We start from the raw sequence: 112,129 nt of genomic DNA on the forward strand, positions 1-112,129 counted from the left end.
CTGCCCTTCCGCACTGGCATGGATTTCGCCACCGTTGACATGCAGATTGGCATCCGCAATTTGCGTCACCTTCTCTACTTTTAACACAATGTAGACCTGATTGATCCGGTCGAAAAACTGCTCCAGTTTGCTGAACTTCGCGTTAACGAAGTCGCGCAGTGCAGGGGTGATCTCGACGTTGTGTCCTGTAATGTTGAGCTGCATAGTGTCTTCCTTATCGGTTGTGTCAGACCAGTTGTTTACGCTGGTTGGACGGCGGAATGGATAAAGACTCTCGGTACTTGGCAACGGTACGGCGCGCGACCATGATACCTTGTTCGGACAGTATGGTGGTGAGCTTACTGTCACTCAACGGCTTCGCGGGGTTCTCCGCGGCGATTAACTTCTTCACCAGCGCACGAATGGCGGTGGACGATGCCTCGCCGCCGCCTTCGGTGCTTACGTGGCTGGAGAAGAAATACTTGAGCTCAAAAATACCGCGCGGACTGTGCAGGTACTTTTGAGTGGTGACACGTGAAATAGTGGATTCATGCATCTCGACGGCTTGGGCGATATCCGCCAGCACCATCGGTTTCATATACTCTTCGCCCTGCTCGAAGAAGGCCTGCTGCTGCTCGACGATGCAACGGCTGACGCGCAGCAGCGTATCGTTGCGACTTTCCAGGCTCTTGATGAGCCAGCGGGCTTCCTGCAGGTTGCTGCGGATAAACTGGCTGTCGGCATCATTGCGCGAGCTGTTACCCATTGCGGCATAGTGCTGATTGATTTTCAGGCGCGGGATACTGTCGGAATTCAGCTCCACTACCCAGCGGTCGCTAACCTTGCGTACCAGAACGTCAGGAATGACATACTCTGGCTCACTGGTCTGGATCGACTGGCCTGGGCGCGGATCGAGCGACTGGATCAGGTTAACCGCTTCTTTCAGCACATCTTCTTTAAGACGCGTCACGCGCATCAGGGAACGGAAATCATGGTTGGCGAGCAGATCGAGATGATCGCTGATGATAAGCCTGGCCTCTTCCAGCCACGGCGTCTCTTTCGCATATTGTGAAAGCTGAACCAGCAGGCAGTCGCGCAGATCTTTCGCCGCCACGCCAACCGGGTCGAAACGTTGGATACGTTTTAGTACCGCTTCTACTTCTTCGAGGCCGATCTCTTCATCGTCGATGCTCTCGACAATGTCTTCGATCCGAAGGGTGAGATAGCCGGTGTCATCGACGGCATCGACGATAGAGGTGGCGATGGCGCGATCGGTATCGGTGAATGGCGTCAGCTCGACCTGCCACATCAGGTAATCCTGCAGGCTTTGGGTCGTTTCGCCCTGATAGACCGGCAGCTCGTCGTCCTGATAATCAACGCCGTTTCCTGACGGTGTACCGGCGGTGTAGATCTCATCCCAGCTGGCGTCGAGGGGCAACTCCTCCGGCATATCTTTTTGCTCAAGCGCATCGACCGTATCCAGGGATTCGCGGTCCTCGACCTCTTTGGTTTCTACCTCATCGTGAAGATCGGTTTGCTCAAGCAACGGATTACTCTCCAGCGCCTGCTGGAGTTCCTGCTGGAGTTCTAACGTGGACAGCTGCAGCAAACGGATGGCCTGCTGCAGTTGTGGCGTCATGGCAAGCTGTTGGCTTAGCCTTAATTGCAAACCTTGCTTCATATTCAGGGCAAATATCTCCGGCTAAAACGTCTGTAACCTCTACCCTATCAGAGTCTGAAGTCTTCCCCAAGATACACGCGCTTAACCTGCTCGTCTTCCAGGATTTCTTGCGGTGTACCGTGGGCAATCAGATGACCCTGGCTAACGATATAGGCGCGTTCACAAACGGCCAGCGTTTCCCTGACGTTATGGTCGGTGATCAGCACCCCAAGACCGCTGTCTCGCAGGTGTTCGATGATCCGTTTGATGTCGATAACGGAAATCGGGTCCACGCCGGCAAAGGGTTCATCCAGCAGGATAAATTTCGGGTTAGCGGCCAGCGCGCGGGCGATTTCGACACGACGGCGTTCACCACCGGAAAGCGCCTGACCGAGGCTGTCGCGCAAATGTTCGATATGAAACTCTTCCATCAGCTCTTTGGCGCGGTCTTCGCGCTGCTCGCTGCTGAGATCGTCCCGAATCTGCAACACCGCCATCAGGTTATCAAACACGCTCAGGCGGCGGAAAATAGAGGCTTCCTGCGGCAGATAGCCAATGCCCCGGCGCGCGCGGGCGTGCAGCGGCAGCAGGCTGATATCTTCATCGTCGATGATAATGTTGCCGGCGTCGCGCGGCACAATGCCCACCACCATGTAGAAGGTCGTGGTTTTACCGGCGCCGTTTGGGCCAAGCAGGCCGACAATCTCGCCGGAGTTCACGGTCAGACTGACATCTTCCACCACGCGGCGGCCTTTATAGGCTTTAGCAAGATTCTTTGCAGTTAATGTTGCCATAACGAATTACTTACCTTTCTTTGACTGATCGCCACTTTTGTCCTGCAGCTGCGAAGGAACCAGAACCGTGGTTACGCGTCCGCCTTTACTGCTGAAAGCCTGCATTTTCTGCTCTTTCACCAGGTAAGTGATTTTGTCACCCTGGATGTTGCTATCGACCTGCTCCAGATGCGCGTTGCCGGTCAGCACCACAAAATCGTTCTGCAATTCATAATGCATTTTATCGGCGCGGCCTTTCACCGGTTTGCCGTTGTCCTGCATCTGATAGAAGGTGGCCGGGTTACCATAACCGTCGATCACTTCTTTGCCTTTTTCACCGCCAGGACGGGTGACGACCACCTTATCCGCGTTGATTTTGATGGTGCCCTGGGTGACGACCACATTGCCGGTAAAGGTGACGATATTGCCCTGCATATCCAGCGATTGCTGATCGGATTCGATGTGAATCGGCTGATCGGTATCACCGGTTTTGGCCAGTGCCGGCAGGCTGGCGGCCAGAATGGCGCTGGCGAGCGCAATCTTAAGGCTGAGTTTGTTTGTTCTGAATTTCATAAGAGGTTCTAACCTTTTCAATCAGCTCGGCAGTTTTGCTGCGCAAGTTACCGCGCATTTTCAGGCCGCTAGAATTAAATGTTGTCCCGTACAACGTCACCATGTCATCGGAGGTAACATCTTGTGTTACCAGGTTTATCTGGGCGTTATCCGTCGTAATTTTGCGCAGTTGAGAGTCCGCGGTCAGTGCGTTTACCTCAACATGCCCGTAAAGATACAGCATGCGGTCGTTGGTCAGCTTTGCTCTGTCTGCTTTGATAGACCAGGTCGGGACCTTATTGGTGTCAAAGGTCGTCATGACCGGTTTGGTGAACCACGATAGCGCCTCGGCGGAAAAATACTCCACGTGCTCAGCGATCAAGCGATAGTTAAGCGCCCCCTCAGGGCTGTAGACCACGGTATCGGTATGCTCGCTGGTGTACGTTGGGTCAGCAGGATTGGCCTCTGGTGCCGGCGTGTCGTCCGTACCCGCCAGATTCAGGCCTATCAGGACCAGCGCGACCAGCGATAGTAAAATAATAACCCAACGTCTGGTTTTACTCATATTGATTGTCCTTTGGCCTCATCCAGCTTGCCCTGCGCCAGGAGTAACAAATCGCAGACTTCTCGTACCGCTCCACGCCCACCATTGATGCGGGTGATGTAGTTCGCTCGTGGCAGCAGCAGCGGATGGGCATCTGCCACCGCAACGCTCAGCCCGACTTCTGCCATCACCGGCCAGTCGATCAGGTCATCGCCAATGTAGGCCACTTCATCCGGATGGACCGCCAGCTTGCTTAATAAGTCACGGAATGCCAGCAGTTTATCAGACTGCCCTTGATACAGGTGCGTAATGCCCAGCGTCTGACAACGGTCTTCTACCAGTTTAGCTTTTCGCCCGGTAATAATCGCGACCTCAATACCGGAAGTCAGCGCGCAGCGGACTCCATAACCATCCCGTACGTTAAACGCCTTCAGCTCTTCGCCGTGGTTACCCATGTAGATAAGACCGTCGGACAGCACGCCGTCAACGTCGAGGATGAGCAAACGGATTTTCGCCGCCCGCTCGATAAACTCAGCGCTTACCGGTCCGTAACAGGTTGCCAGCAGAGCATCAGCATTATTCATTATTTTATCCTTACTTACACTACGCCTGCGCGCAGGAGATCGTGCATATGTACCACACCCAACAGATGGTCGCCATCGGCAACTAACACACAGGTGATATGACGGGACTGCATCAGGTTCAGCGCATCCACGGCCAGAATGCCGGGACGGATGCGGATCCCGCCCGGTGTCATCACCTCGGCGATGCTGGCGTTACGCATATCGACGCCGGTATCGAACACCCGGCGCAGGTCACCATCGGTGAAAATACCAATGATGTTCATGTCGTCGTCGCAGACTGCCGTCATGCCTAAATTTTTACGCGTGATTTCCAGCAGCGCATCGCGCAAGGTTGCCGTGACGTTGACGTGCGGGATTTCATCACCCGTATGCATAATATCATTGACGCGCAGCAGCAGCTTACGACCCAGTGCGCCGCCAGGATGCGACAGGGCAAAATCTTCAGCGGTAAAACCACGAGCTTCCAGCAGCGCGACCGCCAGCGCATCACCCATCACCAGCGCAGCGGTGGTGCTGGAGGTCGGGGCCAGCCCTAACGGACAGGCTTCCTTCAATACTTTCACGCAAAGGTGAATGTCTGCCGCGCGCGCCATGCTGCTTTCCGGGCGACTGGTCATGCAGATGAGCGGCACCTGCTGGCGTTTCAGGACCGGAATCAGCGCCAGGATCTCGTTTGACTCACCGGAATTGGAGAGCGCAATGATGACATCCTGCGGTGTCACCATGCCTAAATCGCCGTGGGCCGCTTCGCCGGGATGAACGAAAAACGAAGGCGTACCGGTGCTGGCGAAGGTGGCCGCCATTTTACGCCCGATATGGCCAGATTTGCCCATCCCCATCACCACCACTTTCCCGCTACAGCGGAAGATCTTTTCGCAGGCCTGCGTAAAATCGGCGTTAATGTACTGATCGAGTTGAGCCAGACCTTCACGTTCAATGTCCAGTACTTCACGTCCTGCCCGTTGAAAGTCAAAATCCGTTGGCAAATCTATTTGCGGCATAATGTTATCCCGAGTCATTCAACGAAGAGCGGTGCTGCCCAGTACAGCATCGCCAACCAAACTACAAAACCGCCGACCAGGAGCGCGCCGACAAGACGGCCGGGTGGCTGTTTGCGGCGCCAGCACAGCAGGGCGAAGATCACGCTGACGACCATCATAACCGCGTAGTCGCGGGTAAATGCCTCTGGTGCGAACGCGCCCGGCGCAATCAGTGCCGGTAAGCCAAGCACCAGCGCAATATTGAGAATATTAGCGCCAATAATATTGCCGATGGCGATGTCATCTTCCCCTTTTCGCGCCCCGGCGATCGCCGTTGCAAGCTCTGGCAGACTGGTCCCGATGGCGACCACCGTCAGGCCAACGGTCAGTTCGCTGATAGCAAAATAGTTAGCCAGCACGGTGGCGTTATCCACGACCATTCGGGTGGCCATCGGCATAATAATCATGGCCACGCCCAACCACAGCAGGGCGACCGGAAGCGAACCTTCCCGCGGGAGTTCGGCCATCTGCTCCCGGGTCAGACTATCGCTACCCTCGCGTTCAGCAATGCGGGCGATTTTAATCGTAAACAGCAACCACAGAATGGCCAGCGCGAATAAAAACAGGCCATCCATACGGGACAGTTGTCCATCGTACAGCACAAAGCTTGCCAGCAAACTGACCAGCAACATTAGCGGTAACTCGCGGCGCAGGATATCAGAATGCACGGTAAATGGATGGAGCAGGGCAGCGAGGCCAAGTATTAATAATATATTGGTAATATTGGAGCCGATTGCCGTACCGATGGCTAAATCGGTCTGCCCGTGCAGGGAGGCGGCGGCAGAAACGATGATCTCGGGCAGGCTGGTGCCTATACTGACCACCGTCATCCCGATAATCAGCGGCGGGATCCCCAGCATGCGACACAAAATTGAAGCGGCGTAGACCAGACGATCGGCGCTGTAGACTACCAGCAATAAACCAATGATTAACAGAGCCGTCGCTAAGAGCATCTAAAGTCCTTTCTTCAGGTATAATCGTCGCTTCGCTGTCCTGTTCCGTCTGCAGCGTAACGAATTCTTAATTTTGACTTTATGTTTGTCAAAAGTAAAACAAATGCCAGTTTTCGCTAACCCAGGCAGGTAAGATTCTGTAAAAATGTTGGGTTTGTGGTGAAGGTACGCGCCATGCTTAGCCCGAGGGATGTTTAGGAAGGATGATTTTATGAGCCAAACGTTGGCGAATTTGGTCGAAGTTCGCGGTATCCGCTTCTCTCGCGGCGATCGGGTGATCTTCGATGACATCTCGCTGTCAGTGCCGCGCGGTAAGATCACGGCGATCATGGGGCCATCAGGGATCGGTAAAACGACGCTGCTGCGCCTGATCGGTGGACAGATCCCGCCCGATAAAGGCGAGATCCTGTTTGATGGCGAAAACGTGCCAGGGATGTCACGCTCGCGCCTCTATACCGTGCGCAAGCGTATGAGCATGCTGTTCCAGTCCGGCGCACTGTTCACCGATATGAACGTGTTCAATAACGTCGCTTACCCGCTGCGCGAACATACGCGTCTGCCTGAAGCGCTGCTGCATACCACCGTCATGATGAAGCTTGAAGCCGTCGGTCTGCGCGGCGCGGCGAAGTTAATGCCTTCTGAGCTCTCTGGCGGGATGGCGCGGCGTGCCGCGTTGGCGCGGGCTATCGCGCTGGAGCCGGACCTGATCATGTTCGACGAACCGTTTGTCGGGCAGGATCCCATCACCATGGGCGTGCTGGTGAAGCTGATTTCAGAACTGAACAGCACGCTTGGCGTGACCTGTATTGTGGTGTCGCATGATGTGCCGGAAGTGCTCAGCATTGCGGACTATGCGTATATCGTGGCCGACAAAAAAATCGTGGCCCATGGCAGCGCAAAGTCGCTGCGGGAAAATGACGATCCGCGGGTTCGTCAGTTTATCGACGGTATTGCCGACGGTCCGGTGCCGTTCCGCTATCCGGCGGGCGACTATCACCATGATTTACTCGGCAAGGGAGTGAGTAACTGATGCTGCTAAATCTGCTGGCATCACTCGGGCATCGGGGGATTAAAACCACCGCGACGTTCGGGCGTGCCGGGTTAATGCTGTTCAATGCCGTCGTGGGCAAGCCGGAGTTTCGTAAGCATGCGCCGCTGCTGGTTCGCCAGCTCTATAACGTCGGCGTGCTGTCTATGTTGATCATCATCGTGTCGGGGCTGTTTATCGGCATGGTGCTGGGGCTGCAGGGCTATCTGGTGTTAACCACCTACAGCGCCGAGACCAGTTTAGGCATGCTGGTGTCGCTGTCGCTGCTGCGCGAGCTGGGACCGGTGGTTGCCGCGCTGCTGTTTGCCGGGCGCGCGGGCTCTGCACTGACGGCTGAAATTGGCCTGATGCGTGCGACCGAACAGCTCTCCAGTATGGAGATGATGGCGGTCGATCCGCTGCGCCGTGTGATTTCGCCTCGCTTCTGGGCCGGGGTGATTTCGTTGCCGCTGTTGACCATTATTTTTGTCGCCGTGGGGATCTGGGGCGGTTCGCTGGTGGGCGTCAGCTGGAAAGGTATCGACAGCGGCTTCTTCTGGAGCGCGATGCAAAATGCCGTCGACTGGCGGATGGATCTGGTTAACTGTCTGATTAAGAGCCTGGTATTCGCCGTTACGGTGACCTGGGTGGCGTTATTTAACGGTTATGACGCTATCCCCACCTCCGCCGGTATTAGCCGGGCAACGACGCGCACGGTAGTGCATTCGTCGCTGGCGGTTCTGGGGCTGGATTTTGTGCTGACTGCGCTGATGTTTGGGAATTGAGTTCATGCAAACGAAAAAAAGTGAAATCTGGGTAGGTGTGTTCTTACTGGTGGCATTACTGGCAGCGCTGTTTGTCTGCCTGAAGGCCGCTAACGTGACGTCTCTGCGTACTGAGCCGACGTATCGTATCTATGCCACCTTCGACAATATTGGTGGACTCAAAGCTCGCTCTCCGGTGCGTATCGGCGGCGTTGTGGTGGGTCGGGTCGCGGACATCACGCTGGATCCGAAAACCTATCTGCCGCGTGTGGCGCTCGATATCGATGAGAGCTACAACCATATCCCTGACACCAGTTCATTGGCGATTCGTACCTCTGGCCTGCTGGGGGAACAGTACCTGGCGCTGAATGTCGGTTTTGAAGACCCTGAACTGGGGACGTCTATTCTTAAAGATGGCGGCACAATTCAGGACACCAAATCAGCCATGGTACTGGAAGACCTGATTGGTCAGTTCCTTTACAACAGTAAAGGCAGTGACAATAAGAATTCTGGCGATGATTCGTCTGCGGAAGCGGCTCATACTGACGCAACGCAGCCGGCTGCCACGACGCATTAATTTCAGGAGAAAAACGATATGTTTAAACGCGTACTGATGATCGCCATGCTGGTGATTGCCCCATTGACCGCTGCGACGGCAGCGGATCAGACCAATCCGTATAAGCTGATGAACGAAGCGGCGCAGAAAACCTTCGATCGCCTGAAAAACGAACAGCCGAAGATTCAGGCTAACCCGAACTATCTGCGTGACATCGTCGATCAGGAACTGATGCCTTATGTCCAGGTGAAATACGCGGGTGCACTGGTGCTGGGCCGCTATTACAAAGATGCGACCCCGGCGCAGCGCGAAGCCTACTTTACGGCCTTCCGTGAATATCTGAAGCAGGCCTATGGCCAGGCGCTGGCGATGTACCACGGTCAGACGTATCAGATTGCACCGGAACAGCCGCTGGGCGATGCAACGATTATTCCGATTCGCGTAACGATTCTCGACCCTAACGGCCGTCCGCCGGTACGCCTGGACTTCCAGTGGCGTAAGAACACCCAGACCGGCAACTGGCAGGCTTACGACATGATTGCCGAAGGGGTGAGTATGATCACCACCAAACAGAACGAGTGGAGCGATCTGCTGCGTACCAAAGGTGTTGATGGCCTGACCGCGCAGTTGAAATCGATCTCCGCGCAGCCGATCACCCTGGAACAGAAAAAATAATGACCGGGCAGCTGAGCTGGACTCGCGATGGCGAGCGACTGGCGCTGCATGGGGAGCTGGACCAGGATCTGCTGGTCCCGCTCTGGGAAGCCCGTGCGCAGGCGACGGATGGCGTATCGGTCATCGATCTTAATGCAGTCACCCGGGTCGATACCGCCGGGCTGGCGCTGCTGATGCATTTCGTGGCGTTAATTCGCCATCAGGACAGGGAAGCGACACTGACGGGCAAAAGCGAAAATCTGCAAACGTTGGTCAGCCTCTACAATCTTCCTGCCGATATGATCCCATAGTTTTTCAGTGCGTTATTGCTAAGGTTATCCTGAAAGTCCCCTCTAAATTTTAGATGGGACTTTTTGCTTGTTTAAGACTGCGTCACTTTCCTCTAAGATGTTGGGCTATTTTCACCACCAGATAAAATGTGAACCCATGGAAAATCATGAAATTCAGACCGTGCTGATGAACGCACTCTCCCTTCAGGAAGTCCACGTCTCTGGCGATGGCAGCCACTTCCAGGTTACTGCTGTGGGTGAGATGTTTGACGGCATGAGCCGGGTAAAAAAGCAGCAGGCAATCTACGCCCCGCTGATGGAATATATTGCCGACAACCGCATTCATGCGCTGTCGATCAAAGCGTTTACCCCGCAAGAATGGGCACGAGACCGCAAACTAAACGGCTTTTAAGCTGCCGGGACGCTCCCTGCAGCATAGGTAAATTTTTAACAGAGAACAGAATCAATGGATAAATTCCGTGTTCAGGGGCCGACTCGCCTTCAGGGCGAGGTCACTATCTCCGGTGCGAAAAACGCAGCCCTGCCGATCCTTTTTGCGGCACTGTTGGCAGAAGAGCCGATTGAGATCCAGAATGTCCCCAAACTGAAAGACATCGATACCACGATGAAACTGCTGAGCCAGCTCGGCGCCGACGTGAAGCGCAATGGCTCGGTCTGGATCGATGCCGGTCCGGTTGACGTCTTCTGTGCACCGTACGATCTGGTTAAAACGATGCGTGCTTCCATTTGGGCGCTGGGGCCGCTGGTGGCTCGCTTTGGCCAGGGTCAGGTTTCACTGCCGGGTGGGTGTGCTATCGGTGCGCGTCCGGTCGACCTGCATATTGTCGGTCTGGAGCAACTGGGCGCTGAAATCAAGCTGGAAGAAGGCTATGTGAAAGCGTCGGTCAACGGGCGTCTTAAAGGCGCGCATATCGTGATGGACAAGGTCAGCGTAGGCGCAACCGTGACCATCATGAGCGCAGCGACCCTGGCAGAAGGCACCACCGTTATCGAAAACGCCGCCCGTGAGCCGGAAATCGTCGATACGGCGAACTTCCTCAACGCGCTGGGCGCGAAGATTACGGGTCAGGGGACTGACCGCATCACCATCGAAGGCGTCGCCCGTCTGGGTGGCGGTGTTTATCGCGTGCTGCCGGACCGTATCGAAACCGGTACTTTCCTGGTGGCTGCGGCGATCTCCGGCGGTAAAATTGTGTGCCGTAACGCTCAGCCGGATACGCTGGATGCCGTGTTGGCCAAGCTGCGTGACGCGGGTGCTGACATCGAAATCGGTGAAGACTGGATTAGCCTGGACATGCATGGCAAACGTCCGAAGGCCGTCAACGTGCGTACCGCTCCACACCCAGGGTTCCCGACCGACATGCAGGCGCAGTTCACGCTGCTGAACCTGGTTGCGGAAGGTACCGGTGTGATTACCGAGACTATTTTCGAAAACCGCTTCATGCATATCCCGGAACTCATCCGTATGGGCGCGCATGCTGAAATCGAAAGTAATACGGCGATCTGCCATGGTGTGGCACAGCTTTCAGGTGCACAGGTGATGGCGACCGATCTGCGTGCTTCTGCCAGCCTGGTTCTGGCGGGCTGTATCGCGGAAGGGACTACTATTGTCGATCGTATTTACCACATTGACCGTGGTTACGAGCGTATTGAAGACAAACTGCAGGCGCTGGGCGCAAATATCGAGCGCATCAAAGGAGAATAAACCTGCCATGACAGCAGCCCTCTGACGTCCGTCCGGGGGCTGTTTTTACACTCACTTCTCACTTCTCACTTCACTTGCTCTCTTTCTTCTGACGTATCATCTGCGTCCTGTCGATAAACTGATGGGTGACAGGGTCATGATAACGTGAGGGCCAGATAGCCCAGGGCGTGGTATCCAGCGCTGTCGCAATTATCAGCTCGCCTTTCGGCCATGGCCGGGTTAGCGCATTTGCTAGTGTTGAAGAACTTAAGCCGTTGCGCCGCGATTCTGCTGCGAGCGACGTCCCTTTTTTGCGTAATCCAGCAATAATATCTGCTTGGTGCCAATCGATGAACTTATCCATAAATTCTCCCGGTGGTAAGGATCCAGTGCGTCGCCAACAGGCGACGGAATGACTATACCCCAGGATTACGATAGTTCTAACAAGTTCTAGTAAAGTGTGTGGATATTCAGAATGTGCCAGGGTCTGGCAGATAATTGTGATGTTCTGGAGTTTATTGGAACTTCCCGCGCAAACGCGCGGGAATGAAGCAGAGGAGGGATTAGCTATCGCGTTGCACGGCAATATGCGCCAGGCCGATAAGCGCTTCACGCCATGGTGAATCCGGTAAAGCCTGCAGGACGGCAATGGCCTTATCCGCTTCTTCTTCCGCGCGCTGGCGGGTCCACTCTAGTGAACCGCAGGCCGCCATGGTTTCCAGTACGGCATCCAGCAGGTGGCGACCGTTACCTTGCTCAATCGCTCCACGTATCATCGCAGACTGCTCAGGCGTACCGTGACGCATGGCATGGAGCAACGGCAACGTGGGTTTGCCTTCATTCAGGTCATCGCCGACGTTTTTACCGAGACGCTCGCCATCGGCGCTGTAATCGAGTAAATCGTCGATCAGCTGGAATGCCGTGCCAAGATAGCGCCCGTAGTCCTGCAGCGCCTGTTCCTGCTCTGCGGTACAGCCTGCCAGAATGCCGGAACACTGGGCGGCAGCTTCAAACAGGCGGGCGGTTTTGCTGTAAATCACCCGCATGTAATTTTCTTCCGTGATATCCGGGTCGTTGACGTTCATCAGCTGCAGCACTTCGCCCTCAGCAATGACGTTAACGGCTTTCGACATGACTTCCAGCACCTTCAGCGAGCCGAGGCTGGTCATCATCTGGAAGGAACGCGTATAGATAAAATCGCCCACCAACACGCTGGCAGCGTTGCCAAAAGCGGCGTTTGCCGTCGCCTTGCCACGACGCATGTCTGACTCATCAACCACATCATCATGCAGCAGGGTCGCGGTATGGATAAATTCGATCAGCGCGGCGATGGTGACGTGCGCGTCGCCCTGGTAGCCGACGGCCCGGGCTGCAAGGACCGCGATCATCGGACGAATACGTTTTCCGCCTCCGCTAATGATGTAATAGCCTAACTGATTGATAAGCTTAACATCTGAGTCAAGTTGCTCAAGGATTGCCGCATTGACACCCGCCATATCTTGCGCGGTTAACTCATTGATTTTTTCTAAATTCATCGCAAAAGCCGGGCCACATGTCCTGTTACCGCGAATCCAGGTGGGTTCACAGAAGGATTAAGATAGAATTAAAAGAAGCTATGATTGTACTGAAAAATTGCCATAGATAAACGTTAGCGTGAAAGTTGTGTTTTTTTTCTGCGTTGATCGCTAATCGCTCTTGTCAAAGGCTCGCGTTTTGCGTAATATTCGCGCCCTATTGTGAATATTTATAGTGCACTCTGAATCACACGAAGAGGTGCACGGAAGCGGAGTTTTATATGTACGCGGTTTTCCAAAGTGGTGGTAAACAACACCGAGTAAGCGAAGGTCAGACCATTCGCCTGGAAAAGCTGGACATCGCAACTGGCGAAGCTGTTGAGTTCGCTGAAGTTCTGATGATCGCAAACGGTGAAGAAATCAAGATCGGCGTTCCTTTCGTTGAGGGCGGCGTAATCAAAGCTGAAGTTGTTGCTCACGGTCGTGGCGAGAAAGTTAAAATCGTTAAGTTTCGTCGTCGTAAACACTACCGTAAGCAGCAGGGCCATCGTCAGTGGTTCACTGATGTGAAAATTACTGGCATCAGCGCCTAAGACCTGAGGAGAGATTTAAATGGCACATAAAAAGGCTGGCGGCTCAACTCGTAACGGTCGCGATTCAGAAGCTAAACGCCTCGGCGTTAAGCGTTTCGGTGGCGAATCCGTTCTGGCGGGCAGCATCATCGTTCGTCAGCGTGGCACCAAGTTCCACGCAGGCACCAACGTAGGTTGCGGTCGTGACCACACTCTGTTTGCTAAAGCAGACGGTAAAGTGAAATTTGAAGTTAAAGGCCCGAACAACCGTAAATACATCAGCATCGTTGCTGAGTAAGTTTTTCGTGGTCCGGTAACGGATTAAAGCCCCGCAACGTGTTGCGGGGCTTTTTACATTAGAATCCCGGATATTTTTCTGCAGGGAAAACGGGTATGAATCAGCAGGCCGGCATTGGCATTCTTTTGGCGCTCACCACCGCAATGTGCTGGGGTGCATTGCCAATTGCAATGAAGCAGGTTCTTGAAGTGATGGAGCCACCAACCGTGGTGTTCTATCGCTTTTTGATGGCGAGTATCGGCCTTGGCACTATCCTGGCAATCAGGGGAAAACTGCCGCCGCTGCGCCTCTTTCGCAAACCGCGCTGGTTGGTTCTGTTGGCCATTGCGACGGGCGGCCTGTTCGGTAACTTCATCCTGTTTAGCTCTTCCCTGCAATATCTTAGCCCTACGGCTTCTCAGGTGATCGGCCAGCTGTCTCCGGTCGGCATGATGGTGGCCAGCGTATTTATCCTGAAGGAGAAAATGCGCGGTACCCAGGTCGTGGGGGCGCTAATGCTGATTTGCGGGCTGGTGATGTTTTTTAACACCAGCCTGATTGAAATTTTTACTCGCCTGACGGATTACACGTGGGGGGTAATTTTCGGCGTCGGAGCGGCCGCAGTCTGGGTCAGCTATGGCGTCGCACAAAAGGTGTTATTACGCCGCCTGGCGTCACAGCAGATCCTCTTTTTGCTGTACACTTTATGTACGATAGCACTGTTGCCCCTGGCAACGCTTTCGCAGGTTCTGGCGTTAAGCGACTGGCAGCTAGCGTGCCTGTTTTTCTGCGGGTTAAATACCCTGGTAGGCTACGGTGCGCTGGCGGAAGCCATGGCGCGCTGGCAGGCAGCGCAGGTGAGCGCGTTAATTACCTTAACGCCGTTGTTTACGCTGCTTTTTTCAGATTTATTATCAATGGCCTGGCCCGATGTTTTCGCCAGGCCGATGTTAAACCTGTTAGGTTATCTCGGTGCGTTTGTCGTGGTTGCGGGCGCGATGTACTCCGCCATAGGCCACCGTCTTTGGGGTGGCTTACGTAAGCGTGAAGCGGTTGTACCGCTGCCCCGCTCAGGCGAATGATTTTCGGAGAGTAAAATGAAGTTTGTTGATGAAGCAACGATCCTGGTCGTAGCAGGTGATGGCGGCAACGGTTGTGTTAGCTTCCGCCGTGAAAAATATATTCCGCGAGGCGGCCCGGATGGCGGCGACGGTGGTGATGGTGGTGATGTCTGGCTGGAAGCGGACGAAAACCTGAACACCCTGATCGACTATCGCTTTGAGAAGTCTTTCCGCGCCGAGCGTGGACAGAATGGTCAGAGCCGTGACTGTACCGGTAAGCGTGGTAAAGATGTCTCGGTGAAAGTGCCTGTAGGGACCCGTGTTATCGATCAGGGGACCGGCGAAGTCATGGGCGATATGACCAAACATGGTCAACGTCTGATGGTCGCTAAAGGCGGCTGGCACGGTCTGGGCAACACCCGTTTCAAATCGTCCGTTAACCGTACCCCGCGTCAAAAAACCATGGGTACGCCGGGCGACAAGCGCGATCTGCAGCTGGAGCTGATGCTGCTGGCAGACGTCGGGATGCTGGGCATGCCGAATGCCGGTAAATCTACGTTCATCCGTGCCGTTTCTGCCGCGAAGCCGAAAGTGGCTGACTATCCGTTTACCACGCTGGTACCGAGCCTTGGCGTTGTCCGTATGGATAACGAGAAGAGCTTCGTTGTTGCGGATATCCCGGGGCTTATCGAAGGAGCTGCGGAAGGCGCAGGTCTGGGGATTCGCTTCCTGAAGCACCTTGAGCGTTGTCGCGTACTGCTGCACCTCATCGATATCGAGCCTATCGACGGATCCGATCCGGTCGAGAACGCGCGCATTATCATCGGTGAGCTGGAGAAATACAGCGAGAAGCTGGCTGAAAAACCGCGCTGGTTAGTCTTCAACAAGATTGACCTGATGGATAAAGCCGAAGCTGAAGCTAAGGCAAAAGCGATTGCCGAAGCGCTGGGCTGGGAAGACAAGTTCTACCTGATCTCTGCGGCAAGCCAACAGGGCGTGAAAGACCTGTGCTGGGACGTGATGACCTTTATCATCGAAAACCCTATCGTGCATGCGCCGGAAGAGAAAGTCGCAGAAAAAGTCGAGTTCATGTGGGATGACTACCATCGTCAGCAGCTTGAAGAAGCCGAAGTTGAAGTCGAAGATGACGAAGACTGGGATGACGACTGGGACGAAGACGACGAAGAAGGCGTTGAGTTCATCTACAAGCGTTAATCTGCTGAACTGCACCCCGGTCATACTTGCGGTCGGGGTGAGCGCGATACGGCCCGTATAAGGCTTTTTGCCGCTATTCAGGATGTACAAAAAGGGCCGCATTCAATGCGGCCCTTTTGCTTTAGTTATTCTGGTACAAATCTTTGTATAACCGGCTTTCGAAGCGCACCAGCGGGATCCGTCGGTTACGCTGATCGGCCGGCGGTACGGCATACCCTGATAAATACTGCACAAAGGCAATTTTCTGCCCGCTGGCGGCGGTAATAAAGCCGGCGAGGTTATAGACCCCCTGCAGCGAACCGGTTTTCGCCGATACCTTGCCATCAACACCCGCCTGATTCAGCCCCGCACGATACTGGAGCGAACCATCGTGACCGGCCAGCGGCAGCATGGAGATAAAGTTAAGCTCATTATCGTGCTGGGCAATGTATTGCAGTACCTGCATCATGGTGGCTGGCGCAATCAGGTTATGGCGCGACAGGCCTGAGCCATCGGCAATAATGGTGTTGCCCAAATCGATACCGGCCTGCTGACGCAGGATTTGACGCACTGCATCAGATCCGGCACGCCAGGTTCCTGGTACACCAAGACGCGCATGACCGATGGTGCGAAAGACGGTATCGGCAATCATGTTGTCGGACTTTTTCAACATGATCCGCAGGAGATCGTGCAGCGGCGCGGATTGCGTGGTGGCCAGAACGGTGCCCGGCTCGTTAGCCAGCGTCTGGCGCAGCAGCGTTCCGCTGTAGGTGATCCCTGCCTGCGCCAGTTCAGACTTCAGAATCACGCCGGCATAGCTGGCGCCGTCCTGAATAGCGAACGCCAGTGGTAATGGTTCACTACGCTGCGGCAGGCAGCCGGTTAAGGTGTAGCGGTTGAGATCGCCAGGCACCACGTCAAGTTCACAATACTGGGCTTCGGACGAACCGCGGGCCAGGGTTCTCACCTGGCTGAACATGGTCACCGGGTAGTAAGAGGCGACGCGGATAAAGGCCAGGTCGCCAGGCTTCTGTGCGCTGTAAAGCGAGATAGAAAAACAGTTGCGGTCGACGATAGCGGCAGCCGGAGGCGCGCTGAAGCACTGGGTCATGTCGTTCCAGGGCCAGCCCGGTGCTTTGTCATGGCTGGCGAAGACCGAGGTGTCAATCAGGACGTTACCTTCGATCCGCTGGACGCCGGCTTTTTTCAGCGTCGCCACCATATTGCGAATATCCTGGCGTCTGAGGGTCGGGTCGCCGCCAAAACGGGCGATCAGATCGCCTTTCAGCACGCCGCTATCAAGGCTACCCTTGGTTTCCAGGGTGGTCGTGAAACGGAAATCCGGCCCAAGCTGGAGCAGGGCGGCCAGCGCGGTGATCACCTTCTGGGTGCTGGCAGGCAGTGCCATCTGCTGACTGTGAAAATCTATCTCCGGCGTAGAGGAGCCAACCTTTTGCGCCATGAAGGCGAGGTTCGCACCCGCGGGAAGCTGGGTGATGTAGTCGTCAATATTCGCCGCCTGAGCGCTAAACGCTATACCGGCAGTCAATCCGATGATAAATCTGGAAAATCGCATAATCTCGCGCTAACAACCTGAAACCGAGCCGTCATACTACGGTGCAATACCCTGTAAAGTAAACGATGACCCATAGTGAACTTCAGGGTAAAATACTTATCAAATTGAAAATTGCTGCTGACCTGGGGAATGTTTTCCGGGTTGGTTTTCTTTTTGCTCCTGTCCTGCCTATGGCCTGGCCGGTTGCGGAACGGAAGCATCCGTTCCATGAAGGAATGATAAAGAGGTATAACAAATGCAAGCTATTCCGATGACCTTACGTGGTGCCGAAAAACTGCGCGAAGAACTGGATTTTCTGAAATCCGTTCGTCGTCCAGAAATCATTGCTGCGATTGCCGATGCGCGTGAGCATGGCGATCTGAAAGAGAACGCTGAATATCATGCAGCCCGCGAACAGCAAGGTTTCTGCGAAGGTCGTATCAAGGATATTGAGGCCAAACTGTCTAATGCGCAGGTGATTGATATCACTAAAATGCCGAATAACGGGCGAGTGATTTTTGGCGCGACGGTCAATGTACTGAATCTCGATACTGATGAAGAGCAGACCTACCGCATCGTGGGTGATGATGAGGCTGATTTTAAGCAAAATCTGATCTCTGTGAATTCACCGATTGCGCGTGGTCTGATCGGTAAAGAGCAGGATGATGTGGTGACAATCCGCACGCCTGGTGGCGAAGTCGAATACGAAATTATTAAGGTCGAGTACCTTTAACCCGTATTTCCCGCTACCATGTTGATGGATTGTAAAGAAAGGAAAAAGGCCGCATAGCGGCCTTTTATCAACGTCCGGAGCATGGCATTTTGCTCGTCTACCCGTAGAAATCCCTCGTTTTACACAAAGTTGTGTAGAGTTTCAGGATATTCTTAGCGTGGCAGCGAGATTTTACGCTCTTTAGTTGGGCGATACAGGACCAGCGTTTTACCGATGACCTGTACGTTACAGGCGCCGGTTTCGCGCACGATAGCTTCCACGATCAAGGTTTTCGTTTCGCGGTCTTCCGATGCGATTTTCACCTTGATGAGCTCATGGTGCTCTAACGCTTGTTCGATCTCGGCCAGTACCCCTTCGGTCAAACCATTATTGCCAAGCATAACTACCGGCTTGAGCGGATGTGCCAGACCTTTCAGGTGCTGTTTTTGTTTAGTACTCAGATTCATCGTATTTTTTTGCTTACGTTGGGATTGAAAACGGTTCATTCTACCGCCATCTCCCATATATCGCCAAACTACCGTGTCGATTTTTACGTCGCAAAGTATGATGAACCCGAAATGGGAATGTTAAATGACAGGTAAAAAGCGTTCTGCCAGCTCAAGTCGCTGGCTTCAGGAACACTTTAGCGATAAATATGTTCTCCAGGCGCAGAAAAAGGGGTTACGTTCCCGCGCCTGGTTTAAACTTGATGAAATACAGCAAGGTGACAAAATTTTTAAACCGGGGATGACGATTGTTGACCTCGGCGCTGCACCCGGTGGCTGGTCGCAATATGCGGTTACCCAAATCGGAAACAGCGGCCGCATCATCGCTTGCGATCTTTTACCGATGGATCCAATCGTTGGTGTGGACTTCCTTCAGGGCGATTTTCGTGATGAATTAGTCCTGAAAGCGTTACTGGATCGTGTAGGTGACAGTAAAGTACAGGTTGTCATGTCCGATATGGCGCCAAATATGTGTGGAACACCGGCGGTGGATATTCCCCGGGCCATGTATTTGGTAGAGCTGGCGCTTGGAATGGCTCGTGATGTATTAGCGCCAGGTGGTAGTTTTGTAGTGAAGGTGTTCCAGGGCGAAGGCTTCGATGAGTATCTTAGAGAAATTCGCTCCCTGTTTACGAAGGTCAAAGTTCGTAAGCCGGACTCTTCTCGCGCCCGTTCGCGTGAAGTGTACATTGTAGCGACCGGGCGTAAACCATAACCGGTAGATTTCAAACGAAAGTTTGAAAGACGCTGGATATAGAGTATCCTGACGCTGTTTTTAACACAGTTGTAATAAGAGGTTAATCCCTTGAGTGACATGGCGAAAAACCTAATACTCTGGCTGGTCATTGCCGTTGTGCTGATGTCAGTATTCCAGAGCTTTGGGCCCAGCGAGTCTAATGGCCGTAAGGTGGATTATTCAACCTTCCTGCAGGAGGTCAACCAGGATCAGGTTCGCGAAGCGCGTATCAACGGACGTGAGATCAACGTTACCAAGAAAGATAGTAACCGTTACACGACTTACATTCCGGTTAACGATCCGAAGCTGCTCGATAACCTGTTGACGAAAAACGTCAAAGTGGTTGGCGAACCGCCGGAAGAGCCGAGCCTGCTGGCTTCCATCTTCATTTCCTGGTTCCCGATGCTGTTGCTGATCGGCGTCTGGATCTTCTTTATGCGGCAAATGCAGGGCGGCGGCGGAAAGGGCGCGATGTCCTTCGGCAAAAGCAAAGCCCGAATGCTGACGGAAGACCAGATCAAAACCACTTTTGCTGATGTCGCCGGTTGCGATGAAGCGAAAGAGGAAGTCGGTGAGCTGGTTGAATACCTGCGTGAACCGAGCCGTTTCCAGAAGCTGGGCGGTAAAATCCCGAAAGGCGTCCTGATGGTCGGCCCTCCGGGTACCGGTAAAACGCTGCTGGCGAAAGCTATCGCTGGTGAAGCAAAAGTACCGTTCTTCACAATTTCAGGTTCTGACTTCGTAGAAATGTTTGTTGGTGTGGGCGCATCCCGTGTGCGTGACATGTTCGAACAAGCTAAGAAAGCAGCACCGTGCATTATCTTCATCGATGAAATCGACGCCGTAGGCCGCCAGCGTGGCGCGGGTCTGGGCGGTGGTCACGATGAACGTGAACAGACACTTAACCAGATGCTGGTTGAGATGGATGGTTTTGAAGGCAACGAAGGCATCATTGTTATCGCTGCAACTAACCGTCCTGACGTTCTTGACCCTGCGCTGCTGCGTCCTGGTCGTTTCGACCGTCAGGTTGTGGTGGGGCTGCCGGATGTTCGCGGTCGTGAACAGATTCTAAAAGTTCACATGCGTCGCGTCCCGCTGTCGCCAGATATCGATGCGGCTATCATTGCGCGCGGTACTCCAGGCTTCTCCGGTGCTGACCTGGCAAACCTGGTCAACGAAGCGGCACTGTTTGCTGCCCGTGGCAACAAACGCGTCGTCTCGATGGTTGAGTTCGAAAAAGCGAAAGACAAAATCATGATGGGTGCGGAACGTCGCTCCATGGTGATGACGGAAGCGCAGAAAGAATCTACCGCTTACCACGAAGCGGGCCACGCGATTATCGGCCGTCTGGTACCAGAGCACGATCCGGTCCACAAGGTAACGATTATCCCACGCGGTCGCGCGTTGGGTGTGACCTTCTTCCTGCCGGAAGGCGATGCTATCAGCGCCAGCCGTCAGAAACTGGAAAGTCAGATTTCAACCCTGTACGGTGGCCGTCTGGCAGAAGAGATTATCTACGGCGTGGAACATGTTTCTACCGGTGCGTCTAACGACATTAAAGTCGCGACTAATCTGGCACGTAACATGGTGACGCAGTGGGGCTTCTCTGACAAACTCGGTCCGCTGCTGTATGCGGAAGAAGAAGGCGAAGTCTTCCTGGGCCGTAGCGTCGCGAAAGCGAAGCATATGTCCGATGAGACTGCACGTATCATCGACCAGGAAGTGAAATCACTGGTTGAACGTAACTACAATCGTGCTCGTCAGATTCTGAACGACAACATGGACATCCTGCATTCGATGAAAGATGCGCTCATGAAATATGAGACCATCGATGCACCGCAGATTGATGACCTGATGGCTCGTCGTGACGTTCGCCCGCCGGCTGGCTGGGAAGATCCGAACGGCAGCAATAATTCTGGCAGCAATGGTACGCCGAGTGCGCCGCGTCCGGTCGATGAACCGCGTACGCCGAACCCGGGCGGCACCATGTCAGAGCAGCTGGGCGACAAATAAGTTAGCCGCTGTTGATGTTGTTGTAGATATCGAAACCCCGGGGCGTCCGCCGCTCCGGGGTTTTTCTTTTTATTAACCTTTCCTGATTCAGGGATTTCGTGATGAAACTCGCAGCCCAGGGCTCAATCCTCGACCTCTCCCATCCACACGTGATGGGGATCCTTAACGTGACTCCCGACTCCTTCTCTGACGGCGGCACGCATAATTCGCTGGTAGAAGCGGTAAAACATGCCAACCTGATGATTAATGCGGGAGCGACTATCATTGATATCGGTGGTGAATCGACGCGCCCTGGTGCGGTAGATGTCAGCGTCGAGGAAGAGTTAGCGCGCGTTATCCCGGTAGTGGAAGCCATTGCCCAGCGTTTCGAAGTCTGGATTTCTGTGGATACCTCGAAACCTGAAGTGATCCGCGAGTCCGCGCGGGCAGGGGCGCATATTATTAACGATATCCGCTCGCTGACCGAACCAGGCGCCTTAGAAGCCGCCGCGCAAACCGGGCTGCCGGTATGCCTGATGCATATGCAGGGCCAGCCGAAAACCATGCAGGAAGCGCCGAAGTATGACGATGTCTTTGCCGATGTTGTCCACTTTTTCACCGAGCATATCGTGCGCTGCGAGCAGGCCGGCATCGCAAAAGAGAAATTGTTGCTCGACCCAGGATTCGGTTTCGGTAAAAATCTTTCCCATAATTATGAGCTGCTTGCTCGACTTGGTGAGTTCCATCATTTCGGTCTCCCCCTGTTGGTCGGTATGTCGCGTAAGTCGATGGTGGGTCAGTTGCTCAACGTCGGACCGACGGAACGCCTCAGCGGCAGTCTGGCTTGTGCAGTAATTGCAGCGATGCAGGGCGCGCAGATCATTCGCGTCCATGACGTCAAAGAAACGGTAGAAGCGCTACGCGTGGTGGAAGCCACTCTGAGCACAAAGGAAAATAAACGTTATGAGTAACCGCAAATATTTTGGCACCGATGGTATCCGTGGCCGCGTAGGCGATTCACCTATTACTCCGGAATTCGTACTCAAGCTGGGCTGGGCGGCGGGTAAGGTACTGGCGCGTCACGGTTCACGGAAAATCATCATCGGTAAAGATACCCGTATCTCCGGCTATATGCTGGAATCGGCGCTGGAAGCAGGACTGGCGGCCGCAGGGTTGTCGGCCTCTTTTACCGGCCCAATGCCAACGCCAGCGGTGGCTTACCTGACGCGTGCCTTCCGCGCGGAAGCCGGGATTGTGATTTCGGCTTCGCATAACCCGTTCTATGATAACGGCATCAAGTTCTTCTCCATTGAAGGTACCAAGCTGCCGGACAATGTCGAAGAAGCCATCGAAGCCGAAATGGAAAAAGAACTGACCTGCGTCGATTCTGCAGAGTTAGGTAAAGCCAGCCGTATTGTCGATGCGGCCGGCCGCTACATTGAGTTCTGCAAAGGCACCTTCCCGAACGAACTGAGCCTGAATGCCCTGAAAGTCGTGGTTGATTGCGCGCACGGTGCGACCTATCACATCGCACCGAATGTGTTCCGTGAGCTGGGTGCTCAGGTGATTGCAATGGGTTGCGAACCTAACGGTCTCAATATCAATGAAGAGGTCGGGGCGACCGATGTGCGCGCCCTGCAGGCGCGGGTATTGGCAGAAAAAGCCGATCTTGGGATTGCCTACGATGGTGATGGCGACCGCGTTATTATGGTCGACCATGAAGGTAACAAGGTCGACGGCGACCAGATTCTGTACATCATCGCCCGTGAAGGGCTGCGTCAGGGCCAGCTGCGCGGTGGCGCGGTGGGAACACTGATGAGCAACATGGGTCTGGAGCTGGCGCTCAAGCAGCTGGGGATCCCGTTTGTTCGGGCAAAAGTGGGCGACCGCTATGTCCTCGAGAAGCTGCAGGAAAAAGGCTGGCGTATTGGTGCCGAAAACTCAGGCCACGTTATCCTGCTGGACAAAACCACGACCGGTGACGGTATCGTTGCCAGCCTGCAGGTTGTTGCGGCGATGGTGCGTAACCACATGAGCCTGCATGACTTGTGCAGCGGCATGAAAATGTTCCCGCAAATTCTGGTTAACGTGCGCTTCACCGAAGGCAGCGGCAATCCGCTGGAGCATGAAAACGTCAAAGCGGTCATGGCGGAAGTGGAAGCGGCATTAGGTAACCGCGGTCGCGTGCTGCTGCGTAAATCGGGTACCGAGCCGTTAATTCGCGTGATGGTTGAAGGTGAGCACGAAGAGCAGGTGCATGAATTTGCGCACCGGATCGCAGATGCAGTGAAAAACGCCTGATTAAGCCAATGTGCTTCGCTGACCTGTTTAGCCGGGTGACCCGGAGCAGGGCGATAATCATGTAGGTTGATGTGGTTCTATGTGTTTAAAAAGGCGGCGTTTGCCGCCTTTTTCTTCGACCCAAAAGCGCTTTTTGCTGTTTTTTTCCGCAGTTGATACAATGCACCGAAATTGCCCTTGCGAAGGTCATTCGCTTTGGTTAGTATTCACACCCGCTTCAGTGGGAAACGTTAATACGTCCCGCTTTATTGGTTGAAGCAATTGGTATGCGGCGAATCCGCAAGGAACAGGTTGATTATGCAAGAAGCTCTTTTAGTTGTTTTCCTTATTGTGGCGATTGGTCTCGTTGGCCTGATCATGCTGCAGCAAGGTAAAGGCGCTGATATGGGAGCCTCCTTCGGAGCAGGCGCTTCCGGCACGTTGTTTGGATCCAGCGGTTCTGGTAACTTCATGACCCGCATGACAGGTATCCTGGCAGCGTTGTTCTTCATCATCAGTCTGGTGCTGGGTAATATCAATAGCAACAAGACCAATAAAGGAAGTGAGTGGGATAACCTGAGCGCGCCGAAAACTGAGCAGACTCAACCCGCAGCACCGGCACAGCCGAGCAGCGATATCCCGCACTAAGATTTCTGTACCGAGGTGGTGGAATTGGTAGACACGCTACCTTGAGGTGGTAGTGCCCTAACGGGCTTGTGGGTTCGAGTCCCATCCTCGGTACCAATATTCCGAAAGAAAGACGCTGAAAAGCGTCTTTTTTTCGTCTGTAGTTTGCGTTTGTTTATTTATAAATAACTCTTCACTGGTCTTGATCCCTGCGTAATCGCTAAAGTCGCGCCCATCTATTCAGAAGAGGTGAAGTGACGCAGATGAAGAAGTTCAGGTCGTTCATTATTGCAGGCGTCCTGTGTTTGTCCGGATGCAGTACCACGCCATCGGCGGATACGGTCGATACCATTAATACCTTAACGGTGCCGGTATTACATAGTGATACACAACCTTCAGGACAAAGTGGTCAGGCGGTCGTGAGCTGTTTTCAGGATAATACTGCGCTGATTAGTAGCCTGAGCCAGTCACTCAAAGATAACTACTTGCAGGATGTCTCGAAGAAAGACATCTTTGATAAAGACAGTGATGCGTTCCATGTCTATAGCGCACTGACGAAACTGGAACAGATGTCTGCGATGAATGAGGTTTATCGTAAAGAGAACAATATTGCAGGCCTGCAGGTGATTAACCGGCTACTGAAAACCGTACCCGCGGTTGCTTAAGTGAATAAGGGATTGCCAGCGGCAATCCCTTTTGCATGCTATCAGAAACGGAAGTTGAAGCCCGCATAAGCACCATCGGCGAGGGTGTTATCGCGATGGCTGTTTTTCCCCGCCATATCGATATAGCGATATCCTGCTTCAATACTCAGCGATTTAATAACGTTCACCCGCACCCCGGCGTTAGCTTCGACATAGTCGTCGACGCCGCTGGACATGGAATCCGGGGAATAATAGGTTTCACCAAACAGGGTAAAGAAATCCCCCAACGGCAGCTGTGCACCGCCACCCATCGCGACCGCATAGCCTTCATCGCCATCTTTCGGATTCAGGTACAGCGCTTTTCCTCCAAGGGTCAAAAGAAACGGACCGAGGTTGAAGTTATAACCCATGCCTAACCCGGCAACATCACCATCGTTATCGCTGTGTGCCCAGTTACCGTTGAACGTCATGCCCGGATCTTCCGCGCCGAAACTGGCGGAGAGGTTAGTGAACTCCTCTCCCGCCTCGCCGTGCAAATTGACGGATGCGCAGGCAGCACTGCTTGCGCTGAGCGCTGCAACTAACAGAACTGATTTCGGAGTGATCATGCTCATTGTTGAATTCCTTCAGGTAAAAAAATACCCGATACGAGCGTTCGGGCAAATGATTAACGGTTTTTTGGGTTTAATCGTTATTAGCTGAAGCGCTTTCCGTTATCACCAGCACGGCAGGGAGAACGATACTTATGCTTTGCTGATGACTGGAAGCGTGGCAGGCGTGCTCCGACAACGGAACATGTGATATCAAGAATCAGACCGGTTTAATCCGCTATGCGTCTTCAGGGATAGCTGAAAGCGCATGTCTTTCCGTCCACTTGTGTACCGAAGCACGTCTGGTGAGCGGAGCAGGGAATACCATCGCTATTTCTGAGCCTGTTTTTCAGCTTTCAGTACACTTTTCAGTGTGATAAATACAGGGGCTCAGAATAAAAGTATTTATCGCTTGTCGTTATCGTTTGTTTGTTTAAATTTAAATTCGCTTGCCGGTACCCGGCGCGACGACGATAGATAAGCGATAAATAGCGTGATGGCTAATCAGAATTTCTCAGGAAGTGAATTTACGTTTTGCAGATAACCGCCACGGGCGAACTCAATGTAGCCTCCCTTTTTTAACGCCGACAGGACATTGAGAATACTGCTGCGTGAAAGGTGGGTACGGTCCTGGATATATTCAAGAATGGAGACGCGTAAGCGTGTCTCTTCCGGTAACAGCAGCATCTCCATCAGATGATTGCGGATAACCGAATAGGTGCGTTGCTGTAATACCAGATCGTCGCGATACACCAGGTAAGAGGTGTGGTAGGCCAGCAGGCGAGTGACCTCTTCCCACAGATTATGTTCGCGGAACAGTTTGATGGCGTGCTCGCTGTCGATTCGCAACACATCGGAGGCGACTTCAGCGCGCAGGGCATGGCTATGGCTGGGTTGCAATATTTCCGCTACGCCAAACAGATGCGGTTCATAGACCGTCACAATCAATAATTTGTCGGAAGAACGAATGACCGATAGCTCACCTTTTTTTAAAAGATAGAGCTGCGTCTTGCCTTTATAGCTTGGGGTCAGCCTTTTTCTGGCGACGACATTCATTGGTGTCGCGTACGGTTCGAGCATTTCCAGAAGACGGTTGATTGCCTGGTTTGGCCTGACCGGGGGATTAATATTCATTGTGATCCTCACGGGGTCAAGGATAAATGTATTCGGCTGATTATAGACAACAATTATAAGAAATTGCGACAGGTAAAAATTTTCGGGCCGTCATTTGCACATCGATGGTAGCACATCACAGTAAAAAGCCGACGGATTAGCGTCGGCTTAGTGCACAGGGAAAAATAGCTTATTTGTCTCTGTTTTCCAGATTCTCAACCTGAGGAAGGCCGGTCGCCGAAGAGGCGGTCAGCAGACCCGATTGCGCGTAACCAAACAGTTTGTCACGGGTGTCGGTGATATCCAGATTACGCATTGTCAGCTGGCCAATACGGTCTTCCGCGGAGAACATCGAGTCACCTTTTTCCATCGTTAAACGCTCTGCCTTGTAGGTCAGGTTGTCGGAGACGGTGTTCAGGATGGAGTAGTCGTTACCGCGACGCAGTTCCAGCGTGACTTCGCCAGTGATGGCGCTCGCCACCCAACGTTGCAGCGCGTCACGCAGCATCAGCGCCTGCGAGTCAAACCAACGACCCTGATACAGCAGACGACCTAACTGACGACCGTGAGCATGATACTGCTCGATGGTATCTTCGTTGTGGATGCCGGTCAGCAGACGCTCGTAGGCGATATGCAGCAGCGCCATCCCCGGGGCTTCGTAGATGCCACGGCTTTTTGCTTCGATGATGCGGTTTTCAATCTGGTCGCTCATACCCAGACCATGACGGCCACCGATGCGGTTCGCTTCAAGCATCAGCTCAACATCATCGCTGAAGGTTTTACCGTTCAATGCCACAGGGTGACCCTGCTCAAAACGGATGGTGACTTCTTCAGCCGGAATTTTTACGCTCTCATCCCAGAATTTGACGCCCATAATCGGGTTAACGATTTTGACGCTGGAGTTCAGAAACTCCAGATCTTTCGCTTCATGGGTGGCGCCCAGCATGTTGGAGTCGGTTGAGTAGGCTTTTTCTACAGACATTTTGTAGTCAAAGCCGCAGGCGATCATAAACTCAGACATCTCCTGACGGCCGCCCAGCTCATCGATAAAGTCGCTATCCAGCCACGGTTTGTAGATTTTCAGTTCGGCGTTGGTGAGCAGGCCATAACGATAGAAGCGTTCGATATCGTTGCCTTTATAAGTACTGCCGTCACCCCAGATGTTCACGCCGTCTTCTTTCATTGCCGCAACCAGCATGGTACCTGTTACCGCACGACCCAGCGGGGTGGTGTTAAAGTAGGTCAGGCCACCGGTGGTATTGTGGAACGCGCCACACTGGATAGCGGCGATACCTTCTGCGACCAGCTGCTTACGGCAGTCGATCAGACGAGCGCCTTCGGCACCGTACTCTTTGGCGCGACGAGGAATCGCATCGTAGTCCTCTTCGTCCGGCTGACCCAGGTTCGCGGTATAGGCATAAGGCACTGCGCCTTTTTTGCGCATCCACAGCAGTGCGGCGCTGGTATCCAGTCCACCAGAGAAAGCGATACCAATGCGTTGACCAACCGGGAGATGCTTAAGAATCGTCGTCATAAAATAAAACCCTGCTAGATAGACTGTTGTGAGTTCGGTTTATCAAGTCGTAAAACCTGTCCCATTTGACTATTCTGCCTGCCGTTTTTTTTCCGGACATCGCACATAATCGTGACGAACATTGACGCTGCTCTGGTGACTGCGCGCTTTCCGTGCCCAAAGTGGCGGTAACAATAGCATCAAGTGGAACAACTTTTTATTGCATGTTTATGCATTAATTGTGAGTTTTCATTTAATCATCTTTTGCGGATGACAGGAAGTGATTCATTGCTTTTTTGCTAAAAAAGAGCGAAATGACAGCACAAATGGGAACAGGACATGACGAAATACATGTTGACAAAATATAGGGTTTATCAATAAACTTTACCACGATTTTATGTCCCGTCCTCGGTACCAAATCCCAGCAGTATTTGCGTCTTTTACTCATTAAGAGTAAAATATGCCACGTTTCAGGCGCGGGGTGGAGCAGCCTGGTAGCTCGTCGGGCTCATAACCCGAAGGTCGTCGGTTCAAATCCGGCCCCCGCAACCACTTTCCCATTGAGTACTTTTTCAAATATACTGTGAGGACCTGGTCCTTCGTAGCCGAATTTGAAAGAATTCTCCTGGAAGGTGTTCCAGATCGCAGTTGCGATCGCAGGGTTCAGTTATCTAAAACCCCGATTTATCGGGGTTTTTTGTTATCTGACTTCAGAATAACTGGGCGATACGCCCTTTTTTTATGTCTTGGGGGTGGGTTTGTCCACATTAGAGCAAAAATTAACAGAGATGCTCACTGCGCCGGTTGAAGCGCTTGGCTTTGAGCTGGTCGGCATCGAATTCGTTCGCGGTCGCACGTCCACACTGCGCATCTATATTGATAGTGATGATGGCATCAATGTTGATGATTGTGCTGATGTGAGCCACCAGGTCAGCGCTGTCATGGATGTCGAAGATCCAATCACCGTAGCTTACAACCTGGAAGTGTCTTCACCTGGTCTTGATCGCCCGATGTTTACCGCCGAACACTACGCGCGTTTTTCCGGTGAGGAAGTCTCGCTGGTACTGCGTATGGCGGTGCAGAACCGTCGCAAATGGCAGGGCATTATCAAAGCGGTAGACGGTGAAATGATCACGGTAACCGTTGAAGGCAAAGATGAAGTGTTCGCGCTGAGTAACATCCAGAAGGCGAACCTGGTTCCCCACTTTTAACAGTCTGGATTGAGGTGAAAGGCCCCGATGAACAAAGAAATTTTGGCTGTTGTTGAAGCCGTTTCCAACGAAAAAGCGCTGCCGCGCGAAAAGATTTTCGAAGCACTGGAAAGTGCACTGGCAACGGCAACCAAGAAAAAATACGAACAAGAGATCGATGTGCGTGTAAGCATCGATCGTCGTAGCGGTGATTTTGACACTTTCCGTCGCTGGTTGGTCGTTGAAGAAGTGACCCAGCCAACGCGCGAAATCACGCTGGAAGCGGCGCGCTACGAAGACGAAAGCATGAATCCTGGCGACTTCGTTGAAGACCAGATTGAATCCGTCACCTTCGACCGTATCACCACGCAGACCGCGAAACAGGTTATCGTGCAGAAAGTGCGTGAAGCTGAGCGCGCCATGGTGGTTGATCAGTTCCGTGAGCACGAAGGTGAAATCATCACCGGCGTGGTGAAGAAGGTAAACCGCGATAACATCACTCTGGATCTGGGCAGCAATGCTGAAGCCGTGATCCTGCGTGAAGATATGCTGCCGCGTGAAAACTTCCGTCCTGGCGACCGTATTCGCGGCGTTCTTTACGCTGTTCGTCCGGAAGCTCGTGGTGCTCAGCTGTTCGTCACTCGTTCCAAGCCGGAAATGCTGATCGAACTGTTCCGCATTGAAGTGCCAGAAATCGGCGAAGAAGTGCTCGAAATTAAAGCGGCTGCCCGCGATCCTGGCTCTCGTGCGAAGATTGCAGTAAAAACTAACGATAAGCGTATCGACCCGGTTGGCGCTTGCGTTGGTATGCGTGGCGCGCGCGTTCAGGCGGTTTCTACCGAACTGGGCGGCGAGCGTATCGATATCGTCCTGTGGGATGATAACCCGGCGCAGTTCGTGATTAACGCAATGGCTCCGGCTGATGTCGCGTCTATCGTGGTTGATGAAGATAAACACACCATGGATATCGCGGTTGAAGCGGGTAACCTGGCGCAGGCGATTGGCCGTAACGGTCAGAACGTCCGTCTGGCCTCGCAGCTGAGCGGCTGGGAACTCAACGTCATGACCGTTGATGATCTGCAGGCGAAACATCAGGCTGAAGCCCACGCGGCGATCGATACCTTCACTAAATATCTTGATATTGATGAAGATTTCGCCACGATGTTGGTTGAAGAAGGCTTCGCTACGCTGGAAGAACTGGCCTATGTGCCGGTAAAAGAACTGCTGGAAATCGACGGTCTCGATGAAGACACCGTTGAAGCACTTCGTGAGCGTGCGAAAAACGCGCTGACCACGTTGGCGCTGGCTCAGGAAGAAAGCCTGGGAGATACTAAACCTGCTGAAGATTTACTGAATCTGGAAGGTTTAGAACGTTTGATGGCTTTCAAACTGGCTGCCCGTGGCGTTTGTACGCTGGAAGATCTCGCCGAGCAGGGCATTGATGATCTGGCTGATATCGAAGGGTTGACCGACGAAAAAGCCGGAGAGCTCATCATGGCCGCCCGTAATATTTGTTGGTTCGGCGACGAAGCGTAATAAACTGTAGCAGGAAGGAACAGCATGACAGATGTGACCATTAAAGCGCTGGCCTCAGAGATTCAGACCTCTGTGGATCGCCTGATACAGCAGTTTGCTGATGCAGGGATTCGCAAATCGGCTGATGATTCTGTGACAGCGCAAGAGAAACAGACCTTGTTGTCGCACCTGAACCGTGAACACGGCTCGGCGCCCGACAAGTTAACGCTGCAGCGCAAAACGCGTAGCACGTTGAATATTCCAGGTACCGGTGGAAAGAGTAAATCGGTACAAATCGAAGTCCGCAAGAAACGCACCTTTGTGAAACGCGATCCGCAAGAGGCAGAACGCCTTGCCGCGGAAGAGCAGGCGCAGCGTGAAGCGGAAGAGCAAGCCCATCGTGAAGCAGAAGAAACTGCCAAGCGAGAGGCGCAATTAAAAGCTGAACGCGAGGCCGCAGAACAAGCTAAACGTGAAGTCGCTGAGAAAGCGAAACGTGAAGCCGCGGAAAAAGACAAAGTGAGCAATCAACAAACCGACGATATGACCAAAACCGCCCAGGCTGAAAAGATCCGCCGTGAAAACGAATCAGCAGAGCTGAAGCGCAAATCTGAAGAAGAAGCGCGTCGTAAGCTTGAAGAAGAAGCGCGTCGTGTTGCGGAAGATGCCCGCCGCATGGCCGAAGAAAATGAGAAAAATGGTGTGAATGCCGAGCCGACTGAAGACACCAGCGATTACCACGTGACCACCTCTCAGCATGCCCGTCAGGCTGAAGATGACAATGACCGCGAAGTTGAAGGTGGTCGTGGCCGTGGCCGTAACGCCAAAGCCGCACGTCCTCAGAAGAAAGGTAACAAGCACGCAGAATCCAAAGCCGACCGTGAAGAGGCTCGTGCAGCCGTTCGTGGCGGTAAAGGTGGTAAGCGTAAAGGTTCTTCTCTGCAACAGGGCTTCCAGAAGCCTGCGCAGGCTGTAAACCGTGACGTTATCATTGGCGAAACCATCACCGTGGGTGACCTGGCCAACAAAATGGCCGTCAAAGGTTCTCAGGTCATCAAAGCAATGATGAAGCTGGGCGCAATGGCGACCATCAACCAGGTCATCGACCAGGAAACCGCACAGCTGGTTGCCGAAGAGATGGGTCACAAAGTTATCCTGCGTCGTGAAAACGAGCTGGAAGAAGCGGTAATGAGCGACCGTGATACTGGCGCTGCGGCAGAAGCCCGTGCACCGGTTGTGACCATTATGGGTCACGTTGACCACGGTAAAACCTCGCTGCTGGACTACATTCGTTCAACGAAAGTGGCATCTGGCGAAGCGGGTGGCATTACCCAGCACATTGGTGCATATCACGTTGAAACTGAAAACGGGATGATCACCTTCCTGGATACCCCGGGTCACGCCGCGTTTACCTCCATGCGTGCTCGTGGTGCTCAGGCAACGGATATCGTTGTTCTGGTTGTTGCTGCCGATGATGGCGTGATGCCGCAAACTATCGAAGCTATCCAGCACGCGAAAGCAGCGCAGGTACCGGTAGTCGTTGCAGTGAACAAAATCGACAAACCAGAAGCTGACATGGATCGTGTTAAAAACGAACTGTCTCAGTACGGCGTTATGCCGGAAGAGTGGGGCGGCGAATCTCAGTTCATCCCAGTATCTGCGAAAGCCGGTACCGGTATCGACGATCTGCTGAACGCCATCCTGCTGCAGGCTGAAGTTCTGGAGCTGAAAGCCGTTCGTAAGGGTATGGCAAGCGGTGCGGTTATCGAATCCTTCCTGGATAAAGGTCGTGGTCCGGTTGCTACCGTTCTGGTACGTGAAGGTACTCTGAACAAAGGCGATATCGTTCTGTGTGGCTTCGAATATGGCCGCGTTCGTGCAATGCGTAACGAACTGGGTCAGGAAGTTCTGGAAGCAGGTCCGTCCATTCCGGTGGAAATCCTCGGTCTGTCCGGTGTTCCGGCTGCCGGTGACGAAGTGACCGTTGTTCGTGACGAGAAAAAAGCGCGTGAAGTTGCGCTGTATCGTCAGGGCAAATTCCGCGAAGTCAAACTGGCACGTCAGCAGAAGTCCAAGCTTGAGAACATGTTTGCTAACATGACTGAAGGCGAAGTTCACGAAGTGAACGTGGTACTGAAAGCAGACGTTCAGGGCTCTGTGGAAGCGATCTCTGATTCTTTACTGAAACTGTCCACCGACGAAGTAAAAGTGAAGATCATTGGTTCTGGTGTCGGTGGTATTACCGAAACCGACGCGACCCTGGCTGCGGCATCCAACGCTATCCTGGTGGGCTTCAACGTACGTGCTGATGCATCTGCACGTAAAGTTATCGAAGCGGAAAGCCTGGATCTGCGTTACTACTCCGTCATCTATAACCTGATCGACGAAGTGAAAGCAGCGATGAGCGGCATGCTGTCTCCGGAACTGAAACAGCAGATCATTGGTCTGGCTGAAGTGCGTGATGTGTTCAAATCGCCGAAATTCGGCGCCATCGCGGGCTGTATGGTTACCGAAGGTATCATCAAGCGTCATAACCCAATCCGCGTTCTGCGTGACAACGTGGTTATCTACGAAGGCGAGCTGGAATCCCTGCGCCGCTTCAAAGATGACGTTAACGAAGTCCGTAACGGCATGGAATGTGGTATCGGTGTTAAGAACTACAACGACGTTCGCGTTGGCGATATGATCGAAGTATTCGAAATCATTGAAATCCAACGTACTATCGCTTAATTGCTGATGGTAGGCCGGGTTAGCACAGCGCCACCCGGCACGCATTCTAAAAAGGGGCTAAGGCCCCTTTTTTGTCTTTATCTGGAGAATCTATTATGGCGAAAGAATTCGGTCGCCCGCAGCGTGTGGCTCAGGAGATGCAAAAAGAAATTGCTATCATCCTGCAGCGTGAAATTAAAGACCCGCGTCTGGGTATGATGACGACAGTCTCTGGCGTCGAAATGTCCCGCGATCTGGCTTATGCCAAAGTGTTTGTGACCTTTCTGAACGACAAAGACGAAGCCGCGGTTAAAGCGGGTATCAAAGCGTTACAGGAAGCATCCGGCTTCATCCGTTCTCTGCTGGGTAAAGCGATGCGCCTGCGTATCGTGCCGGAACTGACCTTCTTCTACGACAACTCACTGGTCGAAGGGATGCGCATGTCCAACCTGGTGACCAGCGTGGTGAAACATGACGATGAACGTCGTGTGAACCCGGACGACAGCAAGGAGGACTAATGAGTCGTCCTCGTCGTCGCGGTCGTGATGTGCACGGCGTACTGCTGCTGGATAAGCCTCAGGGCGCCTCCAGCAACGATGTACTGCAAAAAGTAAAACGTCTTTATAACGCGAACCGGGCAGGGCACACCGGTGCGCTGGATCCGCTGGCAACCGGCATGCTGCCGGTTTGCCTTGGCGAAGCCACCAAGTTCTCTCAGTACCTGCTGGATTCCGATAAGCGCTATCGCGTGATTGCCAAACTCGGGCAGCGCACCGATACCTCCGACGCCGATGGTCAGGTGGTTGAAGAGCGCCCGCTGACGTTTAGCGATGAACAGCTGGCGGCAGCGCTGGACAGTTTTCGTGGCGAAACCCAGCAGGTACCGTCGATGTACTCGGCGCTGAAGTACCAGGGGAAAAAGCTGTACGAATATGCCCGTCAGGGGATTGACGTGCCGCGTGAAGCCCGCCCGATTACCGTCTACGAACTGCTGTTTATCCGTCATGAAGGTGACGAGCTGGAGCTGGAAATTCACTGCTCAAAAGGCACCTATATTCGTACGATTATCGACGATTTAGGTGAGAAGCTGGGCTGCGGCGCGCATGTGATTTTCCTGCGTCGTCTGGCTGTCAGCAAATATCCGGTTGAGCGGATGGTGACGCTGGAACAGCTTCAGGCGCTGGTCGAACAGGCCGCCGCGCAGGATATTCCTGCCGCGGAGCTGCTTGACCCGCTGCTGATGCCGATGGACAGTCCGGCATCGGATTATCCGGTGGTTAATATTCCAGAAACATCGGCTGTTTACTTTAAGAACGGTAACCCGGTTCGCACATCAGGCGTGCCGTTCCAGGGGCTGGTTCGTGTCACCGAAGGTGAAGCCGGGACGTTTCTCGGGATGGGTGAGATTGACGATGAAGGCCGCGTGGCACCACGTCGCCTGGTTGTTGAATACCCAGCTTGAGGGCTGTTCTTGCGATAAAAGCCGGCTGCGAGTAGAATATCGCCGCTTAACGTCCGCAAAAGTGTTTTAACATTTTCGGGTGTTACATCGGGGGTCGCTGAATTAGAGATCGGCACCCTTTCTTTCTTTTCAATTTGGAGTTTTAAAATGTCTCTAAGCGTTGAAGCTAAAGCAAAAATCGTTTCTGAGTTTGGTCGTGGCGAAAACGACAGCGGTTCTACCGAAGTTCAGGTTGCACTGCTGACTGCACAGATTAACCATCTGCAGGGTCACTTCTCCGAGCATAAAAAAGATCACCACAGCCGTCGTGGTCTGCTGCGCATGGTTTCCCAGCGTCGTAAACTGCTCGACTACCTGAAACGTAAAGATGTTGCACGTTACTCTGCGCTGATCGAGCGTCTGGGTCTGCGTCGCTAATTCTGCGAGTTTCAGAAGAAGGGGCCTCAGGGCCCCTTTTTTCGACCGGGCGGCAGCAATTCACTAAAAACTCATGTATTGTTGCTATTAATGATCTTTGTGCAGAGGTTCGCGCGGCTAATGAGAGGCTTGACCTGTAGAAACGGGTAAAGGTTGTCATTAGTCGCGAGGATGCAAAAGATCGGGTCAACGATGCTATGTCGTGGATATAGCGTCACCAATTGATATAAAGGATAGAATCTTGCTAAATCCGATCGTTCGTAAATTCCAGTACGGCCAACATACCGTCACCCTGGAAACCGGCATGATGGCTCGTCAGGCCAGTGCCGCCGTCATGGTGAGCATGGATGACACTGCGGTATTCGTTACCGTTGTTGGTCAGAAAAAAGCTAAACCAGGTCAGGACTTCTTCCCGCTGACCGTTAACTACCAGGAGCGTACCTACGCTGCCGGTAAAATCCCGGGTGGTTTCTTCCGTCGTGAAGGCCGTCCAAGCGAAGGCGAAACCCTGATCGCGCGTCTGATTGACCGCCCGGTTCGTCCGCTGTTCCCGGAAGGCTTCGTTAACGAAGTTCAGGTTATCGCTACCGTTGTTTCCGTTAACCCGCAGGTTAACCCGGATATCGTCGCCATGATTGGTGCTTCCGCGGCTCTGTCCCTGTCTGGTATCCCATTCAACGGTCCTATCGGTTCCGCACGTGTTGGCTACATCAACGACCAGTACGTACTGAACCCGACTCAGGATGAGCTGAAAGAAAGTAAGCTGGACCTGGTTGTTGCCGGTACCGAAGCTGCTGTACTGATGGTTGAATCCGAAGCAGAACTGCTGAGCGAAGACCAGATGCTGGGCGCCGTGGTCTTTGGCCATGAGCAGCAGCAGATTGTTATTCAGACCATCAACGACCTCGTGAAAGAAGCGGGCAAACCGCGTTGGGACTGGCAGCCTGAAGCCGTCAACGAAGCGCTGAACGCGCGCGTTGCTGCACTGGCTGAAGCTCGTCTGAGCGACGCTTACCGTATCACCGACAAGCAAGAGCGTTACGCGCAGATTGACGCGATCAAAGCTGAAGTCATCGCTACGCTGGTTGCAGAAGACGAAACCCTGGACGCTAACGAACTGGGTGAAATCCTGCACGCTATCGAGAAAAATGCTGTTCGTAGCCGCGTACTGGCAGGCGAACCGCGTATCGATGGTCGTGAAAAAGATATGATCCGTGGCCTGGACGTTCGTACCGGCGTACTGCCGCGTACTCACGGTTCTGCACTGTTCACCCGTGGCGAAACGCAGGCGCTGGTTACCGCGACCCTGGGTACTGCACGTGATGCACAGAACATCGATGAACTGATGGGCGAGCGTACTGACTCCTTCCTGTTCCACTACAACTTCCCTCCGTACTCCGTTGGTGAGACCGGCATGGTAGGTTCACCGAAGCGTCGTGAAATCGGTCACGGTCGTCTGGCTAAGCGCGGCGTGCTGGCCGTTATGCCGACCACTGAAGAATTCCCGTACACCGTACGTGTGGTTTCTGAAATCACCGAATCTAACGGTTCTTCTTCTATGGCTTCCGTGTGTGGTGCTTCTCTGGCGCTGATGGATGCTGGCGTGCCGGTGAAAGCCGCCGTTGCTGGTATCGCAATGGGCCTGGTAAAAGAAGGCGACAACTACGTTGTTCTGTCTGACATTCTGGGTGATGAAGACCACCTGGGTGATATGGACTTCAAAGTAGCGGGCTCCCGCGACGGTATCTCTGCACTGCAGATGGATATCAAAATTGAAGGTATCACCAAAGAGATCATGCAGGTTGCCCTGAACCAGGCTAAAGGTGCACGTCTGCACATCCTGGGTGTTATGGAGCAGGCGATTAACGCGCCGCGCGGCGATATCTCTGAATTCGCACCGCGTATCCACACCATCAAGATCAGCCCGGACAAGATCAAAGACGTTATCGGTAAAGGCGGTTCTGTTATCCGTGCGCTGACCGAAGAGACCGGCACCACCATCGAAATCGAAGATGACGGTACCGTGAAAATCGCAGCAACTGATGGCGACAAAGCACAGCACGCTATCCGTCGTATCGAAGAGATCACTGCTGAGATCGAAGTGGGCCGCGTCTACAATGGTAAAGTGACCCGTATCGTTGACTTTGGCGCATTCGTTGCCATCGGCGGCGGTAAAGAAGGTCTGGTGCATATTTCTCAGATCGCTGATAAGCGTGTAGAGAAAGTGACTGACTACCTGCAGATGGGTCAGGAAGTACCGGTTAAGGTACTGGAAGTTGACCGTCAGGGCCGTGTTCGTCTGAGCATTAAAGAAGCAGCTGAACAAACTCAGCCTGCCGCTGCACCGGAAGCTCCGGCTGCTGAGCAAGGCGAGTAAGATTGCCGTTTGCCCTCCGCTCTGGCGGAGGGCTTATTACGGGCAGGACGCCTTGTTTGCAGTCGGGGAACTGGACGTTCATCCAATCGTTGTCTTCGGGAGTGGGAAATGAAGCCTTTTTTGCGCTGGTGTTTCGTGGCGACAGCTCTCACGCTGGCAGGATGCAGCAACTCTGCCTGGCGTAAGGACGCAGTCCTCGCGGTGCCATTGCAACCGACTTTGCAGCAAGAAGTGATTCTGGCGCGCATGGAACAAATTCTTGCCAGTCGGGCTTTAACCGATGACGAACGCGCACAGCTTTTATATGAGCGCGGAGTGTTGTATGATAGTCTCGGTCTGAGGGCATTAGCGCGAAATGATTTTTCACAAGCGCTGGCAATCCGACCAGATATGCCTGAAGTATTCAATTACTTAGGCATTTATTTAACGCAGGCAGGCAATTTTGATGCTGCCTATGAAGCGTTTGATTCTGTACTTGAGCTTGATCCAACTTACAACTACGCGCACTTAAATCGCGGCATCGCTCTGTATTACGGCGGTCGTGCTAAGTTAGCGCAAGATGATCTGCTGGCGTTTTATCAAGACGATCCCAATGATCCTTTCCGTAGTCTGTGGCTTTACCTCGCTGAGCGCAAACTCGACGAGAAGCAGGCACTTGAAGCACTGAAACAGCGCTTCGATAAATCGGATAAAGAACAATGGGGATGGAACATTGTCGAGTTCTACCTTAACGATATTAGCGAAAAAACGCTGATGGATCGTTTGAAGGCAGACGCAACGGATAACACCTCGCTCGCTGAGCATCTCAGTGAAACCAACTTCTATTTAGGTAAGTACTACCTAAGTCTGGGGGACAGGGACAGCGCTACGGCACTGTTCAAACTGGCGGTCGCAAACAACGTTCACAACTACGTTGAGCACCGATACGCATTGTTGGAATTATCGCTCTTGGGCCAGGAGCAAGATGACCTGGCAGAATCGGACCAGCAATAGCTGACGAACACACATCAGCCCATTTTTTGTTTGCCATCACCTTTACGGGTGAGGGCGTTGTTGTTCGTTAATACACCTACTTTGAGCCGGTTCACACTTTTCAATGAAAATTACTCTAAATTTTCACGTTGAGTTATGTAGACTGGCCGCCATTAATTTTGAGGCACACGTACTACATGGCTGAATTCGAAACCACTTTTGCAGATCTGGGCCTGAAGGCTCCTATCCTTGAAGCCCTTAACGATCTGGGTTACGAAAAACCATCTCCGATCCAGGCTGAGTGCATTCCGCACCTGCTGGGCGGCCGCGACGTTCTGGGTATGGCCCAGACTGGTAGCGGTAAAACTGCAGCGTTCTCTTTACCGCTGCTGAACAACCTTGATCCTGAGCTCAAAGCACCGCAAATTCTGGTGCTGGCGCCGACCCGCGAACTGGCGGTACAGGTTGCTGAAGCGATGACGGAATTCTCTAAACATATGCGCGGCGTAAACGTGGTAGCCCTTTACGGCGGCCAGCGTTATGACGTGCAGCTGCGTGCACTGCGCCAGGGACCACAGATCGTCGTCGGTACCCCGGGTCGTCTGCTGGACCACCTGAAGCGCGGTACGCTGGATCTCTCTAAACTGAGCGGTCTGGTGCTGGATGAAGCTGACGAAATGCTGCGCATGGGCTTCATCGAAGACGTAGAAACAATTATGGCTCAGATCCCAGAAGGTCATCAGACCGCTCTGTTCTCTGCCACTATGCCGGAAGCGATCCGTCGTATTACCCGCCGCTTTATGAAAGAGCCGCAGGAAGTGCGCATCCAGTCCAGCGTAACTACTCGCCCGGACATCAGCCAGAGCTACTGGACTGCTTACGGTATGCGTAAAAACGAAGCGCTGGTGCGTTTCCTGGAAGCGGAAGATTTTGATGCGGCGATTATCTTCGTTCGTACCAAAAACGCGACCCTGGAAGTGGCAGAAGCGCTGGAGCGTAGCGGCTATAACAGCGCCGCGCTGAACGGTGACATGAACCAGTCCCTGCGTGAGCAGACTCTGGAACGTCTGAAAGATGGTCGTCTGGACATCCTGATTGCGACCGACGTTGCGGCTCGTGGCCTCGACGTTGAACGTATCAGCCTGGTTGTTAACTACGACATCCCGATGGACTCAGAATCTTACGTTCACCGTATCGGCCGTACCGGTCGTGCGGGTCGTGCTGGCCGTGCGCTGCTGTTCGTTGAGAACCGCGAACGCCGCCTGCTGCGTAACATCGAACGCACCATGAAGCTGACGATTCCAGAAGTAGAACTGCCGAACGCAGAGCTGCTGGGCAAACGCCGTCTGGAAAAATTCGCCGCGAAAATTCAGCAGCAGCTGGAAAGCAGCGATCTGGATCAGTACCGTGCGCTGCTGGCGAACATCAAGCCGTCCGCCGAAGGTGAAGAACTGGATATCGAAACTCTGGCCGCAGCACTGCTGAAAATGGCTCAGGGCGAGCGTCCGCTGATTCTGCCGCCGGATGCTCCGATGCGTCCTAAGCGTGAATTCCGCGATCGCGACGATCGTTTCGAACGTCGTAACGATCGTAATGACCGTGGCCCGCGTGGCGACCGTCCGGAACGTGGTGGTGAAGATCGTCCGAAGCGCGAGCGTCGTGACGTAGGTGATATGGAACTGTATCGCATTGAAGTGGGCCGTGATGATGGTGTTGAAGTTCGTCACATCGTTGGCGCTATCGCTAACGAAGGCGACATCAGCAGCCGTTACATCGGTAACATCAAGCTGTTTGGTACCCACTCCACTATCGAACTGCCGAAAGGCATGCCGGGCGAAGTTCTGCAGCACTTTACTCGCACCCGCATCCTGAACAAGCCGATGAACATGCAGCTGCTGGGCGATGCTCAGCCGCGTCCGGACCGTGGCGGCGAGCGTCGTGGCGGTGGTGAACGTCGCGAAGGCGGTCGTGCATTCGGTGGCGAGCGTCGTGAAGGCGGCCGTAATTTCAGCGGTGAGCGTCGCGAAGGTGGCCGTGGTGATGGTCGTCGTTTCAGCGGCGAACGTCGTGAAGGTCGCGCACCGCGTCGTGATGATGCAGCTGCACCGCGCCGTGATGATTCCGCTGGTCGTCGTCGTTTCGGTGGCGATGCGTAATTAGCGCACTCCGCTAGCGTAAAGTAAATAATACAGCCCCGATCGTGATGATTGGGGCTTTTTTTATTCCTTTTGTACTCATGTACTGGTACAGTGCTTCGCGTTAATAACTAAAAGCATGATTGACTGGAGATTGCGTTAAATGGCGACACTTACCACTACGGAAACCCGACCGTCCCTGTTTGGCGGCGTGGTGATTATCGGCGGGACCATTATTGGCGCAGGAATGTTTTCGCTGCCGGTGGTTATGTCCGGTGCGTGGTTCTTCTGGTCGCTGGCCGCTCTGGTCTTCACCTGGTTCTGTATGCTGCACTCCGGGCTGATGATTCTGGAAGCGAACCTGAACTACCGCATTGGTTCCAGTTTTGACACCATCACCAAAGACCTGCTCGGCAAAGGCTGGAACCTGATTAATGGGCTTTCCATTGCCTTCGTCCTTTATATCCTGACCTACGCCTACATTTCGGCCAGCGGTTCGATCCTGCACCATACGTTTTCTGAACTTTCGCTAGACGTGCCGGCGCGGGCGGCGGGCTTTGGCTTTGCGCTGCTGGTCGCTTTTATCGTCTGGTTGAGCACCAAAGCGGTGAGCCGGATGACGGCGATTGTGTTGGGCGCAAAGGTCATCACCTTTTTCCTGACCTTTGGCAGCCTGCTGGGGCATGTTGAACCGACCACGCTGTTTAACGTCGCTGAAAAAAATGCCTCCTACACGCCGTACCTGCTGATGACGCTGCCGTTTTGCCTGGCGTCATTTGGCTATCACGGTAATGTGCCGAGTCTGATGAAGTATTATGGCAAGGATCCGCGCACCATCGTCCGTTGTCTGGTATACGGCACGCTGCTGGCGCTGGGGCTGTATGTCATCTGGTTACTGGTGACAATGGGCAATATTCCGCGCCCGGAGTTTGTGGGTATCGCGCAGAAAGGCGGTAACATTGATGTGCTGGTGCAGGCGCTGAGCGGCGTGCTCAACAGCCGTAGCCTGGACCTGTTGCTGGTCGTGTTTTCAAACTTCGCGGTTGCCAGTTCATTCCTCGGAGTGACGCTGGGCCTGTTTGACTATCTGGCCGATCTGTTTGGTTTTGATGATTCGGCTCTGGGACGCTTTAAAACGGCGCTGCTGACCTTCGTTCCACCGATGATCGGCGGCCTGCTGCAGCCTGACGGTTTTCTGTATGCCATCGGTTATGCCGGGTTAGCGGCGACCATCTGGGCGGCGATTGTGCCGGCGCTGCTGGCCCGCGCATCACGTAAGCGCTTCGGTAGCCCACAGTTTCGCGTCTGGGGTGGAATGCCGATGATTGTGCTGATTCTGCTGTTCGGTGCCGGAAACGTGGTGGTCCATTTCTTATCGAGCTTTAACATCCTGCCTGTTTATCAATAATTTCAACGCTTCCCGGTTGGTATTCATCCCAGCCGGGAAGCGGAAACAGACATTAACCCAGCAATTCCTCTTTCACCTGCATCGCTAACTCAAACGAATGCAACCGCGCCTGATGATCGAAGATCTGGCCGTTCACCATCAGCTCGTCGGCCTGGGTATCACGCAATACAGACTCCAGCCCGTGGCGAATCTTGGTTTTGTCCCCGACCAGCGACATGCTCAGCGCCTGCTGCACGCCGTACTGCTCAGAAGCGGACCACAGCTGGTGCATATTCTCCACCGGCGGTGGTAGCTGGCCGGTTTCGCCGCGGCGCAGTTTCACAAACGCCTGCTGCATCGAGGTAAACAGGAATTCCGCATCACGATTGCTGTCGGCGGCGATGATATTAATGCATACCATGGCATACGGTTGGGCTAACCGCGCGGACGGCTTGAACTGGGTCCGGTAGAGATGCAGGGCCTGCAACAGCATGTCCGGCGCGAAGTGTGAGGCGAAGGCAAAAGGTAGTCCAAGCTGCGCTGCCAGCTGGGCGCTGTACAGGCTGGAACCGAGCAGCCACACCGGGATCTTTTCCCCGTAGCCGGGCACCGGGCGCACGTGCGGATTAGGATCGCGGGCATCAAACCAGTCCACCAGAGCGGCAACATCGCGCGGGAAATTGTCGACATCTCCGCTCATGTGGCGGCGCAACGCGCGCATTGTCGGCTGGTCGCTGCCCGGCGCGCGGCCGAGCCCAAGGTCAATTCGTCCGGGATAGAGCGTATTCAGGGTGCCAAACTGCTCGGCAATCACCAGCGGCGCGTGGTTGGGCAGCATGACGCCACCGGAACCCAGGTGCAGCGTGGTGGTGTTGGCGGCAAGATAGCCGATAAGCACCGAGGTTGCGGCGCTGGCGATCCCGACCATATTGTGGTGCTCCGCCAGCCAGTAGCGGTAATAGCCGCGTTTTTCAGCCAGCTGCGCCAGGTCTAAAGAGTGGGAGAAGGCTTCTCGCGCAGAGGCTCCTTGCGGGATCGGCGCCAGATCGAGCACCGAGAACGGAATAGATTTGTCAGTCATAAAGGCTCACTTTGTTACAGCATCGTCATCAGATTGAAGGTCTTATTCCAGCCTGGCGCATTCAGCATGCGCCGGCCAGAAAAGCTGCAGCGTTAATACTGCATGAAAAAACGAGACGTGTTGTTAACAAAGTGAGCTATTTTCAGGATTGCAGTTCCAGCCCGGCCAGTCGCTTCCAGTAACCGTTACAATCGCTGTTGGCGATAAGCGGCAGCGGTGCGCCGCCATTTTCATTGGCGCGGAAGGCGTCCAGCATGGCAAAGGTCTCATTGCCAAGCGGCGACAGACGTACCATATCGACCAGCCCCTGCATCGATGCCAGCTCGTTACCCAGGTTGTACACATAGCCGCTCATGGTCTGGATACCGTTCAGGACGAAGACCTGCTGATTCTCCTGCGACAGCACGTTGCGCCCGTTCGGGTACTTGATGCAGCAGGTTTCGCATTCGTCTTTCGGACGGTCTTCGGAACGGGCGGTAAAGCAGCGGGCAGAGTAGGCCAGCGGCAGATGGCCGTAGCTCAGCACTTCCACTTCAAACCGGTCGCGGATCCCCAGTTCTTCACACTGCGTGAGCAGGTTCACCAGCCAGTCGCGGGAAAGTTCAACCGGCATGCACCAACGCACCATTCCCTGTTTTTGCAGTAAACGCAGGGTGACGGCGTTATAGCAGTTGAGCGCATGACCGGCGACAAACGGCAGTCGACGTTCGGCGCACATATTCACCACGCCCAGGTCGCTGGCTTCGATCAGAAATTCGCCATTATCGACATAGCGCTTCAGCTCGCCTAACTCAGAAGAGGCCTGAACAAGCGCGAGGGTTGAGATCACCACCTGCTTGCCGCTGCCGGCCAGGGTTTTCGCCATCTCAAGCCAGTCGCCCACTTTGGTGGCTCGACGTTTACTGCATACCGCTTCGCCCAGATAGATGGTATCGGCGCTGGAGCTGGCTGCCTGCTGGTAAAAATCGTCCAGCGTCTCTTTTGACCAGTAGTAAAGCACCGGCCCTAACGAATATTTCATCACGTTTCTCACTGCCATTTACGGTGGTAGGCGCCAAGAGTGGTTTGCGTCCCTTCAGACATCGCGCCGAGCGTCTCCATCCACGCGGACTGCGGGATAAAGTGCTGCGGGTCGGCTTTGCAGCGATCGATCGCCTGACGCCAGACTTTCGCGATCTGGGTGACGTAGGCGGGGCTGCGCTGACGGCCTTCAATTTTCACCGACGCAATATTTGCCGCCATCAGTTCCGGCAGCAGCTCCAGCGTATTCAGGCTGGTTGGCTCTTCCAGCGCATGATAGCGCTCGCCATCCACCAGATACCGGCCTTTGCACAGCGTCGGGTAGCCAGCGTTTTCCCCATCCTGATAACGGTCAATCAGGACTTCGTTCAGGCGCGACTCCAGCCCCTGGGGCGTTTGTTGCCAGCGAACGAAGCGCGCAGGCGAACAGGCGCCGACGGTATTTGGCGATTCGCCCGTCAGGTAAGAGGAGAGGTAGCAACGGCCTTCCGCCATGATGCACAGGCTACCGAAGGCGAAAACCTCCAGCGGAACCGGCGTGGTGCGCGCCAGCTGCTTCACCTGATGGATCGAGAGTACCCGTGGCAATACCACCCGGGCGACGTCGAAATTACGGTGATAGAAGCGCACCGCCTCTTCGTTAGTGGCCGAAGCCTGCACCGAAACGTGGCGCTCAATATGCGGATAGCGCTCGGCGGCGTACTCCAGCATCGCGATGTCGGCCAGAATTAAGGCGTCAGCACCCAGCTGGGCCGCCATGTCTACCGCACGCTGCCAACGGACGTAGCCGTCAGGGTGAGCAAAAGTATTGATCGCAATATGCAGTTTACGACGATGCTGATGAACAAAGCTGACGGCTTCCTGCAGTTTCTTTTCGGTGAAATTCAGACCGGCAAAGTGGCGGGCGTTGGTGTCATCTTTCAGCCCAATATAGACGGCATCGGCACCGTTTTCGATGGCCGCCTTAAGTGCCGGAAGATTACCGGCTGGGCAGAGCAGCTCCATAATTTTTCCTGGAAAAATGCGGCCCGGAGGGACGCTAATTAGGGTTAATGAGCAGGGATTTTAGTTAACCTTCTGGTGACAATTCTTGATTTGAGGCAGTTAAAAGCGTATTGACGGATTCAATAATAGGAACCTGTCGACGCGATTTTGTTGATTTACGCCGCTATGTCGTTTATTTGATATGGCACAATAGTGGAACGATTGCTTTCATGGAGTAAGGCTTGTGTTGGATAAATTGCGTTCCCGGCTGGTCCACTTTGGCCCGTCTTTACTGAGCGTGCCGGTTAAGCTGGCGCCTTTTGCCCTCAAGCGTCAGGTGCTGGAGCAGGTGTTAAGCTGGCAGTTCCGTCAGGCACTGGAAGATGGCGAGCTGGATTTTCTCGAAGGCCGCTGGTTAAGTATTAATGTGCGTGATATCGGTTTGCTGTGGTATACCTCGGTAAGCGACGGGCGGCTGGTGGTGAGCTCAATGGCGCAAGCCGACGTGAGCTTCAGCGCCGATGCCAGCGATCTGCTGATGATTGCCGCGCGTAAACAGGATCCGGATACGCTGTTTTTCCAGCGTCGACTGGTGATTGAAGGCGATACCGAGCTGGGGCTGTATGTAAAAAACCTGATGGATGCCATCGAGCTGGAGCAGATGCCGAAAGCGCTACGCGTAATGCTGCTGCAAATGGCGGACTTTGTTGAAGCTGGGCTAAGCAGCCCGCAGAAACCTGAACAGACATCGGTAGGTGAGGCATGCTGATTCGAGTTGAAATTGGGATTGATGCACCGGGAATCGACGCCTTATTGCGTCGTACGTTTGGCAACGAGGCTGAAGCGCAGCTGGTGCACGATTTACGGGAAGACGGCCTGATCACGCTCGGCGTGGTCGCGACCGACGATGAAGGGCAGGTTATCGGCTATGTTGCCTTCAGCCCGGTCACTGTCGAAGGCGAAGAGCTGCAATGGGTCGGTCTGGCCCCGCTGGCGGTGGACGAAAACTACCGCGGACAGGGTATCGGCAGCCAGCTGGTTTACGAAGGGCTGGATTCCCTGAATGAATTTAGCTACGCCGCCGTCGTCACATTAGGCGACCCGGCCTTGTATGGCCGCCTGGGCTTTGAGCCGGCAGCCCGTTTCGATCTGCGTTGCCGCTGGCCGGATAGCGCCGAGGCATTTCAGGTTCGCCCTCTGGCCGAAGACGCGCTGGAAGGTGTGCATGGCCTGGTGGAGTACAGCGACCACTTCAATCGCTTCTGAGACTCTCCAGCAGGGTCTCGAAAGAACCATCTCCGGCAACGAGGCGCTCTTTCTGGCGCTTCGTTAGCTGCTTGATGCGGTACTCGAGCCGTAGTGCAAGTGAGTGTTCACCAACTTCCTGGCTAAACGCCAGCTGCAGCGCCCCTTTTCCCCGCAATGCCTTCGCCCCTTTACCCTCCTGATGCTGGCAAAAACGGCGTGAGACATCGGTCGTAATCCCGGTATAGAGACGATTATCGGCGGTACGTATCAAATAAAGAAACCAGCACACGGCAGTGAGATCGGTATGTTAAGGTGGGTGCACCATAGCATACTGGAGAGTAAAGATGGATACGCTTGCTGCTATCGGCCGCTGGCTGAGCAAACAGCACGTTATTACCTGGTGTGTGGCCAGCGAGGGCGAATTGTGGTGCGCCAACGCGTTTTACGTGTATGACTCAGAACGCGTTGCCTTTTATCTCCTGAGCGATGATAACACCCGACACGGGCGGATGAGCGGCCCTCGAGCGCAGGTTGCCGGTACCGTGAATGGCCAGCCGAAAACCGTCGCCCGGATCCGTGGCGTCCAGTTCAAAGGTGAAATCCGCCGCCTCTCTGGCGACGAGGAAGCGGCGATGCGCAAGCGCTATGTCAGCCGTTTTCCGGTGGCCAGAATGCTGCCCGCGCCGGTCTGGGAAATCCGTCCCGATGAGCTTAAATTTACCGATAACACCCTGGGTTTTGGCACCAAACTGCACTGGCTACGCGACGCTGAAAGCGCGTAAAAGCCGGCGCCAGGCGTGCAGAATCTCATACTGCCTGCATACTGTGGTGAGAGCGGCTGCCGCCGCGGCAGGGTGATTTTTTCTGGAGGTATGATGAGTCGGGTCTTGATTACCGGGGCGACCGGGTTAGTTGGTGGGCACTTACTTCGAATGTTGAGGCAGGCGCCGGGCATCACGGCAATCACCGTCGCAACCCGCCGTCCGCTGGCGGATGCCGCAGGGGTGTTCAATCCTCACGACCCGCAGCTGAGCGATGCGCTGGCGCTGGTGGTCGATCCAATCGATATCGTGTTCTGCTGTCTGGGCACCACGCGGCGGGATGCGGGCAGCAAAGCCGCGTTTGTTCAGGCGGACTACACGCTGGTGGTGGATACGGCGTTGACGGGCCTGCGCCTTGGCGCAAAGCATATGCTGGTGGTCAGCGCGATGGGCGCCAATGCGCATTCGATGTTTTTCTACAACCGGGTTAAAGGTGAGATGGAAGCGGCGTTGCGCGCGCAGCCGTGGCAGCAGCTGACGATCCTGCGTCCCTCGATGCTGCTGGGTGAACGCGAAAAAACCAGGGCCAACGAAGCGCTGCTGGCGCCGTTGTTCAGCCTGTTGCCAGGGAACTGGAAATCGATCCGCGCCCGGGATGTGGCCCAGGCGATGCTGAGCGAAGCGCTTGCGCCCGCGCGGGAGGGCGTCACGATTCTGCCCTCGGCAAAACTGCGTGAAATTGCGGCCAGCGAAGCGTAGTATTCTGCGCTTCACTTTATCACCACATTTTTCCTGGGGAATGCTATGGCTGGTCAGTCTTCATCTCAGGCGGCAACACCGTTTCAATGGTGGACACCCGCACTCTTTTTTCTCGTCGTGATCGTTGGTCTGTGGATCGTTAAATGGCAGCCGTACTACGGCAAAGCGTTTACGGCCGCAGAAACCCACAGCATCGGCAAATCGATCCTCGCTCAGGCTGACGCCAACCCGCTGAAAGCGGCATGGGACTATGCGCTGGTCTACTTCCTGGCGGTCTGGAAAGCGGCGGTGCTGGGCGTCCTGCTCGGCTCGTTGATTCAGGTCCTGATCCCGCGCAACTGGCTGCTACGCACGCTGGGGCAAACGCGCTTTCTTGGGACGCTCTCCGGCGTGCTGTTCGCGCTTCCCGGCATGATGTGTACCTGCTGCGCCGCGCCGGTAGCGGCGGGGATGCGTAAGCAACAGGTGTCGATGGGCGGCGCGCTGGCGTTCTGGATGGGCAATCCGCTGCTGAACCCGGCGACGCTGGTGTTCATGGGGTTTGTACTGGGCTGGCAGTTTGCGCTGATTCGGCTTGTGGCGGGGCTGGCGACGGTGCTGATTGTCGCGACGCTGGTTCAAAAATGGGTGAAAGAGGCGGCAACGCAACCTTCAACCGTGCCCGTCATCGACGAGAGCGAACCGGGGCACTTTTTCTCCCGCTGGCTGAGCGCGCTGTGGACGCTGTTCTGGAGTACGATCCCGGTCTATATCCTGGCGGTGCTGGTGCTTGGCGCCGCCCGAGTCTGGCTGTTCCCACATGCCGATGGCGTGGTCGGTAACACGCTGTTCTGGGTTATTGCGATGGCGATTGCCGGCTGTCTGTTTGTGATCCCGACGGCGGCAGAGATCCCCATCGTGCAGACCATGATGCTGGCGGGAATGGGGTTTGCACCGGCGCTGGCGCTGTTGATTACCCTGCCTGCGGTCAGCGTGCCGTCGTTGATTATGCTGCATAAGGCATTTCCGGCGAAAGCGCTGTGGTTGACCGGCGGGCTGGTGGCATTGTGCGGTGCTGTCGTGGGTGGACTGGCGTTAATCTGATGATCTTCCCGGAGGCGGCGCTGCACGCCTGTCCGGGCGACGAAACACACCGCCCCCGGGAAAGGGGCGGGCGCTGGGACTTATTTGATGTAGGTAAAGGCGGTCGTGACGCGAGATACGCCGCTGACCCGGCTGGCGATATCCGCCGCCGCACGCCCTTCGCGATCGGTGACCAGCCCCATCAGGAACACTTCACCATTCTCGGTGGTCACTTTGACGTTCGACGATTTCACCTGATCGGTGCCCAGCAACTGGGAACGCACTTTGGTGGTTACCCACGTATCAGAAGAGGCGGTGCCTAAGCCAATCGGCTGGCCCTGGCGAACTTCGTTAAACACTTCCGTGGTCCCTTCGACGCCCATCGCAATTTGTTTTGCGCGTGCGGACAGGTCTGACGTCGGTGACTGACCGGTCAGCAGGACTTTACCCTGATAAGCCGTGACGTTAATCCGGGCCTGTTTCTTAATCTGTTCGTCTTTCGATAGCGCGCTGTTGACGCGCAGTTCCAGCGTGCTGTCATCAACCTGGGTACCGACGGTACGCGGGTCCGTGGCGGCTTTGGTGCCGACAGCTGCGGTGCCGACTACCGCTGCGGCAACGCATCCTTGTAGCAGTAGTGCAGACAGAATGATGGCGAGGGGCGAGAGAGCCTTCATGTGTTCTCCTTAATCGTCCTGGTGTGGAAAAAGCGTGTTATCAATCAAATCGCACAGGCAGTTGACGGTGAGCATATGCATCTCCTGAATTCGCGCGCTGCGATGAGAAGGAATGCGGATTTCGACATCCTGCTGGCCCAACAGGCCCGCAAGCTCACCACCGTCGTAGCCGGTCAGCGCGACAATGGTCATGTCGCGGGTCACCGCCGCTTCAACGGCTTTCACTATGTCCCGACTATTGCCTCGTGTGGAGATCGCCAGCAGGACATCGCCAGCGTGACCCAACGCGCGCACCTGCTTGGCATAAATCTCGTCATGCAGGCGATCGTTGGCAATTGCGGTTAAGACCACATTATCGGTATTTAGTGCAATGGCGGGTAAACCAGGGCGCTCTGTTTCAAAACGATTAATCATGCTGGCAGCAAAATGCTGTGCGTTGGCGGCAGAGGTGCCATTGCCACAACAGAGGATTTTGTTGCCATTAAGCAGCGACTGCACAAGCGTCATGGCCGCACGGGAGATAGCATCCGGGAGCGCTTCCGCTGCAGCGATTTGAGTTTGAATACTTTCAGTGAAACAGGCTTTAATTCGATCGAGCACGGGATCCCTTAATTCATTTACGCTATTCGCCAAAGGCGTTTTTTAGCCATTGGATGTCGTTTCCGGTGAAGGCTACCACATCGAAACGGCAATCCACAGTGTCAAAGCTCCCATTATGCCGGGAGAGCCACAGACGGGCGGCCTGCAGGAGCCTTTGTTGTTTTCTTTGCGTGATGCTGGCGGCAGCATCGCCGTAGCGGGCGTTACGACGATAGCGCACTTCCACAAACACGGTGGTCACACCATCGCGCATGATGAGGTCAATTTCGCCGCCTCGCTCACGGGCGTTGGCGGCGACAAACCGAAGTCCTTGATCTTCCAGCCATCGACGCGCCTGGTTTTCCCAGGCGTCGCCGGTCTGTTTGGTTAGTTGGCTGAGACGACCTGTCCGTGCTGGTACTTGAGCCATGACAATTTCCTGGTGATCACACAGTCAGGCGTGGCCGTCAGATCGCCGGTATTGCCATTCAGCTCGAAGCCCGGGGTCTGGCGCATCTGGGAGAAATGGTTAGCCAGCGACCAGGCATCCGCGCCCATCGCATACAGGCGAGCCAGCGAATAATCATTGTGTACGGCAGAGAGCGCCTGCTGCATCAGCGCCGGATTGCTACCGGCCAGCATTGGGATCTCGCTAAACTGCAGTCCTTCCATTTCCAGACGGAAATCAGGACCTGCGGTGCCCTGAGCGCTACGGGAGCTGGCGTACAGGGTGGCGCCGCTTTGGCTACCGTTGCGCACGGCGATCATCGGTTTGATGTAGCCAATCTGCTCTGGTGTGGCGAGGATCCAGGTTGCATCGACGCCGCCTGAGCTGCTAACCGGCACATCTTCCGCGCTGCCGAGGGTGCTGTCCTGCGCTGACGGCAACGTTGACACCGGCGTACCGGTCAATGAAATGCCGCTGTTCACGCTGGATTTGAGCTCGGAGGTGGAGCCGAAACGCTGCTGCAGGACGGTCCCGCCGCCCAGTTTTAGCCATTCGTTAGCGAAAGCGCTTACCACGCGATCGCCGAGAGCGCCGCGCGGCGCCAGCAGCAGCGGCGTCTGTTTACCTTGATCGTGGATATGACGCGCCGCATCGCGGGCTTCATCTTCCGGCGACAGCGCGAAGTAGCAGATATTGGCGCGGTTCTCGACTTTCTCCGGCTGGTTCAGCGCCAGCACGTTCAGTGAGGTATTGCTCTTGATAACATCCTCGACGTTATTTTTGAGCAGCGGCCCGACGACGATGGTCGCGCCATCCTGCTGCACCTGCGCCAACAGCTGGCTCATCGGCTGGGAGCTGGTGTCATAAATTTTCAGCTCTGCCGACGGGTTGGCCGGGGTTGCCGCCACGCCCTGAACCGCAGGCGTGGCGACCGCAGGTTGTTCGGTGGTCGCGGTGGCCGGCGCTGGTGTTGTCGTCGGCGGGGCCTGGTCAGCGGCCGGGGCCTGCACCGGCGCCTGGGCGGTACCGGTGGAGGTCAGGTCGTTCACTTCGGCCTGAGAAGGGCTGACGACGTCGTTGGTTGCGACATTTACCGCCTGGGCAACCTGCGCAGGAACGGCGCTGCCGGCAACGGCAGGCGCGCCATTTTTGGCGGCTTCGAAACCTTGCTGAATAGTACGACCAAATACGGCTGCCTGGCCGATTAAGGGCAGCAGCAGGGCAATCTTATTGACCGAGGCCGGTTGATAGTTTTGCATATTCACCAGCGCCGTCGGCAGCATTTTGGCGCCCGGATTCTGCGGATAGCGGGTCTGCCAGTCTTTTACCCCGGCTTTAAGCATGGTGGGATCGTTGCGGTTATCGAACCACATACGCTGCAGATCCAGCCACCCTTGCAGGACGTTTTCATTGGCGTTGATCACCAGGGCGTTGGCCTGATCCTGGTTCATGGTGGTGAGCGCTTTCCAGGTCGCGTCGATATTCTGCTGCTGCTGTTTCGGTTGAGTCAGCAGCGGCTGCTGGGCGATGAGCGCCCGCAGTAACGAAATAGACGGACGGCCCTGGCTGGCATCGATTTGTGCCTGCCAGTAGCGTGACTGCTGATGTTGCTCCAGGCTGGCCGGATCAAGCTTATCCAGCAGCGTCTGGGCGCCCTGGAAATCGTTCATCGCCAGCTTCACTTCCACGGCCAGCAGGGACTGTTCCCGGGCCTGTGCCGCATTGAGATTTGACGGCAGCTGGTTGAACAGGTCAACGGCCTGCTGCTTTTTCCCTTCCTGCAGCAGCGCATGAATGGCGAGTAATTGCCAGTTGGTCTTGCTATCATTCGAGCTTTGCTGCATTTGTTGCAGGTAATAACTGGAATCTGCCTGTGCTGTACCCTGTAAAAACGCCGTGCTTTGATCCGGGGTATGGGTGCCGCAGCCAGCAAAGATCAGAGCGGCCAGCAGTACGGGCAGACAACGCGCGGGTTTAGAACGAAGAAATGTTGACGGTACCATATGTATCCAGTGATATTTTTTTGGCTCAATGCTCAATATTAATTCGGCAATACGGACGAGACAATGAAACAACACGAATCAGCAGATAATTCTCAGGGACAGCTCTATATTGTGCCCACTCCGATAGGAAATCTGTCTGATATCACGCAACGTGCCCTGGAAGTGTTGCAAGCTGTTGATTTAATTGCGGCAGAAGACACCCGTCATACCGGTTTGTTGCTCCAGCATTTTGCGATTAACGCCCGTTTATTTGCGTTGCACGACCATAATGAGCAGCAAAAAGCTGAAACACTTCTGGCGAAATTGAAAGACGGGCAGAACATAGCGCTGGTTTCGGACGCCGGGACGCCGCTTATCAACGATCCAGGCTACCACCTGGTACGCACCTGTCGCGAGGCGAATATCCGCGTGGTCCCGCTGCCGGGGCCGTGTGCGGCGATCGCGGCGCTGAGCGCGGCGGGCTTGCCCTCGGATCGTTTTTGCTACGAAGGCTTCCTGCCCGCCAAATCAAAAGGCCGTCGCGATACGCTGAAGGCGCTGGAAGAAGAGCCGCGCACCATTATCTTTTATGAATCAACGCACCGCCTGCTGGAAAGCCTGGAAGATATCTGTACGGTGCTGGGCGAATCACGCTACGTGGTACTGGCGCGTGAGCTGACCAAAACCTGGGAGTCGATCCACGGCGCACCGATTGGCGAACTGCTGGCGTGGGTGAAAGAGGATGAGAACCGTCGTAAAGGCGAAATGGTGCTGATCGTCGAAGGGTTTAAAGCGCAGGAAGAAGCGCTGCCCGCCGATGCGCTGCGCACCCTGGCGCTATTGCAGGCGGAACTGCCGTTGAAGAAAGCCGCCGCCCTGGCCGCCGAAATTCACGGCGTGAAGAAAAACGCGCTGTATAAATATGCCCTGGAGCAGCAGGGGGAGTAACCGCATGAGCCGCTATCAGCCACCTTTTAGCATAACGCCTGCCATTCTCAATCGGGTTGTCGAGGTCGGAGAGCTACTAGGGCACTGGTCGGCTCAAACTGGTCGGGTTTCACCCCTTTTACGTAAAGAGAATCGCATTCGTACGATTCAGGCCTCGCTGGCAATAGAACACAATAGTCTCAGTACCGAGCAGGTTACCGCCCTGGTGGAGGGAAAGCGTGTCCTGGCACCGGCGAAAGATATTCAGGAAGTCAGGAATGGCATTCTGGCATATGAAAAAATGGCGGAATGGAAAGGTCATCGGCTAATGGATCTGCTTGCGGCTCATCGGATTTTGATGGCGGGGCTGGTGGATAATCCGGGTCAGTTGCGTAGCGGTGATGTGGGGATCTACAGGGATAACAAACTGATCCATATGGCTCCCCCTGCTTCACAAGTCAGACGCCTGATAGACGATTTGTTGCAGTGGATGCAAGTCACCGACCTCCATCCGCTTATTGCGGGAGCTGTTTTTCACTACGAATTTGAATTTATTCATCCATTTACTGATGGTAATGGCCGCATGGGGCGCTTGTGGCAAACATTGATTCTTAGTCAGTGGCGCGCGGAGCTTGCCTGGTTGCCGGTGGAAACGCTGATGCATTATCAGCAGGAGCGGTATTATCAGGTTTTAGGGATGTGCGACAAGCAGAGTGACAGCACGCAGTTTATTGAGTTTATGCTGGATAACATGGTCATCGCTCTGCAAGAGGGAATGGGGCACTCAGCTACGCTGTCGGAAGAAATGTCGGAAGAAATGTCGGAAGAAAAGGTGACGATGTTGACGGCCGTTGAAGAACGGATCCTTCAGCTTCTGACTGGCGAACCGACGCTCACCGCAAAGGTGATGGCTCTGGATATCAATGTTTCCGCCAGAACCGTTGAACGGTATCTGAAGACATTACAGCAGAAAGGGCGATTACAGCGTACGGGGGCGAAGAAAGGGGGAGCCTGGCAAATTCTCTAACCTGCTCACCCTGGCTGATGCCTTATTGCTATACGACGTGCAACTCAATCGCCGTGTGTTGCAATGCATGACGATACTCTTCAGTTATCCCGCTATCGGTAATCACACAGTGGATTTTCTCCATCGGCAGAACCTGGTTGAACCCGCGACGGTTAAATTTGCTGGCGTCCAGCACGGCAACCACTTTATGTGCGGCGGCGGCCATGACGCTGCTGATGGAGTAGCCTTCATTAAAGGTGGTGATGCCGTTGGTGGTGTCGATACCGTCGGCGCCGACAAACATCAGGTCGGCGCTGATGCCCTGGAGCGAACGCTCGGCGATGGTGCCATGCATGGAGTGCGTTTTGTGGCGCACGGTACCGCCGCAAACCACCAGGGTGATATCTTTATTTTCCGACAGAGTGAAGGCCGCGGGCAGACTGTTGGTGATCACCGTAATATTGGTCATGCGCACCAGCGCTTCGGCAATCAGCAGGGTTGTACTGCCGCTATCGAGGATAACCGTCATGCCCTCGCTAATCATCGCCGCGGCGGCCTGGGCAATCCGCTTCTTAGGATCGCTGGCCAGCAAATAACGATCTTCGAGTATGACCTCCAGGTTATCTCCCTCGGTCAAGTTACTGCCCGTTCTGGCGGCACCGCCGTGAAAACGGGTGAGTAACCCTTTTTCTTCCAGCAACCGTAGGTCGGCTCGAATCGTGACTTCGGAGATGCCAAAGAGATTCGAAAGGTCCAGCACCAATACGCTACCCTGCGCGTTGACCATTTCGACGATTTTGTTCCTTCGCTCAAATGAGTTCATATTAATTTGCCTGATAATTAACTGAACTTAGTGTAATCGAAGGGTAACGAAAGGTGAACGATAATTTTCGAAAGGTTATGTGAGCCAGCTCTGATTGCTGGCTCTGGCGGTCATGAGAGCTTAAGCAGAATTTTTCCCTGCATCGGTGCGCCATTGAGCGCCTGGACTTCGCGAGCAAAGCTGTCCGCATCGCCGATATGGGCAATCAGCGGGGCAAGCTGAATACGCTTTTCGGTCAGCAGGCGCGCCGCCGTTTGCCACTCTTCACCCGGCCAGGGTCCGGAGTAGTTCATCCAGCTGCCGATGATACTGAGCTCTTTACGCAGGATGTATCCGAAAGTTGCGGAAGGCAGAGTTAAGTCGTGGTGTAGCGTACCCACCAGCGCCAGCTGCGCGCGCGGTCCGGCAACCTCAATCCCCAGCGCGACCGTTTGTGGCGTTCCGGCGGTTTCAAGGACCAGCTGGTCGAACTGAATCTCTTCCAGTGCCGTCTGAATCTCTTTGCCGCTCATCTCCCTGCTGTTAAAGACACGGGTGGCACCGAGGGTTTTGGCCAGTTCCAGCTTCTGTGGGTTGATATCTATGGCGGTGATGCTTTTGGCTCCCAGTTCACGGGCGCACTGCATTGCCAGCAGGCCAATGGTGCCTGCGCCAATAATAATGACGTTTTTGCCTTCGCAGCCCTGCGCCAGGTGAAAGGCGTGAAGGCCCACGGTAATCGGCTCGATAAACGCGCCGTCGTCAATCGGCATCTGGTCCGGCAGACGGAACAGGTTGGCACGTTTAACGACCACATATTGCGCATTCCCACCTTCGCTGCGCGAGCCGACAAACTGGTACTGCTTGCACAACGAGAAATAGTTGCGTTGACACTGTGGGCAATCAAAGCAGGGGAGCAGTGGCACACAGGCCACAGCATCGCCCGGCTGCAGATCGGTTACCGCAGAACCGTATGATTCAACATAACCGCTGAACTCGTGGCCCAGCGTAATGGGATAGTAGTGTGCGGCGTTGGCAAAAATGCGCGGGATATCAGAACCGCACAATCCGGAGCTGACGACTTTTACCAGCACATCGTTTTCCGTCTGTAGCGTTGGGATTGGGCGTTCTTCAACGCGCACGATCCCCTCAGCATGGATGACCACTGATTGCATAACATTCTCCAGAAATGTCCGGGGGAGCGCGAATGCTCCCCCTTGAGATTAAGAAACGGTGGGGCTTTGTTGCGCTATGGTTGCTTTCTCCGCAGCCGCAAAGTTGCGCGCCCGACGCCACGTCAGCAATACGCCGGCAATATAAATGACGCCGATGACGGCAAAGCCGACCACGTTTTGCCAGGTGAAAAGCTGGATGAGCAGCCAGGTAATCGGCGAACCGCCCTGGTCCATGGAGGCCACCAGACCACCCGCTTTCAGAGCGCCAGCATTAGCCGCCAGTTGGGTATGCAGGCCGATGGTCTGTGTCGCAATCCAGAGCGTAATTCCCATCAGGATGATCCCGGAAATCAGCGTACGGAACAGGTTACCCTGATGCACTGCAACCGCCATGGCCACGAAGAAACCGATGGTGGCCAGGTCACCGAACGGCAGTACCTGGTTGCCCGGTACCACGACCGCAATAAGGATGCTCAGCGGAATGAAGATCAGGCTGGCGGAGACTACCGAGGTGTGACCAAGCAGCAGCGCCGGGTCGAGGCCAATCAGGAAATCCTGTCCACCGAATTTCGCCTGCAGACGTTTACGCGCCTGTTTGGCTATCGGGTTCAGACCATCCATGATCGGTTTGATCACCCGTGGCATCAGCAGCATCACGGCACCGGTTTTGACCGCCAGTTGCAGAATGCCTTTCAGGTCGTAGCCTGCCAGCGCGCCAATGACCAGACCCATCACGAAGCCTACGGTAACCGGTTCACCGAACGGACCGAAGCGTTTCTGGATGTCGTCAGCGCTGAAGTGAATGCGATTCAGGCCGGGGATTTTTTCGATAATCGTATCGACCAGCACCGCGATTGGCCCTAAATATGCCGAACTGCCGTGTGGAATGGCGATACCGTCGAGGCCGAAAAAGTCACGGGTATCTTTCGCAAACCAGTCGCCGAGTTTGTAAACGAAAGCCGCGTGTACCACGACGCCGAGAATACCAATCCAGTAAGAACCGGTGGCGATATGCAGCATCGCGCCGGTAAAGGTCATATGCCAGATATTCCAGATATCGACGTTCACGACGCGGGTCATTCGGGTGACCAGCATGATGATATTGACCGCGATAGCGATAGGTATCGCCACCAGCGCGATTTGCGATGCCCAGGTCATCGGGGACGACCCTGGCCAGCCAATATCAATCACGTGCAGGTTAATCTGGAAATGTTCAGCCATTGCTTTCGCGGCGGGGCCGATAGAGTCGAGCATCAGACCGATGACCAGGCCGATACCGACGAAGCCAATCCCGATGTGCAGACCTGATTTAAAGCAATCCCCGAGCTTCATCCCCAGCAGTTTGGAGAAGATAATGATCACGATCGGCAGCATGACCGTCGGACCAAGATCGAGGATATAGCGCATGATTTCGCTAAACATGGACGTTACTCCGCAAGGATGTTCAGGATTTTTTGCTGCAGCTCTTCAATACCTACCCCGGAAATGAAAGGCATGCCGTGCACTACCGGAATGTCGCCAAAGGTTCTGTCGACCCGGGCGGTGGTACAGATGAGGTGGGCGCCGTCCATATAGGTTTCGATTTCATTCACGCGACACTGCACCAGGTCCAGCTCGATGTTGTGGTCTGCGCACAGGTCTTTGATCTCTTCTGCGGCCATGGTGGAGGTGGCAACGGCGCCACCACAGGCTACGATGACTTTACGTTTCATAGGGTACCCCTTTTATTATCAGTATTTTATAAAGCCTGAACGCTGGGTTCTGACTCAAGGATCGCGTGCTGAAACAGCGCTGGCAGCTGTGCTTCCGGGGCCGCCAGTAATGCTTCAAGCGTGGTCGGGTTTTGTAGCTCACTAAATAACCGGCGCAGCAGTTGGAGCTGTGCGGTCGGATTTTCAACAATCAGCGCGATAATCAGCGAAACGTCGATGTCACCGTCGTCATCTGCACGCTGGAAGGGAACCGGGCTATCCGGTCGAATCAAATAGATCGCCGGAGACCTGGCGTGCACCGCCTCGCAGTGAGGAATCGCCACCGCATGCTGCTCCAGCGCGATGCCGGTGGGGAAGGTTGCTTCTCGTTCGAGCAGCGCCAGCGGGTAGCTATCGTGCACCACGCCGCGTGCCAGCATCTCTTCGCCAATGTGCTCCAGCGCCTGCTGGCTGGAACTAAAATGAATGCCGGTACGCACAAATAATTGACTCATAAATCCTCTTTGCTTCAGGCGATTTCAGATGAACAGCCGTAACGGTAAGCACGCAGCACATCCTGAATCTTGTCGAGGATGAGATCGTGCGGCGCGGCGGCGAGTTGGTTTAACGACAGTCGTTCAAACTGCACCGGCATATACTGGCTGATAAGGCCCAGCGGCAGTTTAGTCTCGGTCAGGTTTGCAATTAATTTCTCAACACTTTGACGGATTCGCGGATGCGGCCAGTAGTAGCGAATGCGATCGGACAGGCTGAAGTGGATATCCACCATGGCCTGGCTCCAGGTCGGGCGGTAGTACTTCTTCCAGTAACCCGGTTCGTTAAGCATCACTTCGTCAATCACTTCCATTACCCGGCTGCGGGACTCCGGAGCGACCAGTTCATTCTCCATTTGGGCGAGGGCGAAAATGGCTTCGCGTAAGGCGAAGGTCAACGCCGGTCCGACTTTCAGGATGGCGTAGTGATCGCGGACCAGCGCACGATAGGCCTGACGTGATTGATAGTCCGTGGAGTGCGCTTCGTAGACCATTGGCGTGCGTTCAATCCACGCGGACAGGTCTTTGGCGGCTTCCGGCTGATAATGGATGATTTGCGTATGATCAAACTCGACGCCAGGCTGCACCACGATTGCAATAACCCGCTCCAGAGCCGCTTCCAGGCCCAGCTTACGGAATGCTCCTTCGTGAGTTTCCAGCGTGGCTGCCGCATCCTGTGCGCGGGTTACGTGGACGCTGCCAATTGTGCTGGCTTCACCGCCCGGTACCGGGACTTCGGTGCCGATTACGTAGGTCAGATGGCGTTTCAGTTCGTCACTTGCCGTCTCTTCTGCGGCCTGGCACAGACGGGCCGCACGTTCGGCGACGACGGCGGGGTCCAGCGGCACCGGGTCATCGGCACAGGACATCGAGGCATCAAGATGGATTTTGCTGAAGCCGGCGGCGACATAGGCTTTTATCAGATCGACCGATTTCTCCATCGCATCGGCAGCAGGCTCGCCTTGCCAGCAGTTTGGACCAAGGTGATCGCCGCCGAGAATGATACGCTCTGACGGAAAGCCGACATGTTGGGCGATGTTATTCACGAAATCACGAAAGTCTGCAGGCTGCATACCGGTGTAGCCGCCAAACTGGTTAACCTGGTTAGATGTCGCTTCGATCAGGACCTTGTTGTTGGTATGCAGATCGAAACGTAACGCCGCTTCAATAACCAGCGGATGTGCGGAACAAACTGAACAGATGCCGATGTGTTCGCCTGCTTTGTGGCGGGAAATAATTTCTTTCATTTTAATCCTCCGTTTCCTTTCGAATATATTCGTTATGTTTTGTTTGTGTCGCAAACTCCTTTGTTTTGATTTGTGATCTAACCCGAAAAAAAGAAAGATAAAACGTAATGTTGCGAAAGTTACGGATAAAAAAACGCTCTGGCGACGACGGCAGAGCGTTGTTAATTGATTGAAATTCAACTGAATATTCGTGAAAGCCAGCTTCGTTTGGGCTTTTCAACTGGCTGAACGGTTTGCCGGGGTTGAGCGGCGATTTCACCCAATCCGGCATTAAAGGCATCACTAATGGCATCCAGCGCCTGGTGGGCATCTTCTCCGCTGGCCATAAAGTGCAGACGGTGCCCCTGTTTTGCGCCGAGAGAGACTACCCGCATCAGGTTTTTGGCATCGACAATGGCGGAACGTGTGTCGAGATTCTCCACCCGAATTTGTGATTGCCACTGTTTCACCGCTTTTACCAACACGGCACTTGGCCGGGCGTGCAGCCCGTGGGGATTGCGCAGGGTAAACGTCGCCTCTTCGTCAAACTCGGGGGGCGGCACGATTTCCTCCCCTTCGGCGGGAAAAATATGACCCGCCAGAATGTCCAGCACCGCCTGTGGGCTCTCGGCGCGCGATAGCGCGCCAGGTACCCGATCGTCACTCAGGGAGTGCGTGAGCTGGCGCAGAATATCGAGGTGTTCATTATCCTGGGCGGCGATGCCGACAATCAGATAGGCCGTCTGCTCCTCTCCCCAGTCCACCCCCTGCGGGCAGGCCAGCACCTTCACGCCGGTTTTCGATACCGCATCGCGGCTCTGCGGCGTACCGTGGGGAATGGCAATACCGTTACCGAGATAGGTGCTGATTTGCCCTTCGCGATCGCGCATACCGTTCAGATAGGCGGGGGTGGTATGCCCGGCTTCGGTTAAACGCCTGACGACGTGCTGCAGCGCCTCATCTTTCGTTTTGACCTCATGGTCGAAATAGATATCTGCGGAAGTCAGTTGCATAACATGTTCCTTATTTAATGGCTCCGGCAAGGGCCGTCGCTTCCTGGGTCCGTTTTTGCCATAGTCTCCAGCAACCCAGCATGACTGCCCCGCAGGCGGAACCCGCGAGAATACACAACACCCACATCAGCGGCTTGCTCACCAGCGGCAGGATCAGGAATCCACCGTGCGGCGCAGGAACCTGAATATGCAGGCTATAGCTCAGCACTGCTGAAATGGATGAAGCAATCATCATCATAGGAATGACGCGTAAAGGGTCTTTGGCTGCGAAGGGAATGGCGCCTTCAGTGATATGGGTACAACCGAGGATGTAGTTGACCATCCCGGCGGCGCGCTCTTCTTCACTGAATCCTTTCGGGAAAAAGGTGGTGGCAAGGGCAATCACCAGCGGTGGCGTGATACAAGCAGCGGAAACGCCGGCCATGAAGAAGTAGTTACCCTGGCCAAGCAGCAGGGTGCCGGTGACATAGGCGGCTTTATTCACCGGGCCACCGAAGTCAAAGGAGCACATCGCGCCGACCACGATACCCAACAGAATTGGGTTCGCTTCCTGCAATGAGCTCAACCAGTTCATCATGGCATTGTTGATGGCGGCGACCGGTTGTCCCAGCAGTACCATCATCACGCCAATCACCAGCACGCCAACGAGCGGCATAATGAAGATAGACTTCAGGCCCTCATACTGACGCGGCAGACCGTTGAGCATATTGCGGATGAGCAACATAAAGTAACCGGCGGCGAAGCCGGCGATAATCCCGCCGAGAAAGCCAGCTCCAGTCGCGTTGGCCAGCAGTCCGCCAACGAAGCCGGCCACCATCCCGGGGCGCCCGGAGATAGACCAGGCAATATAGGCGGTGAATATCGGTACCATGATGGAGAAGGCCTGCTGACCTACTTTCATCAAGGTAGCGGCGATAACATTGTATTGTGGTGAATTGGGGTCGGCGGAGTAGATGCCCCATAAGAAGGAGATGGCAATCAAAATCCCTCCGGCGACGACAAACGGCAGCATGTTAGACACGCCGCTCATCAGGTGCTTATAGACCTGGCGACCGAAAGATTCTTGCTCGTATTTCTCCGTCGACTCCTGAGAAGACGATATACCCTGACGAAGCGTCGCCTGACCGTTGATCACTTTATTAATTAAATCGGCCGGATGATGAATGGCCTCTTTTACCGGAACTTCAATTACCGGAAGACCATTAAAACGCTCAACATTAACATCTTTATCTGCGGCGATAATCACGCCGTAAATATTTTTGAGATCTTCTGGGGTAATGGCGTTTTCAACGCCAGAAGCCCCATTGGTTTCAACTTTAATATCGATATTTAATTTCTTTGCTGCGGTTTTTAAGGCTTCTTCAGCCATAAACGTATGGGCAATACCTGTAGGGCAGCCGGTAACTGCTATAATTTTTTTCATAATCGGACCTTTATAATTGGACGACCTGAATTTGCTGTAATAATTCTTCTGTGCGTTGTAACGTTCCTAATCCAGCGGATGCAGCAACATCAGCCCCGGTCGCACTGGCTAATGCCAGCGCATGAGCGACATCTTCTTTGTTAAGCCAGCGACTGAGAAAAGCGCCCAGCGCGGCATCACCGGCACAGGCCGAGCTCACCAGCTCAATTTTTGGTGCGGAGCAGAACCATACCCCTTTACCGTTAGAGAAATAGAGCCCTTCAGCCCCCATGGTCAGCAGCACGTTGCGGGCGCCCAACTGGTGAAGCGTATACATCGCCGCCTCTGCCTGTTGATGGTTGCTGACCTCCAGGTCAAAGATTTCCCTCAGTTCATCATTGTTGGGTTTGATCAGTAACGGCTGTAATTCCAGGAGCTGGCGCAGGATCGGATGGCTGATATCGAGAATAACTTCACACCCTTTCTGCTGGCATAGTTCGATTATTTCACCATAAAACCGGCTTTCCATTCCTGGCGGTAAACTGCCACTGATCACTAAATAATCTCCAGGCGCGACGCATTGCAGGTGATAAATAATCTGCTGCTTGCAGTCATCATCAATTTTTGCACCGGGGTTAACAAGCTTGTATTCTTCCGCTCCATCATTAATAAATATATTAATTCGGGTAGGTTCTGAGACCCATGCCGGCGTCACTTTAATTTTCTTCTGACGTAGCTCTTCAACAATATAGCGACCCGTAAAACCACCGAAAATTCCCATAACATGGGTGGGTTGCTGATAATGATTTAATATCAGAGAGACGTTGACCCCTTTGCCATTTGGGCAATATTCCGTGCGCTGGGTTCGATTAACCACAGAAGGCCGCAACGGATCGCAAAAGATATTCATATCGATCGCTGTATTGAGAGTCAGGGTATGGATCACGACATTGCTCCTTTGATCCGAAAGTTACAGTTGGCCTTCGCAGCCGCAAACGTGAATGACTTTACGCACAACATCTTTCATCGCCGCTTTAGCCGGCTTCATGTAATGGCGGGGATCGTTGGCGCCTGGGTTTTCCGCGAAGTACTGTTTCAACGCATCAGAAAAGGCGATTTTCAGTTCTGTGGCGACATTGACTTTACAGACGCCCAGCGAGATTGCCCGGCGGATATCGCTATCCGGAAGGCCTGATGCGCCATGTAATACCAGCGGCACGTCAACACAATCGCGTATGGCGGCAAGGCGCTCAAAATCGAGTTTCGGTTCCGCAGCGTACAGACCGTGTGCCGTACCGATAGCCACTGCCAGCGAGTCGATGCCGGTACGCGCTACAAATTCGCGAGCCTGCTCCGGGTTGGTATACAGCGCATCTTTGGCATCAACAACCAGATCGTCTTCCACGCCACCCAGACGGCCGAGTTCGGCTTCTACACTGGCATCATAGCGGTGGCTCAGTTCGACCACGCTCTTGACCAACGCCACGTTTTCTTCAAAAGGAGAGTGTGAACCATCGATCATGACGGAGCGGATCCCGGCCTGCACTTTACGAGTGATATCGCCGAGATCTTCATGGTGATCGAGATGCACCGCCAGCGGTAGATCCCAGAGTTTTGCCAGATCGCGAGCGATCGCCACGACATTACCAGTTCCCGCATAGCTGTAGGTACCAGGGGTACCGGCAAGGATCAGAGGGGAACGTAGTTCCGCAGCCGTTTCAACCACAACCTGCATCGTCTCGAGGTTGTGAATGTTAAAGGCTGGCACGGCGTAGCCGAGGCGTTGGGCTTTCGACAGCATATTTTTCGTGGAGATGATGTACATTTATACCTCTATTTTCATATTGTAAGTTAATGTATTTATTTAACCTTCGTTTTGAAAGTAATGTAGCGATCGTCTCGGCGAATTGTTGTGATCAACTGCACACAACAATCATATTTGTTTAAAAATGAAAGTTATAAGCTCTTGTTTGTTTTCTTTTTTAAAAGTATCTTAAACGGGCTGGTTGTTTTTAATTTGTTGAATTTAATGGTTTTAATTTTCAATGTAGTGCCTTATGGCAGCGTGGCGTTTGACAATGTGATGGGGAAATTTAAAAATGAAAGTTATTCCTGGAGATCATTAAGAAGGCGCAACACTGTGGCAAAACCGTCAACCAGCCTGCTGAAAAGGCGTTTAGACATCGCGGAGATCGTGCGCAAAAACGGAGAGATTAAGGTCGATGATCTGGCTGAAATGCTGGCTGTCTCCGGGGTGACGATTCGTAACGATCTGAATTACCTCGAACAGCAGGGTTACCTGAAACGTTCTTTTGGCGGCGCAATATATACGTCTCAGGCAGGAGCTCCGGTCGCCCGGACTCCGGAAACCTCAGTGATAACCGATAAGGCGCTGGAAACTGAAATGGCTCGCCAGATTGCCGCGCAAATCGAAGATAGCGAGACGCTGTTTCTGGGGCAGGGATCTATCTTACGCAAAGTGATCCCCTTCCTTGCAGGTTATGACGAACTCTGCCTGCTATTAAACGATCTGGCGCATGTGCCACTGGCACAGGAGTTTCTGAATGGTGAAACCGTGCTGCTTGGCGGCGTGCTGGGGAATACCGGCAAAATAGTTGAAGGCGAGCTGGCGTTGAGTGCGCTGGGCCATTATCGCCCTTCACGCGCGTTGATTGCCGTCGACCATATTGCCGACGATGGCACCTTAAGCGTCAGACAAGAGGCCAGCGCCCGTCTGCTGAGTGAAGCGGTGACTCAAAGTGAGCGGGTTATTGCGGTGGTGGCGAACCGTCCGGTTTATGGTGACAAGCGTTACGCGATTGGTGAATTACGGCAGATGAGCGGCATCGTGACGCCACAGGTGGTGGCGGCGGAATATCATTCCCGTCTTCTCGCGGCCGGACTGACTAACAGCTATACCAATAATGAGTGCCTGACATGGCTCAACCCTGCTTTGCAAAAGGCAAAGTGAAGGAGTGGTGATGAACGTGACCATTTGCACCATCGGCGAACTGCTGGTGGAGTTTCTGGCGAAAGAAGAGAACCAGGGGTTTTCTCGCCCGGGAGAGTTTTGGGGGCCATATCCCAGCGGTGCGCCGGCAATTTTTGCCGACCAGGTAGCCAGGCTGGGTTTTGGTTCAGTTCTTTTTAGCTGCGTGGGTAATGATGCATTTGGTGAAATGAATATCGCGCGGCTGGATGCTGATGGCGTTAACGTCAACGGTATCGCCATACTGCAAAAAGCAACGACCGGCAGCGCTTTTGTCAGCTATCGGAGCCAGGCGCAGCGCGATTTTATTTTTAATCTGCCGAACAGCGCCTGTGGCTTGTTAACCGCCGACCATATTGATGACCACCTGCTTAACCAGTGCAACCATTTTCATATTATGGGTTCATCACTGTTTTCGTTTCGCATGATCGATGCGATGCGCAAAGCGATAGAAAATATCAAAGCGCGCAACGGGACGGTGTCGTTCGATCCGAATATCCGTAAAGAGATGCTCAACATTCCTGAAATGTCGCAAGCCTTTGAATATATTCTTGATTACACAGATATCTTTCTGCCAAGCGACGGCGAACTGGATTACTTTGGTCTCAATCCAGGACGGGATGAACAGGTGCTGGTGGATAAACTGCAAAAGCGCGGCGTAAAGCATGTGGTGATTAAACGCGGCCCGCGTGGCGCGAGCTATTTCAGCGCTGAGGAAACGCATCATGTTGCCGGATTTAATGTTCCGGTAGTGGATCCAACGGGAGCGGGCGACTGCTTTGGAGCGACTTTCGTCAGCCTGTTCCTGTCAGGTGCATCGCCGCAGGAGGCGCTGAGGTGGGCCAACGCCAGCGGTTCTCTGGCGATAGCCCAACGCGGGCCAATGGAAGGGACTTCAACAAAGATGCAGATAGAGGCCTTTCTCAACGACCATCAATAAGATGGGGGATCCCGCTCGACATGCTTCGAGCGGGAGAGAGGCTTTCAGTTAATCAGGTCACCGGCGCCGGGTTAAACACCGCCAGCTGATTATGCAGGCCCCAGCGGTCAGAGAAGGTCTTCTTGCGACCGCTCGCCACATCAAGAATAAACTCAAACAGCTTCAGGCCGACATCTTCGATGGTCTCTTCGCCGGTGGCGATGGTCCCGGCGTTGATGTCCATTAAGTCATACCAGCGGTTTGCCAGCTCGGTGCGGGTCGCCATCTTAATGACCGGTACCGCCACCAGACCGTATGGTGTGCCGCGCCCGGTGGTAAACACCTGCACGGTAATTCCCGATGCCACCTGCTGGGTGCCGCAGACAAAATCGCTGGCCGGGGTGGCGGCGAAGATCAGGCCGCGTTTCGTCGGGCGCTGGCCCGGAGACAACACTTCCGCAATCGCGCTTTTACCCGATTTGGCGATAGAGCCCAGCGCTTTTTCCACCACGTTCGCCAGACCGCCTTTTTTATTGCCCGGAGAAGGGTTGGCGCTGCGGTCGGTTTTCCCCTGGTCGAGGTAGTTATCGTACCAGGCCATCTCTTCGAGCAGACGCTTGCCGACCTCTTCGTTGATCGCCCTCGGCGTCAGCAGATGAATGGCGTCGCGAACTTCGGTGACTTCAGAGAACATGACGGTTGCGCCGCAGCGAACCAACAGATCGGAGGCATAGCCTACGGCCGGGTTGGCGGTCACGCCGGAGAAGGCATCGCTGCCGCCACACTGCATGCCGACCACCAGTTCAGAAGCCGGACAGGTTTCGCGCTGACGGGCGTTCAGTTTCGCCAGATGACGCTCGGCGACCTGCAGGATATCTTCCACCATCGATTCAAAACCGACGTGATGCTCGTCCTGTAAGCGCACGATGCTGGCGCTGTCGACGGCAATCGGTTGAACATCCTCGGTTCCTTGCAGCAGACGTTCTGGCTGGAGTTTTTCACAGCCCAGACCCACCACCATCACTTCGCCGCCAAAGTTTGGGTTCAGCGAAATATTATGGATGGTGCGGATAGGGATCACCGCGGCGGGGGCGTTAATCGCGACGCCGCAGCCATACAGGTGGTTAAGGCCAACCACGCCATCGACATTCGGATATTTTGGCAGCAGATCACGTTCAATAATTTTCACGACATAATCCACAACCCCAGCTACGCAGTGAACGCTGGTGGTGATCCCCAGCAGGTTCTTGGTGCCGACGCTGCCATCCGCATTGCGGTACCCCTCGAAGGTGTAGCCGGTAAGCGGCGGAAGGGGCTCCGGCACTCTTGTTGCCAGTGGTAGCGTGTTTAATGGCGGCGCGCTCGGGAGCTCAACCATGGATTCGTCAATCCAGCTGCCGCGTGCGATATCGCGTACGGCGTAACCGATCACCTCGCCGTAGCGGATGATTTCGCCGTGTGCGGGAATATCGACCAGCGCCACTTTGTGACCTTGCGGGATATGCTCGATCAACGTCAGCCCATCAGGGAAACGCGTTCCGGCCGTTAAACCTCGATCGTTAACAATAATCGCCACATTATCGGTATCGTGTACTTTTATATAAAACGCCGTCGGCGATTCTTGTCTAATTTCAATGTCAGCCATTGTCCAGTATTCTCCAGCAAGGTGCGAATAATTAAATAGAGCGGTTATTCAAAGGGTGCCACTGTGATTTGTTAAATAAAGAATGTCAGGTGTTCAGGATTTAAAATGTGATCTAAATCACTCATTGTGGCGAGAGCCAACCCGACAACAAGGGAAAACGCCGGAACTGTGCATCAGCGCCCATTTGTTATTGCACTTGCACAGTAATAACTGGTTTTTATCGTTGTTTATGGGTTATATGCACAGTGTTCAATGAGCACCGGCTGATTATACTGAATCATGCTTGCAATGCACCGGATGAGTAAATCGAGGAAGTTTAATATCGATTTCTGAATAATTAAAAAACCACACCAAAAATAAATAATGGTAGGTGTGCTGTACCTGAGGAATATTAAATGAGTCTGGATGCAACGATAGAACAAAGAAAAGGTATACCAACCCGGTATTTAATTCTACTTATTATATTTATTGTTACCGCCGTTAACTATGCCGACCGTGCAACATTATCTATTGCCGGGACGGAAGTGGCGAAAGAGCTGCAGCTCAGCGCCGTCTCAATGGGCTATATTTTCTCCGCTTTTGGCTGGGCCTACCTGCTGATGCAGATCCCCGGTGGCTGGCTGCTGGATAAATTCGGCTCGAAGAAAGTCTACACCTACAGCCTGTTCTTCTGGTCACTGTTCACCTTCCTGCAGGGCTTTGTGGATATGTTCCCGCTGGCCTGGGCGGGTATCTCCATGTTTATCATGCGTTTTATGCTGGGCTTCTCGGAAGCGCCTTCCTTCCCGGCAAACGCCCGTATCGTAGCGGCCTGGTTCCCGACCAAAGAACGCGGCACCGCTTCGGCTATCTTTAACTCCGCGCAGTACTTTTCCCTCGCGCTGTTCTCACCGCTGCTGGGCTGGCTGACGTTTGCCTGGGGCTGGGAGCATGTCTTTACCGTGATGGGCGCTATCGGCTTCGTACTGACCGGTCTGTGGGTCAAGCTGATCCATAACCCGACCGACCACCCGCGTATGAGTAAAGAAGAGCTGAAGTTCATCTCCGACAACGGCGCAGTGGTCGATATGGACCATAAAAAGCCGGGCAGCGCGGCGGCCAGCGGTCCTAAACTTCACTATATCAAGCAGCTGTTGAGCAACCGCATGATGCTGGGCGTGTTCTTCGGCCAATATTTTATCAACACCATCACCTGGTTCTTCCTCACCTGGTTCCCGATTTACCTGGTGCAGGAAAAAGGGATGTCGATTCTGAAAGTGGGCCTGGTGGCCTCAATCCCGGCGCTGTGTGGTTTTGCCGGGGGCGTACTGGGTGGCGTGTTCTCTGACGCTTTGATTAAACGCGGTTTTTCTCTCACCGTGGCGCGTAAATTGCCGATTGTTCTCGGCATGCTGCTGGCCTCAACCATTATTCTGTGTAACTACACCGATAACACCGCGCTGGTCGTGACGTTAATGGCGCTGGCGTTCTTTGGTAAAGGGTTTGGCGCACTCGGCTGGCCGGTGATTTCGGATACCGCGCCAAAAGAGATCGTCGGTCTGTGCGGTGGGGTCTTCAACGTCTTCGGCAACGTTGCCTCCATTGTGACCCCGCTGGTTATCGGTTACCTGGTGAGCGAGCTGCACTCATTCAACGCTGCGCTGGTCTTCGTCGGCTGTTCGGCTCTGATGGCGATGGTTTGCTATCTGTTTATTGTCGGCGACATCAAGCGTATGGAACTGCAGAAATAATTAACGGTTAAGTGACAAGGTATAAGCGATGAACAACGATATCTTCCCGAACAAATTTAAGGCTGCTCTGGCGGCACATCAGATTCAGATTGGCTGCTGGTCGGCGCTGACCAGCCCGATTAGCACCGAAGTGTTAGGCCTGGCCGGTTTCGATTGGCTGGTGCTGGACGGTGAACATGCGCCGAACGACATCTCAACCTTTATCCCTCAGCTGATGGCGCTGAAAGGCAGCACCAGCGCGCCAGTGGTGCGTGTACCGACCAACGAGCCGGTCAATATTAAGCGCCTGCTGGATATCGGTTTCTATAACTTCCTGATCCCGTTCGTTGAGAGCAAAGAAGAGGCGGTCAATGCGGTGGCTTCCACCCGCTATCCGCCAGAAGGCATCCGCGGCGTGTCCGTGTCGCACCGCGCCAATATGTTTGGCACCGTGCCGGATTACTTCGCGCAATCGAACAAAAACATCACCATCCTGGTGCAAATCGAGAGCCAGCAAGGGGTGGATAACGTGGATGCGATTGCCGCCACCGACGGCGTCGACGGTATTTTTGTCGGCCCAAGCGATCTGGCTGCTGCCTTAGGTCATCTGGGCAACGCGTCGCATCCGGAAGTGCAGAAAGCTATCCAGCACATCTTCGCCAGTGCGAAAAAGCACGGTAAGCCTGGCGGGATTCTGGCACCGGTAGAGGCGGATGCACGCCGTTATCTGGAGTGGGGCGCAACATTTGTGGCCGTCGGCAGCGACCTTGGCGTATTCCGCTCGGCGACGCAGAAATTAGCTGATTCCTTTAAAAAATAATCACCATCGATACGAGAGAGATAACGTTATGACAATGAAAGTTGGTTTTATTGGCCTGGGCATCATGGGTAAACCAATGAGTAAAAACCTCCTGAAGGCGGGTTACTCGTTGGTGGTTACCGACCGCAATATGGAAGCGATTGCCGACGTGATTGCTGCAGGTGCTGAAACCGCCACCTCGGCGAAGGCGATTGCTGAACAGTGTGACGTGATCATCACCATGCTGCCGAACTCACCGCACGTCAAAGAGGTGGCGCTGGGTGAAGGCGGCATTATCGAAGGCGCGAAGCCGGGTACGGTGCTGATCGACATGAGCTCAATTGCTCCGCTGGCAAGTCGCGAAATCAGCGATGCCCTGAAGGCCAAAGGCGTGGATATGCTCGATGCGCCGGTCAGCGGCGGTGAACCGAAGGCCATCGACGGCACCTTGTCAGTGATGGTGGGCGGCGATAAAGCGATTTTTGACAAGTATTACGACCTGCTGAAAGCCATGGCGGGCTCCGTGGTGCACACCGGCGATATTGGCGCGGGCAACGTGACCAAGCTGGCCAATCAGGTGATTGTGGCGCTGAACATTGCCGCGATGTCTGAAGCACTGACCCTGGCGACGAAAGCCGGCGTTAACCCGGACCTGGTGTATCAGGCCATTCGCGGCGGCCTGGCCGGCAGCACCGTGCTGGATGCCAAAGCGCCGATGGTGATGGATCGCAACTTCAAACCGGGTTTCCGTATCGATCTGCATATCAAAGATCTGGCGAATGCGCTGGATACCTCCCATGGGGTGGGCGCACAGCTGCCGCTGACCGCGGCGGTGATGGAGATGATGCAGGCGCTGCGTGCCGACGGTCTGGGTACCGCCGACCATAGCGCACTTGCGTGCTACTACGAAAAACTGGCGAAAGTGGAAGTCACTCGCTAACAAGAAGGGCGCGGGCGCGCGCCCTGTAATTCTTGCCTTGCGCGGCACTGTCAGGCTACATAACTATGAAAATCGTAATCGCCCCAGACTCTTATAAAGAAAGCCTCTCGGCGACTGAGGTTGCACAGGCTATTGAAAAAGGTTTTCGGGAAATTTTCCCCGATGCGCAGTACGTGAAGGTTCCTCTTGCCGACGGCGGCGAGGGTACCGTTGAAGCGATGATCGCCGCGACCCAGGGAACCGAGATGAGCGCCTGTGTGACGGGGCCATTAGGGGTTCCTGTTGATGCCTGCTGGGGGCTTTCCGGCGACGGTAACACGGCGTTTATTGAAATGGCGGCGGCCAGTGGCCTGGCGCTGGTGCCACCGGCGCAGCGCAATCCGTTATTGACGACGTCACGTGGTACCGGTGAACTGATTTTGCAGGCGCTGGATCACGGGGCGAAAAATATCATTATTGGCATTGGCGGTAGCGCGACTAATGACGGTGGCGCGGGGATGGTGCAGGCGCTGGGCGCGCGTCTGTGCGATGCCGAAGGTGCCGAAATTGGCCACGGCGGCGGCAGCCTGTGCCATCTCAATTCGATCGACGTTTCCGGGCTTGATGCCCGACTGCAGGAGTGCGCGATCCGCGTGGCCTGCGATGTGACCAACCCGCTGATCGGTGAGCGCGGTGCATCGCGGATATTTGGGCCACAGAAAGGGGCGACCGAAGCGATGATCCGCGAGCTGGACGATAATCTGGCGCATTACGCGCAGATCATTCAGGCCGACCTGCAGGTGGATGTGAAGCAGGTGGCGGGCGCCGGGGCCGCCGGTGGGATGGGCGCGGCGTTGATGGCGTTCCTGCATGCCGAATTACGCAGTGGGATCGAGATAGTGACCCAGGCGTTGAATCTGGAAGAGCATATCCTCGATTGTTCACTGGTGGTGACCGGCGAAGGCCGGCTGGATAGCCAGAGTATTAATGGCAAGGTGCCGGTTGGCGTGGCGAGCGTCGCGAAAAAATACCATAAGCCGGTGATTGGTATTGCTGGCAGCCTGACCAGCGATGTGGGCATCGTTCACCAGCATGGTATTGATGCGGTGTTCAGCGTGCTGACCGGTATAACGACGCTGGAAGAGGCATTTCGCGGTGCGTCGGACAATATTTACCATGCGTCGCGGAATATTGCGGCGACATTGCAGGTGGGGATGGCGACGGAGGGATGACAACCGGGTGCAAACCTTCTATACTGCGCGCCGAAGCTGACCAGACAGTCGCCGCTTCGTCGTCGTCCTCTTCGGAGGAGACAGGCGGAGGGGAGGAAAGTCCGGGCTCCATAGGGCAGGGTGCCAGGTAACGCCTGGGGGGCGCAAGCCCACGACCAGTGCAACAGAGAGCAAACCGCCGATGGCCCACGCAAGTGGGATCAGGTAAGGGTGAAAGGGTGCGGTAAGAGCGCACCGCGCGTCTGGTAACAGTTCGCGGCACGGTAAACTCCACCCGGAGCAAGGCCAAATAGGGGTTCATAAGGTACGGCCCGTACTGAACCCGGGTAGGCTGCTTGAGCCAGTGAGCGATTGCTGGCCTAGATGAATGACTGTCCACGACAGAACCCGGCTTAACGGTCAGCTTCACCATTCAAAGAAAACCCCGCCTCGGCGGGGTTTTTGCTTTCTGAACAGCGGGAAAGATGAATGACTGTCCACGACGCTATACCCAAAAGCAAGCGGCTTAACGGTCAGCTTCACCATTCAAAGAAAACCCCGCTTCGGCGGGGTTTTTGCTTTCTGAACAGCGGGAAAGATGAATGACTGTCCACGACGCTATACCCAAAAGAAAGCGGCTTAACGGTCAGCTTCACCATTCAAAGAAAACCCCGCCTCGGCGGGGTTTTTGCTTTCTGATGTCAGGTAAACGATGTCAGGTGGATAAAAGCAGAGGAATGACTGTCCACGACGCTATACCCAAAAGCAAGCGGCTTAACGGCCAGCTTCACCATTCAAAGAAAACCCCGCCTCGGCGGGGTTTTTGCTTTCTGAACAGCGGGAAAGATGAATGACTGTCCACGACGCTATACCCAAAAGCAAGCGGCTTAACGGTCAGTTTCACCATTCAAAGAAAATCCCGCCTCGGCGGGGTTTTTGCTTTAACGGACACATGCAACCATTCACACTAAATCGCTCCGGCTGCTTTTTTTATATTTCCCAAATATTCACCCGCACCAGCCAATGTATAAATTTAAACGTTTTTTTGGCTGTGTTTGACGGAACTCTCGGCGATACTGTCAGAATAAGTGTTGGTCTGTTCTATCCGTTGTGCGCAATGATTTCTGGGATGAATTCTGCCGTATTACCGGTTAATGGATAGTATTTTTATTCTTTGCTGCCCGGCAGGAGCGTGGATGATATGAAAAATTTTGTTTTATTTCCACAAGTAAAATTTGCCATAGAATGGTTGAAAGGTCATGGCGATACTATTTTTCAATTCGGCTGGAATATTGCTGCGGCAATAATACTGCTGTTTGTCGGGAAGATAATATCGAAACTATTATCCAAGGCTATTGAAAAAATTCTGGTGCGGCGAAATGTCGACGCCACGGTGGTGCATTTCTTTGCGGCAATTGTTCGTTATATCACCATGGCATTTGCGATCGTGGCGGCCCTGGGGCGGGTCGGGATTGAAACCTCATCCATCATCGCCGTCATTGGTGCCGCTGGCTTAGCGATTGGCCTGGCGCTGCAGGGTTCACTCTCAAACTTTGCCGCCGGCGTGCTGCTGGTGACGCTGCGTCCTTTCCGTGCCGGTAATTTTGTTGAAGTAGGCGCCGTCTCCGGGGTCGTACAAACGGTGCATGTCTTCTCGACAACCTTGTTGACGGTAGATAACAAAGAAGTGGTGATTCCCAACGGAAAAATTATTGCCGACAGTATCGTCAACTATTCACGTCACCCGTGGCGGCGTATCGATCTGCTATTAGGCGTGGCTTACCAAAGCCGTATCAGTGAAGTGAAAACGGTTATTCAGGATATTATTGATAATGAACGGCGAATCGATAAATCCCGCGGCACCACGGTACGGCTTATTGAGCTTGGACCGTCAACGCTGAATTTCACCGTGCGCGTGTGGGTGAAAAACAGTGAATACTGGGATACCTATTTCGACTTGCTGGAAAATATTAAAGACTCGTTAGATGAGCACCAGATCCTGTTGCCAGGGCCACGCATGGACGTGCGTTTGATGAGTCCGGCGGGGAATCCACTGATCCAGCCCCACGGCTAGACCTGGCGACACAATCGGCCCCTTCTGGGGCCGAATCTAGTGTATCAGGCGGCGTTTTCTTCATCCTGAAGCCGCGTGGCGGCTTCTGCAACGATAGCTTCCAGCTCACTGAGCATCTCGTCATAGCCAAAACTGGCGACCTTCGGTACGTCTTGCTGCAGAGGTTGAGACGACGGTACGGCTTTTACGGCTTTCTTCTTATGCTTACTCACTGACAGACTCCATCACTCCTGTAATTACACTGGTAAATCTATCAGTAAAGCGCGTAAAGGCGTATCGGCAACAAGGGTAATGTTAGCTTCGTCACGAATAAATGCGCCGTCTCCACAGGTCAACGCCTGCTTCTCTTCTTCACGAGCAACGGCATGCACCGTGCCATGAATCGATTGCAGATAGGCACGCGGCCCGTGCAACTGCACATTGATGTGTTCGCCGGCGGCAAGATCGAGCTGGTGGATCCACACCTGCTGACGAAGCTGCAAACTGTTCTGCGCGCCGTCCGGGGACGCGAGCAGCTGATACGGGGCATCGGCGATGGCCAGCTTTTGTATTAGCGGATTTTCGCGCTGCGGGCAGGCATCCAGCCAGAGCTGCATCCGGGTCAGCGACCCCTCTTTACTCAGGTTATGCTCGCTGTAGCTGATCCCTGGCTGCGTCGATATCAGCAGCGCTTCACCGGCCTTTGCCTGCACATGGTTGCCGTCACTGTCGCGATACTCCGCTTCCCCTTCCAGAATCAGGTTCAGAATATCGACTTTCGGGTAGGTCCGCGGCTGAAACGACGCGCCGGGGGCCAGAACTTCCTGGTTGAGCACGCGCAGGGAGGCGTATCCTAACAGTTTAGGGTCAAAGTAGTGTCCAAAGGAAAAGGTGTAGCGGGCCTGCAGCCAGCCGAAATCTGCTTGTCCACATTGTTTGGCTGTTCGGGTAGTAATCATTTTCTTGACCTCTCTTTACACTAAATCAATGGTAAAGGTATGGACGCTGTATTGTTAGCCAGATATTCTGCCTGGTATGTTCAAATTTCCTGAATGAGAGTCTTATGGCTAAAGAGAGAGCATTAACGCTGGAAGCGTTACGTGTAATGGACGCTATCGACAGGCGTGGGAGCTTTGCTGCTGCGGCTGACGAGCTCGGTCGGGTGCCCTCCGCCCTTAGCTACACGATGCAAAAGCTGGAAGAGGAACTGGATGTGGTGCTGTTTGACCGCTCAGGTCATCGGACAAAATTCACTAACGTTGGTCGCATGTTGCTGGAGCGTGGGCGAGTGCTGCTGGAAGCGGCAGATAAGCTCACCACCGATGCCGAAGCCCTCTCGCGCGGCTGGGAAACGCATCTGACCATCGTGACCGAAGCGCTGGTCCCGACGCAGGATTTCTTCCCGCTGATTGAAAAGCTGGCGACCAAATCCAATACCCAGCTGTCGGTGATAACCGAAGTGCTGGCCGGGGCATGGGAGCGGCTGGAGCAGGGGCGGGCGGATATCGTCGTGGCGCCGGATATGCATTTTCGCTCCTCGTCGGAGATTAACTCCCGCAAGCTCTATTCGGTGATGAACGTCTACGTTGCCGCGCCGGATCACCCGATCCATCAGGAGCCTGAGCCACTTTCTGAAGTCACGCGGGTTAAGTATCGCGGCGTTGCGGTGGCGGATACCGCCCGTGAACGTCCGGTGCTGACGGTGCAATTACTCGATAAACAGCCGCGTCTGACGGTGAGTACCATTGAAGATAAGCGGCAGGCGCTGTTGGCGGGTTTAGGCGTGGCGACGATGCCCTATCCGCTGGTTGAGCAGGACATTGCCGAAGGGCGCTTACGGGTAGTCAGCCCGGAATATACCAATGAGATCGACATTATCATGGCGTGGCGCCGCGATAGCATGGGCGAAGCGAAATCATGGTGTCTGCGAGAGATCCCGAAGCTGTTTGCCAGGAAGTAAGTTGACGGTGCGCTCCTGCCGCAGAAGGAGCGCAGTCATTATAAGGATGACGTTTTAGGTTCCGGCCCGAAACGGTTCGCTCCCGGCGTGCCGTTCTGGCAGTTGAACACCAGGATAACCAGCCAGCCAATGACCGGGATCAGCATCAGCAATAGCCACCACGCTGAGCGATCGGTGTCGTGCAGACGGCGAAACTGCACCGCCCACCATGGCAGGAAGACCAGCACGCCATAAATCGTCGTCAGGATGCCTTCCCCACCCGCGCGCTGCCAGCCTAACATCTTGTCGATGATACCCAGGACAACGGTCAGAATGATGTTGACCAGAATAAACATCCAGTACTCTTTGCGCCGAGCGCGGCCACCAAATCCAATATAGTTTTTCAGTACTTTTAAATACCAGTCCATTTTTACGCCTCGATTAACGGTCAATCACTTGTTTTCTAAGCGATCGAAATAAGAATAGCCGTGAATGGAAGGCGGGTAAATATATTCACCAGATGAAATATCAGGCGCCGCAGCGGGCGCCTGAATGTTTAGCTGAAGAGCCGATCCCGGCCGTGCGGTTCGCTGAGATCCTGCGGCGGGCCGACGGAGATAATTCCGGTGGGGTTGATCGTTTTATGGCTGCGATAGTAGTGGTTGCGGATATGGGCAAAATTCACCGTCTCTGCGATGCCCGGCATCTGGTAGATATCGCGCAGGAAACCATACAGATTGGGGTAATCGCTGATGCGGTGTTTATCGCACTTAAAGTGGGTCACGTAGACCGGGTCGAAACGCACGAGGGTAGTCCACAGACGAATATCGGCTTCCGTGAGCTGATTACCGGTCAGGTAGCGGTGCTCGCCAAGGATCTTCTCCAGGCGATCGAGTGACTCAAATACCGCCGTTACTGCCTCATCGTACGCCTGCTGGCTGGTTGCGAATCCGGCTTTGTAGACCCCATTATTGACGTTGTCGTAGATCCAACCGTTCAGCTCATCGATGGTTTCACGCAGGGCTGGCGGGTAGTAATCGCCGGCTGTGGCCCCCAGCTCGTCGAAAGCGCCATTGAACATACGGATGATATCCGCCGATTCGTTGCTGACGATGGTGTTTTGCTTTTTATCCCACAATACCGGCACCGTCACGCGCCCGGTATAGTGCGGATCGGCGTGCAGATAGAGCTGATAGAGAAAGTCGTGTTGATACAGTGAATCGCCGGTCGCGTCGGGGAAATCGTGAGCGAAGGTCCAGCCGTTTTCCAGCATCAGGGGGTGAACTACCGAGACGGAAATAAACGGGTCCAGTCCTTTAAGCTTACGCATGATCAGCGTGCGGTGCGCCCACGGACAGGCAAGGGAAACGTACAGATGATAGCGGTCTTTTTCGGCAGCAAAACCACCGCTACCGGAGAGGCCTGGCGCGCCATCGGCGGTCAGCCAGTTGCGAAATGCCGACACCGAGCGCTTGAAACGTCCGCCGGTGGATGCGGTGTCATACCAGGTATCCTGCCAGACGCCATCGATTAATTGTCCCATTCTCTCCTCCTTCAGACTTCAGATAGCAAAAGCGAGGAGATGTCTCCTCGCTTTATTGTTCACTCAGTATATACCCTTCATCCTGCAAGTTGCCTGGGTGCCCAGTCACTGACTTCAGCAAGCTTCTGGGGATTATGAGCCTCATTGATGATGAGGCTCACCCTACGGCCTTGCCGCCTACAAGCAACTCGAATTATTTAGGGTATAGTGCGCTTACCACTTTTTATTCAGCACGCGGTCGATGCTGAATGCGCCTGGACCGGTGATAGCCAGCAGCAGGAAGCCGCCTGCAATTGTCAGGTTTTTCATGAACATCAGCGAGTTCACGCCTTCAGCAAAGTTGCTGTGGAACAGGAACGCGGTCAGCAGAGTAAAGCCTGCGGTGAACAGCGCGGTGGTACGGGTCAGGAAACCGAACAGGATTGCCAGACCGCCGCCGAACTCCAGAAGAATGGTTAACGGCAGCAGTGCGCCCGGTACGCCCATGGCTTCCATATACTGTTGCGTGCCCGCATAACCGGTAATTTTTCCCCACCCTGCGGTGATGAACAGGATTGGCATCAGAATACGCGCTACCAGTACACCAACATCTTCTAATTTTTTCATTTCTTACTCCAGTAAACCCAAAGGGCGGCGATTTTGTTTTTTAGTGCAATCCTGCGTAGTTACGCGGGCTTGCTGTCGATGGAGTGAATATTAGCGAGGCACTGGAGTAATTGTTAGCAAGGAAAACTGTAGATCTTTATCAAAGAATCTGAGTAAGAGGTGAGGGGAAGGCCAAATGAACGTATCTGCACGCAGCGGCTACCCGCTGGCACAGAGAAAGAACGTCAGGGATTATGAGGTGTATCAGCCGTACAGCGGCGCTGGTGCGCCTGAGGGGGGATCAGTGAGTGGATGGCTGGCGCATCAGACGTTTGACCATACGCCAGGTGCTCCAGAGGCCGACGCCCCGTTTCGTCCAGCGCAGTAAAAACCGCGGATGGCGCACTGACCACACCGCCATGATACCGCTGCCGACCATCGCCCATGAGCGAAGATGCTGGAACGTCTGCCAGCCGCGATCGATCGGTGCGGTGGCCTCAAGCCAGTCACGACGGCTGGCGCTTAAATCCAGCCGTTGTTGTTGGATCTGGCGCAGCAGCAGCGCTTTTTGCCGTTCACGTTCCTGCTTATTGCTCATGACCGATCGTCCTCCAGCAGCGCCCGGTCTTCGGCCAGCTCTTTGCGCGTCATGCGCAGGAACGTCGAACGACGGGCTTTGCGTAGCGTCCAGATCCCGCCTATCAGCGAGCTGAGCAGCAGTACGGCGGTGGTGGCAATCATGACGTTCAGCCGGTATTGCGGATCGATGGCCCAGATAATCAGCACCAGCAGGCTCATCAGGCCAAAGGCGGCAAACAGCAGCGTCAGTCCCAGCATAAGGAACAGCTGGAAGAGATTGGCTTTCTCTTCTTCCAGCTCCACGACCACCAGGCGCAGGCGTGTTTCCAGCATTTCGACCAGCAGGCTAACTATCCGCTGACCAATACCGAAAACGCTCTTGCCTGGGCCTTGCGTGTGTTGAGTATCCGCCATAATTAACGACGCGTCAGCAGGACACCCAGCACCAGCCCGACGGCTGCGCCAATCCCGACACCGGTCCACGGATTTTCGCGGACATAGTCGTCGGCGCGAGCAGCGGTTTCACGGGTTTGTCTGACGATGGCGTCGCTGGTTTCACCCAAGCGAACGCGGCTCTCTTTCAGCGCGCTTTCCGCTTTACTACGCAGTTTGCCCACTTCTTCTTTTGACTTATCCGCTGAGGAGTTCAGCACTTCTTCCAGGGTATCCGCCAGCGTTTTCAGTTCGGCACGCAGATCGTCTGCAACGTTGTCTTTAGGCATCTTTCTCTCCTGTGGAGTGGTTCCATATACGTAAGAAATTACGGATTAGTAATCACGCGACTCCAGCGTTTTCAGCTCTTGTTGCGCTTCATCAAGCTTGCTCTGACGCTTGCTGATTTTATCCTTGTCGCCTTTCTGCCGGGCTTCCTGCAGGTCGCGCTGGCGTTCAGCCACTTCTTCCCGCTGTTTGGCGATTTTTTGCTGATGATCGGCCTTGAGCTGACCGTCATTGCAGTGTGCTCTGACTTCACTAAGCGCTTTGTTCAGGCCGTCAATGCGGTTCTGATTGTGGTGTTTTTCAGCGTAGGTGATCTCACGCTTGATATCCTGCTCTTTTTCCTGACACGGGGAGTTGGCAAAGGCGCTGGCGCTCAGCGAACCCATCACCAGCAGCAGAACGACGTGGTATTTCATGAATGCTACCTTCCATTGTGTAAGGGCATATCCGGGAGATATGCCCGATCCAGTCGATAAACGTCAGCCCGGCGGCTCCCGCAATCTTAAGCATAGTAAGTAAAACGAGATTTCACCAAACTGTGTGAAAATATTCAGAATTTTGGTAATTATCCGAATCTATGAGGGACGTCGCGCAGGCGAGAGAGCCATGCTGTTGGCGTATTTTCATCCTCAAGCAAAGCAATAATATAACCGTGCGGCAGGGCGCGGCCCAGCACTTCTTTTGCCGCGATGCTTTGCTCGCTGGAGTCGAACTTAATCAACAGCCCGTCTTTTTGAGGGGTAATGCTTTTAAAGCGAATGCCGTTGGCGTCGAGATGATGCCAGACGGAGAAGCCGTCCGGCATGCCAACACCCTGGGTGACAGGGTGGATCGCCAGGGTGGATTCCTGCTGTTGGACAGCAAGCCAGAGCCAGAACAGGGCGCACAGAAGCACAGAGCCGCCCAGCATCCAGCCAATCTGGCGCAGAGAGAGGCTTTTTTTGACCATCTTCATCCCCGACTACTGTGTTTTTTCTTCCACAGGACAACTAACGAACCGACCAGACCAAACACCAGCAGCACCACCGGCAGCAGCATCAGGCAGGACATCAGCTGATCTTCATACTTCAGGAAGACCGGCGTTTTACCCAGCAGATAGCCCAGGGTGGTCAGAATCAGCACCCACAGCAGGCCGCTCATCCAGTTAAAGAACTGAAAACGGGCATTATTCAGACCGGACAGCCCGGCGATGGTGGGTAGCAGCGTACGTACGAACGCAATAAAGCGGCCAATCAACAGCGCGGAGAGCCCGTGCTTGTGGAACAGGTGATGCGCACGCTGGTGGTAGTGCGACGGCAAATGTGACAGCCAGTTTTGGACTATTCGCGTATTACCAAGCCAGCGCCCCTGGATATAGCTGAGCCAACAGCCCAGGCTGGCGGCGGTGGTCAGGAGAAGCAGCGTTTCCGGAAAACCCATCGCCCCTTTGGCAATCAGCACGCCGACCAGCACCAGCAGGCTGTCACCGGGTAAGAAGGCGGCAGGAAGCAGGCCGTTCTCAAGGAACAAAATCATAAATAAGACAAAATACAGCATGCCAATCATGGAGGGATTGGCGAGGGTTTCGTAATCCTGGCTCCACAGAGCATTCAACAATTGGGTTAATAGTTCCATTCACGATTCCTGGTACATCGGTTAACGATATGTCTGAACGCGGTAGCGACCTGGATTCTTATTAGATTATGGCCGCTGCTCATGCGTTCTGAACGGTTCCTTGTTCAAAAGTGAAGCCAGCAAAAGCTAACTCTCAGAGCGACAAAATGCATCTAATTGTAACAAAGGCACCGACTTTTCGTCAGAAAAATTGCAGTTTGTTGCGCATTGATTTTGCTGATTGCAATGGCGGGTGGCGAGTGTCTTTACACAGGCTGACACTATATATGTTTGCTTACCCAAACGCGGGAACAGGCAGGCGCAGACGGCCTGCCCGACAGGCGGATAATCGCTTATTTTACGCTGTTGGTCGCCGTATCGAGGTGAACAACAGGATTATCGGCAAACAGATAACGATCGGCGTTGAATTCAAAATCATCGCTGGTTTCGTTGAACAGCATCAGCTTGGTGTTTTCCAGATGCTGCCACATTGCCAGTTTTGCCGCGTGCGGATCTTTGCGAATCAAGGCCTTGAGGATTTCGTCATGATCGTCGCACCAGTTATCCACGGTGCGCAGGTCAATGTGATCATGCAGTTTTTTCCAGTACGGGTTATGCACGCGCTGGGTCCACATTTTTTCGACGATAGCCGCGAGGGCAGTATTCTGCGTCGCCAGCGCGACCTGGACGTGAAACAGCAGATCCCACTCAGAATCGCGGTACGACTTCTCTTTGCGCGATTTCTCCTGGATCTCCATCAGTTTCATGATGTCCTGCTTGGTCACCTGGGTGGCGGCGAACTCAGCGATGTTACTTTCAATCAGCTGACGCGCCTGCAGCAGTTCAAACGGACCATAGCTGGCGAACTCCAGGTTCTCATCAATGGCCTGCTGGTATTTCGGGTGGTTGGAGATAACGTGGATGCCTGAGCCTTTACGGACTTCAACATAGCCTTCCACTTCCAGCATGATAATGGCTTCGCGAACCACGGTGCGGCTGACGCTTTTCTCGTCGGCGATAAACCGTTCTGCAGGCAGTTTATCGCCCACAAGGTAGACGCCTTGCTCAATACGCGCCTTGAGCTCAGCGGCAAGCTGCTGATACAAACGACGCGGTTCTGTGATTTCCATATTCACTCCCGGAAGATGGCGACAATATTGGATTTGTTATACCACTTTTACGCCCATCTCACCACTGTAAGACATGAAAAAGCCGCCTGTAAGAAGGCGGCCTGGTGAACAACTCAATCAGTATGACAACTAGCTCTGCGTCGCCGGTTTACTCGTTTTGAGCGAGGGAGAGTCGTCATCGGCTGGTTTGTTCTTCAGCACGGTCCAGATGACGACGGCGCCCAACAGGTCGAAGACCGCCAGTACGGCAAACAGCGGGCTGAAACCAATGGTATCGGCCAGCGCACCGACCACCAGAGCAAACATGGTACTTGCCATCCATGCCGCCATACCGGTCAGACCGTTGGCGGTTGCCACTTCGTTACGGCCAAACACGTCGGAAGAGAGCGTAATCAGCGCACCGGACAGGGCCTGGTGAGCGAAGCCACCGACGCACAGCAGGGCGATAGCAACGAACGGGCTGGTGAACAGGCCGATCATCCCAGGGCCAATCATCAGCAGGGCGCCCATGGTGACCACCATTTTACGGGATACAATCAGGTTCACACCAAACCAGCGCTGGAACAGCGGCGGCAGGTAACCCCCGATAATACAACCCAGGTCAGCAAACAGCATCGGCATCCAGGCGAACATCGCGATTTCTTTCAGGTTAAAGCCGTAGACTTTGAACATGAACAGCGGGATCCAGGCGTTAAAGGTACCCCAGGCTGGCTCAGCCAGGAAACGCGGCAGGGCGATGCCCCAGAACTGGCGGTTGCGCAGAATCTGCCACGGAGACATTTTCTTGCCGTTATTGGTCTGATGCTGAGATTCCTGACCACCAATAATGTAGTCACGTTCTTCGGTGGTTAATTTTTTCTGGTCGCGCGGGTGTTTGTAGAATACCAGCCATGCCATCGCCCAGATAAAGCTTAAGACGCCGGAAATGATGAACGCCATCTGCCAGCTGTGCATCACGATAGCCCAGACCACCAGCGGCGGAGCAATCATTGCGCCGATAGAGGAGCCGACGTTGAAGTAGCCTACGGCAATAGAACGTTCTTTTGCCGGGAACCACTCAGAGCTGGCCTTCAGGCCTGCCGGGATCATCGCGGCTTCTGCCGCACCGACGGCGCCACGTGCCAACGCTAATCCACCCCAGCTGCCCGCCAGCGCCGTGGAGCCACAGAAAATAGCCCAGGCAATCGCGAAGAAGGCGTAACCGATTTTCGTCCCCAGGACATCAAGAACGTAGCCCGCAACGGGCTGCATGACGGTATAAGCAGCTGAATAAGCTGCGATGATATAGGAATACTGTTGGGTGGAGATGTGTAACTCTTCCATCAGAGTCGGCGCAGCCGCAGCCACAGTGTTACGCGTCAGGTAGCCCAGCACGGTGCCCATGGTCACCAGTGCAATCATATACCAACGTAACCCTTTAATTTTACGCATGTAAAACCTCATCGTTTGTTTTATCTCCGCAGCGAGTGCGGCCATCTTCAAACCCTGTCACCGGGGTTGAGAAGGAGAAACGGAGGGCTCAGGGGGATTAACCCATATGGCCCGAACCTTGCCATCAGTTGTTTTGCTTAATTCGGTATCCATACCGGTCAATGCGATGAGATAAATCATCGCGAAATCATTCCAACGGTTTATATGTTGCGACGGCAGAACGATAACTTGTCATACAACTTTAAAAGTTGAGTGCTGTCACAAAAGTGGGAAAGTTTATGGGGGTATTATTCCCTGCGGAAGAAGCCAGTACTGGCGCGGCTTGCAGCGGTGTTTACTCCGGAGTGAGTACTTTTTTTGTCAGCGTTTATTGATCTAACTCACGAAAAAGATTTCGGCCTGTAGAAATTGGTGTGATAACTTTGTCAGCATAGAGTCAATCATCTGAACGGCTCCTCAAGGGGAGCGAAGAGGAAATGAAAATGACAGCGTTTATGACCGAAGATTTTCTGCTTGATACCGAGTTTGCTCGTCGTCTGTACCATGATTACGCCAAAGATCAGCCGATTTTCGACTATCATTGCCACCTTCCGCCGCAGCAGATTGCCGACGATTACCGTTTTAAAAACCTGTATGACATCTGGCTGAAAGGCGACCACTACAAGTGGCGCGCGATGCGCACCAACGGCGTGGCTGAGCGCCTGTGTACCGGCGATGCCTCGGACCGCGAGAAGTTTGACGCCTGGGCCGCCACCGTACCGCATACCATCGGCAACCCGCTGTATCACTGGACGCACCTGGAACTGCGCCGTCCGTTTGGTATTACCGGTCAGCTGTTATCGCCGCAAACTGCGGGGGCTATCTGGGATCAGTGCAACGACCTGCTGGCTCAGGACCGCTTCTCTGCCCGCGGGATCATGACCCAGATGAACGTCAAAATGGTCGGTACCACCGACGATCCGATCGATTCGCTGGAACATCACGCGGCGGTGGCCAAAGTGACCACCTTCAAAACCAAAGTGCTGCCAAGCTGGCGCCCGGATAAAGCCTTCAACATCGAACAGGCGACGTTCAACGACTACATGGCGAAGCTGGGTGAAGTGTCTGATACCGACATTCGCCGCTTTGCCGATCTGCAGTCCGCGCTGACGAAACGCCTGGATCACTTCGCCGCTCACGGCTGTAAAGTGTCTGACCACGCGCTCGACGTGGTGCTGTTTGCTGAAGCCAGCGAAGCGGAACTGGACAGCATTCTGGCCCGTCGCCTCTCCGGCGCGGCGCTGAACGAACAGGAAGTGGCGCAGTTTAAAACGGCGGTGCTGGTCTTCCTCGGGGCTGAATATGCCCGTCGCGGCTGGGTGCAGCAGTACCATATCGGCGCACTGCGCAACAATAACCTGCGTCAGTTCAAACTGCTGGGGCCAGATGTGGGCTTTGACTCCATCAACGACCGCCCGATGGCGGAAGAGCTGTCGAAGCTGCTGAGCAAGCAGAATGAAGAGAACCTGCTGCCGAAAACCATTCTTTACTGCCTGAACCCGCGCGATAACGAAGTGCTGGGCACCATGATCGGCAACTTCCAGGGCGAAGGGATGCCGGGCAAGATGCAGTTCGGCTCCGGCTGGTGGTTCAACGATCAGAAAGACGGGATGGAACGTCAGATGACCCAGCTGGCACAGCTCGGCCTGCTGAGCCGTTTCGTCGGGATGTTAACCGACAGCCGCAGCTTCCTGTCCTACACCCGTCATGAATATTTCCGTCGCATTCTGTGCCAGATGATTGGCCGCTGGGTTGAAGCCGGCGAAGCGCCAGCGGATATCCAGCTGTTGGGTGAGATGGTGAAAAATATCTGCTTTAACAATGCGCGTGATTACTTCGCTATTGAACTGAACTAAGACCAGAGGCCGGTTGATATGCAATACATTAAAATCCATTCGCAGGATAACGTTGCTGTCGCGTTAGCTGACATGGCTGCGGGGACTCAGGTCACCATCGACGGTGATACGGTCACCCTCAGCCAGGACGTTGTACGCGGTCATAAGTTTGCATTACGCGCGATTGCGAAGGGAGATAACGTCATTAAGTATGGTCTGCCCATTGGTCACGCGCTGGCGGATATCGCGCCAGGTGAGCATATTCATGCTCATAACACGCGGACCAACCTGAGCGACCTTGACGAGTATAGCTATCAGCCGGAACTGATCGAGCCATCGGCACAGCCGGAAGACCGTGATGTCCAGCTTTATCGTCGTGCGAATGGTGACGTCGGGGTGCGCAATGAATTGTGGATCCTGCCGACCGTCGGCTGCGTTAACGGTATCGCTCGTCAGATCCAGAACCGCTTCCTGAAAGAGACCCAGGATGCGGAAGGCACCGATGGCGTGTTCCTCTTCAGCCACACCTACGGCTGCTCGCAGCTGGGGGATGACCACGTGAACACCCGCACCATGCTGCAAAACATGGTGCGTCACCCGAATGCCGGGGCGGTGCTGGTGATTGGCCTGGGCTGTGAGAACAACCAGGTGGATGCCTTCCGTGAAACCCTCGGGGATTTCGACCCCGAGCGTGTCCACTTTATGGTCTGCCAGAAGCAGGACGACGAAGTGGAAGCCGGGCTTGAGCATCTGCATCAGCTGTATGACGTGATGCGCCACGACAAACGTGAGCCGGGTAAGCTGAGCGAACTGAAGTTTGGCCTGGAGTGCGGCGGATCCGACGGCCTGTCCGGGATCACCGCGAACCCGATGCTGGGCCGTTTCTCGGATTACCTGATCGCCAACGGCGGCACCACCGTGCTGACCGAAGTGCCGGAAATGTTCGGTGCTGAGCAGCTCCTGATGAGCCACTGCCGCGACGAAGAGACCTTCGGTAAGCTGGTGACCATGGTCAATGACTTTAAACAGTACTTCATCGCGCATAACCAGCCGATCTACGAGAACCCATCGCCGGGCAATAAAGCGGGGGGCATCACCACGCTGGAAGATAAATCATTAGGCTGCACCCAGAAAGCGGGTTCCAGCCAGGTGGTGGACGTCCTGCGCTACGGCGAACGTCTGAAAGTGCATGGCCTCAACCTGCTGAGCGCACCGGGTAACGATGCGGTCGCCACCAGCGCGCTGGCCGGCGCAGGCTGTCATATGGTGCTGTTCAGCACCGGTCGCGGTACCCCGTATGGCGGTTTTGTACCGACGGTAAAAATTGCCACCAACAGCGAGCTTGCTGCGAAGAAGAAACACTGGATCGACTTCGATGCCGGGCAGTTGATTCATGGCAAAGCCATGCCGCAGCTGCTGGAAGAGTTTGTCGATACCCTGGTTGAGTTCGTGAATGGCAAACCGACCTGCAATGAACGCAATGATTTCCGCGAGCTGGCGATCTTCAAGAGCGGCGTCACCTTGTAGGTTCGAGAGGGACCCCGGTCTTTGTCGTTAACGTGAAAACGGCGCTCCTTCGCAGGAACGCCGTTTTTTTCTTTTTGCTGAAAAGGATCTTTCATGACTGCGTATTGGGTTGCCCAGGGCGTCGGCGTCATCGCCTTTTGTATCGGTATCACCACCTTTGTGCACCGCGACGAAGGTCGTTTTAAACGTCAGCTGGCGCTGTACAGCGGGATCATCGGTCTGCACTTTATTCTGATGGGGGCGATACCGGCGGGCATGAGCGCCGGGCTGAACGCCGTGCGCACCTTGATTTCATTGCGCACCCGTAGCCTGTGGGTGATGACGATTTTTATTGTGCTGACTCTGGTGTTGGGGCTGGGGAAACTACAGCATCCGATGGAGCTGTTGCCGGTTGTGGGCACCGTAGCCAGCACCTGGGCCCTGTTCCGCTGTAAAGGGCTGACCATTCGCTGCGTCATGTGGTGCTCTACCGCCTGCTGGGTGACGCATAACCTGTGGCTGGGGTCGATTGGCGGAACGCTGATTGAAGGCAGCTTTTTGATCGTCAACGGTCTGAATATTATCCGTTTCCGACGCATGATAAAGCGGGGGATCGATCCGTTTAAACAGGAAGTGGCAGAGATGCAAGAAACCCCCTCCGCACGTTAGCGGAGAGGGTCGGCAGGATTAATCGCGCAGCGCGTTTTTCGCCAGCTGATCGTCTTCAGCCATACAGGCCGCGGCGGTGAACAGCACGTCGGTAGAGGAGTTCAGTGCCGTTTCGCAGGAGTCCTGCAGAACGCCGATGATGAAGCCCACAGCAACCACCTGCATGGCGACATCGTTCGGGATGCCGAACATGTTACAGGCCAGCGGGATCAGCAGCAGAGAGCCACCGGCGACGCCGGAAGCACCACAGGCGCACAGCGATGCCACGACGCTCAGCAGCAGGGCGGTCGGCAGATCCACCGGGATACCCATGGTATGGACGGCGGCCAGCGTCAGCACCGTAATGGTAATCGCGGCCCCGGCCATGTTGATGGTGGCACCCAGCGGGATGGAGACGGAGTAGGTATCGCGATCGAGGTTCAGCTTTTCGCTCAACGCCATATTCACCGGGATGTTGGCGGCGGAGCTGCGGGTAAAGAAGGCGTACACGCCGCTTTCACGCAGGCAGGTCAGCACCAGCGGATACGGGTTGCGACGGATCTTCCAGAACACCAGCAGCGGGTTAATCACCAGCGCCACCAGCAGCATACAGCCCACAAGCACAACCAGCAGCTGACCATAGCCCCACAGCGTAGAGAAGCCGGTAGTCGCCAGGGTGGATGAGACGAGGCCGAAAATCCCCAGCGGCGCGAAGCGAATCACCATTTTCACAATGAAGGTCACCGCATGGGACACATCGTTGATCAGGTTTTTGGTCGTCTCATTGCCGTGACGCAGCGCAAAGCCCAGGCCAACGGCCCATACCAGGATCCCGATATAGTTGGCGTTCAGCAGCGCATCAATAGGGTTCGACACCATGCTCATCAGCAGCCCGCGCAGGACTTCGACGATCCCCGATGGCGGGGTGATATCGCCGGCGGCAGCGGACAGATGCAGCGTGGAAGGGAAGGCAAAGCTAAACAGCACGGCGGTTAATGCAGCGCTGAAGGTCCCCAGCAGGTACAGGAACAGAATCGGACGGATGCTGGTCTTCTGCCCCTGCTGGTGGTTAGCGATTGATGCCATCACCAGCATCAATACGAGTACCGGTGCGACGGCTTTTAACGCGCCGACAAACAGCGTGCCGAGCAGGCCAACGGCAATGGCCGCCGGTTTTGACACCAGCGCTAACAGCACGCCAAGAATCAGCCCCACTAAAATTTGTTTTACCAGGCTACCCTGAACAAGACGCCGTAGCAGGCCCGATGAAGGAGTTTGTGTCGTCATAATGCATTCCTTGTGGTGATGTCGCTGTCCGTCTCATGTACGTACTCTTTGTTACGCTTATGTCCGGATGTAAATAAATGTTTGCCTGGTCGAGTATACGGAAAGCGCGGCGGGTAGGAAGCGTAAAATGCTGCTTATTTCGTTCAGATCTTATTTTTTAACTATATATTAACGAATGTGTGACATAGCGAGGGATAATGCATGGTGCCAGTTGCTGGCCGGGCAAAAAACCTCTTCACCCGGCCATTTGCGGCTTATTGCTGTAATTTTTTCTTGTCGTTCTGCATGTTGACCCAGGCGTTAATCAACAGGGTCAGGGTCAGAATGCCGCCCACCACGCCGAGCGAAACGCCAATCGGGATGTGGTAGAAATCGACGATCAGCATCTTGATACCGATAAACACCAGGATCACCGACAGGCCATATTTCAGCATCGAGAAGCGCTCCGCCACGCCTGCCAGCAGGAAGTACATGGCGCGCAGGCCAAGGATCGCGAACAGGTTTGAGGTCAGCACGATGAACGGGTCGGTGGTCACGGCGAAAATCGCCGGGATGCTATCGACCGCGAAGATAACGTCGCTTAACTCCACCAGGATCAGCACCAGCAGCAGCGGGGTAGCGAACAGGATACCGTTCTTGCGCGTGAAGAAGTGTTCATTTTCAATTTTATCGGTCATGCGCAGGTGGCTGCGGATCCAGCGTACCAGCGGTTTGTCGCCGATGCCGGAATCATCTTCCTTCGCCAGCGCCATTTTCACACCGGTAAACAGCAGGAACGCACCGAAGATGTAGAGCAGCCACTCGAACTGTGAGATAAGCCAGCTTCCGGCGAAGATCATCACCGTACGCAGCACGATCGCCCCAAGAACACCGTAAACCAGCACCCGACGCTGCAGCGCAGGCGGCACGGCGAAGTAGCTGAACAGCATCAGCCAGACGAAGACGTTATCAACGGCCAGCGCTTTCTCAATCAGATAGCCGGTAAGGAAAGCCAGCGCCTGAGGATCGGCAACCTCGCGGCCCTGGGTCTGCGCCAGGTACCACCAGAAAGCGGCGTTAAAGAGAAGGGAGAGGGTGACCCAAAGCATCGACCAGCCTGCAGCCTGCTTGATGGTCATGCCATGCGCGCCACGCCGACCCTGAAGAAACAGATCGATGGCCAGCATGATCACGACGACAACGGCGAATCCACCCCACAATAACGGTGTGCCGACAGTATTCATTACTCGATTCCTTACATAAAAACAAAACGGCTGACGTCGGAAGACGGCAGCCGCTGCGTGTTTATGCATAGACCTCGCCTTCCGGCAAGGTCTCACTTACAACAACCAAAATACCGCACACTGAAGGCGAACGCTTTGGTTATTGCCCGGCGACCGGATGCGGTTTTGCACGCATCGTAATGACGATCCACCGGCAAGGAAGTTACTCCCCTTTGCACGTAACAAAATATTACAAGTCATAAGAGGCGTCAATGGTCGATGACGGCCTCTTTACACTCTTTTACGCCACCTGTGGATTATCCGCCGGGAATACCACACCGGTCTGACGGCGAATTTCGCTGAGCAGTTTGGCCGTAATCCGGCTGACTTCCAGACCCGGGTGATTCACCTGGTTGGCCTCGACCAGATCCGCGAAAACGTCCGCCTCATACAGCATCGTATTGATGTGCTGGGGCTGCGTCAGATCCTGCGCTTTGCCACCGCGGGGGATGAAAGCAACCTTCTGGCACTCCGAGATTTTCTCGATCACCAGCGCACCGGCTTCGCCCTGGATTTCGCTTGGCAGCGTAGAATCGCTCACTTTTGAGTGGTGCAGCGTGACGTCAAAATCCGCGTAGCTCAATACCACGGTACCCTGAGCATCGACGCCGCTGTCCAGCAGGCTGGCGCTGGCGTGCACGGCGCGCGGTTCACCCCACAGCGCGACGGTGGAGGCCAGGCAGTAAAAACCGATATCCATGATCGAGCCGTTGGAGAACGCCGGGTTGAAGGTGTTCGGGTTCTCGCCATCAAGGTAACGCTGATAGCGGGAGGAGTACTGGCAGTAGTTGATAAAGGCTTTATGCAGTTTGCCCACTTTGCTGAGCGACTGCTGCAGCAGCAGGAAATTCGGCAGGCTGGCGGTTTTGAAGGCTTCGAACAGCACCACCTGGTTTTCCTGGGCGGTAAGGATGGCGGCTTCGACTTCCTGAATGTTGGAGGCCAGCGGCTTTTCACAAATCACATGCTTTTTATGGCTCAGGAACAGCTGCGTTTGCGGGAAGTGCAGGGAGTTCGGGCTGGCAATATACACGGCGTCAACGGCATCGCTCTGCGCCAGATCCTCCAACGACGTGAACAGATGGTCGACGGGATAATCGCGCGCAAAAGCCTGGGCTTGTTCAAGGCTGCGAGAGTAAATTGCGGTGAGTTTATACTTGCCAGTTTCATGGGCGGCATCGACAAACTGTTTGGTTATCCAGTTTGTACCAACAACAGCGAAACGTATCATAAACGTTGACGAACTCCGTTAAAGGGGACCTTTTGCCACTCTACCATGCCAGCATGACAAAACCAGTGCGCCATTACGCAGAACGATTTAACGAAAGATGCGTTAGCCACAGGCGGGTATCGAACTCCAGCTGGTGGTACTGAGGCTCCATATAACAGCACAGCTGATAGAAGGCTTTGTTGTGATCTTTCTCTTTGAGGTGCGCCAGTTCATGGACCACAATCATACGCAGAAAGGCCTCCGGCGCATCGCGGAACACCGTCGCCACCCGGATTTCAGCTTTGGCCTTCAGCTTGCCGCCCTGAACCCGTGAAATGGCGGTATGCAGGCCGAGCGCGTTATTCAGCACGTGAATTTTGTTGTCGTACATGACCTTGTTGATCGGCGCGGCGCCGCGCAGATAGCGCGACTTCAGATCCTGGGTGTACTGATACAGCGCCTTATCGTTATTGACGTCGTGGCCTTCGGGGTAGCGTTTATTCAACACCGCGCCCAGACGTTGCTCGGCGATTAGGGTGCGGACCTGAGAAAGCAAATGCTCCGGGTAGCCCTGCAGGTAAGTCAGTTGGCTCATCAATACTCCAGACAGAAGAACATCACATCCTCTTTCAGGTGGCTTCGGCGCATCCTGAATGATTTTGTGTGCAAAAAGGGTATACTCACGCACCCTTTCAGGGATAACACCGAAATTTTACCACTCAGGAGGGCCGATGAGCCACTTAGACAACGGTTTCCGTTCACTGACATTGAAACGTTTTCCGGAAACGGATGACGTCAACCCGCTTCAGGCGTGGGAAGCGGCGGATGAATATCTGCTGCAGCAGTTAGATGACACGGAGATTAACGGCCCGGTCCTGATTCTGAATGATACCTTTGGCGCATTGAGCTGCGCCCTGGCGGAGCATACCCCGTTCAGCATTGGCGACTCCTATTTAACCGAACTCGCCACCCGTGAGAATTTACGCCATAACGCGATCGAAGAATCCAGCGTCAAGTTCCTCGACAGCACGGCAGAGTACCCGCAAGCGCCGGGTATCGTGCTGATCAAAGTGCCGAAAACCATGGCCCTGCTGGAGCAGCAGCTGCGCGCATTGCGTTTGGTCGTGACGCCGGAAACCCGAATCATCGCCGGGGCAAAAGCCCGTGACATCCATACCTCGACCCTTGAGCTGTTTGAAAAAGTGCTGGGGCCGACCACCACCACCCTGGCCTGGAAAAAGGCCCGCCTGATCAACTGTACCTTCAGCGCCCCGGCTCTTGCCGATGCGCCGCAGACTTTAAGCTGGAAGCTGGAAGGGACCGACTGGACGATCCACAACCACGCGAACGTGTTCTCACGTACCGGACTGGATATTGGCGCGCGCTTCTTTATCGAACACCTGCCGTCAGACCTTGAAGGCGAAATCGTCGATCTGGGCTGCGGCAACGGGGTGGTCGGGCTGACGCTGCTGGAGCAAAACCCGCAGGCCAGCGTGGTGTTCGTCGATGAGTCGCCGATGGCCGTCGCCTCCAGCCGCCTGAATGTCGAAACCAACATGCCGGACGCGCTGGATCGCTGCGAGTTTATGATCAACAACGCCCTGTCAGGCGTCGAGCCTTTCCGCTTTAACGCCGTGCTGTGCAACCCGCCGTTCCACCAGAAGCATGCGCTGACGGACAATATCGCGTGGGAGATGTTCCACCACGCGCGCCGCTGCCTGAAGATCAACGGCGAGCTGTACATCGTGGCGAACCGTCACCTCGACTATTTCCACAAGCTGAAGAAGATTTTCGGCAACTGCACCACCGTCGCCACCAACAATAAATTCGTGGTGCTGAAAGCGGTGAAAATGCGCAAGTTGCGCTAATCGCAGACCGCCCGCCGGGCTACTCCTCTCAGTAGCCCGTATCTGTGTAGCCAGCGCATGTAGCCCGGGCAAGCGCAGCGCCCCCGGGAAATCTCTGGAAATCCCGGGAACTCCCGTTAAATCTCCAGCGCCAGCTTCGTCCCCTGGGCGATGGCGCGGCGGGCATCCAGCTCCATCGCCACATCGCACCCGCCAATCAGATGCACCACTTTCCCTGCCGCACGCAGCGGATCCGCCAGCTCGCGGCGCGGCTCCTGCCCGGCACAGATAACCACCTGATCGACGCGCAACACCTGCGGCTCTCCGCCGATCGTCACATGCAGCCCCTCATCATCGATCTTCTGGTAGCTCACGGCCGGGATCATCTTAACGCCGCGCGCCAGCAAGGTCGCCCGGTGGATCCAGCCGGTTGTTTTACCTAAACCGTCGCCAGGCTTGCTGGCCTTGCGCTGGAGCATCACAATTTTGCGCGGACTTTTCTCCAGCTGCGGCCCTTCCGGGCGCAGGCCGCCGGCGGTCTGCAGACTGGTATCGATGCCCCATTCTTTGCAGAATTCGGCGATATTCTGGCTGGTGGCGATGGCGGGCTGGCTCAGGAACATCGCGGTATCAAAACCGATCCCGCCGCAGCCAATAATCGCCACGTTATCGCCCACCGGCGCTTTGTCACGCAGGACGTCGAGATAGCTCAGCACTTTCGGGTGGGTGATGCCGTCGATCTCCGGCATCCGCGGGGCGATCCCGGTGGCGAGGATCACTTCGTCGAACGCCGTCAGGCGATCCGCCGTCACCCGATCGCCGATGCGTACGTTAACGCCGTGCCGATCCAGCATCCGGCGGTAGTAACGCAGCGTTTCGTAAAACTCCTCTTTGCCTGGGATCTGTTTGGCGATATTAAACTGACCGCCGATTTCCTGCTGTGCATCAAACAGGGTCACAGAGTGGCCGCGCGCGGCGGCATTCACGGCAAATGCTAGTCCGGCCGGGCCTGCGCCGACCACCGCCAGGCGTTTTGGTGTCGGAGCTGCTGTCACCGGCATCAGGGTCTCATGGCAGGCGCGCGGGTTGACCAGGCAGGAGGTGACTTTGCCGACGAAGATCCGATCCAGGCAGGCCTGATTACAACCGATGCAGGTGTTGATCTCGTCCGCCCGTCCGCTTTGCGCTTTGCTCAGGAACTCGCCATCGGCAAGGAAGGGACGGGCCATCGACACCATATCGGCATCACCGTGGGCGAGGATCGCGTCCGCAACGCCAGGATCGTTGATGCGGTTGGTGGTCACCAGCGGGATCGACACCGCGCCTTTGAGCTTGCGGGTCACCCAACTGAAGGCTCCGCGCGGGACCGGGGTCGCGATGGTGGGAATGCGCGCCTCGTGCCAGCCGATACCGGTATTGATAATTGTGGCGCCCGCCGCTTCGATGGCCTGCGCCAGCGTGGTGACTTCCTCCAGCGTGCTGCCGTCGGTCACCAGATCGAGCATCGACAGGCGGTAGATAATAATAAAGTCGTGGCCGGCCCGTTCGCGGACCGCGCGCACCACTTCCACGGCAAAGCGCATGCGCCGGGCATAATCGCCGCCCCACTCATCGGTACGCTGGTTGGTGCGGGTGGCGAGGAATTCGTTAATCAAATAGCCCTCTGAACCCATCACTTCAACGCCGTCGTAACCGGCTTCCCGGGCCAGTTGCGCGCAGCGGGCGAAATCGTCGATCAGCTGCAGGATCTCCTGATGGCTCAGCGCGTGCGGGGTAAAGCGGTTAATCGGCGCCTGTAACGCCGACGGGGCCACCAGCTGCGGCTGATAGCTGTAGCGCCCGGTATGCAGAATCTGCAGGGCGATTTTGCCGCCTTCGCGGTGTACCGCTTCGGTAATCTGCCGGTGGTGTGCCAGATGGTGGGCATCGTCGAGCACCGCGCCGCCTGCCATCGTAACCCCGGAAGCAGCAGGGGCCACGCCGCCGGTGACAATCAGCGCCACGCCGTGACGGGCGCGTTCGGCGTAAAAGGCCGCCAGCCGCTCTGCGCCGTCGGCATGTTCTTCCAACCCGGTGTGCATGGAACCCATCAGCACGCGGTTTTTCAGCTGGGTGAAACCCAGGTCGAGCGGGGCGAATAACGACGGGTAGTGGCTCATAATGGCTTCCAGTCTCTTATACCCGTCATACTTCAAACTGCATATGTGTTGGCTGCGCCCGCTCACCCCAGTCACTTACTGATGTAAGCTCCTGGGGATTTACGGCCTTGCCGCCTTCATGCAGCTTGAATGATTTCGGATATGTAACATTATTGTTATGTGGTCGGATGAGTTACTAATTTAGCCGTCGCGCGGAAAAAGGGAAAAAGAGAGTGCGGTGATTGTGATGGGATTCAAAGATCCTGCAGGCCAGCTGAACGGCGATGCTGGAGTCAGCATGCGCCGCCTGTGGTGTGGACGGTGTCGTCGGGGTGAGGCAGGTTACGGCGTCCGCGCCCGGACGGGCGGAACCAGCCCCGGCGCCTGCCACATCGAGGTGGTCAGACCGCTGTCCACCAGACCCAGCTGGTCGGCATAGACCGACTGCCATTTTTCCATCATCCCCTGATACAGCTCGCGGTGGGCCGGGTTAGGTGTAAAGACCCGATGCCAGCTCACCAGTTTTTCCCCGGCGCTCGCCATATCGTGGTACAGACCGGCGCCGGTCCCGGCGGCAATGGCGCAGCCCAGCGCGGTGGCTTCGCGCACCACCGGCACCCGCACCGGCAGGCCGGTGACGTCGCTGAGGATCTGGCTCCACAAGGCGCCTTTCGAGCCGCCGCCGGCGAATACCAGACTGTCGAAGGCAACCCCGGAAAAGCGCGAAATCTGCGCCAGATTACAGGCGGAGACGATGGCTGCGTTCTCCTCCAGCGCGCGGAACAGCGTGGCCTTGTTGCATTTCTCCGGGTCGATGGAGAGGTTAATAAACGACGGCGCGGCGTGATACCACTGCTTGAAATGCATCGCGTCGGAGAAAATTGGCATCACGCCGTGCGAGCCTGCCGGTACGCGGCTGGCCATCTCCTCCAGCAGGGAATAGGCATCCACCCCGAGGCGCTCGGCAACCAGCTTCTCTTCGGCGCAAAACGCATCGCGGAACCAGCGCATGGTCAGGCCGGTAAAGAAGCTGATGGACTCCGCCTGCGCCATGCCGGGAATGACGTGCGGGTTCACGCGGATGTTCATGTCCGGGTCGGTCCGTACTTCCGGCAGGTTGACCACCTGTTGCCAGAAGGTTCCGCCCAGCACGGCGCTTTGCCCGGCGCGCACCACCCCAAGACCCAGGCAGCCGAGCTGAACATCGCCGCCGCCCATCACTACCGGCGTGCCGGCCCGCAGGCCGCACTGCTGCGCCGCCGCGTGGGTCACCGCGCCGAGCAGCGTCCCGGTCTCTTTGACCGGGGAGAGCATATCCGCGCGCAGTCCCGCCATGTCGAGCAGCGCCGGGCGCCAGTCGCGGCTGAACAGGTCGAGCATGCCGGTGGTACCGGCGTTGGACGGGTCGACGGCCAGCTCGGCGGAGAGTTTTGCCGCCAGCCAGTCGCTAATCATGGTGATGGTTGCCGCTTTGCGGTAGATATCCGGGCGATGGTGGGCCAGCCACAGCAGACGCGGCATGGCGCTCAGCGCCAGGGTCTGGCCGGAGACGTCATACACTTCGGATTCAAAATGAAAATCGTGGATCTCTTTGAGCTCCGCCACTTCGCGGCTGGCCCGGGCATCAACGTTGGCGCAGGCCCAGATAGCCTCGCCGTTACGGTCGTACAGCACGATGCCTTCACGCATCGAACAGCAGGCCACGGACTGAATATCGGCCCCCTGGAGATGGGCGTTTGCCAGCGCCTGGCGAATGCACTGGCAGGCCAGCTGCCAGTTGGTGGTGAGGTCGAACTCCATTGAGCCGGGCACATTTTCGATACTCAGGTGCTTCCATTCTGCCTGGCCGACCGCCAGCTGGCGGCCGCTGAGATCGAAAATTACCGCCCGAATACTGCCGGTCCCGGCATCTAACGCTAACAGGTAACTCATGACATGCGCCTCGCGATTGTTGCGCGGCGCAGGGCCGTCAGGAGGCCAGCGTGAGCACCGCGCGTGCTGTTGTCTCTTCCGTTACCAGGCCATTGATGCGTTTGCCCACCAGGGCGGCATAAATCGCCTGCGCTTTTTCCGTCCCACCGGCAACGCCGACAATGGTCGGCAGCTGCGCCAGTTCGTCGAGGGTCACCCCGAGCAATTCCCGGTGAATCTCCAGCCCCTCAACCCGCTGACCATCGGCCTGCAGGAAATACCCCAAAATGTCGCCCACCGCGCCTTTGCGGGCATACATCAGCTGTTCGCCTTCGCTGATGTAGCCAGAGCGCAGGATCGTGGCATCGCGATGCTGGTCGATGGCGCCGATGCCCACGACCGCCGCATCTGCCGCCGTTGCCGCAAGGATCACGTCCCGCACGCTCGACTCCCGGCGTAAAATTTCTGCCACATCGGCCGAAGAGACCCGCAGCGGTGCCGGAATAATGCTGACGCGACAGGCGGCGTCCAGCTGGCCGATGCCGGTCATATACGGGCCGACGCCGCCGGAGAGCGTAACCAGGCGTACCTGCTGCGAGCTGATAAACCCGCTGAGATGCTGCAGGCAGCTCATGGTCGCTTCACCAAAACCCACCGCCAGCAGCTGCCCCGGTTCGAGGACGCCCATCAGCGATTGCGCCGCGCCGATCCCCAGACGGGTGTTCATCGGCGGGGTATTGAGCGCCGGCAGCACCCGGGCGATCTTCAGGCCAAAACGCTGCTGCAGTTCGGTTTCCAGCGCCAGGCACCCCTCATAGCGAGAGTTGATCTGCACGCGGATCACCCCGGACTGGCGGCCTTTCTCCAGCAGGCGGGAGATCTTTAAGCGCGGCAGCCCCAGGCGCTCGCCAATATCGTTCTGCGTCAATCCATCGTGGTAGTAACACCAGGCCACGCGCGCCACCAGCTCCTCTTCGGCTAACGCCAGGCCAGCGTAGCGGCTCTCTTCCGTAATGCGTTTTTCGCTCATAAAGTGAACTCTTATAAAAATTTAGATCATATGTTCGCTCTTGCGCAGCCGGAAAGTGTGAGCCGACTGGCAAAACCGATCTTTCATGGTTTGGCGATTTTTTCCAACGATCTAAAGCACCAATCTGTGATCTTTGCACGGTTGTAAATATAGTTCACGGTCTACGCTTTTGAACATTATTAAATTAAAAAATCATTTGTTCATACGAGGCGTGACAATGAAGCCATTGCTTGAAGCCCGCCAGATCCGCAAACAGTTCTCCGGCATCGCCGTGCTGAAGGGCATTGATTTCACGCTCTTTTCCGGCCAGGTGCATGCGCTGATGGGCGGCAATGGCGCGGGGAAATCGACGCTGATGAAGATTATCGCCGGGGTCGAAACGCCTGATGACGGTGAACTGACGCTCGGCGGCCGCACATTTTCGCGCCTCAATCCGGCGCTGGCTCACCAGTTAGGGATTTACCTGGTGCCTCAGGAGCCGATGCTGTTTCCCAACCTGACGGTGCGCGAGAACATTCTTTTCCGCCTGCCGAGACGGCCCGAAAACGGCGAACGTTTGCAGGAGAAGCTGCAGCAGCTGAACTGCCAGATCAATCTGGAGGCGGCAGCCGGCACGCTGGAGGTGGCGGATCAGCAAATGGTGGAGATCCTGCGCGGCCTGATGCGCGATGCGCAGATCCTGATCCTCGATGAACCGACGGCTTCGCTGACCCCGGGCGAGACGGATCGCCTGTTTCGTCAGATCCGCGCGCTACAGGATCTCGGCGTCGGTATCGTTTTTATCTCGCATAAGTTGCCGGAGATCCGCCAGATCGCCAGCCATATCTCGGTGATGCGGGACGGCGCGGTGGTGCTGAGCGGTGAAACGGCGGCATACAGCGACGCCCAGCTGATTAGCGCGATGACGCCGGCCGACCGCCAGCACGATCTGAGCGATTCGCAGAAGCTGTGGCTGGCGCTGCCGGGCAACCGCCGTACTCAACCGCAGGATTTTCCGGTGCTGCGGGTGGAGGATCTGACCGGCGAAGGGTTTATCGATCTCAGTCTGGAGATCCACGCCGGCGAGATCGTCGGCCTGGCCGGGCTGGTGGGATCCGGGCGCACCGAATTTGCCGAAACGCTGTACGGGCTGCGTGCGTCGCGGGCCGGGCGCGTGTGGCTGGAGAACCGCGATGTCAGCCGCGACAGCACCCGCCAGCGGCTGGCCAGCGGGCTGGTCTATTTGCCCGAGGACCGGCAGGTGTCCGGGCTGTTTCTCGATGCGCCGGTACGCTGGAACACGGTGATGTTCAACCAGCCATCGTGGTGGCAGCAGCGCCAGCGCGAAGCGGCGGTGGTGGAGCGCTACCACCGGGCGCTGGGCATCAAACTGAATCATAGCGAGCAGACCGTGCGGACGCTCTCCGGCGGCAATCAACAGAAGGTGCTGCTGGCCCGCTGTCTGGAGGCCAACCCGCTGCTGCTGATCGTCGATGAACCCACGCGCGGCGTCGACGTTTCTGCCCGGGCCGACATCTACCAGCTGCTGAAAAGCGTCGCCGCGCAAAACGTGGCGGTGCTGATGATATCGAGCGATCTCGATGAGTTTGTCGGGCTGGCCGACCGGGTACTGGTGATGCATCAGGGCCGGCAGAGCGGTGAACTGCTCCGGCCGGCGGTGACCGTCGATCGCATGATGACCCTGGCCTTTGGAGGAGAGTCATGAAAACGTTACTCAGAAACCGCGAGCTCAGCGCGCTGCTGGCAATTCTGGCGCTGTTTGCGCTGCTGATCGCCCTCAACCCGGCCTGGTTCAGCCTGCAGATTCTGGCGATGATCTTTGCCAGTTCGCAAATCCTGTGCCTGCTGGCGCTGGGGGCCACGCTGGTGATGCTGACCCGCAATATTGATGTTTCCGTCGGTTCGACCGTCGGCCTGAGCGCGATTGCGGTCGGTGCCGCGCTCAACGCCGGCTATGACCTGGCGCTGGCCATCGGCTTTTCGCTGGCGGTTGGCGCCCTGGCCGGGGCGTTTAACGGCCTGCTGGTGGTGGGGCTGCGTATTCCGGCGATTGTCGCCACCCTGGGAACCCTGGGGCTGTATCGCGGGGTGATGCTGCTGTGGACCGGCGGCAAGTGGATCGAGGGGCTGCCCGATAGCCTGAAGTCGCTGTCGGAGCCGCTGTTTATCGGCGTCTCGCCGCTGGGCTGGCTGGTGCTGGGGCTCCTGCTGGTAGGCGCGTGGCTGCTGGCGCGCACTGCGTTTGGCCGTGACTTCTACGCCGTGGGCGACAACCTGGCCGCCGCGCGTCAGCTCGGCGTGGCGGTGAATCGCACGCGCATGCTGGCGTTCACCCTGAACGGCATGCTGGCGGCCTGCGCCGGGATCGTCTTTGCCGCGCAGATCGGTTTTGTCCCTAACCAGACCGGCAGCGGGCTGGAGATGAAAGCCATCGCCGCCTGCGTCCTCGGCGGGATCTCGCTGCTGGGCGGAACCGGCACGCTGGTGGGCGCTTTCCTCGGCGCCTTTTTCCTGACGCAAATCGATACCGTGCTGGTGCTGCTTCGGCTGCCGGCGTGGTGGAACGATTTTATCGCCGGTCTGGTGCTGCTGGGCGTGCTGGTGCTCGACGGACGGCTGCGCCAGGCGCTGGCGCGTCATCAGCGGGCGCTGAAGTACAGCCGCTTTCAGCCCGGTAACAAAGGGGGAAAGCACGTCACCCCGTTCACCAACCGTAAGAACAAAGAGGTGGCGTAGATGAAACTCAACTGGGAATGCGCGCTGCTGCTGTTACTGGTGCTGGAGATCCTGCTGTTTGGCGCGATCAACCCGCGGATGCTGGACATCAACATGCTGCTGTTCAGCACCAGCGATTTTATCTGTATCGGTATCGTCGCGCTGCCGTTGACGCTGGTGATCATCAGCGGCGGGATCGATATTTCGCTGGGCTCCACCATTGGCCTGTGCGCCATTGCCCTCGGGGTGATGATGCAGGCGGGCTGGCCGATGGCGCTGGCGATCCCGCTGACCCTCGTGGTGGGGCTGCTGTGCGGCCTGCTTAACGCAGCACTGATTCACTACACCGGCATCAGCCCGCTGGTGATCACCCTCGGCACGCTGTACCTCTACGGCGGTGCGGCGCTGCTGCTTTCCGGGATGGCAGGGGCGACCGGTTATGAAGGGATTGGCGGTTTCCCGGACAGCTTTACCGCCTTTGCTAACCTGACGCTGCCCGGGCTTCCGCTGCCGTTACCGCTGGTGCTGTTTGCGGTGCTGAGCTTTTTCTTCTGGCTGCTGGCCCACCGCGGGCGCTTTGGCCGTCACCTCTTTTTGCTGGGACAAAACCCCCGGGCCGCGCGCTATGCGGCGTTGTCGGTGAACGGCATGCCGTATGTGCTGTATGGCCTGGTGGGGGTGGCGTCGGCGATAGCGGCGCTGATTCTGGTCTCCTACTTCGGCTCGGCGCGCTCGGATCTCGGCCGCGACCTGCTGATGCCGGCCCTCACTGCCGCCGTGCTCGGCGGGGCGAATATCTACGGTGGGTCCGGTTCGATCCTCGGTACGGCACTGGCGGCACTGCTGGTGGGGTATCTGCAACAGGGTTTACAGATGGTCGGCATCCCCAACCAGGTGTCGAGCGCGCTGTCAGGGGCGCTGTTGGTTGTGGTGGTGATGGGGCGCTCGCTGAGCCTGCACCGTGAATGGCTGCGGATGGCCTGGCGACGTGTTTCACGCGCATAACTCACTCGGAGCATAAAATGAAAGCTAAACATCTCTTGCACATCAGTGCCCTCGCGATCGCGATGAGCGTAGCCACCGCCCAGGCGGCAGACCGCATCGCTTTTATTCCTAAGCTGGTTGGCGTCGGCTTCTTTACCAGCGGCGGCAACGGCGCGAAAGAGGCGGGCAAAGCGCTCGGCGTGGATGTCACCTACGACGGCCCCACTGAACCCAGCGTTTCGGGTCAGGTGCAGCTTATCAATAACTTCGTCAACCAGGGTTACAACGCGATTATCGTCTCTGCGGTGTCGCCGGACGGCCTGTGTCCGGCGCTGAAGCGGGCGATGCAGCGCGGGGTGAAGGTGTTGACCTGGGATTCCGACACCAAGCCAGAGTGCCGCAGTATTTATATCAATCAAGGCACGCCGCAGCAGCTCGGTGGCCTGCTGGTGGAGATGGCCGGGAAGCAGGTGAGTAAACCGGCCGCCAAAGTGGCGTTTTTCTACTCCAGCCCTACGGTCACCGACCAGAACCAGTGGGTGAAAGAGGCAAAAGCCAAAATCGAAAAAGAGCACCCGGAGTGGCAAATTGTCACCACCCAGTTTGGCTATAACGATGCCACCCGTTCCCTGCAAACCGCTGAGGGGATCTTAAAAGCCTACCCGGATCTTGACGCCATTATTGCCCCGGACGCCAACGCGCTGCCGGCCGCCGCACAGGCGGCAGAAAATCTCAAACGCCAGGGCGTCGCCATCGTCGGCTTCAGTACGCCGAACGTGATGCGCCCGTACGTTGAGCGCGGCACGGTGAAAGCCTTCGGCCTGTGGGACGTGGTGCAGCAGGGCAAAATTGCGGTCAACGTCGCCGATCGCTTGCTGAAAAAGGGCGATCTTAACGTCGGTGACAGTGTGGAAGTGAAAGATCTCGGGGCGCTGAAGGTCGAGCCAAACAGCGTGCAGGGTTATCAGTATGAAGCGAAAGGCAACGGGATCGTGCTGCTGCCGGAGCGCGTGGTGTTCACCAAAGAGAACATCAATAACTACGACTTCTGAGGGAGGATGAGATGGCAGATTTAGACGATATCAAAGAGGGAAAAGACTTCGGTTTTGACCGGCCGCAGAAAAACACGCTCTATACGTTGAAAGGCTGCGGCTCGCTGGAGTGGGGGATGCAGTCCCGACTGGCGCGTATCTTTAATCCGCACAGCAACCGGACGGTGATGCTGGCCTTCGATCACGGCTACTTCCAGGGGCCGACCACCGGGCTGGAGCGGATTGACCTCTCTATCGCCCCGTTGTTTGATGAAACCGATGTGCTGATGTGTACCCGCGGGGTGCTGCGCAGCCAGGTCCCGGCGGCGACCAACAAGCCGGTGGTGCTGCGGGCATCCGGCGGCAACTCAATCCTCAGCGAACTCTCCAATGAGTGCGTCGCCGTAGCGATGGAGGACGCATTGCGCCTGAACGTCTGCGCGGTGGCGGCCCAGGTCTATATCGGCAGCCCGTATGAGCATCAGTCGATCAACAACATCATCAGGCTGGTGGACGCCGGGAACCGTTACGGCATGCCGGTGCTGGCAGTCACCGGCGTGGGGAAAGAGATGACCCGTGATGCCCGCTACTTCTCGTTAGCCAGCAGGATTGCCGCCGAGATGGGGGCGCAGTTTGTGAAAACCTATTTTGTCGAAGAGGGGTTTGAAAAGGTCACCGCCAGCTGTCCGGTGCCGATCGTGATCGCCGGCGGGAAAAAGCTGCCGGAACTCGAAGCCCTTGAGATGTGCTGGCGGGCAATCGACCAGGGGGCATCCGGCGTGGATATGGGGCGCAATATCTTCCAGTCCAGCGCGCCGCGCGCCATGCTGCAAGCGGTGAAAAAAGTGGTCCATGAGAATATCAGCGCCCGCGAGGCGTACCAGTTCTGGCAGGAAGAGAAACAGGGAGAGCTAAAATGAACGTGACGCTGGTGGAGATTAATATCAAGCCGGAGCGGGTGGATGAGTTTCTCGACGTCTTTCGCGCCAACCACGAAGGAGCGCTGCAGGAGCCAGGCAATCTGCGTTTTGACGTGCTGCAGGACCCGGAAGTGAAGACCCGCTTTTTTATCTATGAAGCCTATAAAGACGACGCGGCGGTGCTGGCGCATAAGAAAACCCCGCACTACCTGGCCTGCGTGGAGAAACTGGAGGAGATGATGTCGCAGCCGCGGCACAAGCGCAGTTTTGTGGGGCTGCTGCCGGCAGATTAAGGAAAAACGTGAAGCGGAAATACCTGCCTCCCCGTGTGCGGAGAGGCAGGGGGTCGATCAGGCCTCTTCCACTGAAACCCGCAGTGCAGCCAATGCTGTACGTGCCGCTTTAAGCACCTGCTCACACTGCTCAAGCGTCAGCGTCAGCGGTGGCTCAATGCGGATGGTTTTGGCATTGTTGAGGGTCCCCGCCACCAGAATGCGCTGGCGGAACATCTCACTGGAGAAGCTGTAGCCGATTTCGTTATCCACGAACTCAATCGCCATCAGCATTCCTTTACCGCGCACCTCATTCACCAGATCCGGGTACTCGCGGGACAGCTGACGGAAGCCATCCAGCAGCAGTTCGCCTTTCTGTTCCGCCTGTGCCGGGAGATTTTGCGTCAACAGAACGTTGATCGTCGCCAGCGCCGCGGCACAGGCCAGCGGATTTCCACCGAAGGTGGTGGTATGCAGGAACGGATTGTCGAACAGCACCGAGAACACCTCTTCGGTGGCGACCGTCGCGCCAATTGGCATCACACCGCCGCCGAGGGCTTTGGCAAGGCACAGAATGTCCGGCTGAACGTTCTCGTGCTCACAGGCAAACATTTTGCCGGTGCGCCCCATGCCGGTCTGCACCTCATCGAGGATCAGCAGTGCGCCAAACTCATCACACAGCTTGCGTACCGCCGGCAGATAGCCCTGAGGCGGCAGGATCACGCCGCCTTCGCCCTGGATCGGTTCAAGGATCACCGCCGCGACGTCATCACCGGTTTTCTTGCACTCACTGAGCAGCGTGCGCATGGCGTTGATATCGCCAAACGGCACGTGACGAAAGCCCGGCAGCAGCGGCATAAAAGGCTTACGGAAGGTTGATTTGGCCGTAGCCGACAGAGCACCCAGCGATTTCCCATGGAACGCGCCGCTGGTGGCCACGAAGGTAAATTTGCCGCGTGGCGATTGGTAAGCTTTGGCGAGCTTGAGCGCCGCTTCGACCGATTCCGTACCGCTGTTACTGAAGAAGCTGTATTTCAGTTTGCCGGGCGTTAATGCCGCCAGCGTTTTGGCCAGCATGGCCCGAAGTGGGTCCAGCAGTTCCTGGCTATGAAGAGGTTGTTTAGCGAGCTGATGCTCGACGGCGGAAATCACAACTGGATTACGGTGCCCTACATTAAAAATCCCAAAACCACCCAGACAATCGACAAACTCTTGTCCTTGAGTGTCGACAAGCGTATTTAACCCTCCCGCCTGCCACTCTACGGCTCCGTAATCCCCGCCAGCGGTGACCGATTTTCGGTACTCTAAAAACCCTGGATTGACATGCTCTTTAAAGTATTCCCTGACCTCCTGGTTAAGTGCTTTCATCTCCTCATGATCAAGCGTTCGCTTCTCAATGAGATTCAGTGCGTGTGCGCTGCAGGCCAGAGCCGATGCGCTGGAAGGTAACCTGTTCAAAGTGAGCTCCTGGGGCGGGCGTATCACATGATACTGAATTAAGTATTGCAGGGATTACGCCACTTCGGTGGAGGCGCTGAAAATCGGGATAAACGCAGCGTGAAAGCGGATATGCGCGGAATTTAATCTCACGGCGATATTTTTGGCATGTTTTACTCCTGAAAGGAGCTGATAACCTGCTGGCTGCTATACCGCCGCGTGCTTCGCGGCGGTGCAGGTTGCCCAATTAGAGGGCAGAAGGGGGCTTAATCGAGCTGAGAAATTTCCATGGCCGCGCGGTCGATAACGGCGACGATCTGCTTGAGCTGCGCGTCGCTGGTGGGTTGCTGATTCACTTTCAGATCCAGTACGGCTTTAAAGTTCTCCAGCGCCCGCTTCATTTGCGGATTTTTGCGCAGTTCACAGCCGACCATCCGCGCCTGTAAACGCTCCTGAATTTGAGCCAGTTGCTCGAGATTTTCGGCGTGCAGCTGGCTGCCTTCGGCGGTAATGGCGATTTTCTTGCGGCCATTTTCCTCTTCAACGCTGATCAGACCCTGATCCTGCAGGAGATCGAGGGTCGGGTAGATAACGCCCGGACTAGGGCTATAGTTACCCTGAGTCAGGGTCTCTATCTCTTTAATCAGTTCGTAGCCGTGGCTGGCGTTGCGAGTCAGGATATCGAGGATAACCAGTCGCAGTTCGCCGTGACCAAAGAAACGCTGACGGCGTCCGCCGCCTCTGCGTTCGTGCTCGCCATGATCACCGCCTCTGTGGCCGTGTTCCCCACGTTCGCCGCGGTGCCCACGTGGCCCGCGCCCTTCTTCATGATGATGTCGCATCGTGTATTCCTCATTAGTTTTGATATATCTAATTTATATCTAAAAAATGACGATTAGCAAGCATGAGATCTGATATTTTTATAATTTGTTGATTTTAAATGTTTTTATTTGTGGTTTTGGACTTTTTTGCTTTTTGTCACGACTATATCAAAAATAACTTGCATTCTTTTTTAATGGCAATCATTATCATTTAGGTCATGTTTAGATATATCTATTTTTCACGAAGGCGATCGAATCGATGATGATAAAAACGAAAAACACTCAGTACCCGCAACGCGTTCGTAATGAGCTGCGTTTCCGTGAACTAACCGTCCTGCGCGTAGAGCGTATCGGCGCGGCTTTTCAGCGCATTGTGCTGGGCGGGGACGCGCTGGACGGTTTTGTTTCCCAGGGGTTTGACGACCATACCAAACTGTTTTTCCCCGAAGCCGGCGCCGCGTTTACGCCGCCGCAGGTCACTGATGAAGGCATTAACTGGGGTGAGAGCGTGCGTCCGGCAACCCGCGACTATACGCCGCTGTACGATGCCGAGCGCCATGAGCTGGCATATGACTTCTTTATCCACGACGGCGGGATTGCCAGCAGCTGGGCGCTGGCGGCCAAACCGGGCGATACCCTGGTGATTGGCGGGCCGCGAGGTTCACTGGTGGTGCCGGAAGATTATGCCTGGCAGCTGTATGTCTGTGATGAGTCCGGGATGCCGGCACTGCGCCGTCGCCTGCTCGGCCTCAGCCGTCTGCCCATGCGCCCGCAGGTGACGGCGCTGGTCACCATCGGCGATGTGTCTTACCAGGATTATCTGGCGGACCTGCAGGGCTTTAATATTGAGTGGGTGGTGGGCCATCAACCCTCCGTCGTGGCAGAGCGTCTGGCACAGGTGAGCGTTCCGCCAGAGGATTACTTTATCTGGGTCACCGGCGAGGGCGCGGTCGTCAAATCGCTGCTTGGTCGCTTCGAAAACGATGAGATTGATCCGCAGCTGGTGCGCTCTCAGGCCTACTGGCACAGCAAGTAATCGCTGCTCCTGCGAGCGCTCCCCGGGTAACGACATAGAAGCGTAGCCCGGGGCCACTTTAACCTTACCTTTAGCTGCGCATCACGCGCTGCCCGGTGACATCCAGCGTCAGCGCTTCACCGTCATGAAAGCGGCTCAGCACTTCACGTTGCTGGCACAGGAAGGCGATGCCGGCCTGGCGGGCGATAATCGCCCCGTGGGCGAGGTCGCTGCCTTCCTGTAGACAGATGCCTTTTACCTGCCGGGGATCCAGCTGCACGACTGTGGAAGGAAAGATATCGTCGGCGATGAGGATCGTCGGTCCTTGCAGGCGCAGCGGCTCCTCGTTGTGGCCCGCGAGATGGCGCAGCGTACGCTGCAGCAGATCGTCGATATCGATATAGCGAGCCTGCAGATAGGCATCGTCCAGATCGCGGTATTGCTGGCTAAGATCAACCAGCACCTGATACCACGCCCAGGCCGCGCCGCAGTGCTCATTTCGCATGATCTCGCAGGCAGTGTCGTATAAATCAGGATCGTCGAGCAGAGTATGGTGGCCGGAAAAAATCGCCGCGATATCAGCGGAATAACGATCTTCCGCCAGCGTGGTCAGCGCGGTGAGATCCGCCAGGGTCTGGTCGATCGCCTGTTTCAGGCGCTGCATCTCATCGGCAATATCCGCGCCGCTTTGCCGCTCCGGCCGGGCCTGAGGGCGCGGGTAGCGCATTGCGCTCCCCTGGACGCGGACGACAGCCGGCGCAGGGGCGGTGGGCGTGGCGTCCGGCTGCTCGCCAAAGTTTTCTGCCGCCAGCGCCTGAAATGCCGCCAGCGCCGCCTCGGCGTCCGGCCCGCGGGCCAGCAGCCGCAAGGTATCGTTGCAACGAACCTGGAGCAGGGCAATCTGGTTGATGCTGTCCGGCGATACGCATTTACCGCCTTTCTCCAGCACCAGATCCGCCTGGAACCCGGCTAAGGCCGCCACCAGACGCGATGCCGGGCGGACGTGCAGCCCGTTGTGATTTTTGATCACCACCGAGACGGACTGCCCGCTCAGATCGTCAACATTGGGCGCAGCCTCAATGACCTCTTGCGCTGACGATGGTAACCCCAGCTGCACGCGCTTGGCTTCCAGGGCGTGCATGGCGTCGGCGATCACTTTATCGATATCCGATCCGGTGGCGGCGCTGACCGTGGCCGCCAGCGTGCCTTCGACCAGCGGAGCGGCGCACAGGCGGACCTTGGCCGCGATGGCCGGATCGAGGAGATCCAGCGCGGTCTCGGCGCTGAGCAGGGCGCTGCCGATATCCATCATCACCAGCACGTGGTCGGTATCGGCCACGGACTCGATCGCCTCCATCACCTTCAGCGGATCGGTGCCGATCGGGTTCTGCGGATCGTCAATCCCGGCGGCGATCGCCAGCTTGCAGCCATCGCCAATTAACATCTGCCGGGCCAGTTCCCCGACGCCTTCGCCCAGCCGGGCGCTATGAGATACAATCACCAGGTTTACCATCGCCTTATCCTTACGCTTTGGCGGCTGCCGCCAGTTCCTGAATCATCAACATCACCGAGGTTGCCCCCGGATCCTGATGCCCGATGCTGCGCTCACCGAGGTAGCTGGCGCGGCCTTTGCGGGCCTGCATAGTGATGGTGGAACGAACGGCTTCCTCCGCCTGCTGCGCTGCGACGTCCAGCGCCTGTTGCACCGACAGGTGCTGTTCGCCGGACTGGCGCAGCGACTCGACCACCGGCAACCAGACATCGCACATGGTTTTGTCGCCGGGCTCTGCCTTGCCACGGTTGACCACGCCCTCGGCCCCTTCGCGCATCATCTGATACAGCTCATCGAGGGTCAGGCTCTGATGAGCCTGAGTCACCTGGGCTGCGCGAATAAAGAAGGTGCCGAACAGCGGCCCGCTGGCGCCGCCGACGTTGGAAAGCAGCGTCATCCCGGTATTCTTGAGAATAAAACCAATGTCTTTATCGGCAATGGACGGCAGCTTCTCCACCACTTTGCTGAAGCCGCGATGCATGTTCAGACCATGGTCGGCATCGCCAATCTCTTTATCGAGGCCGGTCAGGAAATCTTTCTCGCGGGTGAAGGTATCGCCGCAGCGATAGAGCCAGTTAACGATTTGCGTTCTGTTCAGTGACATGTCGTGCTCCTTAGTGGCCCCAGTTCAGCGCAGGGGTGTGAACGGGGGCGTCCCATAACGTCAGCGTGGCGTCATCGACTTTCAGCAGGGTGATGGAAAAGCCCACCATATCCAGCGATGTGCAGTAGCTGCCGACGAGGCTGCGGGCGATCGTGATGCCGTGCTCCTCGCAGCGTGTCGCCAGGCGGTTGAATACGCCATACAGCTCCGATAACGGGGTCGCGCCGAGGTTATTGACCAGGGCGATGACGCGGTCGCCTTTCTGCAACGCCTGTTTGCTTTGCTGCACGTCCTGCCAGCTGCCTTTCAGGTGATCCCACTGGCGCAGGGTACGGCTGTAGTTCCCGTTCTCCAGCAGGGTGTCGAACATCTCATCCACGGTGCGATCGAGAGAACTGAAGGCGCGACGGTCGATGCCCGGTTCGCCATGAATACCGACGCCGAACTCCATCTCATTATCCTGTAGCTCAAACGACGGCTGTCCGGCGGCCGGCACGGTGCAGGCGCCCAGCGCAATGCCGATGGAGTGGCCATGGTTGTTAAGGCGGCGGCCCAACTCAGCGCAGGCTTCCAGCGAATCGCCGAGTTCGGCGGCGGCACCGACCAGCTTCTCTATCAGCACGGTGTTGGCGACGCCACGGCGTCCGGCGGTGTAGAGGCTGTCTTTGACCGCCACGTCGTCATCGATCACCACGGTGGTGACCTTGACGCCGCTTTCATGCAGCAGCTCGGTGGCGGTCTCGAAATTGAGGATATCCCCGGTGTAGTTTTTGATGATCAGCAGTACGCCTTCACCGCCGTCGATATTCATGGCGCACTCGAACATTTTGTCCGGCGTCGGCGAGGTGAAAATCTCGCCCGGGCAGGCTCCGGAGAGCATCCCTTTGCCGATATAGCCGCAGTGCATCGGCTCGTGTCCACTTCCGCCGCCGGAGAGCAGCGCGACTTTTCCGGCCACCGGCGCATCGGCGCGGGTGACGTAGACCGGGTCCTGATGCAGCGTTAATTCAGGGTGGGCCCTGGCGAGGCCTTGTAATTGTTCACTCAGGACATCTTCGACACGGTTAATCAGTTTTTTCATTATTCATGCTCCGTCGACGTGATGCGATGCGGCCTCTCTGCGCACGGAGGCGGTCATCGTGTAGGGGTATCGCCTGGCGGGAACAACAACCGGCGATGTGATGATTCTGGCTGAGTTAACGGAAAAAAAAATGCCGCGAAAACGGGTTTCATTACGGAACATGATTATTAATTTTCGTTCCGTAATGGAACGTTTTTGCTGAGGAAATGCGAAAAATGCGAGCCAGGGCAGTTTTTTCACCTCGTGCGCCACGGCGGCGGATGGCGGCCGGGACGACTTTTTCGGCGTTTTTTTTGCCGCAGAGGGCAACATCACCCGCCGCTGGTCCGTGGTTTTGTGACGGTTGGTGACTGAAGGGGCCGATCGGGATCGCAATCCCGGCGTTTCTTCGTCAGTCATGTTCCAATATGAAACATTAAAAATCGATCGTCGTTTCAGATCAGAACAAAATCGGCAAAAATTTTTTTGTTCGCCGCTCGCCCTACAGTGTTTGCATCGCTCCGGTCATGCTCCCGTTCCCGCCTTTTAGCGAAAGCTGAACGGGATGACGCCAGGGCACATCATGTAAAACATGCACTTATTTGAGGGTGAAAGGAATGCTAAACGTTATTCAATCTCCGGCCAAATATCTTCAGGGACCTGATGCATCCACGCTGTTTGGCCAGTATGCCAAAAACCTGGCGGACAGTTTT

At 55.5% G+C, this 112,129-nt stretch carries 115 protein-coding genes, 2 tRNA genes, 1 other RNA gene and 1 pseudogene (2 of these 119 only partly in view); 59 read left to right on the forward strand and 60 right to left on the reverse strand.

Features of this window, described 5'->3' with window-relative positions; all coding sequences use genetic code 11:
• The 8 genes in view from hpf to EDF82_RS14840 are tightly spaced (at most 47 nt apart) and all read right to left on the reverse strand, a layout consistent with a single transcriptional unit that may run on beyond the window.
• A protein-coding gene (gene hpf, locus EDF82_RS14805) for a ribosome hibernation promoting factor (RefSeq protein ID WP_123756302.1) crosses the window boundary here: on the reverse strand, positions 1-204 show its 5' portion. The gene continues 84 nt to the left of window position 1, outside the view; 204 of the gene's 288 nt are visible here — the first part of the coding sequence; it begins with the start codon at positions 202-204; its stop codon lies beyond the left edge, outside the window.
• A 22-nt stretch (positions 205-226) separates the two neighbouring features.
• Complete coding sequence (gene rpoN / locus EDF82_RS14810) at positions 227-1,660, reverse strand: RNA polymerase factor sigma-54 (protein ID WP_123756303.1); 1,434 nt, start codon at positions 1,658-1,660, stop codon at positions 227-229.
• Between the two features lie 47 nt (positions 1,661-1,707).
• Positions 1,708-2,433 carry an LPS export ABC transporter ATP-binding protein gene (lptB, locus tag EDF82_RS14815; protein WP_123756304.1) on the reverse strand — a complete coding sequence of 242 codons (726 nt, stop codon included), beginning with the start codon at positions 2,431-2,433 and terminating at the stop codon, positions 1,708-1,710.
• 6 nt (positions 2,434-2,439) lie between these two features.
• Positions 2,440-2,985, reverse strand: a complete 546-nt coding sequence (gene lptA, locus EDF82_RS14820; RefSeq protein ID WP_123756305.1) for a lipopolysaccharide ABC transporter substrate-binding protein LptA — start codon at positions 2,983-2,985, stop codon at positions 2,440-2,442.
• Positions 2,954-3,529, reverse strand: a complete 576-nt coding sequence (gene lptC, locus EDF82_RS14825; protein WP_123756306.1) for an LPS export ABC transporter periplasmic protein LptC — start codon at positions 3,527-3,529, stop codon at positions 2,954-2,956. The genes lptA and lptC overlap by 32 nt, the downstream gene beginning before the upstream one ends.
• Positions 3,526-4,092: a 3-deoxy-manno-octulosonate-8-phosphatase KdsC gene (gene kdsC / locus EDF82_RS14830; RefSeq protein WP_123756307.1), complete on the reverse strand. Its 567-nt coding sequence runs from the start codon at positions 4,090-4,092 to the stop codon at positions 3,526-3,528. The genes lptC and kdsC overlap by 4 nt, the downstream gene beginning before the upstream one ends.
• 14 nt (positions 4,093-4,106) lie before the next feature.
• Positions 4,107-5,111 (reverse strand): arabinose-5-phosphate isomerase KdsD, encoded by a 1,005-nt coding sequence (gene kdsD, locus EDF82_RS14835; protein ID WP_370453889.1) that lies wholly within the window; start codon positions 5,109-5,111, stop codon positions 4,107-4,109.
• Entirely contained in the window at positions 5,108-6,085 is a 978-nt protein-coding gene (locus EDF82_RS14840; RefSeq protein WP_123756309.1) for a calcium/sodium antiporter, read from the reverse strand. Before EDF82_RS14840 ends, kdsD begins: the two co-directional genes overlap by 4 nt.
• Before the next feature lie 211 nt (positions 6,086-6,296).
• On the opposite strand from EDF82_RS14840, the gene mlaF reads away from it, so the two are divergent.
• The 7 genes from mlaF (at position 6,297) to murA (ending at position 11,102) form a co-directional block, all read left to right on the forward strand.
• Positions 6,297-7,115 (forward strand): phospholipid ABC transporter ATP-binding protein MlaF, encoded by an 819-nt coding sequence (gene mlaF / locus EDF82_RS14845; RefSeq protein ID WP_123756310.1) that lies wholly within the window; start codon positions 6,297-6,299, stop codon positions 7,113-7,115.
• On the forward strand, positions 7,115-7,897 hold the full coding sequence (gene mlaE / locus EDF82_RS14850) for a lipid asymmetry maintenance ABC transporter permease subunit MlaE (RefSeq protein WP_123756311.1): 783 nt from the start codon (positions 7,115-7,117) through the stop codon (positions 7,895-7,897). Before mlaF ends, mlaE begins: the two co-directional genes overlap by 1 nt.
• Positions 7,898-7,901: 4 nt before the next feature.
• Entirely contained in the window at positions 7,902-8,453 is a 552-nt protein-coding gene (gene mlaD, locus EDF82_RS14855) for an outer membrane lipid asymmetry maintenance protein MlaD (protein WP_123756312.1), read from the forward strand.
• Between the two features lie 18 nt (positions 8,454-8,471).
• Entirely contained in the window at positions 8,472-9,107 is a 636-nt protein-coding gene (gene mlaC / locus EDF82_RS14860; RefSeq protein ID WP_123756313.1) for a phospholipid-binding protein MlaC, read from the forward strand.
• Positions 9,107-9,397 carry a lipid asymmetry maintenance protein MlaB gene (gene mlaB / locus EDF82_RS14865; RefSeq protein ID WP_123756314.1) on the forward strand — a complete coding sequence of 97 codons (291 nt, stop codon included), beginning with the start codon at positions 9,107-9,109 and terminating at the stop codon, positions 9,395-9,397. The genes mlaC and mlaB overlap by 1 nt, the downstream gene beginning before the upstream one ends.
• Before the next feature lie 136 nt (positions 9,398-9,533).
• A complete protein-coding gene (gene ibaG, locus EDF82_RS14870; protein ID WP_123756315.1) occupies positions 9,534-9,788 on the forward strand; it encodes a BolA family iron metabolism protein IbaG in 255 nt (84 codons plus the stop codon).
• A gap of 54 nt (positions 9,789-9,842) precedes the next feature.
• On the forward strand, positions 9,843-11,102 hold the full coding sequence (gene murA / locus EDF82_RS14875) for a UDP-N-acetylglucosamine 1-carboxyvinyltransferase (RefSeq protein ID WP_123756316.1): 1,260 nt from the start codon (positions 9,843-9,845) through the stop codon (positions 11,100-11,102).
• Positions 11,103-11,172: 70 nt separating this feature from the next.
• Here the strand turns inward: murA and sfsB are convergent, their stop codons facing one another.
• Together sfsB and ispB are read right to left on the reverse strand one after the other, a co-directional pair.
• Positions 11,173-11,445, reverse strand: coding sequence for a DNA-binding transcriptional regulator SfsB (gene sfsB / locus EDF82_RS14880; protein ID WP_123756317.1), 273 nt, complete (start codon positions 11,443-11,445; stop codon positions 11,173-11,175).
• Positions 11,446-11,644: 199 nt separating this feature from the next.
• On the reverse strand, positions 11,645-12,616 hold the full coding sequence (gene ispB / locus EDF82_RS14885) for an octaprenyl diphosphate synthase (RefSeq protein ID WP_123756318.1): 972 nt from the start codon (positions 12,614-12,616) through the stop codon (positions 11,645-11,647).
• A 260-nt stretch (positions 12,617-12,876) separates the two neighbouring features.
• On the opposite strand from ispB, the gene rplU reads away from it, so the two are divergent.
• The 4 genes from rplU to cgtA all read left to right on the forward strand — a co-directional run bounded on the left by rplU (position 12,877) and on the right by cgtA (position 15,720).
• Positions 12,877-13,188, forward strand: coding sequence for a 50S ribosomal protein L21 (gene rplU, locus EDF82_RS14890; RefSeq protein ID WP_004106123.1), 312 nt, complete (start codon positions 12,877-12,879; stop codon positions 13,186-13,188).
• A gap of 19 nt (positions 13,189-13,207) precedes the next feature.
• On the forward strand, positions 13,208-13,465 hold the full coding sequence (rpmA, locus tag EDF82_RS14895; protein ID WP_003861831.1) for a 50S ribosomal protein L27: 258 nt from the start codon (positions 13,208-13,210) through the stop codon (positions 13,463-13,465).
• 95 nt (positions 13,466-13,560) lie between these two features.
• On the forward strand, positions 13,561-14,526 hold the full coding sequence (locus EDF82_RS14900) for a DMT family transporter (protein ID WP_123756319.1): 966 nt from the start codon (positions 13,561-13,563) through the stop codon (positions 14,524-14,526).
• 15 nt (positions 14,527-14,541) lie between these two features.
• Entirely contained in the window at positions 14,542-15,720 is a 1,179-nt protein-coding gene (gene cgtA / locus EDF82_RS14905; RefSeq protein ID WP_123756320.1) for an Obg family GTPase CgtA, read from the forward strand.
• 121 nt (positions 15,721-15,841) lie between these two features.
• On the opposite strand, the gene dacB is transcribed toward cgtA, so the two are convergent.
• Positions 15,842-17,275, reverse strand: coding sequence for a serine-type D-Ala-D-Ala carboxypeptidase (gene dacB, locus EDF82_RS14910; protein ID WP_123756321.1), 1,434 nt, complete (start codon positions 17,273-17,275; stop codon positions 15,842-15,844).
• A gap of 235 nt (positions 17,276-17,510) precedes the next feature.
• Between dacB and greA the strand changes: the two genes are divergently transcribed.
• Positions 17,511-17,987 (forward strand): transcription elongation factor GreA, encoded by a 477-nt coding sequence (gene greA / locus EDF82_RS14915; RefSeq protein WP_123756322.1) that lies wholly within the window; start codon positions 17,511-17,513, stop codon positions 17,985-17,987.
• 152 nt (positions 17,988-18,139) lie between these two features.
• On the opposite strand, the gene yhbY is transcribed toward greA, so the two are convergent.
• On the reverse strand, positions 18,140-18,433 hold the full coding sequence (yhbY, locus tag EDF82_RS14920; protein ID WP_004139797.1) for a ribosome assembly RNA-binding protein YhbY: 294 nt from the start codon (positions 18,431-18,433) through the stop codon (positions 18,140-18,142).
• 124 nt (positions 18,434-18,557) lie between these two features.
• Here yhbY and rlmE point away from each other — a divergent pair, with 124 nt between their 5' ends.
• From rlmE to EDF82_RS14955, 7 genes are all read left to right on the forward strand, one after another.
• Positions 18,558-19,187 (forward strand): 23S rRNA (uridine(2552)-2'-O)-methyltransferase RlmE, encoded by a 630-nt coding sequence (gene rlmE / locus EDF82_RS14925; RefSeq protein ID WP_123756323.1) that lies wholly within the window; start codon positions 18,558-18,560, stop codon positions 19,185-19,187.
• A 99-nt stretch (positions 19,188-19,286) separates the two neighbouring features.
• Positions 19,287-21,221 (forward strand): ATP-dependent zinc metalloprotease FtsH, encoded by a 1,935-nt coding sequence (ftsH, locus tag EDF82_RS14930; protein ID WP_123756324.1) that lies wholly within the window; start codon positions 19,287-19,289, stop codon positions 21,219-21,221.
• Positions 21,222-21,322: 101 nt separating this feature from the next.
• A complete protein-coding gene (folP, locus tag EDF82_RS14935) occupies positions 21,323-22,171 on the forward strand; it encodes a dihydropteroate synthase (protein WP_123756325.1) in 849 nt (282 codons plus the stop codon).
• Positions 22,164-23,501: a phosphoglucosamine mutase gene (gene glmM / locus EDF82_RS14940; RefSeq protein WP_123756326.1), complete on the forward strand. Its 1,338-nt coding sequence runs from the start codon at positions 22,164-22,166 to the stop codon at positions 23,499-23,501. Before folP ends, glmM begins: the two co-directional genes overlap by 8 nt.
• Positions 23,502-23,798: 297 nt before the next feature.
• On the forward strand, positions 23,799-24,128 hold the full coding sequence (secG, locus tag EDF82_RS14945) for a preprotein translocase subunit SecG (RefSeq protein ID WP_100684841.1): 330 nt from the start codon (positions 23,799-23,801) through the stop codon (positions 24,126-24,128).
• A gap of 9 nt (positions 24,129-24,137) precedes the next feature.
• Positions 24,138-24,224 (forward strand) — tRNA-Leu (locus EDF82_RS14950).
• A gap of 146 nt (positions 24,225-24,370) precedes the next feature.
• On the forward strand, positions 24,371-24,772 hold the full coding sequence (locus EDF82_RS14955; RefSeq protein ID WP_123756928.1) for a hypothetical protein: 402 nt from the start codon (positions 24,371-24,373) through the stop codon (positions 24,770-24,772).
• 41 nt (positions 24,773-24,813) lie between these two features.
• Here the strand turns inward: EDF82_RS14955 and EDF82_RS14960 are convergent, their stop codons facing one another.
• The 3 genes from EDF82_RS14960 to argG form a co-directional block, all read right to left on the reverse strand.
• Positions 24,814-25,365, reverse strand: coding sequence for a YfaZ family outer membrane protein (locus tag EDF82_RS14960; RefSeq protein WP_123756327.1), 552 nt, complete (start codon positions 25,363-25,365; stop codon positions 24,814-24,816).
• Positions 25,366-25,845: 480 nt separating this feature from the next.
• On the reverse strand, positions 25,846-26,475 hold the full coding sequence (locus EDF82_RS14965) for a winged helix-turn-helix transcriptional regulator (protein WP_123756328.1): 630 nt from the start codon (positions 26,473-26,475) through the stop codon (positions 25,846-25,848).
• Between the two features lie 169 nt (positions 26,476-26,644).
• Entirely contained in the window at positions 26,645-27,988 is a 1,344-nt protein-coding gene (gene argG, locus EDF82_RS14970) for an argininosuccinate synthase (RefSeq protein WP_123756329.1), read from the reverse strand.
• A gap of 454 nt (positions 27,989-28,442) precedes the next feature.
• On the opposite strand from argG, the gene EDF82_RS14975 reads away from it, so the two are divergent.
• From EDF82_RS14975 to mtr, 12 genes are all read left to right on the forward strand, one after another.
• Positions 28,443-28,519: transfer RNA gene (locus EDF82_RS14975), tRNA-Met, on the forward strand.
• Between the two features lie 206 nt (positions 28,520-28,725).
• Entirely contained in the window at positions 28,726-29,178 is a 453-nt protein-coding gene (rimP, locus tag EDF82_RS14980; RefSeq protein WP_148060396.1) for a ribosome maturation factor RimP, read from the forward strand.
• A 27-nt stretch (positions 29,179-29,205) separates the two neighbouring features.
• A complete protein-coding gene (nusA, locus tag EDF82_RS14985) occupies positions 29,206-30,693 on the forward strand; it encodes a transcription termination factor NusA (protein WP_123756331.1) in 1,488 nt (495 codons plus the stop codon).
• 24 nt (positions 30,694-30,717) lie between these two features.
• On the forward strand, positions 30,718-33,402 hold the full coding sequence (gene infB / locus EDF82_RS14990; RefSeq protein ID WP_123756332.1) for a translation initiation factor IF-2: 2,685 nt from the start codon (positions 30,718-30,720) through the stop codon (positions 33,400-33,402).
• Between the two features lie 95 nt (positions 33,403-33,497).
• Positions 33,498-33,899 carry a 30S ribosome-binding factor RbfA gene (gene rbfA / locus EDF82_RS14995; protein WP_004106092.1) on the forward strand — a complete coding sequence of 134 codons (402 nt, stop codon included), beginning with the start codon at positions 33,498-33,500 and terminating at the stop codon, positions 33,897-33,899.
• Positions 33,899-34,843 (forward strand): tRNA pseudouridine(55) synthase TruB, encoded by a 945-nt coding sequence (truB, locus tag EDF82_RS15000; RefSeq protein WP_123756333.1) that lies wholly within the window; start codon positions 33,899-33,901, stop codon positions 34,841-34,843. Before rbfA ends, truB begins: the two co-directional genes overlap by 1 nt.
• A gap of 147 nt (positions 34,844-34,990) precedes the next feature.
• Entirely contained in the window at positions 34,991-35,260 is a 270-nt protein-coding gene (gene rpsO, locus EDF82_RS15005) for a 30S ribosomal protein S15 (RefSeq protein WP_123756334.1), read from the forward strand.
• 241 nt (positions 35,261-35,501) lie between these two features.
• A complete protein-coding gene (gene pnp / locus EDF82_RS15010; protein ID WP_123756335.1) occupies positions 35,502-37,637 on the forward strand; it encodes a polyribonucleotide nucleotidyltransferase in 2,136 nt (711 codons plus the stop codon).
• A 108-nt stretch (positions 37,638-37,745) separates the two neighbouring features.
• Positions 37,746-38,630 (forward strand): lipoprotein NlpI, encoded by an 885-nt coding sequence (nlpI, locus tag EDF82_RS15015; protein WP_123756336.1) that lies wholly within the window; start codon positions 37,746-37,748, stop codon positions 38,628-38,630.
• A gap of 103 nt (positions 38,631-38,733) precedes the next feature.
• Positions 38,734-38,814 carry a protein YrbN gene (gene yrbN, locus EDF82_RS15020; RefSeq protein WP_099001532.1) on the forward strand — a complete coding sequence of 27 codons (81 nt, stop codon included), beginning with the start codon at positions 38,734-38,736 and terminating at the stop codon, positions 38,812-38,814.
• Complete coding sequence (locus tag EDF82_RS15025; protein WP_123756337.1) at positions 38,807-40,765, forward strand: DEAD/DEAH family ATP-dependent RNA helicase; 1,959 nt, start codon at positions 38,807-38,809, stop codon at positions 40,763-40,765. Before yrbN ends, EDF82_RS15025 begins: the two co-directional genes overlap by 8 nt.
• Before the next feature lie 142 nt (positions 40,766-40,907).
• Positions 40,908-42,152, forward strand: coding sequence for a tryptophan permease (gene mtr, locus EDF82_RS15030; RefSeq protein ID WP_123756338.1), 1,245 nt, complete (start codon positions 40,908-40,910; stop codon positions 42,150-42,152).
• 52 nt (positions 42,153-42,204) lie between these two features.
• Here the strand turns inward: mtr and EDF82_RS15035 are convergent, their stop codons facing one another.
• The 3 genes from EDF82_RS15035 to EDF82_RS15045 all read right to left on the reverse strand — a co-directional run bounded on the left by EDF82_RS15035 (position 42,205) and on the right by EDF82_RS15045 (position 45,237).
• Positions 42,205-43,212: a luciferase-like monooxygenase gene (locus tag EDF82_RS15035; protein ID WP_123756339.1), complete on the reverse strand. Its 1,008-nt coding sequence runs from the start codon at positions 43,210-43,212 to the stop codon at positions 42,205-42,207.
• Between the two features lie 142 nt (positions 43,213-43,354).
• Entirely contained in the window at positions 43,355-44,251 is an 897-nt protein-coding gene (locus tag EDF82_RS15040; protein ID WP_123756340.1) for a U32 family peptidase, read from the reverse strand.
• Positions 44,242-45,237 (reverse strand): peptidase U32 family protein, encoded by a 996-nt coding sequence (locus EDF82_RS15045; RefSeq protein ID WP_123756341.1) that lies wholly within the window; start codon positions 45,235-45,237, stop codon positions 44,242-44,244. Before EDF82_RS15045 ends, EDF82_RS15040 begins: the two co-directional genes overlap by 10 nt.
• 223 nt (positions 45,238-45,460) lie before the next feature.
• Between EDF82_RS15045 and EDF82_RS15050 the strand changes: the two genes are divergently transcribed.
• Together EDF82_RS15050 and EDF82_RS15055 are read left to right on the forward strand one after the other, a co-directional pair.
• On the forward strand, positions 45,461-45,985 hold the full coding sequence (locus EDF82_RS15050; protein WP_123756342.1) for an SCP2 domain-containing protein: 525 nt from the start codon (positions 45,461-45,463) through the stop codon (positions 45,983-45,985).
• The gene (locus EDF82_RS15055; RefSeq protein ID WP_123756343.1) at positions 45,979-46,482 is read left to right on the forward strand and encodes a GNAT family N-acetyltransferase; all 504 of its coding nucleotides are present in this window, start codon (positions 45,979-45,981) and stop codon (positions 46,480-46,482) included. Before EDF82_RS15050 ends, EDF82_RS15055 begins: the two co-directional genes overlap by 7 nt.
• On the opposite strand, the gene EDF82_RS15060 is transcribed toward EDF82_RS15055, so the two are convergent.
• A complete protein-coding gene (locus EDF82_RS15060) occupies positions 46,469-46,753 on the reverse strand; it encodes a GIY-YIG nuclease family protein (RefSeq protein ID WP_123756344.1) in 285 nt (94 codons plus the stop codon). The genes EDF82_RS15055 and EDF82_RS15060 overlap by 14 nt on opposite strands.
• Before the next feature lie 55 nt (positions 46,754-46,808).
• On the opposite strand from EDF82_RS15060, the gene EDF82_RS15065 reads away from it, so the two are divergent.
• The 3 genes from EDF82_RS15065 (at position 46,809) to EDF82_RS15075 (ending at position 49,067) form a co-directional block, all read left to right on the forward strand.
• Complete coding sequence (locus tag EDF82_RS15065) at positions 46,809-47,246, forward strand: YhbP family protein (RefSeq protein ID WP_123756345.1); 438 nt, start codon at positions 46,809-46,811, stop codon at positions 47,244-47,246.
• A gap of 93 nt (positions 47,247-47,339) precedes the next feature.
• Positions 47,340-47,984, forward strand: coding sequence for an NAD(P)H-binding protein (locus EDF82_RS15070; protein ID WP_123756346.1), 645 nt, complete (start codon positions 47,340-47,342; stop codon positions 47,982-47,984).
• 45 nt (positions 47,985-48,029) lie between these two features.
• Entirely contained in the window at positions 48,030-49,067 is a 1,038-nt protein-coding gene (locus tag EDF82_RS15075; RefSeq protein WP_123756347.1) for a permease, read from the forward strand.
• Positions 49,068-49,147: 80 nt separating this feature from the next.
• Here EDF82_RS15075 and dolP read toward each other — a convergent pair whose 3' ends face one another.
• The 4 genes from dolP to EDF82_RS15095 are packed head-to-tail and all read right to left on the reverse strand — an operon-like array spanning position 49,148 to position 52,753.
• Positions 49,148-49,723 carry a division/outer membrane stress-associated lipid-binding lipoprotein gene (gene dolP, locus EDF82_RS15080; RefSeq protein WP_123756348.1) on the reverse strand — a complete coding sequence of 192 codons (576 nt, stop codon included), beginning with the start codon at positions 49,721-49,723 and terminating at the stop codon, positions 49,148-49,150.
• Positions 49,724-49,732: 9 nt separating this feature from the next.
• Positions 49,733-50,323, reverse strand: a complete 591-nt coding sequence (diaA, locus tag EDF82_RS15085; RefSeq protein WP_002918211.1) for a DnaA initiator-associating protein DiaA — start codon at positions 50,321-50,323, stop codon at positions 49,733-49,735.
• Positions 50,324-50,345: 22 nt separating this feature from the next.
• Positions 50,346-50,732 carry a YraN family protein gene (locus tag EDF82_RS15090; RefSeq protein ID WP_123756349.1) on the reverse strand — a complete coding sequence of 129 codons (387 nt, stop codon included), beginning with the start codon at positions 50,730-50,732 and terminating at the stop codon, positions 50,346-50,348.
• Positions 50,690-52,753, reverse strand: coding sequence for a penicillin-binding protein activator (locus tag EDF82_RS15095; RefSeq protein WP_123756350.1), 2,064 nt, complete (start codon positions 52,751-52,753; stop codon positions 50,690-50,692). The genes EDF82_RS15090 and EDF82_RS15095 overlap by 43 nt, the downstream gene beginning before the upstream one ends.
• Before the next feature lie 63 nt (positions 52,754-52,816).
• On the opposite strand from EDF82_RS15095, the gene rsmI reads away from it, so the two are divergent.
• Positions 52,817-53,680, forward strand: coding sequence for a 16S rRNA (cytidine(1402)-2'-O)-methyltransferase (rsmI, locus tag EDF82_RS15100; protein WP_123756351.1), 864 nt, complete (start codon positions 52,817-52,819; stop codon positions 53,678-53,680).
• A gap of 4 nt (positions 53,681-53,684) precedes the next feature.
• A complete protein-coding gene (locus tag EDF82_RS15105; protein ID WP_123756352.1) occupies positions 53,685-54,686 on the forward strand; it encodes a Fic family protein in 1,002 nt (333 codons plus the stop codon).
• Positions 54,687-54,714: 28 nt separating this feature from the next.
• Here EDF82_RS15105 and EDF82_RS15110 read toward each other — a convergent pair whose 3' ends face one another.
• The 10 genes from EDF82_RS15110 to EDF82_RS15155 all read right to left on the reverse strand — a co-directional run bounded on the left by EDF82_RS15110 (position 54,715) and on the right by EDF82_RS15155 (position 64,353).
• Positions 54,715-55,488, reverse strand: a complete 774-nt coding sequence (locus tag EDF82_RS15110; protein ID WP_123756353.1) for a DeoR/GlpR family DNA-binding transcription regulator — start codon at positions 55,486-55,488, stop codon at positions 54,715-54,717.
• 110 nt (positions 55,489-55,598) lie between these two features.
• Positions 55,599-56,642, reverse strand: coding sequence for a galactitol-1-phosphate 5-dehydrogenase (gene gatD, locus EDF82_RS15115; protein WP_123756354.1), 1,044 nt, complete (start codon positions 56,640-56,642; stop codon positions 55,599-55,601).
• 48 nt (positions 56,643-56,690) lie between these two features.
• Positions 56,691-58,064 carry a galactitol-specific PTS transporter subunit IIC gene (locus EDF82_RS15120; protein WP_123756355.1) on the reverse strand — a complete coding sequence of 458 codons (1,374 nt, stop codon included), beginning with the start codon at positions 58,062-58,064 and terminating at the stop codon, positions 56,691-56,693.
• 5 nt (positions 58,065-58,069) lie between these two features.
• A complete protein-coding gene (gatB, locus tag EDF82_RS15125; protein ID WP_112213604.1) occupies positions 58,070-58,354 on the reverse strand; it encodes a PTS galactitol transporter subunit IIB in 285 nt (94 codons plus the stop codon).
• Positions 58,355-58,380: 26 nt separating this feature from the next.
• The gene (gatA, locus tag EDF82_RS15130) at positions 58,381-58,848 is read right to left on the reverse strand and encodes a PTS galactitol transporter subunit IIA (protein ID WP_123756356.1); all 468 of its coding nucleotides are present in this window, start codon (positions 58,846-58,848) and stop codon (positions 58,381-58,383) included.
• Between the two features lie 14 nt (positions 58,849-58,862).
• Positions 58,863-60,134 carry a tagatose-bisphosphate aldolase subunit GatZ gene (gatZ, locus tag EDF82_RS15135; RefSeq protein WP_123756357.1) on the reverse strand — a complete coding sequence of 424 codons (1,272 nt, stop codon included), beginning with the start codon at positions 60,132-60,134 and terminating at the stop codon, positions 58,863-58,865.
• A gap of 176 nt (positions 60,135-60,310) precedes the next feature.
• A complete protein-coding gene (locus EDF82_RS15140; protein ID WP_123756358.1) occupies positions 60,311-61,126 on the reverse strand; it encodes an HPr family phosphocarrier protein in 816 nt (271 codons plus the stop codon).
• A 10-nt stretch (positions 61,127-61,136) separates the two neighbouring features.
• Positions 61,137-62,549: a PTS fructose transporter subunit IIC gene (locus EDF82_RS15145; protein WP_123756359.1), complete on the reverse strand. Its 1,413-nt coding sequence runs from the start codon at positions 62,547-62,549 to the stop codon at positions 61,137-61,139.
• A gap of 10 nt (positions 62,550-62,559) precedes the next feature.
• The gene (gene pfkB / locus EDF82_RS15150; RefSeq protein ID WP_123756360.1) at positions 62,560-63,474 is read right to left on the reverse strand and encodes a 1-phosphofructokinase; all 915 of its coding nucleotides are present in this window, start codon (positions 63,472-63,474) and stop codon (positions 62,560-62,562) included.
• A gap of 24 nt (positions 63,475-63,498) precedes the next feature.
• The gene (locus tag EDF82_RS15155; protein ID WP_123756361.1) at positions 63,499-64,353 is read right to left on the reverse strand and encodes a tagatose bisphosphate family class II aldolase; all 855 of its coding nucleotides are present in this window, start codon (positions 64,351-64,353) and stop codon (positions 63,499-63,501) included.
• 315 nt (positions 64,354-64,668) lie between these two features.
• Between EDF82_RS15155 and EDF82_RS15160 the strand changes: the two genes are divergently transcribed.
• Positions 64,669-65,499 (forward strand): DeoR/GlpR family DNA-binding transcription regulator, encoded by an 831-nt coding sequence (locus EDF82_RS15160; RefSeq protein WP_123756362.1) that lies wholly within the window; start codon positions 64,669-64,671, stop codon positions 65,497-65,499.
• A 10-nt stretch (positions 65,500-65,509) separates the two neighbouring features.
• Positions 65,510-66,457, forward strand: coding sequence for a sugar kinase (locus EDF82_RS15165; protein ID WP_123756363.1), 948 nt, complete (start codon positions 65,510-65,512; stop codon positions 66,455-66,457).
• Between the two features lie 52 nt (positions 66,458-66,509).
• Here the strand turns inward: EDF82_RS15165 and garD are convergent, their stop codons facing one another.
• The gene (gene garD, locus EDF82_RS15170) at positions 66,510-68,081 is read right to left on the reverse strand and encodes a galactarate dehydratase (RefSeq protein ID WP_123756364.1); all 1,572 of its coding nucleotides are present in this window, start codon (positions 68,079-68,081) and stop codon (positions 66,510-66,512) included.
• Between the two features lie 395 nt (positions 68,082-68,476).
• Between garD and garP the strand changes: the two genes are divergently transcribed.
• The 6 genes from garP to mscS all read left to right on the forward strand — a co-directional run bounded on the left by garP (position 68,477) and on the right by mscS (position 74,793).
• Entirely contained in the window at positions 68,477-69,811 is a 1,335-nt protein-coding gene (gene garP, locus EDF82_RS15175) for a galactarate/glucarate/glycerate transporter GarP (protein WP_123756365.1), read from the forward strand.
• Positions 69,812-69,839: 28 nt separating this feature from the next.
• Positions 69,840-70,610: a 2-dehydro-3-deoxyglucarate aldolase gene (garL, locus tag EDF82_RS15180; RefSeq protein ID WP_123756366.1), complete on the forward strand. Its 771-nt coding sequence runs from the start codon at positions 69,840-69,842 to the stop codon at positions 70,608-70,610.
• On the forward strand, positions 70,594-71,529 hold the full coding sequence (gene garR / locus EDF82_RS15185) for a 2-hydroxy-3-oxopropionate reductase (RefSeq protein ID WP_227540140.1): 936 nt from the start codon (positions 70,594-70,596) through the stop codon (positions 71,527-71,529). The genes garL and garR overlap by 17 nt, the downstream gene beginning before the upstream one ends.
• Positions 71,530-71,594: 65 nt before the next feature.
• Positions 71,595-72,740: a glycerate 2-kinase gene (gene garK / locus EDF82_RS15190; RefSeq protein WP_123756368.1), complete on the forward strand. Its 1,146-nt coding sequence runs from the start codon at positions 71,595-71,597 to the stop codon at positions 72,738-72,740.
• Positions 72,741-72,772: 32 nt separating this feature from the next.
• Positions 72,773-73,151: RNase P RNA component class A (gene rnpB, locus EDF82_RS15195), an RNA gene on the forward strand.
• Between the two features lie 769 nt (positions 73,152-73,920).
• Entirely contained in the window at positions 73,921-74,793 is an 873-nt protein-coding gene (gene mscS / locus EDF82_RS15200) for a small-conductance mechanosensitive channel MscS (protein WP_123756369.1), read from the forward strand.
• Positions 74,794-74,837: 44 nt separating this feature from the next.
• Here the strand turns inward: mscS and EDF82_RS25230 are convergent, their stop codons facing one another.
• Together EDF82_RS25230 and EDF82_RS15205 are read right to left on the reverse strand one after the other, a co-directional pair.
• Entirely contained in the window at positions 74,838-75,005 is a 168-nt protein-coding gene (locus EDF82_RS25230) for a hypothetical protein (protein WP_158613270.1), read from the reverse strand.
• 24 nt (positions 75,006-75,029) lie between these two features.
• Positions 75,030-75,731 (reverse strand): pirin family protein, encoded by a 702-nt coding sequence (locus EDF82_RS15205; protein ID WP_123756370.1) that lies wholly within the window; start codon positions 75,729-75,731, stop codon positions 75,030-75,032.
• Positions 75,732-75,835: 104 nt separating this feature from the next.
• Between EDF82_RS15205 and EDF82_RS15210 the strand changes: the two genes are divergently transcribed.
• Positions 75,836-76,732: a LysR family transcriptional regulator gene (locus tag EDF82_RS15210; protein ID WP_123756371.1), complete on the forward strand. Its 897-nt coding sequence runs from the start codon at positions 75,836-75,838 to the stop codon at positions 76,730-76,732.
• 38 nt (positions 76,733-76,770) lie between these two features.
• On the opposite strand, the gene EDF82_RS15215 is transcribed toward EDF82_RS15210, so the two are convergent.
• The 11 genes from EDF82_RS15215 to EDF82_RS15265 form a co-directional block, all read right to left on the reverse strand.
• The gene (locus EDF82_RS15215) at positions 76,771-77,139 is read right to left on the reverse strand and encodes a DUF805 domain-containing protein (RefSeq protein ID WP_123756372.1); all 369 of its coding nucleotides are present in this window, start codon (positions 77,137-77,139) and stop codon (positions 76,771-76,773) included.
• A 128-nt stretch (positions 77,140-77,267) separates the two neighbouring features.
• A complete protein-coding gene (locus EDF82_RS15220; protein WP_123756373.1) occupies positions 77,268-78,254 on the reverse strand; it encodes a glutathione S-transferase family protein in 987 nt (328 codons plus the stop codon).
• Positions 78,255-78,467: 213 nt separating this feature from the next.
• Positions 78,468-78,860: a DoxX family protein gene (locus EDF82_RS15225; RefSeq protein ID WP_004867955.1), complete on the reverse strand. Its 393-nt coding sequence runs from the start codon at positions 78,858-78,860 to the stop codon at positions 78,468-78,470.
• Between the two features lie 280 nt (positions 78,861-79,140).
• On the reverse strand, positions 79,141-79,437 hold the full coding sequence (locus EDF82_RS15230; RefSeq protein WP_123756374.1) for a YqjK-like family protein: 297 nt from the start codon (positions 79,435-79,437) through the stop codon (positions 79,141-79,143).
• The gene (locus tag EDF82_RS15235) at positions 79,434-79,832 is read right to left on the reverse strand and encodes a phage holin family protein (protein ID WP_123756375.1); all 399 of its coding nucleotides are present in this window, start codon (positions 79,830-79,832) and stop codon (positions 79,434-79,436) included. Before EDF82_RS15235 ends, EDF82_RS15230 begins: the two co-directional genes overlap by 4 nt.
• Before the next feature lie 2 nt (positions 79,833-79,834).
• Positions 79,835-80,140 carry a YqjD family protein gene (locus EDF82_RS15240; protein WP_123756376.1) on the reverse strand — a complete coding sequence of 102 codons (306 nt, stop codon included), beginning with the start codon at positions 80,138-80,140 and terminating at the stop codon, positions 79,835-79,837.
• Between the two features lie 45 nt (positions 80,141-80,185).
• Positions 80,186-80,554, reverse strand: coding sequence for a DUF1090 domain-containing protein (locus EDF82_RS15245; protein ID WP_123756377.1), 369 nt, complete (start codon positions 80,552-80,554; stop codon positions 80,186-80,188).
• Between the two features lie 149 nt (positions 80,555-80,703).
• Entirely contained in the window at positions 80,704-81,087 is a 384-nt protein-coding gene (mzrA, locus tag EDF82_RS15250; protein ID WP_123756929.1) for an EnvZ/OmpR regulon moderator MzrA, read from the reverse strand.
• Positions 81,088-81,089: 2 nt separating this feature from the next.
• The gene (gene yqjA, locus EDF82_RS15255; protein ID WP_123756378.1) at positions 81,090-81,752 is read right to left on the reverse strand and encodes a DedA family general envelope maintenance protein YqjA; all 663 of its coding nucleotides are present in this window, start codon (positions 81,750-81,752) and stop codon (positions 81,090-81,092) included.
• A gap of 332 nt (positions 81,753-82,084) precedes the next feature.
• Positions 82,085-82,861: a transcriptional regulator ExuR gene (gene exuR / locus EDF82_RS15260; protein ID WP_123756379.1), complete on the reverse strand. Its 777-nt coding sequence runs from the start codon at positions 82,859-82,861 to the stop codon at positions 82,085-82,087.
• Between the two features lie 129 nt (positions 82,862-82,990).
• Complete coding sequence (locus EDF82_RS15265) at positions 82,991-84,292, reverse strand: MFS transporter (RefSeq protein ID WP_123756380.1); 1,302 nt, start codon at positions 84,290-84,292, stop codon at positions 82,991-82,993.
• Positions 84,293-84,774: 482 nt separating this feature from the next.
• Between EDF82_RS15265 and uxaC the strand changes: the two genes are divergently transcribed.
• From uxaC to EDF82_RS15280, 3 genes are all read left to right on the forward strand, one after another.
• Complete coding sequence (uxaC, locus tag EDF82_RS15270) at positions 84,775-86,187, forward strand: glucuronate isomerase (protein WP_123756381.1); 1,413 nt, start codon at positions 84,775-84,777, stop codon at positions 86,185-86,187.
• 18 nt (positions 86,188-86,205) lie between these two features.
• The gene (locus EDF82_RS15275; RefSeq protein ID WP_123756382.1) at positions 86,206-87,693 is read left to right on the forward strand and encodes a UxaA family hydrolase; all 1,488 of its coding nucleotides are present in this window, start codon (positions 86,206-86,208) and stop codon (positions 87,691-87,693) included.
• A gap of 93 nt (positions 87,694-87,786) precedes the next feature.
• Positions 87,787-88,341, forward strand: coding sequence for a YgjV family protein (locus EDF82_RS15280; RefSeq protein WP_123756383.1), 555 nt, complete (start codon positions 87,787-87,789; stop codon positions 88,339-88,341).
• 18 nt (positions 88,342-88,359) lie between these two features.
• Here EDF82_RS15280 and sstT read toward each other — a convergent pair whose 3' ends face one another.
• The 4 genes from sstT to EDF82_RS15300 form a co-directional block, all read right to left on the reverse strand.
• Positions 88,360-89,607, reverse strand: a complete 1,248-nt coding sequence (gene sstT / locus EDF82_RS15285) for a serine/threonine transporter SstT (RefSeq protein ID WP_123756384.1) — start codon at positions 89,605-89,607, stop codon at positions 88,360-88,362.
• A 254-nt stretch (positions 89,608-89,861) separates the two neighbouring features.
• The gene (locus EDF82_RS15290; protein WP_123756385.1) at positions 89,862-90,830 is read right to left on the reverse strand and encodes a TerC family protein; all 969 of its coding nucleotides are present in this window, start codon (positions 90,828-90,830) and stop codon (positions 89,862-89,864) included.
• A gap of 280 nt (positions 90,831-91,110) precedes the next feature.
• Positions 91,111-92,100 carry a Gfo/Idh/MocA family protein gene (locus tag EDF82_RS15295; RefSeq protein WP_123756386.1) on the reverse strand — a complete coding sequence of 330 codons (990 nt, stop codon included), beginning with the start codon at positions 92,098-92,100 and terminating at the stop codon, positions 91,111-91,113.
• 73 nt (positions 92,101-92,173) lie between these two features.
• Complete coding sequence (locus EDF82_RS15300; protein WP_123756387.1) at positions 92,174-92,674, reverse strand: M48 family metallopeptidase; 501 nt, start codon at positions 92,672-92,674, stop codon at positions 92,174-92,176.
• A gap of 136 nt (positions 92,675-92,810) precedes the next feature.
• Between EDF82_RS15300 and rlmG the strand changes: the two genes are divergently transcribed.
• Entirely contained in the window at positions 92,811-93,947 is a 1,137-nt protein-coding gene (gene rlmG, locus EDF82_RS15305) for a 23S rRNA (guanine(1835)-N(2))-methyltransferase RlmG (RefSeq protein WP_123756388.1), read from the forward strand.
• 116 nt (positions 93,948-94,063) lie between these two features.
• Here the strand turns inward: rlmG and EDF82_RS15310 are convergent, their stop codons facing one another.
• The 3 genes from EDF82_RS15310 to lsrR all read right to left on the reverse strand — a co-directional run bounded on the left by EDF82_RS15310 (position 94,064) and on the right by lsrR (position 99,005).
• Positions 94,064-96,085 (reverse strand): NADPH-dependent 2,4-dienoyl-CoA reductase, encoded by a 2,022-nt coding sequence (locus tag EDF82_RS15310; protein WP_123756389.1) that lies wholly within the window; start codon positions 96,083-96,085, stop codon positions 94,064-94,066.
• Positions 96,086-96,406: 321 nt separating this feature from the next.
• Positions 96,407-97,996, reverse strand: coding sequence for an autoinducer-2 kinase (gene lsrK, locus EDF82_RS15315; RefSeq protein WP_123756390.1), 1,590 nt, complete (start codon positions 97,994-97,996; stop codon positions 96,407-96,409).
• Between the two features lie 37 nt (positions 97,997-98,033).
• The gene (gene lsrR, locus EDF82_RS15320; RefSeq protein WP_123756391.1) at positions 98,034-99,005 is read right to left on the reverse strand and encodes a transcriptional regulator LsrR; all 972 of its coding nucleotides are present in this window, start codon (positions 99,003-99,005) and stop codon (positions 98,034-98,036) included.
• Positions 99,006-99,222: 217 nt separating this feature from the next.
• Between lsrR and lsrA the strand changes: the two genes are divergently transcribed.
• The 6 genes and pseudogenes from lsrA (at position 99,223) to lsrG (ending at position 104,948) form a co-directional block, all read left to right on the forward strand.
• Positions 99,223-100,710: an autoinducer 2 ABC transporter ATP-binding protein LsrA gene (lsrA, locus tag EDF82_RS15325; RefSeq protein WP_123756392.1), complete on the forward strand. Its 1,488-nt coding sequence runs from the start codon at positions 99,223-99,225 to the stop codon at positions 100,708-100,710.
• Complete coding sequence (gene lsrC / locus EDF82_RS15330; protein WP_123756393.1) at positions 100,707-101,741, forward strand: autoinducer 2 ABC transporter permease LsrC; 1,035 nt, start codon at positions 100,707-100,709, stop codon at positions 101,739-101,741. Before lsrA ends, lsrC begins: the two co-directional genes overlap by 4 nt.
• A pseudogene (gene lsrD, locus EDF82_RS15335) lies at positions 101,742-102,741 on the forward strand (autoinducer 2 ABC transporter permease LsrD).
• A 1-nt stretch (position 102,742) separates the two neighbouring features.
• Complete coding sequence (lsrB, locus tag EDF82_RS15340; protein WP_123756395.1) at positions 102,743-103,756, forward strand: autoinducer 2 ABC transporter substrate-binding protein LsrB; 1,014 nt, start codon at positions 102,743-102,745, stop codon at positions 103,754-103,756.
• A gap of 11 nt (positions 103,757-103,767) precedes the next feature.
• Positions 103,768-104,655 (forward strand): 3-hydroxy-5-phosphonooxypentane-2,4-dione thiolase, encoded by an 888-nt coding sequence (gene lsrF / locus EDF82_RS15345; protein WP_123756396.1) that lies wholly within the window; start codon positions 103,768-103,770, stop codon positions 104,653-104,655.
• The gene (gene lsrG, locus EDF82_RS15350; protein ID WP_123756397.1) at positions 104,652-104,948 is read left to right on the forward strand and encodes a (4S)-4-hydroxy-5-phosphonooxypentane-2,3-dione isomerase; all 297 of its coding nucleotides are present in this window, start codon (positions 104,652-104,654) and stop codon (positions 104,946-104,948) included. The genes lsrF and lsrG overlap by 4 nt, the downstream gene beginning before the upstream one ends.
• Before the next feature lie 57 nt (positions 104,949-105,005).
• On the opposite strand, the gene ygjG is transcribed toward lsrG, so the two are convergent.
• Entirely contained in the window at positions 105,006-106,385 is a 1,380-nt protein-coding gene (gene ygjG, locus EDF82_RS15355; RefSeq protein ID WP_123756398.1) for a putrescine aminotransferase, read from the reverse strand.
• A 245-nt stretch (positions 106,386-106,630) separates the two neighbouring features.
• The gene (locus EDF82_RS15360; protein ID WP_123756399.1) at positions 106,631-107,206 is read right to left on the reverse strand and encodes a PadR family transcriptional regulator; all 576 of its coding nucleotides are present in this window, start codon (positions 107,204-107,206) and stop codon (positions 106,631-106,633) included.
• Positions 107,207-107,444: 238 nt separating this feature from the next.
• On the opposite strand from EDF82_RS15360, the gene EDF82_RS15365 reads away from it, so the two are divergent.
• A complete protein-coding gene (locus tag EDF82_RS15365; RefSeq protein ID WP_187042369.1) occupies positions 107,445-108,221 on the forward strand; it encodes a siderophore-interacting protein in 777 nt (258 codons plus the stop codon).
• Positions 108,222-108,291: 70 nt separating this feature from the next.
• Here EDF82_RS15365 and dhaM read toward each other — a convergent pair whose 3' ends face one another.
• The 4 genes from dhaM to EDF82_RS25175 are packed head-to-tail and all read right to left on the reverse strand — an operon-like array spanning position 108,292 to position 111,836.
• The gene (gene dhaM / locus EDF82_RS15370) at positions 108,292-109,713 is read right to left on the reverse strand and encodes a dihydroxyacetone kinase phosphoryl donor subunit DhaM (RefSeq protein ID WP_123756400.1); all 1,422 of its coding nucleotides are present in this window, start codon (positions 109,711-109,713) and stop codon (positions 108,292-108,294) included.
• A 10-nt stretch (positions 109,714-109,723) separates the two neighbouring features.
• Entirely contained in the window at positions 109,724-110,356 is a 633-nt protein-coding gene (gene dhaL / locus EDF82_RS15375; RefSeq protein WP_123756401.1) for a dihydroxyacetone kinase subunit DhaL, read from the reverse strand.
• A 10-nt stretch (positions 110,357-110,366) separates the two neighbouring features.
• Positions 110,367-111,437, reverse strand: a complete 1,071-nt coding sequence (dhaK, locus tag EDF82_RS15380) for a dihydroxyacetone kinase subunit DhaK (RefSeq protein WP_123756402.1) — start codon at positions 111,435-111,437, stop codon at positions 110,367-110,369.
• Between the two features lie 3 nt (positions 111,438-111,440).
• Positions 111,441-111,836 (reverse strand): hypothetical protein, encoded by a 396-nt coding sequence (locus EDF82_RS25175; RefSeq protein WP_148060397.1) that lies wholly within the window; start codon positions 111,834-111,836, stop codon positions 111,441-111,443.
• 197 nt (positions 111,837-112,033) lie between these two features.
• Between EDF82_RS25175 and EDF82_RS15390 the strand changes: the two genes are divergently transcribed.
• Positions 112,034-112,129, forward strand: partial view of a glycerol dehydrogenase gene (locus EDF82_RS15390; protein ID WP_123756403.1) — the start only. The gene runs 1,002 nt beyond the window's last position; 96 of the gene's 1,098 nt are visible here — the first part of the coding sequence; the start codon lies at positions 112,034-112,036; its stop codon lies beyond the right edge, outside the window.

Origin of the sequence: Klebsiella sp. BIGb0399, from assembly GCF_003752615.1 — a bacterium.
Taxonomy (GTDB): Bacteria; Pseudomonadota; Gammaproteobacteria; order Enterobacterales; family Enterobacteriaceae; genus Klebsiella; species Klebsiella lignicola.

Excerpts from the sequence above, each read along its gene's own strand:
- EDF82_RS15225 (WP_004867955.1), bottom strand. The coding sequence starts at position 78,860 with ATGAAAAAATTAGAAGATGTTGGTGTACTGGTAGCGCGTATTCTGATG.
- mscS (WP_123756369.1), top strand. The coding sequence starts at position 73,921 with ATGAAAAATTTTGTTTTATTTCCACAAGTAAAATTTGCCATAGAATGG.
- lsrB (WP_123756395.1), top strand. The coding sequence starts at position 102,743 with ATGAAAGCTAAACATCTCTTGCACATCAGTGCCCTCGCGATCGCGATG.
- EDF82_RS15210 (WP_123756371.1), top strand. The coding sequence starts at position 75,836 with ATGGCTAAAGAGAGAGCATTAACGCTGGAAGCGTTACGTGTAATGGAC.
- EDF82_RS14960 (WP_123756327.1), bottom strand. The coding sequence starts at position 25,365 with ATGAGCATGATCACTCCGAAATCAGTTCTGTTAGTTGCAGCGCTCAGC.
- ibaG (WP_123756315.1), top strand. The coding sequence starts at position 9,534 with ATGGAAAATCATGAAATTCAGACCGTGCTGATGAACGCACTCTCCCTT.
- lptB (WP_123756304.1), bottom strand. The coding sequence starts at position 2,433 with ATGGCAACATTAACTGCAAAGAATCTTGCTAAAGCCTATAAAGGCCGC.
- sstT (WP_123756384.1), bottom strand. The coding sequence starts at position 89,607 with ATGACGACACAAACTCCTTCATCGGGCCTGCTACGGCGTCTTGTTCAG.
- ispB (WP_123756318.1), bottom strand. The coding sequence starts at position 12,616 with ATGAATTTAGAAAAAATCAATGAGTTAACCGCGCAAGATATGGCGGGT.
- EDF82_RS15155 (WP_123756361.1), bottom strand. The coding sequence starts at position 64,353 with ATGTACATCATCTCCACGAAAAATATGCTGTCGAAAGCCCAACGCCTC.
- rbfA (WP_004106092.1), top strand. The coding sequence starts at position 33,498 with ATGGCGAAAGAATTCGGTCGCCCGCAGCGTGTGGCTCAGGAGATGCAA.
- dhaL (WP_123756401.1), bottom strand. The coding sequence starts at position 110,356 with ATGTCACTGAACAGAACGCAAATCGTTAACTGGCTCTATCGCTGCGGC.
- lsrG (WP_123756397.1), top strand. The coding sequence starts at position 104,652 with ATGAACGTGACGCTGGTGGAGATTAATATCAAGCCGGAGCGGGTGGAT.
- EDF82_RS15045 (WP_123756341.1), bottom strand. The coding sequence starts at position 45,237 with ATGGAGCTGCTCTGCCCAGCCGGTAATCTTCCGGCACTTAAGGCGGCC.
- mlaD (WP_123756312.1), top strand. The coding sequence starts at position 7,902 with ATGCAAACGAAAAAAAGTGAAATCTGGGTAGGTGTGTTCTTACTGGTG.
- EDF82_RS15055 (WP_123756343.1), top strand. The coding sequence starts at position 45,979 with ATGCTGATTCGAGTTGAAATTGGGATTGATGCACCGGGAATCGACGCC.
- nusA (WP_123756331.1), top strand. The coding sequence starts at position 29,206 with ATGAACAAAGAAATTTTGGCTGTTGTTGAAGCCGTTTCCAACGAAAAA.
- EDF82_RS15235 (WP_123756375.1), bottom strand. The coding sequence starts at position 79,832 with ATGGCGGATACTCAACACACGCAAGGCCCAGGCAAGAGCGTTTTCGGT.
- mzrA (WP_123756929.1), bottom strand. The coding sequence starts at position 81,087 with ATGGTCAAAAAAAGCCTCTCTCTGCGCCAGATTGGCTGGATGCTGGGC.
- EDF82_RS15165 (WP_123756363.1), top strand. The coding sequence starts at position 65,510 with ATGAACGTGACCATTTGCACCATCGGCGAACTGCTGGTGGAGTTTCTG.
- EDF82_RS14965 (WP_123756328.1), bottom strand. The coding sequence starts at position 26,475 with ATGAATATTAATCCCCCGGTCAGGCCAAACCAGGCAATCAACCGTCTT.
- EDF82_RS15265 (WP_123756380.1), bottom strand. The coding sequence starts at position 84,292 with ATGCGTAAAATTAAAGGGTTACGTTGGTATATGATTGCACTGGTGACC.
- dacB (WP_123756321.1), bottom strand. The coding sequence starts at position 17,275 with ATGCGATTTTCCAGATTTATCATCGGATTGACTGCCGGTATAGCGTTT.
- garL (WP_123756366.1), top strand. The coding sequence starts at position 69,840 with ATGAACAACGATATCTTCCCGAACAAATTTAAGGCTGCTCTGGCGGCA.
- rlmE (WP_123756323.1), top strand. The coding sequence starts at position 18,558 with ATGACAGGTAAAAAGCGTTCTGCCAGCTCAAGTCGCTGGCTTCAGGAA.
- EDF82_RS15300 (WP_123756387.1), bottom strand. The coding sequence starts at position 92,674 with ATGAGCCAACTGACTTACCTGCAGGGCTACCCGGAGCATTTGCTTTCT.
- rlmG (WP_123756388.1), top strand. The coding sequence starts at position 92,811 with ATGAGCCACTTAGACAACGGTTTCCGTTCACTGACATTGAAACGTTTT.
- argG (WP_123756329.1), bottom strand. The coding sequence starts at position 27,988 with ATGACGACGATTCTTAAGCATCTCCCGGTTGGTCAACGCATTGGTATC.
- EDF82_RS15245 (WP_123756377.1), bottom strand. The coding sequence starts at position 80,554 with ATGAAATACCACGTCGTTCTGCTGCTGGTGATGGGTTCGCTGAGCGCC.
- EDF82_RS15365 (WP_187042369.1), top strand. The coding sequence starts at position 107,445 with ATGATGATAAAAACGAAAAACACTCAGTACCCGCAACGCGTTCGTAAT.
- EDF82_RS15140 (WP_123756358.1), bottom strand. The coding sequence starts at position 61,126 with ATGCAACTGACTTCCGCAGATATCTATTTCGACCATGAGGTCAAAACG.
- mlaE (WP_123756311.1), top strand. The coding sequence starts at position 7,115 with ATGCTGCTAAATCTGCTGGCATCACTCGGGCATCGGGGGATTAAAACC.
- dhaM (WP_123756400.1), bottom strand. The coding sequence starts at position 109,713 with ATGGTAAACCTGGTGATTGTATCTCATAGCGCCCGGCTGGGCGAAGGC.
- mlaC (WP_123756313.1), top strand. The coding sequence starts at position 8,472 with ATGTTTAAACGCGTACTGATGATCGCCATGCTGGTGATTGCCCCATTG.
- yhbY (WP_004139797.1), bottom strand. The coding sequence starts at position 18,433 with ATGAATCTGAGTACTAAACAAAAACAGCACCTGAAAGGTCTGGCACAT.
- kdsD (WP_370453889.1), bottom strand. The coding sequence starts at position 5,111 with ATGACTCGGGATAACATTATGCCGCAAATAGATTTGCCAACGGATTTT.
- rpmA (WP_003861831.1), top strand. The coding sequence starts at position 13,208 with ATGGCACATAAAAAGGCTGGCGGCTCAACTCGTAACGGTCGCGATTCA.
- uxaC (WP_123756381.1), top strand. The coding sequence starts at position 84,775 with ATGACAGCGTTTATGACCGAAGATTTTCTGCTTGATACCGAGTTTGCT.
- folP (WP_123756325.1), top strand. The coding sequence starts at position 21,323 with ATGAAACTCGCAGCCCAGGGCTCAATCCTCGACCTCTCCCATCCACAC.
- infB (WP_123756332.1), top strand. The coding sequence starts at position 30,718 with ATGACAGATGTGACCATTAAAGCGCTGGCCTCAGAGATTCAGACCTCT.
- lsrK (WP_123756390.1), bottom strand. The coding sequence starts at position 97,996 with ATGAGTTACCTGTTAGCGTTAGATGCCGGGACCGGCAGTATTCGGGCG.
- gatA (WP_123756356.1), bottom strand. The coding sequence starts at position 58,848 with ATGAGTCAATTATTTGTGCGTACCGGCATTCATTTTAGTTCCAGCCAG.
- rpsO (WP_123756334.1), top strand. The coding sequence starts at position 34,991 with ATGTCTCTAAGCGTTGAAGCTAAAGCAAAAATCGTTTCTGAGTTTGGT.
- EDF82_RS15310 (WP_123756389.1), bottom strand. The coding sequence starts at position 96,085 with ATGAGCCACTACCCGTCGTTATTCGCCCCGCTCGACCTGGGTTTCACC.
- EDF82_RS15215 (WP_123756372.1), bottom strand. The coding sequence starts at position 77,139 with ATGGACTGGTATTTAAAAGTACTGAAAAACTATATTGGATTTGGTGGC.
- truB (WP_123756333.1), top strand. The coding sequence starts at position 33,899 with ATGAGTCGTCCTCGTCGTCGCGGTCGTGATGTGCACGGCGTACTGCTG.
- mlaB (WP_123756314.1), top strand. The coding sequence starts at position 9,107 with ATGACCGGGCAGCTGAGCTGGACTCGCGATGGCGAGCGACTGGCGCTG.
- rplU (WP_004106123.1), top strand. The coding sequence starts at position 12,877 with ATGTACGCGGTTTTCCAAAGTGGTGGTAAACAACACCGAGTAAGCGAA.
- EDF82_RS15070 (WP_123756346.1), top strand. The coding sequence starts at position 47,340 with ATGAGTCGGGTCTTGATTACCGGGGCGACCGGGTTAGTTGGTGGGCAC.
- gatZ (WP_123756357.1), bottom strand. The coding sequence starts at position 60,134 with ATGAAAGAAATTATTTCCCGCCACAAAGCAGGCGAACACATCGGCATC.
- EDF82_RS15035 (WP_123756339.1), bottom strand. The coding sequence starts at position 43,212 with ATGACTGACAAATCTATTCCGTTCTCGGTGCTCGATCTGGCGCCGATC.
- EDF82_RS15220 (WP_123756373.1), bottom strand. The coding sequence starts at position 78,254 with ATGGGACAATTAATCGATGGCGTCTGGCAGGATACCTGGTATGACACC.
- greA (WP_123756322.1), top strand. The coding sequence starts at position 17,511 with ATGCAAGCTATTCCGATGACCTTACGTGGTGCCGAAAAACTGCGCGAA.
- lsrR (WP_123756391.1), bottom strand. The coding sequence starts at position 99,005 with ATGAGCGAAAAACGCATTACGGAAGAGAGCCGCTACGCTGGCCTGGCG.
- lptA (WP_123756305.1), bottom strand. The coding sequence starts at position 2,985 with ATGAAATTCAGAACAAACAAACTCAGCCTTAAGATTGCGCTCGCCAGC.
- dhaK (WP_123756402.1), bottom strand. The coding sequence starts at position 111,437 with ATGAAAAAACTGATTAACCGTGTCGAAGATGTCCTGAGTGAACAATTA.
- EDF82_RS15240 (WP_123756376.1), bottom strand. The coding sequence starts at position 80,140 with ATGCCTAAAGACAACGTTGCAGACGATCTGCGTGCCGAACTGAAAACG.
- sfsB (WP_123756317.1), bottom strand. The coding sequence starts at position 11,445 with ATGGATAAGTTCATCGATTGGCACCAAGCAGATATTATTGCTGGATTA.
- mtr (WP_123756338.1), top strand. The coding sequence starts at position 40,908 with ATGGCGACACTTACCACTACGGAAACCCGACCGTCCCTGTTTGGCGGC.
- EDF82_RS14900 (WP_123756319.1), top strand. The coding sequence starts at position 13,561 with ATGAATCAGCAGGCCGGCATTGGCATTCTTTTGGCGCTCACCACCGCA.
- ftsH (WP_123756324.1), top strand. The coding sequence starts at position 19,287 with ATGGCGAAAAACCTAATACTCTGGCTGGTCATTGCCGTTGTGCTGATG.
- mlaF (WP_123756310.1), top strand. The coding sequence starts at position 6,297 with ATGAGCCAAACGTTGGCGAATTTGGTCGAAGTTCGCGGTATCCGCTTC.
- EDF82_RS15145 (WP_123756359.1), bottom strand. The coding sequence starts at position 62,549 with ATGAAAAAAATTATAGCAGTTACCGGCTGCCCTACAGGTATTGCCCAT.
- lptC (WP_123756306.1), bottom strand. The coding sequence starts at position 3,529 with ATGAGTAAAACCAGACGTTGGGTTATTATTTTACTATCGCTGGTCGCG.
- EDF82_RS15295 (WP_123756386.1), bottom strand. The coding sequence starts at position 92,100 with ATGATACGTTTCGCTGTTGTTGGTACAAACTGGATAACCAAACAGTTT.
- EDF82_RS15205 (WP_123756370.1), bottom strand. The coding sequence starts at position 75,731 with ATGATTACTACCCGAACAGCCAAACAATGTGGACAAGCAGATTTCGGC.
- murA (WP_123756316.1), top strand. The coding sequence starts at position 9,843 with ATGGATAAATTCCGTGTTCAGGGGCCGACTCGCCTTCAGGGCGAGGTC.
- gatB (WP_112213604.1), bottom strand. The coding sequence starts at position 58,354 with ATGAAACGTAAAGTCATCGTAGCCTGTGGTGGCGCCGTTGCCACCTCC.
- lsrC (WP_123756393.1), top strand. The coding sequence starts at position 100,707 with ATGAAAACGTTACTCAGAAACCGCGAGCTCAGCGCGCTGCTGGCAATT.
- EDF82_RS15065 (WP_123756345.1), top strand. The coding sequence starts at position 46,809 with ATGGATACGCTTGCTGCTATCGGCCGCTGGCTGAGCAAACAGCACGTT.
- EDF82_RS25175 (WP_148060397.1), bottom strand. The coding sequence starts at position 111,836 with ATGACTGACGAAGAAACGCCGGGATTGCGATCCCGATCGGCCCCTTCA.
- EDF82_RS15075 (WP_123756347.1), top strand. The coding sequence starts at position 48,030 with ATGGCTGGTCAGTCTTCATCTCAGGCGGCAACACCGTTTCAATGGTGG.
- cgtA (WP_123756320.1), top strand. The coding sequence starts at position 14,542 with ATGAAGTTTGTTGATGAAGCAACGATCCTGGTCGTAGCAGGTGATGGC.
- garK (WP_123756368.1), top strand. The coding sequence starts at position 71,595 with ATGAAAATCGTAATCGCCCCAGACTCTTATAAAGAAAGCCTCTCGGCG.
- EDF82_RS15110 (WP_123756353.1), bottom strand. The coding sequence starts at position 55,488 with ATGAACTCATTTGAGCGAAGGAACAAAATCGTCGAAATGGTCAACGCG.
- EDF82_RS15120 (WP_123756355.1), bottom strand. The coding sequence starts at position 58,064 with ATGTTTAGCGAAATCATGCGCTATATCCTCGATCTTGGTCCGACGGTC.
- secG (WP_100684841.1), top strand. The coding sequence starts at position 23,799 with ATGCAAGAAGCTCTTTTAGTTGTTTTCCTTATTGTGGCGATTGGTCTC.
- nlpI (WP_123756336.1), top strand. The coding sequence starts at position 37,746 with ATGAAGCCTTTTTTGCGCTGGTGTTTCGTGGCGACAGCTCTCACGCTG.
- EDF82_RS15025 (WP_123756337.1), top strand. The coding sequence starts at position 38,807 with ATGGCTGAATTCGAAACCACTTTTGCAGATCTGGGCCTGAAGGCTCCT.
- glmM (WP_123756326.1), top strand. The coding sequence starts at position 22,164 with ATGAGTAACCGCAAATATTTTGGCACCGATGGTATCCGTGGCCGCGTA.
- exuR (WP_123756379.1), bottom strand. The coding sequence starts at position 82,861 with ATGGAAATCACAGAACCGCGTCGTTTGTATCAGCAGCTTGCCGCTGAG.
- EDF82_RS15230 (WP_123756374.1), bottom strand. The coding sequence starts at position 79,437 with ATGAGCAATAAGCAGGAACGTGAACGGCAAAAAGCGCTGCTGCTGCGC.
- EDF82_RS15105 (WP_123756352.1), top strand. The coding sequence starts at position 53,685 with ATGAGCCGCTATCAGCCACCTTTTAGCATAACGCCTGCCATTCTCAAT.
- EDF82_RS15280 (WP_123756383.1), top strand. The coding sequence starts at position 87,787 with ATGACTGCGTATTGGGTTGCCCAGGGCGTCGGCGTCATCGCCTTTTGT.
- garD (WP_123756364.1), bottom strand. The coding sequence starts at position 68,081 with ATGGCTGACATTGAAATTAGACAAGAATCGCCGACGGCGTTTTATATA.
- EDF82_RS15095 (WP_123756350.1), bottom strand. The coding sequence starts at position 52,753 with ATGGTACCGTCAACATTTCTTCGTTCTAAACCCGCGCGTTGTCTGCCC.
- lsrA (WP_123756392.1), top strand. The coding sequence starts at position 99,223 with ATGAAGCCATTGCTTGAAGCCCGCCAGATCCGCAAACAGTTCTCCGGC.
- EDF82_RS14840 (WP_123756309.1), bottom strand. The coding sequence starts at position 6,085 with ATGCTCTTAGCGACGGCTCTGTTAATCATTGGTTTATTGCTGGTAGTC.
- EDF82_RS15275 (WP_123756382.1), top strand. The coding sequence starts at position 86,206 with ATGCAATACATTAAAATCCATTCGCAGGATAACGTTGCTGTCGCGTTA.
- dolP (WP_123756348.1), bottom strand. The coding sequence starts at position 49,723 with ATGAAGGCTCTCTCGCCCCTCGCCATCATTCTGTCTGCACTACTGCTA.
- EDF82_RS15290 (WP_123756385.1), bottom strand. The coding sequence starts at position 90,830 with ATGAATACTGTCGGCACACCGTTATTGTGGGGTGGATTCGCCGTTGTC.
- lsrF (WP_123756396.1), top strand. The coding sequence starts at position 103,768 with ATGGCAGATTTAGACGATATCAAAGAGGGAAAAGACTTCGGTTTTGAC.
- yrbN (WP_099001532.1), top strand. The coding sequence starts at position 38,734 with ATGAAAATTACTCTAAATTTTCACGTTGAGTTATGTAGACTGGCCGCC.
- EDF82_RS15040 (WP_123756340.1), bottom strand. The coding sequence starts at position 44,251 with ATGGCAGTGAGAAACGTGATGAAATATTCGTTAGGGCCGGTGCTTTAC.
- EDF82_RS14955 (WP_123756928.1), top strand. The coding sequence starts at position 24,371 with ATGAAGAAGTTCAGGTCGTTCATTATTGCAGGCGTCCTGTGTTTGTCC.
- yqjA (WP_123756378.1), bottom strand. The coding sequence starts at position 81,752 with ATGGAACTATTAACCCAATTGTTGAATGCTCTGTGGAGCCAGGATTAC.
- EDF82_RS15360 (WP_123756399.1), bottom strand. The coding sequence starts at position 107,206 with ATGCGACATCATCATGAAGAAGGGCGCGGGCCACGTGGGCACCGCGGC.
- rsmI (WP_123756351.1), top strand. The coding sequence starts at position 52,817 with ATGAAACAACACGAATCAGCAGATAATTCTCAGGGACAGCTCTATATT.
- rpoN (WP_123756303.1), bottom strand. The coding sequence starts at position 1,660 with ATGAAGCAAGGTTTGCAATTAAGGCTAAGCCAACAGCTTGCCATGACG.
- EDF82_RS15090 (WP_123756349.1), bottom strand. The coding sequence starts at position 50,732 with ATGGCTCAAGTACCAGCACGGACAGGTCGTCTCAGCCAACTAACCAAA.
- garP (WP_123756365.1), top strand. The coding sequence starts at position 68,477 with ATGAGTCTGGATGCAACGATAGAACAAAGAAAAGGTATACCAACCCGG.
- kdsC (WP_123756307.1), bottom strand. The coding sequence starts at position 4,092 with ATGAATAATGCTGATGCTCTGCTGGCAACCTGTTACGGACCGGTAAGC.
- gatD (WP_123756354.1), bottom strand. The coding sequence starts at position 56,642 with ATGCAATCAGTGGTCATCCATGCTGAGGGGATCGTGCGCGTTGAAGAA.